The organism is Xanthomonas sp. WHRI 7945 (assembly GCF_035026585.1).
In genome coordinates, this window is the sequence record NZ_JAYIQP010000003.1 from 172,523 (window position 1) to 287,865 (window position 115,343).

A 115,343-nucleotide genomic window follows, 5' to 3' on the forward strand; every position below is an offset into this window, starting at 1 on the left:
GCAATCCGGACAGGTCCAGCGCATAGACGCTGCCCGGCGGCGACTGCGCATGCATCTGCTGCAGGTGGTATTCGAGCAACGCCTGCACCGCCGCACCGGACAGATCGTCCCGCCGAATCGAGAACGTCGCCGCCGGCGCTTTTCCGGGTCCCGAGTCCCCAGTCCCGAGTCCCGGCTTCAGAAAGACACCTCGACCGGCTGCCGCGACCACAGCACCGACTGGTGCCCGGTCGCCTGCTTCCACGCCAGCCGGATCGCCTCGATGTCGGCGCGGCGTTGCGGCGTGTCCTCGTGCAGGATCACCAGCACCTTGGTGTTGAGCCGGTTCGGTTCCTTGGCGCCGCGGAACAGCCACTGCCCGTAGGCGTCGAACACGGTCAGGCCGTCGGGGAAGCGCGGCGTGACCTGCTTGTCCAAGAACGCGCGCCACTGCGCCTGGCTGATCGGCTCGGCCTGCGGGCGGTCGGCCGGGCCGCTCTCCTCGCCGACGCCGAAGTACAGCTCGCTGCGCACCCAGCCGCTGGCCTGCGCCGGCCGCGCGGCATCGCCCTGCATGGCGGCAGCGACCTTGGCCGGCGCGGTGGAAGCAGACGGCGCCACGCTGGCGCAGGCGGTCAGGGCCAGGAACACGGCAAGCAACGGGGCACGCAGCAGCATCGGCAGGTCTCGGAAGCGAACGGAAAGACGGGATGGTAGGCGACGGCGGCCGCGCGCACCCGATAACCGCCGGGCATCAGCTCATGCCAAACGCAGCGGATCGGGCGGCTCGCGGCCGCGTTAACGATAAGCTAATATATCGCTTCATCCGGATGGATGTAACCAAATTCGATCGTCCGCGGCGCATGGACCACCGCCGCGGCCGGTCTTCGCGCCACCGCAGGAGAGAGCCCCCATGTCGTACCCGTTCGCCCGGCCGCTGAGCCTGGCCATCGCCCTGGCCTTGTCGGCCCCCGCCCTGGCGCAGCAGGCCGAGCCCGCCGCCGCGACCAACCTGGACACGGTGATCGTCACCGGTACCCGCGCCAGCGGCCGCACCGTGCTCGAGTCCACCGCGCCGGTCGACGTGCTCAGCGCCGAGGACATCCGCAAGGCCGGCGTGGTCAACGGCGAGCTGGGCAGCGCGCTGCAGGCGCTGCTGCCGTCGTTCAACTTCCCGCGCCAGTCCAACTCCGGCGGTGCCGACCACATCCGCGCCGCGCAGCTGCGCGGGCTCTCGCCCGACCAAGTGCTGGTGCTGGTCAACGGCAAGCGCCGCCACACCTCGGCGCTGGTCAACACCGACAGCAAGATCGGCAAGGGCACCACCCCGGTCGACTTCAACGCGATCCCGGTCAGCGCGATCCAGCGCATCGAGGTGCTGCGCGACGGCGCCGGCGCGCAGTACGGTTCGGACGCGGTGGCCGGGGTGATCAACGTGATCCTCGACGACGATCCGGACAGCGGCGCACTGGAAGCCAGCTTCGGCGCCCACCACACCGACGTGCAGCCGATCGACCGCACCGTCACCGACGGCCAGACCAGCTACGCCAGCGCCAAGGTCGGCACGCGCCTGGGCGAGGACGGCGGCTTCTTCAAGGTCGGCCTGGAACTGAAGAACCGCGAAGGCACCAACCGCGCCGGCTACGACCAGATCCCGCCGTTCGAAGCGCAGACCCCGGCCAACCTGGCCCTGGCCGGCAAGCGCAACTACGTGCTCGGCGATGGCGCCAGCAAGGACCTCAACGCCTGGATCAACGGCAAGCTGCCGTTTGGCCAGAGCAGCGAGTTCTATTTCTTCGGCACCTACAACCAGCGCGACACGCAGGGCGCCAACTACTTCCGCTATCCCGACAGCGACGCCAACTGGACCGAGGTCTACCCGAACGGTTACCGCCCGGTGTCGCTGGGCGAGAACCGCGACCTGCAGGGCGTGGCCGGCGCGCGCGGGCAATGGGGCGAGTGGGCGTACGACGCCAGCCTCGACTACGGCCGCAACGACTTCACCTACCGGCTGAAGAACTCGCTCAACGCCTCGCTCGGCCCGGGCAGCACGACCCGCTTCAAGACCGGCGACTACGCCTTCGAGCAGAGCGTGGCCAACCTGGATCTGAGCCGCAGCTTCGACGCGGCCGGCGCCACCCACAGCTTCGGCAGCGGCGTGGAATTTCGCCGCGAGCACTACCGCACCCGCCCCGGCGATCCGGCCAGCTACGCCGCCGGCGCCTTCACCGACCGTCCCACCGGCGCCCAGGCCGGCGGCGGGCTGACCCCGCAGGACGCGGCCGACCTGTCGCGCAACGTCGCCAGCGCCTACGCCAGCCTGTCCAGCCAGTTCGGCGACAAGTTCTCCACCGACCTGGCCGCGCGCTACGAGCACTACCAGGATTTCGGCGGCGAACTGACCGGCAAGCTGGCCGCGCGCTACGAGTTCGTGCCGGCGTTCGCGCTGCGCGGCGCGATCTCCAACAACTTCCATGCGCCGTCGCTGAGCCAGATCGGCTACGAAGCCACCTCCACCGGCTACGACGCCGCCGGCCAGCTGCAGCAGGGCCGCCTGCTGTCGGTCAACAACCCGATCGCGCAGGCGCTGGGCGCGAAAGAACTGAAGCCGGAGAAGTCGCTGAACTACAGCCTCGGCTTCACCAGCCGCATCGGCGCGCACTTCGACCTGTCGCTGGACCTGTTCCAGATCGACATCGACGACCGCATCGCGCTGTCCGAAGACATCAGCGGCGACGCGCTGACCGCGTTCGTGGCGCAGAACTTCGGCGTCAGCGGCCTGCAGAGCGCCAGCTTCTTCGTCAACGCCGCCGACACCCGCACCCGCGGCGCCGAGCTGGTCAGCAACTGGCGGCAGGCGCTGGGCAACGGCCAGCTGCAGCTGACCGGCACCTGGAGCTACGCCAAGACCGAGCTGAAGAACGTGGTCGCCACCCCGGCGCAGCTGCTGGCGCTGAATCCGGACTACGTGCTGTTCGGCGTGGAGGAGAGCAACACCCTGACCGACGCCGCCCCACGCACCCGCGCGCAGTTCGCGGCGAACTGGAGCAACGACCGCTGGGCGCTGCAGACCCGCGTCAGCCGCTACGGCAGCGCGACCCGCGTGTTCGACTTCGGCGGCGGCTTCGTGCCGCGGCAGACCTACGGCGCCGAGTGGCAGCTCGACGCCGAGGTCGAGTACCGCATCACGCCGCAGTGGAGCGTGGCGCTGGGCGGGCAGAACCTCACCGACAACTACTCCGACCGCTCCAACGAAGACATCTACTACTTCGGCAACCTGCCCTACGACGTGCTGTCGCCGATCGGCAGCAATGGCGCTTATTACTATGGGCGGGTGCGGTTTACCTTTTGACGCGGGACTCGGGACCCGGGACCCGGCAAAGCCGATTCGGCGATATCGCGCACGAATCGGCGGCATCTTCCAATGCAGGGGCGCGTGCGCCCCTGCATTGGTATCGGACGCGGATCCGCCCGATTTCTGCGTTAGCGGCCTGGGTCGTGCGCCGCTCCACCTGGCGCTAACGCTGTCTCGTTCATGATGAATGGATGGCTGACGCGCTCCCCCTCCGACCGCCGCCGCCGCGCCTGGACGATGCCTGTGCATTGTTCCTGGACGTGGATGGCACCCTCATCGCGTTCGCCGACCGTCCCGACGGCGTGCACCTGCTGCCCGAGGTGCGCGAGGCGATCGGCCGCATCAGCGACCGCTTGCACGGCGCGCTGGCGCTGGTCAGCGGCCGGCCGCTGGCGCAGTTGGACGCATTGTTCGCGCCCTTGCGCTTGCCGGCGGCCGGCCTGCACGGCCACGAGTTGCGCAGCGACATCAACGCGCGCGCGGCGATGCCCGCCGACACCTCGCAGTGGCTGCATGGCTTGCATCAGCGCGCCGCGCACCTGCGCCAGGCGCACCCGGGCGTGCTGATCGAAGACAAGGGCGCCAGCCTGGCGCTGCACTGGCGCGCCGCGCCGGACGCAGGCGCGCAGGTGCTGGCCTTCGCCCAGGCGCAGATGGACGCATTGCCCGGTTACCGACTGCAACCCGGCGACCACGTGGTCGAGTTCGTGCCCGAGGGCAGCGACAAGGGCCAGGCGGTGACCACGCTGCTGCAGCATCCGCCGTTCCAGGGCCGGCGCCCGGTGTTCGTCGGCGACGACCTCACCGACGAATTCGGTTTCGACGCGGCCAACCGCGCCGGCGGCTGGAGCGTGCTGGTCGGCGCCCGCGAACACAGCGCGGCGACGTTCGCATTGCCCGATACACACGGCGTGCACGCATGGCTGCGCGACAACGCCGCATGAGCGCGGCGCGTGTGGCGGCGTGCGCCAACCCGCCCGCGCGCGCCGCCCAGTGCGCCTTCGCTTTCTCCCCGTCCCTGCACAAGGATCTGCCCGCTCCATGAGCTCCCCCAACCTCGACCTCGGCGTGATCGGCAACGGCAGTTTCGGCGCACTGGTCGACAAGCAGGCCCGCGTGGTGTGGAGCTGCCTGCCCGCCTTCGACGGCGATCCGGCGTTCTGCGCATTGCTGTCCCCGCGCGACCACCCCGGCGGCGATTTCAGCATCGAGCTGGAGGATTTCGTCGACAGCGAACAGCACTATCTGGCCAACACCGCGATCCTGCGCACCGTGCTGCGCGACGCGCACGGCGGCGCGGTGGAGGTGATCGACTTCGCGCCGCGCTGGCGCAACCACGGCCGCTTCTACCGGCCGGTCAGCATCATCCGCCAGGTGCGGCCGCTGTCCGGCAACCCGCGCATCCGCGTGCTGGCGCGGCCGCTGGCCGACTGGGGCGCGCGCCAGCCGGAAAGCACCTGGGGCAGCAACCACGTGCGCTGGCTGCTGCCGGACTTCACCCTGCGCCTGACCACCGACGTGCCGGTGCGCTTCATCCGCGACGAACTGCCGTTCGTGCTCAACCATCCGGTCAACCTGATGCTCGGCGTGGACGAATCGCTGACCCGCTCGCTGACCGGCTACATCCAGGAAGCGCAGGAACGCACCGAGGAATACTGGCGCGAGTGGGTGCGCTACCTGTCGGTGCCGCTGGACTGGCAGGACGCGGTGATCCGCAGCGCGATCACCCTGAAGCTGTGCCAGTACGAGGACAGCGGCGCGATCATCGCGGCGATGACCACCTCCATCCCCGAAGCGCCGGACACCCCGCGCAACTGGGACTACCGCTACTGCTGGCTGCGCGACGCCGCCTTCGTGGTGCGCGCGCTGAACCGGCTCGGCGCCACCCGCACCATGGAACAGTTCCTCGGCTACATCTTCAACATCGCCACCACCGACGGCAGCCTGCAGCCGCTGTACGGCATCGGCTTCGAGGCGGCATTGGAGGAACACGAGGTCGAATCGCTGGCCGGCTACCGCGGCATGGGTCCGGTGCGGCGCGGCAACCTGGCCTGGATCCAGAAGCAGCACGACGTGTACGGCAGCGTGGTGCTGGCCTCCACCCAGCTGTTCTTCGACCTGCGCCTGAAGGACCCCGGCGACGCCGACACTTTCCTGCGCCTGGAGCCGCTGGGCGAGCGCGCCTTCGCGCTGCACGACGTCCCCGACGCCGGCCTGTGGGAATTCCGCGGCCGCGCCGAGGTGCACACCTACACCAGCGCGATGTGCTGGGCCGCCTGCGACCGCCTGGCCAAGATCGCCGCGCGGCTGGGCATCGATGCGCGCGTGGCCTACTGGCGCGAGCGCGCCGACACCATCCACGCGCGGGTGCTGGCCGAGTCCTGGAGCGCCGAGCGCGGCCACTTCACCGACACGTTCAACGGCCATCGCCTGGACGCCTCGCTGCTGTTGCTGGCCGACATCGGCTTCATCGCCCCGGACGATGCGCGCTTCGTCGCCACGGTCGAGGCGATCGGCCGCGACCTCAAGCACGGCGACGCGTTGTACCGCTACGTGGCGCCGGACGATTTCGGCGAGCCGGAAACCAGCTTCACCATCTGCACGTTCTGGTACATCGACGCGCTCGCCGCGATCGGGCGCAAGGACGAGGCGCGCGAACTGTTCGAGCGCATCCTCGCGCGCCGCAATCACCTGGGCTTGCTGTCGGAGGATCTAGCCTTCGACAACGGCGAGGCCTGGGGCAATTTCCCGCAGACCTATTCGCATGTCGGGTTGATCATCGCCGCGATGCGGTTGTCGCGCAGCTGGCAGGAGGCATCATGAGCAGATTGGTGGTGGTATCCAACCGCGTGGCCTTGCCCGGCGAGAACCGCGCCGGCGGCCTGGCGGTAGGCTTGCTCGCCGCGTTGAAGGAACGCGGCGGAGTGTGGTTCGGCTGGAGCGGCAAAACCGTGCGCGGCGACAGCGGCGCGATGCACGAGCAGACCCAGGGCGACATCCGCTTCGTCACCATGGATCTCAACCGCGCCGACCTGGACGCCTACTACAACGGTTTCGCCAACCGCACGCTGTGGCCGCTGCTGCACTTCCGCCTGGACCTGGTCGACTACGACCGCGCCACCCGCGAGGGCTACCGCCGGGTCAACGCGATGTTCGCCGAGAAGCTGGCGCCGCTGCTGCGCGACGACGACACGGTGTGGATCCACGACTACCACCTGATCCCGCTGGCCTCGCTGCTGCGCGAGCGCGGCATCGGCTGCAAGATCGGTTTCTTCCTGCACGTGCCGTTCCCCTCGGCGGACCTGATCCAGGCCCTGCCCGACCATGCGCGGCTGTTCTCCGGCTTCTACGCCTACGATCTGGTCGGCTTCCAGACCCAGCGCGACGTGGACCGCTTCCAGGCCTACGTGCGTCTGTTCGGCGGCGGCAAGGTGATCAAGGACGGCGTGCTGGAAGCGCCCGGCGGGCGCCGTTTCCGCGCCGAGAAGTTCCCGATCGGCATCGACACCGAACTGATCGCGCAGCAGGCGCGCGCGGCGGTGGCCAAGCCGGCGGTGCGCGATCTGCGCAGCAGCCTGCGCGACCGCCAGCTGGCGATCGGCGTGGACCGGCTCGACTACTCCAAGGGCCTGCCCGAACGCTTCCTCGGCTTCGAGCGCTACCTGGAACGGCATCCGGACCAGCGCGGCAGCCTCACCTACCTGCAGATCGCGCCGGTCTCGCGCGGCGACGTCGCCGAGTACAAGCAACTGCGCAACCAGCTCGAGCAGATCGCCGGGCACATCAACGGCGGCCACGCCGAGCCGGACTGGACGCCGCTGCGCTACGTCAACCGCAACTTCACCCACGCCACCCTGACCGGCTTCTACCGTGCCGCCCAGGTCGGTCTGGTGACGCCGCTGCGCGACGGCATGAACCTGGTGGCCAAGGAATACGTGGCCGCGCAGGACCCGGAGAATCCCGGCGTGCTGGTGCTGTCGCTGCTGGCCGGCGCCGCCGACGAACTGAAGGAAGCGCTGCTGGTCAATCCGCACGACCTGGACGGCGTCGCCGACGCGATCGCCACCGCCGCCTCGCTGTCCAAGGCCAAGCGCATCGAACGCTGGCAGACCATGATGGAGCACCTGCGCAAGAACGACATCGGCGTCTGGCGGCAGCGCTACCTGCAGGCGCTGGAACGCTGAGGCCTGCGCCACGCTGCGCTGTACGCGGCTGCCGGCGGCGCGGCGTGCGGTGTAGGAAAGCAGCCGGCGCATCGGCGGCAAGCTGCCACGTTGGGCAACCGTCCCGCGAAGGGTAGCGCGCCCGCACTTGCGGACATGGGCGCCGCAGCGCTTCGCAGCGCGAAGACTCCACGTACCGGCGCGCTTCGCGAACGCTGCACTGCCGGGTGACCCCAATCCCAGTCCGGCACCGGCGTCGGGATCGCCCGCCTCACAGGACGGAAGGTTCCGCCTGCCGTCACGGTCCGATGACCTGCGGGCCTTAAAATTACGCGTACGCACCGCGCTTTTCTGCACCCTGGGAGGGGTAGCGCGATGTTGCCGTTGTGCGCAGGACCACCGCCGATGCGGCCATGCCCTCGCCTGCTCCCTCCACGACCCGCCTCCGCCGCACCGCGACGCCTCCGGGTCCCCGTCAGACGCTCCCCCATCCCCATGAACGATCACACCCCGAAACACGGACCCGGCCACTGGCTGTTCGCCGCCTATGCCGTGGTCATCGCCCTAGTGGGCATCGCGCTCGCCTTCATGGGCGGGCAACTGGTCGCCGTCGGCGGCTCCTGGTACTACCTGCTGGCCGGGCTGGCGCTGGCCGTGTCCGGCATGCTGCTGGCGCTCGGCCGCCGCGCCGGGCTGTGGCTGTTCGGCGCGACGCTGGCGACGACCATCGCCTGGGCGCTGGCCGAGGTCGGCCTGGACGGCTGGGCGCTGATCCCGCGCCTGGCGATGATCTCGGTACTCGGTCTGCTGCTGTTGCCGTTCTGGAAGGTGGCGCGCTGGCGCCTGGCGCCGCTGTCCGGCCCGGGCTACGTGCTGGTCGCTGGGGTGCTGCCGGTGCTGGGCGCGCTGCTGGTGTTCGTGCCGCTGTTCTTCCCGCGCACGGTGCAGCTGGCCGATCCGGCGCTGGCCGCGCAGCGCCCGCAGGCCGCGTTCAGCCGCGCCGCGGTGAACAGCCCCGATGGCAACGTCGCCGCCAACCACGATGCCGGCAACTGGACCGCCTATGCCGGTTCCAACCTGTCCAACCACTACAGCCCCGGCGCGCAGATCACCCCGGACAACGTCAAGGACCTGAAGATCGCCTGGGAATTCCATACCGGCGACCTCAAGCCGGAAGGCTCCAAGCTCGGCTATGCGTTCCAGAACACGCCGCTGAAGGTCGGCGATCTGGTCTACATCTGCACCCCCACGCAGAAGGTGATCGCGGTCGAGGCCACCACTGGCAAGGAGCGCTGGCGCTTCGATCCCAAGACCAATCCGAAGGCGATGGCAGGCGTCGCCGCCACCACCTGCCGCGGCGTGTCCTATTTCGAGGCCACCACGCCGGTCGCCGAATGCGCCAAGCGCATCTTCTGGCCGATGGTCGACGGCCGCCTGGGCGCGCTCGACGCCGCCACCGGCAAACTGTGCGAGAGCTTCGGCGACCACGGCTACGTCGATCTGAACAAGGACACCGGCAACACCAAGCCCGGCTTCGTCGGCCCGACCTCGCCGCCGGTGGTGATGCGCGGCGTGGTCATCCAGCCCACCGGCCAGGTCCGCGACGGCCAGGAACGCGATGCGCCGTCGGGCGTGGTGCGCGCCTTCGACGCGGTCAGCGGCCAGCTGCGCTGGGCCTGGGACTTGGGCAACCCGGCGATCGACGCCGCGCCGCCGGCCGGCCAGACCTATACCCGCTCCACCCCCAACGTGTGGTCGCTGATGGCCGCCGACGACGAGCTCGGCCTGGTCTACCTGCCCACCGGCAACGCCGCCGGCGACTTCTTCGGCAAGGGCCGCACGCCGCAGGAGGAGGAATACACCGCCTCGCTGGTCGCGGTGGACGCGGCCACCGGCAAGGAACGCTGGCACTTCCGCACCGTCAACCACGACCTGTGGGATTACGACATCGGCCCGCAGCCGAACCTGGTCGATTTCCCGGTTCCCGGCGGCGGCACCCGCCCGGCGGTGATCCAGGCGACCAAGTCCGGCCAGGTGTTCGTGCTCGACCGCGAGACCGGCAAGCCGATCATGCCGGTGCAGCAGATCCCGGTGCCGCAGGGCACCGACCACGGCGACTGGACCGCCAAGACCCAGCCGGTGTCGCCGGGCATGCCCAACACGGTTGGCGCGCCGAGCAAGGACTACGAGACCATCGTCGAGTCCGATGCCTGGGGCATCACCCCGTTCGACCAGTTGGCCTGCCGCATCCAGTTCAAGCAATTGCGCTACGAAGGCATGTTCACCCCGCCCAGCCTGGGCGGCTCGCTGTCGTTCACCGGCAACCACGGCGGCATCAACTGGGGCGGCGTGTCGGTCGACCTGCAGCGCGGCATCATGGTGATGAACAGCAATCGCCTGCCGTACACCGAGAACGTGTACCCGCGGCAGGAGATGAACGAGCTTGGCGTGGTCTCGGTGTTCAACGGCAAGAGCAAGACGCCCGGCTACATGGCCCAGGAAGGCCTGGCCTATGGCGCACGCAAGGAGCCGTGGATGTCGCCGCTGAACACGCCGTGCATCGCGCCGCCGTGGGGCTACGTCTCCGGTGTGGACCTGCGCACCCAGCAGGTGATCTGGCGGCGGCCGCTGGGCACCGGCTACGACCAGGGACCGATGGGCATCCCGTCGAAGATGAAGTTCGAGCTGGGCACGCCCAACAACAGCGGCTCGCTGGCCACCGCCGGCGGCGTCACCTTCATCGGCGCGGCGCTGGACAACTTCCTGCGCGGCTACGACACCCAGACCGGCAAGCTGCTGTGGGAAGTGCGGGTGCCGGCCGGCCCGCAGGCCGCGCCGCTGAGCTACACGGTCGACGGCAAGCAGTACATCGTCGCCGCGATCGGCGGCCACGACCGCATGGAGACCAAGCCCGGCGACAGCGTGATCGCCTGGACCCTGCCCGACGCCGCCGCGACGAAGTAGACCGCGTCACCGCCCGATCGACCCGACCGGCCGTCGCAAGGCGGCCGGTTTCGTTTGGCGCGGGTGCGGCGCCCGCGGCGGCAGCGGTGGTGGGCGGCAACGGTGGCGCCACGGCAAGCGGCAGAGGCCACGATCTATCGCAGTGCAGCAAAAAATGCAGCGTATTCAGCGACCTATTTCGCGCATTCAGGCGCCATGTTTCCGACGAGCGGCGTCCGCTGCGGTCAAGTCGGCGGAGGTGCCGGCCGATACTGGAAGACATTCACCATGAACCGCTGACGCGAATGGACTGCGCCAGCGCTTCCCAGCCGGTAGACGCCATGACCTTGCCAGACGCCTCAGCCCTGCCGCCGACCGGCACCTCCCGCCTGCAGGCGCGTCCGCTCCTGCTCGCCCTGGCCTATGCGCTGGGGTTGCTGGCGATGGCGCTGTACGCGCTGCACGTCGGCCGCCAACTCGGACCGAACGGACCGGCGCTGGCGCGCCTGGCGCCGGCACTGGCGATCGGCGCGCTGCTGGCGGCGGCGCTGTACTGGGCCGGCCTGCGGCTCGCGGCGCCGTCGCTGCAGCGCGCGGTGCAGGCCGTGCAGGCGCTGGGCGAAGGCCGTTTCGAGCAGCGCCTGCCCCCCGCCGGCAATGGCGCGGACGCCGCGCTGCTGCGTGCGCTGCAGGCCGCGCAGGCGCGGCTGGCCGCGCGCCAGGCCGAGACCGAGGCCGAACTGGGCCGCGGCCGCTTCGTGATCCAGGCGCTGGACGACCTGGACACCATGGTCCGCATCGCCGACGACGACGGCCGCGTGCACTTCGCCAACCGCAAGCTGCTGCAGATGCTGCGCGCGATCGAGCCGGACGTGCAGAGCTTCCGCCCCGAGTTCCACGCTGAAGGGTTCGTCGGCGGCAGCATCGGCGACATCTATCCCGACAGCCAGGCCGCGATCGACCGCATGCGCGCGCTGACCGGCTCCAAGCGCGTGCGCGCGCCGTTCTTCGGCCGCCAGATCGACTTCGTCTACAGCCCGATCAGCGGCGCCGACGGCGTGCGCCTGGGCACCATCGCGCAGTGGGAGGAGGTGACCGCGCAGGTCGCTGCCGAGCAGGCGCTGACCACGGTGATCGAGGCCGCCGCGCACGGCGATTTCAGCCGCCGCATCGATACCGCGGCGATGGACGGCGTGCTCAAGGCGCTGGCCGAGGGCGTCAACCGCATCTCCGATTCGGTGGAGAACAATCTGGCCGCGCTGGCCGCCGCGCTGGCCGCACTGGCCGAAGGCGACCTCACCCATCGCGTCGACGGCGACGCGCAGGGCGTGTTCGCGCAACTGCGCGAAGACACCAACCGCACCGTGGCCAAGCTGACCGAGATCATCGTCGGCATCCAGGGCGCGGTCGAAGCGATCCGCCGCGCCTCGATGGAGATCGCCGCCGGCAACACCGACCTGTCCGACCGCACCGAGCAGCAGGCGGCGAGCCTGGAGGAAACCGCCAGTTCGATGGAAGAACTGACCTCGGCGGTGAAACAGAACGCCGACAACGCGCAGCAGGCCAACGGCCTGGTGCAGAGCACCGGCGAGATCGCCCAGTCCGGCGGCAAGGTGATGGACGAGGTGGTCGCCACGATGAGCGCGATCAGCACTTCGTCGCGGCGCATCGGCGAGATCATCAGCGTCATCGACGGCATCGCCTTCCAGACCAACATCCTGGCGCTGAACGCGGCGGTGGAAGCCGCGCGCGCCGGCGAGCAGGGCCGCGGCTTCGCCGTGGTCGCCTCGGAAGTGCGCTCGCTGGCGCAGCGCTCGGCAGATGCGGCCAAGGAGATCAAGGGCCTGATCGAGGACTCCACGAACAAAGTGACGCTGGGTTCGGGGCTGGTGAACCGGGCCGGCGCGACCATGCACGAGATCGTCGGCTCGGTGCAGCGCGTGACCGGGCTCATCGGCGAGATCAGCGCCGCCAGCGTCGAGCAGTCCAGCGGCATCGAGCAGGTCAACCGCACGGTGATGCAGCTGGACGAAGTGACCCAGCGCAACGCCGCGCTGGTCGAGGAAGCGACCGCCGCCGCCCGCAGCATGGAAGAACAGGCCGGCAGCCTGGCCACGGCGGTGGCGGTGTTCCGTATCGAACCCGACCGCGGCCACGCCGGCGGCAACGTCACTCCGCTGCTGCGCAGCGCGGGCTAGAAAAAGCCGATCAGAAAGCCAGCTAGAAACGGCTGCAGCAGCGTATCCGGGAACAGCACCGCGCGCTGGTGACGCGCCCCTGCCGGGCGCAGCGCCATGAGAGCGTCGTTGCGCAGGTGGCTGCGAATGACACGCGCCACCGGCCGCCTTGCGACGGCAACGCGCAGCGCGTCGGACATACCCACGCACCACACGCCAACGATCGGCGGTGCCAGCATGGCGCTGCGCAGTGCTGGCGACTACGGCGAGCCGACGCCGCCCTCCAATCCTTCCCTGGCTGGCGCGACCGCGCGTGGCCGCGCCACGCCGCGCTCACTCCAGAAAGCGCGAACGCTGCTCCGGGTCGGGCAGGAAGCACTGCGCAGTGGTGCCGAACCAGCGATAGCGGTTGCGCGCGAGCAGCCGGTACGCCGCGTCGCGCCAGCGCCGCGGCACTACGCGCAGTGCCGCCACGATGCGCCATGGGCCGCCGAGGCCGGCGATCACGCCGATCGCCGCATCCGAGTCGGTCCAGGCGCGCTCCGGGGTCAGCAGCAGGAACGAGAGCGGATCGTCCGGATCCAGCCCGTTGTCGCGCAGCAGCGTGCGCCCGCTGGCCGATTGCAGCGCGGCGAAGCGATAGCGGCCGCGGCGATCGAAGCGCAGCAGGAAGCGTACCCAGCCGCTGCACAGCACGCACACCCCGTCGAACACGACGATCGCGCTGCCGGCGGCCGCGGCGGGCACTGCGCCGCGCGGGCGCTCAGGCCGGCGCAAGCCAACCCTCGTAGCGGATGAACGGGCCGATCCACGGCAGCGCCACCTCGACCAGGAACGCATAGCGGCCGTCGCGCTCGCTTTCGCGGCAATGCACGCCGGCCAGCCAGCGCCGCGGCAGCGGCAGCACGCCGAACGCCCAGGCGCGCGCGGCGCGCCAGACGATGGCCGTGCCGTCCACGCGCAGCGCGAATTCGAATTCGACCGCGCCCAGGCGTTCGCGCAGCCGCCCGTCCTGCAGCCACAGCCGCGACGGCATCGCATGTGTACCGAAACGGCGTTCCCAGCGCTCGCCCTGCGCATCGGCGCTGAACGTCACCGCGACCGGCACCGCGGCGCCGGCCGGCGGCAATCGCGCCAGCCACGCGCACAGCGGCAACAGCGGATGCCGGCCGCGGCGCACCTCGGCATGACCGGCGTAGCGCTGCCGCTGCGGCACCGAATGCAGCGCGCGCAGCGCTGGCGGCAACTGCGCGAAGTCGTCGCCGAGCAGTTGCGCGAACAGCGGCACGCTCAGTCCGCGATCCATGCCAGCGTGGCCATGCGCCCGCTGCGGCGGTCGCGGCGATAGGAATAGAAGCGTTGCGGCGCGGAGATCGTGCACAGCCCGCCGCCGTACACCTGCGCAGGATCCAGCCCGGCCGCGGTCAGGCGTTGCCGCGCCAGCGCATACAGATCCACGCGCCAATGGCCGGGGCGGGTCGCGACGAAGGCGCTGGCGGCGGCCGGATCGTGGCCCAGGAAGGCATCGCGCACGTTGGCGCCGATCTCGTACGCCTGCGGCCCCGCCGCCGGCCCCAGCCAAGCCTGCAGCTGCGCCGGCGGCGTGCGCAGCGCGGCGACGGTAGCTTCCAGCATGCCGGCGGCCAGGCCCTGCCAGCCGGCATGCGCGGCGCCGATCTCGCTGCCGTCGCGGGCGGCGAACACCACCGGCAGGCAATCGGCGGTCAGGATCGCCAGCACCACCCCGGGCACGGCGGTGACCGCGGCATCGGCGGTCGGTTCGGCGTCGATGCCGACCGCGGCGGGCGGCCGCTCGAAGCGCAGCACCTGCACCCCGTGCACCTGCCGCAGCCAATGCGGCGGCGACGGCAGCGCCAGGCGCGCGGCGAGTTCGTCGCGGTTGCGCTGCACCGTGGCCGGGTCGTCGCCGTCGGCGGCGCTGCGGTTGCCCAGGTTGAAGCGGTCGAACGGCGGCAACGAGGCGCCGGCGCCATGCCGCAGCGTGGTCAGCGCGCGTACCCGCGGCGGTGCCGGCCAATCGGCGGCCAGGGCGAACTCGGTGAAGTCGGTGAAGTCGGTCATGAGCACATGGCCCGGGACCACGCAATGCAGGCGAACGGCGCCAGCGGGCGCAGCGCCGCGCTACCGACGGCGACCGCCTGCGCTGCGACGGCCGCGTGGGCGTATCGGAAACCACCACGCCGGCCGCGCGTCCCCGCCGCCTGCACCGGCACGCCAAGCCGTGTCGCCCATTCCCGGGCACGTCCGCTCGGGAATGGGCGAACGGCCCCAGGCCCACGCTCGCGCACCGGCGCCATCCTCAGCGCCGCGCCTGCTCGGCGGCCAGCCGCGAGTCCTCGCGCAACGCCGCCAGCAGGCGCTGCAGGTCGGCCGGCACCGTGGCGGTGGCGCGCACCGGCTCGCCATGGACGGGATGCTTGAACTCCAGCGTCTCGGCATGTAGCGCCTGGCGCTTGAAGCCGCGCAATTCGGCGATCAGCGTCTCGGTGGCGCCCTTGGGCAGCTTCAGCGGGCCGCCGTACAGCGGGTCGCCGATGATCGGGTGCTTCAGGTGCGCCATGTGCACGCGGATCTGGTGGGTGCGCCCGGTCTCCAGGCGGCACTCCAGCGCGGTATGCGCGCGGAAGCGCTCGCGCAGCCGGTAGTGGGTGACCGCGTCGCGGCCGTCCTCGCGCACCGCCATGCGCAGGCGGTCGCGCGGGTGGCGGTCGATCGGCGCATCGGCGGTGCCGCCGGAAACCAGCGGCCCGCCCACCACCGCCAGGTACTGGCGGTGCACGTCGCGCGCCGACAGCTGCGCCACCAGCGAGGTGTGCGCCGGCAGCGTGCGCGCCACCACCATCGCGCCGCTGGTGTCCTTGTCCAGGCGGTGCACGATGCCCGCGCGCGGCAGCGCCGCCAGCGACGGGTCGCGGTACAGCAGGGCGTTGACCAGGGTGCCGCTGGGGTTGCCGGCGCCCGGGTGCACGACCAGCCCGGCCGGCTTGTTCAGCACGATGACCTGGTCGTCCTCGTACAGCACCTCCAGCGGGATGTCCTCCGGCAGCGCGTGGGTCTGGGTCTCCAGCACCACGTGCAGGCTGGCGATCTCGCCGCCGCGCAGGGCGTCGCGTGGCCGTGCCGGGGCGCCGTCCAGCAGCGCGTCGCCGGACTTGATCCATTCGGCCAGGCGCGAGCGCGAGAATTCGGGAAACAGCTCGGCCAGCACCGCGTCGAAGCGGCGGCCGGCGGCATGGTCGGGCACGCGCGCCTGGCGCGGGCCGTCGGAGGCGGCGTCCTCGGGGGAGTCCGGGAGGGTATTGGGCATGAAAAGGGCACGGCTACGTCGGAAAGGGAGGGTCGCGGCGGCCGTAGTCAGTCGCCGGACAGGCCACTAGGCTATCATCGCCCCTTCGTATTCCTGACGTGTCCTGCCCGAACCCATGATCCGACGCTCCGTCCCGCTCTCCGCGCACGTCCGTTTCATCGCCCTGATGCTGGTCATGGTCGTCGTGGCGACGGGTTGCCACCGCCAGAAGAACAAGAATCCCGAGGAAGGGATGCCGGTGGAGCAGCTCTACCAGAAGGCGCACTCGCAGATGCAGAGCGGCAACTGGGCCGGCGCCGAGGGCAGCTTCAAGCGCCTGATCGCGCAATATCCCTACGGCCAGTACACCGAGCAGGCGATGATCGAGACCGCCTACGCCCAGTTCAAGGCCGGCAAGCACGACGACGCGGTGTCCAGCATCGACCGCTTCATCCGTACCTATCCGACCCACCGCAACATCGCCTACATGTACTACCTGCGCGCGCTGTCCAACGGCAACCGCGACACCGTGTTCCTGCGCCGGGTCTGGTCGCTGGATCCGAGCCGCCGCGACCTGTCCACGCCGCAGCAGGCCTACGCCGACTTCAACATCGTCGCCGAGCGCTATCCGAACAGCCGCTACGCCGCCGACGCGCGCCAGCGCATGATCGCGCTGCGCAACGTGTTCGCCCAGCAGGAGCTGGACAACGCGCTGTACTACCTGCGCCGCGACGCCTGGGTCTCGGCCGCCGGCCGCGCCACCTACCTGCTGGAAACCTATCCGCAGAGCGCCTACCAGTACGACGCGGTGGCGGTGCTGGCCGAGGCCTATACCCATCTGGGCAACAAGCCGCTGGCCGACGACGCGCGCCGGGTGCTGGAACTCAACGATCCCAAGCATCCGTGGCTGACCGGCCACTGGCCGAAGTACCCGTGGATGATCCGCAAGCTCAACCCGTTCGCCGGCGAGAAGTCCGCTTCCACCGGGCAGTCCAACTCGGAAATGGCCCGCTGAGCCAACCGCCGGACGCAACGACACAGGGGCCGCAAGGCCCCTTTTCGTTTGCCGACGCAGGCAACGGCCGGCAAGCGGGCGTTTAGCAGAAACCGGCCGCTGCTCCGCCCGACCAGACGCGATCTGCGTGTGGCCCGCGACCGCTGCAGCCAATGCGCCCGACCCCATCGAGCAGCTGTCGCCAACCGGGCAAGTCGTCCACGCGTTCGCGCGCCGACCGGCGCCGCCCGGCTATGCTGGCGGCATGTTCGAACTGCATCAGGTCACCCGCCGCTACGGCGAGGCACTCGCGCTGGACCGGGTCGATCTGCGCATCGCCCCCGGTCGCACCACCGCGCTGATCGGCCCCAGCGGCGCCGGCAAGTCCAGCGTGCTGCGCATGCTGCTCGGGCTGGAGTGGCCGGACGCCGGCGAAGTCCGCTTCCAGGGCGAGCCGCTGCGCCGCGCCACGTTGCTGGCGCAGCGCCGCCGCATCGGCTACGTGATCCAGGAGGGCGGTCTGTTCCCGCACCTGAGCGCGCGCGACAACGCCGCGCTGCTGGCGCAGACCCTGGGCTGGGCGCGGCCGCGCATCGACGCCCGCTTGCACGAGCTGGCCGCGCTGTGCCGCCTGCCCGACGCCCTGCTGGCGCGCTATCCGGCCGAACTGTCCGGCGGCCAGCGGCAGCGCGTCGGCCTGATCCGCGCGTTGCTGCTGGACCCGCCGGTGCTGCTGCTGGACGAACCGCTGGGCGCGCTCGACCCGATCGTGCGCCACGAGCTGCAGACGCAGATGCGCGAGCTGTTCGCGCTGCTCGGCAAGACCGTGGTGCTGGTGACCCACGATGTCGCCGAGGCCGCCTACCTGGGCGACACGCTGGTGCTGATGCGCGGCGGGCGCATCGTGCAGCAAGGCAGCCTGCGCGACCTGCTGGACACGCCGGCCGACCCGTTCGTCGGCCAGTTCCTGCACGCGCAACGCACGCTGGAGGATGCGCGGTGACGGCGTCGGTGCGGCGCCACGCGGCGGTGCTGGTCGTGCTCGCCGCGGCGCTCGCCCTGCTCGCCGGCAGCGCAGCGGCGGCGCCGGAGAAAGTCGTGGTCGGCTCGAAGAACTTCACCGAGGCGGTGGTGCTCGGCGAGATCGCCGCCGGCGCCGGACGCCAGGCCGGCGTGGAGGTCGAGCACCGGCGCCAGCTCGGTGGCACCCGCATCCTGTGGCGCGCGCTGGAGCAGGGCTCGATCGACGCCTATGCCGAATACACCGGTACCCTGGCGGCGGAACTGCTGCAACTGCCCGACGCCGACGATGCCGCGTTGCGCCGCGCACTGGCGCAGCGCGGCCTGGCGATGAGCGCGCCGCTGGGCTTCGACAACACCTATGCGTTCGGCATGCGCCGGCAACGCGCGCAGGCGCTGGGCATCGTGCGCCTCTCCGACCTGGCCGCGCATCCGTCGCTGAAATTCGGGCTCAGCAACGAATTCGTGTCGCGCGCCGACGGCTGGCCCGGGGTGCGCGACGCCTACCAGTTGCCGCAGACGCCGACCGGGCTGGACCACGACCTGGCCTATCGCGCCCTGGACAGCGGCGCGATCGACCTCACCGACCTGTACAGCACCGACGCCGAGATCCCCGCGCACGACCTGCTGGTGCTGCAGGACGACCGCCGCTACTTTCCGCGCTACGCCGCGGTGTTCCTGTATCGCAGCGACCTGGCGCAGCGCGCGCCGCGCTTCGTGCAGGCGCTGGAGGGCCTGGGCGGGCGCATCGACGCGGCGACGATGCAACGGCTCAACGCCGAGGCGAAGCTGCAAAAGCGCGCCGAAAGCGCGATCGCCGCGCAGTGGCTGGGCATCGCCGCACCGGCGCAGGACAGCCGGCTGTCGCGCCTGCTGCAGCGCACCCGCGAACACCTGGCGCTGGTCGGCCTGTCGCTGGGCCTGGCCCTGCTGGTGGCGCTGCCGCTGGGCATCCTCGCCGCCTACCGACCGCGGCTCGGCCAGGTGGTGCTGTCGCTGACCGGGGTGCTGCAGACGCTGCCGTCGCTGGCGGTGTTCGTGTTCATGATCCCGCTGTTCGGCATCGGCGCCAAACCCGCCATCGCCGCGCTGTTCCTGTACAGCCTGCTGCCGATCGTGCGCAACACCCATGCCGGCCTGACCGGCATCGCCCGCGACCTGCGCGAGACCGCCGCGGCAATCGGCCTGCCGCCGGGCACGCGGCTGTGGCGGATCGAACTGCCGCTGGCCTTGCGCACCATCCTGGCCGGCATCAAGACCGCCGCGGTGATCAACGTCGGCACCGCCACCCTGGGCGCACTGATCGGCGCCGGCGGCTACGGCCAGCCGATCCTCACGGGCATCCGCCTGGACGACATCGGCCTGATCCTGGAAGGCGCGGTGCCGGCAGCGGTGCTGGCGCTGCTGGCGCAGGCGCTGTTCGAAGGCCTGGAGCGCTGGCTGACCCCGCGCGGCCTGCGCCTGGCGGCGCGGCGCTGAGGCCGGCGCGTCCCGACCACTCATCGACGCGACAGAGCAAGCGATCGTGCGCTCAGCCCATCGATCACACCATGGCGCCGGCCAGCGGTCGGCTTCGGAACCCGTCGGGACTGAAGTCCCTCCCACAACGGTGCACCCATCCGAGTCGCCGCAAGCCCCCCTGTGGGAGCGACTTCAGTCGCGACGAACGAAGCAATAAACCTCCCAACTCCGGCCACAGTCGGGGCTGAAGCCCCTCCCACAGTGCACCGAACAGGTTAGCCGCAAGCCCCCTGTAGGAGCGGCTTCAGCCGCGACGAACGAAGCGACAGGCCTCCAGGCTCCGGTGACGGTCCGGGCTGAAAGTCCAACGCCACCTCAGCCCTCCTGCACAAGAACGCTCCGAACGCGCGCTCACCCGCGCGTCGCAGCGACCATCTCCCGCGCCAGCCCGCGCATCGCCTCCGGCGTCAGCTGCAGGTACGGCGCGATGCGCAACGCGCCGTGGCGGTGGGTGCAGATCACCTGCGCGCGCTGCAGCCATGCCAGCAACGCCTGCAGCGCAGACGCCGGCGGCCGCAGCGCGGACAGGTGCGGCGCATGCCCGGGCACGGTCCAATCGCCAGCGCCGTGCGCCCGCAGCTCATCCTCGAATGCCGCGCCGAGTTCGCCCAGCCGCGCCGCGATCCGCGCCGGCTGCCAGTGCCGCAGCTGCTGCAGCGCCGCGGTCGCCATCGCCAACCGCAACGGTTCGGCGACGCCGCCGGCATCGAAGCGGCGCGCGCCGGCGCGGAACGGCGGCGGCGCGTCGGCCGGGAAGTTCCAGTCGGCGCCGGGATCGCGGGCTTGCCAATGGTGTTCGATCGGCACGCCATGCGCGCGCCAGTGCGGCGCCGCCCAGAGCCAGGCCAGCCCCATCGGCCCGAGCAGCCACTTGTGCCCGACCGCGACCACGAAATCCGGCCGCCACGCCGCCAGCCGCGCCGGCAGCACGCCCAGGCTCTGGCTCAGGTCCAGCACCAGCGCCGCACCGGCCGCATGCACGCGCGCGGCGATGCGGTCCAGGTCCAGCAACGCGCCGTCGCGCCAGTAGGCATGCGGCAGCGTCGCGATCCGCACCCGCGGCTCGGCGTCCAGGGCCGCCAGCACCGCCTCGGTCCAGTCCTGCAGCGGTCCACGCCGCACCACCGCCAGGTGCGCCCCGGTCTCGGCGCAGCGCTGCTGCCACAGCAACAGGTTCGACGGAAACTGGCCGTCCAGCAGCAACACCGCCTCGCCCGCCGCCAGCGGCAATTGCCGCGCCGCGGTGGCCAGCCCATAGGCGGCCGACGGCACCATCGCCAGGCCGTCGATGTCGCCGTCGAACAGCGTCGCCGCGGCCAGGGCGCGCAGGTCTTCGATCTGTTCCCGCCAGGCCGCGAAGGACAGCATCCACGGCGCGACCGAATCGGCCAGCGCCGCCTGCCCGGCGGCCAGCACGCTGGCCAGCCGCGGCCCCTTGCTGGCGGTGTCCAGATAACGCACGCCGTCGGGCAGGACGAAGGCGTGCGGCGCCTGCGCGAGGTCGACCGGCGCCGGCACCGCAGCACCGGTCGCAGGGGCCCACAGGGAGGCGTTGGACGGGATTGCTGTAGACATAGGAAATGAGGCCGTTTGACGCGACGGGGATCAGGCCCGCCAAGATCGCATTGACCGGGCTAGCGTAACGCGACGTTCCACCGCGCATGACGGCATGTTCACGGTCTTCCCCTAAGCTTGGCGGATGCACTCGACCTCTCAGGCGGCCTCCCCCACGCCCATGGCGTCCGGCGTACCGCTGTCGGCGCGTTTCCGCAACGTGCGCCAACGCACCCGCCAGCTCGCCGCGCCGCTGAGCGAGGAAGATGCGATGGTGCAGAGCATGGACGATGCCAGTCCGGCGAAGTGGCACCTCGCACATACCACGTGGTTCTTCGAACGCTTCGTGCTCGGCGCCGACGACGGCTACCGCGCGGTCGATCCGCAGTGGGACTACCTGTTCAACAGCTACTACCAGAGCGTCGGCCCGATGCATGCGCGGCCGCGCCGCGGCGTGCTGTCGCGCCCGTCCCTGGCGCAGGTGCTGGACTACCGCGCCGAGGTCGAGGCGCGGGTGCTGGCGCGGCTGCAGGCCGGCGACCTGTCGGCGCAGACGCTGCAGGTGCTGGAACTCGGCCTGCACCACGAGCAACAGCACCAGGAGCTGCTGCTGACCGACATCAAGCACGCGTTCTGGAGCAATCCGCTGGCTCCGGCGTATCGCCACGATCTGGCCGTGACGCAGGCACCGGCCACCGCGCTGCGCTGGATCCAGCGCGATGAGCAATTGTGCGAGATCGGTGCGACTGGCTGGCCGGCGCATGCGGCCTTCGCCTACGACAACGAGTCGCCGCGGCACCGCGTGCTGGTGCCGGCGCATGCGCTGGCCAGCCGTCCGGTGAGCAATGCCGAATACGCGGACTTCGTCGCCGACGGCGGCTACCGCAACGTGGCCCTGTGGCTCAGCGACGGCTGGGCGCGGCGCACCGCCGAGGACTGGCAGCGGCCGCTGTGCTGGCATGCCGACGGCGCGCGCGAGTTCACCCTGGGTGGTTGGCGCGAACGCGATCCGCACGCGCCGGTCTGCCACATCAGCCTGTTCGAGGCCGACGCCTACGCGCGCTGGGCCGGCGCCCGGCTGCCGACCGAAGCCGAATGGGAACAGGCTGCCACCGGCGTGGCCATCGCCGGCAATTTCGTCGACGCCGATGCGCTGCATCCGCAATCGGCCGCGCACGGCGACGCCGGCCTGCAGCAGTTGTTCGGCGATGTCTGGGAATGGACCGGTAGCGCCTACCTGGCCTACCCCGGCTTCCGTCCATGGTCGGGCGCGCTGGGCGAGTACAACGGCAAGTTCATGAACGCGCAGTGGGTGTTGCGCGGCGGCAGCTGCGCCACGCCGCACGACCACATCCGCGCCAGCTACCGCAACTTCTTTCCCTCCGATGCGCGATGGCAATTCGCCGGCGTGCGCCTGGCCAAGGATCCCGTATGAACGCCGCGACCGCCCGTGCCCTGACCGAAGCCGCGCTCACCGACCTGCATCCGCAACCGGACGACATCGCCGCCGATGCGATCGCCGGCCTGTCGCGCAGCCCCAAGCAATTGCCGTCCAAGTATTTCTACGACGCCGAAGGCTCGCGCCTGTTCGAGGCGATCACCCGCCAGCCCGAGTACTACCTGACCCGCACCGAGCTGGATCTGCTGGAAGCGCGGATGCCGTCGATCGCGCAGGCAGTGGGCAGCGGCGCGCACGTGGTGGAACTGGGCAGCGGCAGCGGGCGCAAGACCGAACTGCTGCTGGAAGGCCTGCGCGCGCCGGTGGCCTACACCCCGATCGAGATCTCGCGCGACATGCTGATGTCCAGCACCGCGCGCCTGGCCGAGCGCTTCCCGGGCATCCAGATGCTGCCGGTCTGCGCCGACTTCACCACCCCGGTGGCGCTGCCGGCGCCGCAGCGCAGCGCGCGCCGCACCCTGGTGTTCTTCCCCGGCTCCACGCTGGGCAACTTCACTCGCGAGGACGGCATCAAGCTGCTGGCGTCGATGCGCGCGACGATGCGCCAGGACGGCTGCGCGCTGATCGGCATCGACCTGGTCAAGGACGTGGCGGTGCTGGAGGCGGCCTACAACGATGCGGCCGGCGTCACCGCCGAGTTCACCGTGAACCTGTTGCGCCGGCTCAACCGCGAGATCGGCAGCGATTTCGACCTGGAGCAGTTCCGCCATCGCGCGGTGTATGCGCGCGAACGCGAGCGCATCGAGACCTTCCTGGTCAGCCAGCGCGCGCAGCAGGTCCGCGTGGGCGGACGCCGCTTCGACTTCGCCGCCGGCGAAGCCATGCAAGTCGAATACAGCCACAAGTACACCGACCAGAGCTTCGGCGAGATGGCCGCCGCGGCCGGCCTGCGGGTCAGCCACGGCTGGAACGCGCAGGACGATGCGTTCGGGTTGCGGTTGCTGCAGGCGGTGTGATTAAAGCCGGGACTCGGGACGGGGACTCGGGACTCGGACAGCGGCGAATCCCGGATGCGGATGCTGTCGCGGTCCGCTCCTGTAGGAGCGGCTTCAGCCGCGACCGGCACTCACCCATCCTGGGAACTGCCACGAAGGTCCGCGAGACCGCGGCGTTCTCTCCCGCCTACGCCTGGTACCCGTTGGTGATCGGATAGCGCCGTTCGCGGCCGAACGCGCGCCGCGACACCTTCGGTCCCGGCGCGGCCTGGTGCCGTTTCCATTCGGTGATGCGCACCAGCCGCACCACGTGATCCACCACCTCGGCGGCGTAGCCGGCGGCGACGATCTCGTCGCGCGACTCCTCCTGGTCGACGTAGCGGTACAGGATGCCGTCGAGCACGTCGTAGGGCGGCAGCGAATCCTGGTCGGTCTGGTTGGCGCGCAGTTCCGCCGACGGCGGCCGCGCGATCACCGCCGGCGGGATCACCGGCGCACCGCCGACCGTGTTGCGCCATTTCGCCAGGCCGAACACCTCGGTCTTGTACAGGTCCTTGAGCGGCGCATAGCCGCCGCACATGTCGCCGTAGATGGTGGCGTAGCCGACCGCGTACTCGCTCTTGTTGCCGGTGGTCAGCAGCAGTCCGCCGAACTTGTTGGCCAGCGCCATCAGGATCACGCCGCGGCTGCGCGACTGCAGGTTCTCTTCGGTGACGTCGGCCTGGGTGCCTTCGAACATCGGGCCGAGCGCTTTCAACAAGCCTTCGAACGCCGGCTCGATCTCCACCGTCTCCAGCTTCACGCCCAGCGCGCGGCATTGCTCGTCGGCCAGGTCGTTGGACAGGCCGGCGGTGTAGCGCGACGGCAGCCGCACCGCGGTGACGTTGTCGGCGCCGAGCGCATCCACCGCCATCGCCAGCACCAGCGCCGAATCGATGCCGCCGGACAGGCCCAGCCACACCTTGGAAAACCGGTTCTTGCCGCAGTAGTCCTGCAACCCGCGCACCACCGCGCGCCAGGCCAGCGCGTCCATGCTCTCGTCGCCGTCGTCGATCCAGCGCAACGGAGTGAATGCGCGCGTCTGCGTCGCGTAGTCCACCACCAGCCACTGGTCGGTGAACGCGGCCGCGGCCGGATGCACGCTACCGTTGCCGTCGGCGACCACCGAGGCGCCGTCGAACACCAGCGCATCCTGGCCGCCGACGACGTTGAGATAGGCCAGCGCCACGCCGGTCTCGCGCACGCGCTCGGCCAGCAGCGCATCGCGCTGCGCGTGCTTGCCGCGCTCGAACGGCGAGGCATTGGGCACCAGCACCAATTCGGCGCCGTGGCGCGCGGTATCGGCCAGCGGCTCGGGAAACCACAGGTCCTCGCAGATCACCAGGCCGACCTGGGTGCCCTTGACCTCGAACACGCAGCTGCCGCCGTCCGGATCGACGTCGAAATAGCGGCGCTCGTCGAACACTGCGTAGTTGGGCAGTTCGCGCTTGCGGTAGGTGGTTTCGATGCGCCCGCCGCGCAGCACGCTGGCCGCGTTGTAGACCACGCTGCCGGCGCTCTGCGGCCAGCCGAGCACCGCGACGATGCCGTGCACGCGCACCGCGATGCGCTGCACCGCCAGTTCGCAATCGGCGAGGAAGCCGGGACGCAGCAGCAGGTCCTCCGGCGGATAGCCGCTGACCGCCAGTTCCGGGAACAACACGATGTCGGCGCCGTACTCGTCGCGCGCCTCGTCGATCATCGCGATGATCCGGTCGGTGTTCTGGGCCACGGCGCCGACCGGGAAATCGAACTGGGCCATGGCGATGCGAAGGGAAGAAGACATGGACAACCTTGCAGAGGCGGAAGGGGGAAGGCGCGCCGCGGTCGCGGATGCGGCGACCGCGCGGCGGACACGGACGGCATCCGCACGGCGGCAAAACGCAGTGTAGCGCCGCACCGCACCGCACCGCGGCCGACGACCCGGGTTCACCTTTCGGCGCTGTGCCTCATCAGGGAGGGCGTGTTGCGGTTCGACTGGCGTACCGTGGGAGGAACTTCAGTTCGACGGGTTCGGAAGCCGGTCGCTGATGGACTGCGCGTCGCGACTAGAAGTCGCTCCCACAAGGAGCGACATGCCGTGTGCCGGCCGGGTGCACTATAGGAGGGACTTCAGTCCAGACTGTCTCCAAAGCCCGTCGCCGGCCGAGGCCGGGTCGCGGCTGAAGCCGCTCCTACAAGGGCGAACATGCCGGACGCCGGCCGGCTGCACTGTGGGAGGGACTTCAGTCCCGACAGGCTCCGAAGCCGGTCGCTGATGGACTCCGCGTCGCGACTGAAGTCGCTCCCACAAGGAGCGACATGCCGAGTACCGGCCGGGTGCGCTTGGGGGATTTCAGTACCGAGTGTCTCCGAAGCGGGTCGCGGCTGAAGCCGCTCCTACAAGAGCGAACATGCCGGGTGCCGGCTGAGTGCACTGTGGGAGGGACTTCAGTCCCGACGGGCTCCGAAGCCGGTCACTGATGGACTCTGCGTCGCGACTGAAGTCGCTCCCACAAGGAGCGACATGCCGGGTGCCGGCTGGCTGCACTGTGGGAGGGACTTCAGTCCCGACGGGCTCTGAAGCCGTTCGCTGATGGACTCCGCGTTGCGAATGAAGTCGCTTCTACTAAGAGCGGCAAGCCCGCGCATCGCCTCAACCGTTGCCGCGACTGCCGGCCCGCGCGCGGCGGCGCCGGCGCCAGCGCTGCCACAGCGCCACCAAGGCCGCGAGCAGCGCCAGCGCGACGACGCCCAGCGTCGCCATGCGCGCGGCCACGCCGTGCTGGAACACCACCTCCTTGCCCTCGCCGTCAAGCGCATAGGCGATCACGTAGTCGCCCATCGGCCCCATGCCCTCGCGGCCGCCGGCGGCGATCACCACGTATTGCTTGCCGCCCACCGCATAGACCGATGGCGTGGCCTGGCCGCCGGCCGGCAGCTTGGCGTCCCACAGGGTCTTGCCGCTGGCGCTGTCGAGCGCGCGCAAACGCGCGTCGGCGGCCGCGGCGATGAAGGTCAACCCGCTCGCGGTGGTCACCGCGCCGCCAAGCAGCGGCGTGCCCACCTCCAGCGGCAGCCACGGCAGCTTCTCTTCCAGCGTGCCGAGCGGGCGTTCCCAGGCGATCTTGCGCGTGCGTAGATCGACCGCCACCAGGCGTCCCCACGGTGGCTTGACGCAGGGAATGCCGCCGGACGAGGCCAGCATGCCGCGGCGCATGTAGTACGGCGTGCCTTGCATGTCGTTGAACTGCTGGTCGGGATGGCGCGCGTGGTCGGCCTCGCTGAAGCGTTCGCGCGGGATCAGCGCCACCTGCATCGGCAGGTCCGACACCGGCATGATCGCCAGCTGGCGCTGCGGGTCCACCGCGATCCCACCCCAGTTCACCCCGCCGGCCCAGCCCGGCAGCGCGATCGTGCCGCGCACGCTGGGCGGGGTGAACGGGCCCTCCGAGCGCAGCCCGTCGATCAACGCCTCGCACTCGCGGCGCGCGCCCGGCGTCGCCCCCCAGGCATCCGCGGCGGTCAACGGCGTGTGCCGTGCCAGGCGCAGCGCCGGCTCGGGCATCGGCTGGGTCGGCGAAACGCGCTCGCCAGGCACATCCGTCGCCGGCACCGGCACCTCGCTGATCGGGAACACCGGGTCGCCGTCGCGGCGGTCGAAGGCGAACAGGAAACCGGTCTTGGTCGCCTGCAGCACCGCCTCGCGCGGTCCCTGCGCGGTCTGCACCGTCGCCAGCACCGGCTGCGAGGCCAGGTCGTAGTCCCACAGGTCGTGATGCACCAGTTGCTGCGCCCATACCCGGCGGCCGCTGTGCAGGTCGAGCGCCACCAGCGAATTGGCGTCGCGGTTGTCGCCGAGCCGCTCGCCGCCGTAGTAGTCGGGGCTGGCCGAGCCGGTCGGCACGTAGACCAGACCCAACGCCAGGTCCACCGCCAGCGGCGCCCAGGCATTGCCGCCGCCGACCGTCGCGGCCTGCTCCGGCTGCCAGCCGGCCGCCGCCGCCGCGTCGGGCGCACGCGGCACCGGATCCCAGCGCCACAGCTCGCGGCCGCTGCGCACGTCGTAGCCGCGCACCACGCCCTGCTCCAGCGCATGCCCGCGGTTGTCGCCGATCGAACTGCCGACCACCATCACCTCGCCGGCCACCACCGGCGGCGAGGTCACCGCATAGTTGGCCCAGGCATCGCTGGGCGCATCGTGCACATCGACACCGGCATGCAGATCGATGCTGCCAGCATTGCCGAACCCGGCGCAGGGCCGGCCGTCGGCGGCGTCCAGCGCGATCAGCCTTGCATCCAGGGTGCCGAACACGATGCGCTCGCGGCATGCGCCCGCCGCGGCCTGCGCGTCGCGCCAGAAACTCACCCCGCGCGAGGCCGGATCGCTGTAGTGCTTGCCGCGCGCGACCTTGGCGTCGAACGACCACAGCTCGCGGCCGCTGGCCGCATCCAGCGCGAAGGCGATGCCGGTGCCGGTGACCAGGTACATGCGCCCGTCCACCACCAGCGGATTGGCCTCGAAGCGGCGCCGTTCCGGATCGGGCAGGCCCGCGCCGAGCTCGCCGGTGCGGAACGACCAGGCGATGCGCAGCCGCCCGACGTTGTCCGGGGTGATCTGGGTCAGCGGCGAATGCTGCCCGCCGCCGGGCGCCCCGGCATAGCTGGGCCAGTCGCCCGGCGCCGCCTCACAGATCCCGCCGACGCCGAGCGCCAGTCCCGCACCGCACACCGCTGCCCGCCATCCACTGCTCACCCGTGCCGCTCCTGTCGTCGCTTGAAGTAGCGGCAACCATGCGTAGCGCCCGCCCCGCCCCGCCACGATCAAGGGACGGCGGCGGCCACGACAGTGACCAATGGCGGCGACGCAGGGATGAGTGGGGCCGGTGCCAAGCGAGCCCATGATGGCCGGCAGCCGCACGTCGGGACATTTCGAATCGCGGCCACATTTCAAATTCTGTGGGGCAGCTCTGGAAGCGGTGGCCATTGAGAGCGACGGCCTTCCGGTAACGCACATTGCGAAGGCTGCTACGAATGCTCCGTTCAACGCAATCTCTGTGTCGAACATGCCGAGCTGACGTGGGTTGCGGCAGCGCGTGGCCCGCAACGGCAGAGCGACAAGCCCCTCTCCCCGGCAACCGAAGGAAGCTCTCGTAGGAGAGATGGGTTGGGGTGCGGATATGGGCGAACGCGTCACTTGCGACAGCGGCGCTTCACCTTCGAAAAAAGGCCGGCACAAAAAAGGCCCCGCTTTCGCGAGGCCCAGTTCGACGCTGACGGACATGCCGCCAGCGAACGGTCGCCGGTATGCGGCACCTGCGCCGCATACCGAAACCGCGTGTCGCTTACTTCACCAGCGAAGCGATCGCCGCACCCAGGTCGCCCGGCGAGCGGACGGTCTTGACGCCGGCCGCTTCCATCGCCGCGAACTTGCCGGCGGCGGTGCCCGAACCGCCCGAGGCGATCGCACCGGCGTGGCCCATGCGCTTGCCCGGAGGGGCCGAGGCGCCGGCGATGAAGCCGACCACCGGCTTCTTGACGTGGGCCTTGATGTACTCGGCGCCGGCTTCCTCGGCGTCGCCGCCGATCTCGCCGACCATGATGATGCCCAGGGTCTGCGGGTCTTCGTTGAACAGCTTGAGGCAGTCGACGAAGTTCAGGCCGTTGATCGGGTCGCCGCCGATGCCGATGACGGTGGACTGGCCCAGGCCGGCCGCGGTGGTCTGCTTGACCGCTTCATAGGTCAGCGTGCCCGAACGCGACACGATGCCGATCTTGCCCGGCATGTGGATGTGGCCCGGCATGATGCCGATCTTGCACTCGCCCGGGGTGATGACGCCGGGGCAGTTCGGACCGACCAGGGTCACGTCCGGGTGCGACTTCAGCACGTTCTTGACGCGCAGCATGTCCAGCACCGGGATGCCCTCGGTGATGCAGATGATGACCTTGATGCCGGCCGCGGCCGCTTCCAGGATCGCATCGGCCGCGAACGGCGGCGGCACGTAGATCACCGACGCATCGGCGCCGGTGGCCTCGACCGCTTCGCGCACGGTGTTGAACACCGGCAGATCGATGTGGGTGGTGCCGCCCTTGCCCGGGGTCACGCCGCCGACGACCTGGGTGCCGTACTCGACCATCTGGGTCGCGTGGAAAGTACCCTGCTGGCCGGTGAAGCCCTGCACGATGACTTTCGTGTTCTTGTTGATCAAAACAGACATGAATTCTTCCTAGTCTCGTGGGTTCAGGCAGCGACGGCTGCGACGGCCTTCTTGGCGCCATCGTTGATGTCGTCGGCCGGGGTGATGGCCAGGCCGGATTCGGCCAGCAGCTTCTTGCCCGCCTCGACGTTGGTGCCTTCCAGACGCACCACCACCGGCACCTTGACGTCCACTTCCTTGACCGCGGCGATGATGCCCTCGGCGATCATGTCGCAGCGGACGATGCCGCCGAAGATGTTGACGAAGATCGCCTTGACCTTGTCCGAGGACAGGATCAGCTTGAACGCCTCGGTCACGCGCTCCTTGGTGGCGCCGCCGCCGACGTCCAGGAAGTTGGCCGGCGAACCGCCGTTGAGCGCGATCACGTCCATGGTGGCCATGGCCAGGCCGGCGCCGTTGACCATGCAGCCGATGTTGCCGTCCATGGTCACGTAGTTCAGGTCGTACTCGCTGGCGCGCACTTCGGCCTCGTCTTCCTGGGTCTTGTCGCGCATGGCGGCCAGATCCTTGTGGCGGAAGGTGGCGTTGTCGTCGGAGTTGACCTTGCCGTCGAGCGCGTACAGGTCGCCGCTGTCCAGGATCGCCAGCGGGTTCAGTTCGACCAGCGCCAGGTCCTTCTCGTTGAACAGGGTGTACAGGCCGCCCATGATCTTGGCCAGCTGGTTGGCCTGCTTGGCGGTCAGACCGAGCTTGAAGCCGATCTCGCGCGCCTGGTACGGCTGCAGGCCTTCGACGAAGTTCACGTTGAGGGTCTGGATCTTCTCGGGGGTCTCGGCCGCGACCTGCTCGATGTCCACGCCGCCTTCCGACGAGGCGATGTAGGTGATCGACTGGGTGCCGCGGTCGACCAGCACCGACAGATACAGTTCCTTGGCGATCTCGCCGGCCTCGGTGACCAGCACCAGGCTGATCGGCAGGGCCACGCCGGCGGACTGGTAGGTTTCCATCGAGGTGCCGAGCATCTTGGCCGCAGCGGCCTTGACGTCGTCGGTGGTCTTGCAGAACTTCACGCCGCCGGCCTTGCCGCGGCCGCCCGCGTGGATCTGGGCCTTGACCATCCAGGGGCCATTGCCCAGGGCATTGGCCGCTTCGACGGCTTCTTCGGGCGTGGACGCGACGCGTCCGGCCGGGACCGGGATGCCGTAATCGGCAAACAGTTGTTTCGCCTGGTATTCGTGGAAATTCATGCGTCACCGTGGGAAGAGGAACGACCGTCCCGCAGCGCTCCGGGCCTTGATGGCGGCCGGAAGGGTACGGACGGGCCGCATATTGTCGCCGACCCTGGGCGACGGCGCAAAAGCGCCGGTCCGGCCCCTGTGTGAAGCCGCCCTCGGCCCGGCCCGTGCCGCGTCCGGCCTGCCCTCGGCCGGGCGGGCCCACAGCCGCCGGCCCCGATTGCGCGCCTGCCATCGCATTCCCCGGCGCGACGCCTATACTCGCGCCGTCCGCCGCCTGGCTGGAGTCCGGCTTGCCCACAAGCGCTTCGCTCATCGACCGCATCGAGTCCATCCCCCGCCGCGAGCTGTATTTCTTCGCGCTGTACCGGGTGCTGGTGGCCGGGCTGATCGCGGCCTTGGTGTTCAGCCCATTGAGCGTGCTGGTCGGCGCACCGCGGTTCCCGCAACTGGCGGTCGGGCTGGCAGGCGCCTACCTGGCCGTGGCGCTGCTGCTGCTGCTGTGGGGCCGCAACGAGCGCCATCTGACCGCGATCGTGTTCTGCAGCGCGACCGCGGACATCGCCGCGGCCACCCTGGCCGCGCACGCGCTGCCGGCGGCCAGCGCCGGCATCGCGATGATGCTGCTGTTCAACGTCGCCGCCGCGGCGATGCTGCTGCGGCTGCGCTACGGCTTCGGCGTCGCCCTGACCGCGGCGGCGGCCACGCTGCTGGAATACCTGTGGACCGCGCTGGACGGCGGCGAGAACACCCGCAGCCTGGCCGAACTGGCGATGTTCGCCACCAGCTACCTGGCCGTGGCCTACATCTGCTACCAGATCGGGCAGCGCGCGCGCAGCAGCCAGACGCTGGCCGACCAGCGTGGCGCGGAAGTGGCGAATCTCTACGAAATCAACGAGTTGATCATCCGCCGCATGCGCACCGGGGTGCTGGTGGTGGACGCACAGAACCGCGTCACCCTGGCCAACGAGGCGGCCTCGGCCCTGCTCGGCGACGCCGACGGCAACAGCGGCAGCGGCCGCCTGGACCTGCTCAGCGCCGCACCGGAACTGGCGCGGCGCCTGCAGCGCTGGCGCAACGGCTGGAACCAGGAAGAGACGCCGCTGCAGCTGTCGCCGGACCAGCCCGAAGTGCAACCGCGCTTCGCCCGGCTGCTGATGGAAGGCGACCTGACCCTGGTGTTCCTGGACGATGCGACGGTGGTGTCGCGGCGCGCCGAATCGCTGACCCTATCGGCGCTGGGCCGGTTCTCGGCCAGCCTGGCGCACGAGATCCGCAATCCGCTGGCCGCGATCAGCTACGCCTCGCAGCTGCTGGAGGAGTCGCCGGCGATCGGCGATGCCGACCGCCGCCTGCTGCAGATCATCCACATGCAGTGCCAGCGCACCAACGGCATCGTCGAGAGCGTACTGGGACTGGCCCGGCGCGAGCGCTCCAATCCGGAGAACCTGGACCTGGGCGTGTTCGTGCGCCGCTTCGTGCTGGAATACCAGCAGACCATGTCGATCGAGACCGACAGCCTGGAAGCCATCGCCGCGCCGAAGGCGGTGCACGCGCTGGTCGATCCCAAGCACCTGCACCAGATCCTCAGCGCGCTGGTGCACAACGCGCTCAAGTACGGACGGGTGATGGAGGAGCCGGCGCGGGTGCGGCTGCGCGTGGCGGTGCAGGAGCGCAACGCGATCGTCGATGTGATGGACCGTGGCCCCGGCATCCCCGAGGCGGTGGCCGCGCAGCTGTTCCGCCCGTTCTTCACCACCTCCGAGCACGGCACCGGGCTGGGCCTGTACATCGCCCGCGAGCTGTGCCGGGCCAACCAGGCGCGGCTGGAGTACGTGCCGGTGCCGGCCGGCGGCGCCTGCTTCCGCGTGGTCCTGCCCGGCCCGCACACCATGCTCGCGAACTGAGCGCCACACCGGCACCCCCCGTGGCGTCGAAAAATTGGCGCTGGACCCTGGACCTGGGCTATCTTTTCCCCACATGAACGAAACCCGAAGCGCCCTTGTCGTCGACGACGAACGCGACATCCGCGAACTGCTGGTACTGACCCTGGGCAGGATGGGGCTGCGCATCAGCACCGCCGCCAACCTCGCCGAAGCCCGCGAACTGCTGGCCAGCAACCCCTACGACCTGTGCATCACCGACATGCGCCTGCCCGATGGCAACGGCATCGAGCTGGTCAGCGAGATCGCCCGCCACTATCCGCGCACGCCGGTGGCGATGATCACCGCGTTCGGCAGCATGGACCTTGCGGTGGAAGCGCTGAAGGCCGGCGCCTTCGACTTCGTCAGCAAGCCGGTGGACATCCACGTGCTGCGCGGCCTGGTCAAGCACGCGCTGGAACTCAACAACACCGAGCGCGCCGCGCCGCCGGCGCCGCCGCCGGAGCAGGCCAGCCGCCTGCTCGGCGCCTCGACCGCGATGGACGCGCTGCGCGCCACCATCGCCAAGGTCGCGCGCAGCCAGGCGCCGGTGTACATCCTCGGCGAGTCCGGCGTCGGCAAGGAACTGGTCGCGCGCACCATCCATGAGCAGGGCGCGCGCGCGGCCGGGCCGTTCGTGCCGGTCAACTGCGGCGCGATCCCGGCCGAACTGATGGAAAGCGAGTTCTTCGGCCACAAGAAGGGCAGCTTCACCGGTGCCCACGCCGACCAGGCCGGCCTGTTCCAGGCCGCGCAGGGCGGCACCCTGTTCCTGGACGAAGTGGCCGAGCTGCCGCTGCCGATGCAGGTCAAGCTGCTGCGGGCGATCCAGGAGAAGTCGGTGCGCCCGGTCGGTGCCGCCACCGAGGTGCCGACCGACGTGCGCATCCTGTCGGCCACCCACAAGGACCTGGCCGACCTGGTCGCCGACGGCCGCTTCCGCCACGACCTGTACTACCGCATCAACGTGATCGAACTGCGCGTGCCGCCGCTGCGCGAGCGCGGCGGCGACCTGCCGCAACTGGCCGCGGCGATCCTGGCGCGGCTGGCCAAGAGCCATGGCCGGATCACCCCGCTGCTGTCGCCGTCGGCGCTGGACGCCCTGAACCGTTACGCCTTCCCCGGCAACGTGCGCGAACTGGAGAACATCCTCGAGCGCGCCCTGGCGATGGCCGAGGACGACCAGATCAGCGCCGCCGACCTGCACCTGCCGCAGCCCGGCAACAGCGCCCGCGCCGCGGCCGAAGCCGCCCCCGCCCTGCCGCCCGGCGTGGTCGACATCGACCCGACCTCCTCCGCCCTGCCCTCCTACATCGAGCAGCTCGAACGCGCCGCGATCCAGAAGGCGCTGGAGGAAAACCGTTGGAACAAGACCCGCACCGCGGCCCAGCTCGGCATCACCTTCCGCGCGCTGCGCTACAAGCTCAAGAAGTTGGGGATGGAGTAGAAGAGCTGGGATTGGGGAATTGGGATTGGGGATTCGTAAAAGCACGCTTCCCCTGCCCTGCACCTAATTCGGCCCAGGTAGAAAAAAGCCGGATCAAGGCCCCCCAGATGAAGCGCCGCTGCGCTGCATTTGCGAATCCCCTCATCCCAAATCCCGAATCCCGGCCCCATCAGTCCTTGGTAACGCGATTGATCTCGGCCAAGCTGGTGATGCCGTTGCGGGCTTTGAGCAACGCCGACTGGCGCAGGTCCTTGACCCCGATCTTCTGCGCCGCCTCGGCGATGTCCATCGCGTTGCCGCCCTGCAGCACGATGGCCGCGATCTCGTCGTTCATCGGCATCACCTGGTAGATGCCGGTACGCCCCTTGTAGCCTTCGGTGCACTCGTCGCAGCCGACGGCCTCGAACAGCTGGATGCCGGCGGCGATTTCCGCCGCGCTGAATCCCTCGGCCAGCAGCGCATTCTCCGGAAGCTGGCTGGGGCGCTTGCAGTTGTTGCACAGGCGCCGCGCCAGGCGCTGCGCGATCACCAGCGTCACCGAACTGGTGATGTTGTACGGCGCGATGCCCATGTTCATCAGGCGCGCGATGGTCTGCGGCGCATCGTTGGTGTGCAGCGTGGACAGCACCATGTGGCCGGTCTGCGCCGCCTTGATCGCGATCTCGGCGGTCTCCAGGTCGCGGATTTCGCCGACCATGATGATGTCCGGATCCTGGCGCAGGAACGAACGCAGCGCCACGGCGAAGGTCATGCCGCGCTTGTTGTTCTGCTGCACCTGGTTCACGCCGGGCAGGCGGATTTCCACCGGATCCTCGGCGGTGGAGATGTTGCGGGTATCGTCGTTGAGGATGCCCAGCGCGGTATACAGCGACACCGTCTTGCCCGAGCCGGTCGGGCCGGTCACCAGCACCATGCCATAGGGCTTGTGGATCGCGTCCAGGAACAGCTTCTGCTGTTCCGGCTCGTAGCCGAGCTTGTCGATGCCCAGCTTGGCCGCGCTGCCGTCGAGGATACGCAGCACGATCTTCTCGCCGAACAGCGTCGGCAACGTGCTGACGCGGAAGTCGATCTGCTTGCTCTTGGACAGGTTGAGCTTGATGCGCCCGTCCTGCGGCACCCGCTTCTCGGCGATGTCCAGCTGCGACATCACCTTCAGTCGCGCCGCAATACGCTGGTTGAGCTTGACCGGCGCCTTGGCCACGCTCTTGAGCAGGCCATCGATGCGCAGCCGCACCCGGTAGTCGTCCTCGTACGGCTCGAAATGGATGTCCGAGGCGCCGCGGCGGATCGCGTCGACCAGCATCTTGTTCACGAACTTGACCACGGGCGTGTCGTCGCCCTTGGCATCGACGCCGGTATCGCCGCCGCTGCCCATGTCCTCGTCGCCGGCGCCGACCTCGAGGTTGTCCATGCCCTCCTCGTCGTCGCCCAGCGCGTTGCCGATCGCATCGCTGCGCGCCTGCCACTGCTCCAGCGTGCGCCGGATCTGGTCCTCATCGACCAGGATCGGCTCGACCGTCAGATTGGTATGGAACTTGATGTCGTCCAGCGCCCGGGTCTGGGTCGGATTGCTGATCCCGACGAACAGCCGGGTACCGCGCTTGAACAGCGGCAGCACTTGGTGCTTCTGCAGCAACTCCTCGCTGACCAGCTTGATCGCGCTCTGGTTGGCATCGAACACCGACACATCCAGCAGCGGCATCCCGAACTCCACCGCATTGGCGGCAGCCAGCTGCGCCGCGGTGGCCAGCTTCTTCTCCGAGAACCACTGCGGCAGCGGGATCTTGGCCTCGGCGGCATGCGCCATCGCGGTCCGCGCGACCGCCTCCTCCACCGCGCCATCCTGAACCAGGCGGCGCGCGATGCCGGTGATGCCAACCAGGTTGGCCGAGACAGCTGCATTCATGGAAAAGCCCCCGTTCTTGCGGACCAAAGATACTGCAAATTCCGCGCAACCGCTTCCGGCACAGCAGCAAACGCAGGCGGCATCGCTACGCGCCACGAATCCGGCCGCGACTGGGATTACCATAGCCGACGGGGAACTAGGGGTCGACCTTTGGACAAGATCAGCATCATCCTGCCAGCCAAGAACGAGGTGGCCGGTCTGTCGCGCACGCTGCCGCGGCTGCGCGAGGAAATGCCGGATGCCGAGATCATCGTGGTCGACGACGGCTCGACCGATACGACCGCGCAGGTCGCGCGCGACCATGGCGCTCGGGTCATCGGCAGTCCCTACTCGATGGGCAACGGTGCGGCGATCAAGCGCGGCGCACGGGCCGCGGGCGGCGACATCCTGGTGTTCATGGATGCGGATGGACAGCACGATCCAAGCGACATCCACAAACTGCTGGCCAAGCTCGGCCAGGGCTACGACATGGTCGTCGGCGCCCGCGACAGCAGCGGACAGGCGAGCGTGCACCGCGGTCTGGCCAACCGCTTCTACAACTGGCTGGCCAGCCGCATGACAGGCTTCGAGGTGAAAGACCTCACCTCCGGCTTCCGCGCCGTCCGCGCGGACAGGTTCCGCGAATTCCTGCACCTGCTCCCGAACGGGTTCAGCTACCCCACCACCAGCACCATGGCCTTCTTCCGCAGCGCCTATCCGGTCGCCTACGTGCCGATCCCCGTCGCCAAGCGGGTCGGCAACGGCAGCCACATCCGCCCCATGAAGGACGGCATCCGCTTCCTGCTGATCATCTTCAAGATCGCCACGTTGTATTCGCCGCTTAAGCTATTCGTCCCGGTCTCGATGGCATTCTTCGCCCTCGGGCTCGCCTACTACGGCTACACCTTCGCGACGATGCACCGTTTCACCAACATGAGCACGTTGTTGTTCAGTGCGGCGGTGATCATTTTTCTGATCGGGCTGATTTCCGAGCAGATCACCAATCTGACGTATCGGCGCGACGCCTGAATGCACGCGGTGCGAGCCGAAACATGACCAAGCCGACGCTCTTGGTGCTGGCCTCCACCTATCCTCGCTGGCGCGACGACCCAGAGCCTGGCTTCGTCCATGAGCTTGCCAGGCGCTTGACCGGCCGCTTTCGGGTCGTGGTGCTGTGCCCCCACGCGAATGGGGCGCTTGAGTACGAAACGATGGATTCAGTTGAAATCCATCGTTATCGATATGCCCCACAGCGCTGGGAAACGCTGGTGAACGACGGCGGCATGGTTTCCAACGTGCAACACAGTCCTTGGAAGGCGCTCCTGCTGCCTGGATTCTTCATCGGCCAGCTGTTCGCTGCCTACCGTGCCGTCCGCAGGTGTCGCCCGACCGTCGTTCATGCGCACTGGCTGATACCGCAGGGCATCGTTGCCACAGCACTAAGTCTTGCCGGTTCTTCCTCGCCCTTTCTGGTCACATCCCATGGCGGAGATCTGTACGCGCTGAAATCGTGGCCTTTTCGCTGGATCAAGCGCGCTGTGATACGGCGATCGGCGCGGCTGGCCGTCGTCAGCGAAGGCATGCTGCAGCAGGTCGCCGCTCTGGGTGCAGACATGTCCAAGGTGGTGGTGGAGCCGATGGGGGCGGATCTTTCCGGCAGGTTCGTTCCCGACCCAACCGTGCCACGGTCGCGCACGGAGATACTGTTCGTCGGCCGGCTCGTGGAAAAAAAAGGCCTTCGTTTCCTGATCGCTGCGATGCACGCGATCCGGGCTGCCGTACCCGGTGCCACGTTGACAGTTGCCGGGTTCGGACCCGAACTGGAGATGCGCAAGGAACAGGTCCGCGACCTGGAACTGCAGGACGCCGTCCGCTTCCTGGGTGCGGTTCCCCAGTCGGAGCTTCCCTCCCTCTACCGCCGCGCCGCCTTGTTCGTCGCTCCTTTTGTCGAGGCAACAAGTGGCGACCAAGACGGCCTCGGACTCGTATTGATAGAAGCACTGGGCTGCGGTTGCCCGGTCGTGGTCTCGGCCATCCCTGCAGTCCGGCGCTTGGCCGAGACATGCAACGGGGTGCATACGGTGCCGCCGGGTAGCACAGCAGCATTAGCCGACGCCATTTCGCGCCTGGTCCGCTCGCCGCAGCCGGTCGATCCAAACGAGGTGCAAGGCTTTGATTGGCATGTGCGTGCCGGAGCATACGCCGCATTGTTGGATACCGTGATGCGACGATGCGAAGTCGCTTCTCCACGATGAACGCCAAGTTCCGCATGCCAAAACTGGGCTGGCTCGCACGCAACACTCTGGGCACGACGCTCTGGCACGCTTTGCGAGTAGGCAGCCAACTCGTCTGGGTACTGCTGTTGGCGCGTGTACTCGGGGCATCCGGATACGGAAACTACTCCGGCATTGCCGGCCTAGCCGTTGCGCTGGGAGGCTTCGCCGGCTTCGGGCTTGGTTTGCGCATGTACCAAGATACTGCACGCGACCAGACCTTGTTCCCCATGAGATGGCAGCAGGCAGGGCGCGCGTTGGCATGGAGTACACCGCTGCTTCTGCTCGCGTACGTAGTGCTTGGGAGCGCCATCTTCCACCAGCCGGGCGGCTGGATACTGCTCGGCATCGGGCTATCGGAAATTCTGTTCGCACCGATCATCGCGCAGGTCGCCTCCGCATACGCGGCCCATACACTGGTGCTGCAAGCAGCGGCGGTACCCGTTGCAGGGTCCTTGGCAAGGGTTGCCGCGGTCGCCGCCTTCATGCAGTTCGAATCTGGCCAAGGGCTTTCCTTGTACGTCTGGCTGCATCTGACAGCGCTGGCCGCTTGCGCCATCTTGTTGCGGCACGGCTGCACAAGGCGGCTACTGGCAAACTCGCCAAACCACGCGCTTGCCTGGAGCGACTTGCGAGCCGGCATCGGACTTTCCGGCATCTGGGCAAGCACGATGGCCTGGACCTCCGTAGACAAGACGTTCGCACTGCGCTGGGGAGGCGAAGCGGTCGCAGGGAACTTCACCGCAGCTCAGCGGTTCACAGGGCTGGCGACACTTCCGATCGAAGGACTCATCGGTGCGGCGCTGCCTCGCATGTTTCGGCAGGGAGCGGGCATGAACGAGCACCCATTCATGATGCGGGCGCTGCTCACATGCACTTTTGCCTATGGGTTGGCCGCGGCCCTGTTTCTTTACTTCGCATCGGGCGCCATCGTCGCGATATTGGGCAGCGACTTCACATCCGCCGCGCCCGTCGTAAAGCTGCTCGCCTGGTGCGCGCCCATCAGTTGCATGCGGATCCTGTTGGCGCACTGGCTCCTGGCGAGAAGCGACATCCGGGCCAGGGTATTGCTGGAGACGATCGGACTTTGCGTCCTGGCGTGCGCAATGTTCGCCCTCACCCCTACGCGAGGAGCATTGGGCTCCGCCTGGGCCATGATCGCAGGCGAATGCACCTTGGTGTTTCTGTTCTCCATCCGCCTGATCACGCATCGGGCGAGCGCGACCTGACGCGAACTCGCGGCCGAAGTCCCGCGACAAGCTCTTCATAAGCATCGATTGATTTTTGCACGCCAAACTCTGCCGCCCGTCGCCTCAACACGTCAGGCTCGACCCGGCACCTACCGTCGATGACACGGATCAACGCTTCGGCCAGCGCATCGTGATCGCCACAGCGGACAAGCTGCCCCAGCCGCCCATCCTCCAGGATTTCGCGCGGTCCGTCGGGACAATCCGTCGAAACCACCTGGGTCCCGCACGCCATCGCCTCCACGAGAACATTGCCGAAGCCCTCGTAGTCTGAGCAAAGGACCAGGACGTCGGCCTGGCGAATATAGGGCAAGGGATTGGCGACATAGCCAAGCCGCTTGCAAATTACACCCAATCCAGCCTCATCCATCCATTGCGACACCCGGGACTCCAGGGGCCCAGTTCCAATCAGCAGCAGCCGCGCAGGCTGTTGAGTGAGGACGCGAGAAAATGCGCGAAGCAGGAGATCAAGACGCTTCTCCGGCGAAAATCGGCCGACGAAGACGACGATGGGAACGCTCCGGTCCGGCCACGGCCAGTCCACCTGTTGCAAAGAGCGCAATTCGCAGTCAGACGCCACCACCGGATTGTGGATCACGCTGACCCTGTCCGGCGACAGCGCCAACTCAGAGCGCATATCGCTAGCCACTGCTTCGGACACGGCGACACACGAATCGGCACGGGGGAAAAGCAGCCGCATCGCGCGCATGAGCAATTCGAGCTTCACCCGCCTGGCACCACGACTTGCAATCCTTGGACCCGATACCGACAGGTGCTGGGTAACCACCACCCGTACTGGTTTCCGGTAAAGCAACTTCAAGAGCAGGACAAGACAAGCCACGTCGTTGGACGTCGTGAAAATTACATCTGGCGCCTGCCGCCGCCACCCGCGCAGGAAACCCGATAAAAAATGAAAAGGCCCACGTGGCGCGATTTCAAGAACCGGAACGTTCGCCGTAAGCCCATCAGGATGCGCAAGCACCTGCCCCGCTACAAGCTTGACGTGGTGGCCTCGAAGGCAAAGCCCATTGGCCAGCGCAACCTGCACACGCTCCAGACCTCCATGACCGAATCGGCTCAGGAGAAGCCAAATATTGGCTGGCTCAGAATCCGTCATTCTATCCGGCGACGGTACAAAGCACGTTCTGGTAGGGCCCGAGAGAGGAACGGTCTACGCTCCATAGCGCCCCATCGGACCGAATGACCTGGAACCGATATCCGAACTCGTGCAGATAATCCAGTATATCGCGCTGATCGTACCCCGCCTTCAACGAGGACTCCTTCTGGACCTCCACGATCAACGAGGGCTTGTACTTCCCCAGTGTGAGCCTGGCGCCCTGCAGACAGGCCAGCTCGGCACCTTCGATATCGACCTTGATGATGTCGACCCTGCGGAGTGGATTCGCATCGAGATAAGCGTCCAGCGTCGTTATTTCGATATCCTGAAGTGCGCGATCGTGCGAAGGTGTCCCAAACAGGCTGCCCAGCCCATGATGCTCGTCTCCAAGCTCTCCTTGCCCGCAGGAAGCGAAGATCGGTACATGGTCATGTCGATTCGACAACCCTTGGCGTACCACCGTGACGTTGCGAAGATCGTTTCGCAGCACATGGCTGCACAACGTGTCGGCGAGGCTGTCGACAGGTTCAAACGAAACGACCCTTCCTGCCTGACCCACGCGCTTCGCCGCCACCAGTGTGATTTCACCGATATTGGCGCCAACATCGATGACGCTCATGCCGGGCGCCAGGATGCGGTCCAACAAGGCCACGATGCCCTGGCTGTAGTACCCCATCCAGAAGATGCGCCGCTGCATGTGTTCCGTCAAAGACAGGTCCATCGCCATGTCGCCGTCAAAATCTCCGATGCTGACCACGGCCCTGTGATGCCGGAAGAGCCGCCTCATGATGGATTGAGGAGCATTGAACCGGCCGCCAAATGAGAACGCTCTGGCAGAGGCACGGAGACCGAGCAAGGTATTGGCCTTCACCTGTACACCCCCTTGTCCGGCGCGTGATTCAGCTTGCGCAGGACATAGATGTGGCACGACGAGCCCAGCAAAAACGAGAGACTCTGCCTCCGCGATATCGACAACTTATGCGCAAATGAATTGCACATCGTGTAGAAGATACCGGTCGACTGTGTCGTGACGGCCTCAAAGCCCCCCTTTCGGAACGTTCCCGACCACCACGAGCGGGAAAAATAGAATGTCTCCGTCAACACGTTGCCTCTTTCTCCGTGCCTCGAAGGAAACAGCGTCTTCCGCCATTCATCGAAGCCCGATGGGGTCTTTGGGATTGCAAGGGAATTCTCGCCCTCAACTGGCGCTTTCGTGGAGGTGGAAACCCGTTGCAGCACCCGGCGCGCCAGCCAGAGATAGTGGCCAGGGATGCTCCAGAGACGGCAAGAGCTACTGGGCAGCACGTGCACAGCGTGACCATTGCGCTTGAGCACGCGCCTCGTCTCATCCAGGATGCGGTCGATGTCCGCGACATGCTCAAGAACGTTCGAGGAAAAAACGATATCGAACGCGCCCTCGGCAAATGGAAGCGTGCGTCCATCGTAGTCCTCGACTTCGAAGACCCGTGCATCATGGTAGTGGCTGCTTGGCAAATCGACCGCGCTCACCTCATAGCCAGCATCCCTCAGCATCAAGGCCTGCTGACCAGTCCCCGCCCCGAGCTCCAGGACGGTTACCGTCCGGCCAGGCGCAGGAACTGGAAAGAACGCAAGGGCCTGCCGCAACTCGTATGCCCGAATCGCCTGCAAGCTCTTGAGATGATGTTCGCTGGCGGACATTGACGACTCTGGAGTGCGAGATCTGGCTGCGGTTAATCTAACGCCTGCACGGTAAGCTTGCCAGACCGCCGCGCGCGCGGCGCTTCAGCGCCGATCGACAGGAAATGCCCGAGTGAAGATATTGGTGGTATGCAAGCGGCAGTACTCGGACAAGGATCTCCTTGAAGACCGCTTCGGGCGACTGTACGAGCTTCCTCGCGAACTGGCCCGGCAGGGCCACTCGGTGCGCGTCTGCGCGCTCAGCTATCGCCGGCGCCCGGAAGACGCCACTCCCAAGCCAGACGATCTCGGCGTCCAGTGGCATTCGATCAACGCACTGCCACAGGGCCTTCTTCGCCATTTCCAGTGGCTCGACACAGCGACCTCCCGCTGGCGTCCAGATGTCGTGTGGGCCAGTTCAGACATGCTCCAGGCGGTGCTTGCCGCCAAATGGGCGATCAAACGAGACGTTCCCTACGTCATCGATCTCTATGACAACTATGAGAGCTTCGGGCTCTCGCGGCTACCCGGCCTGTCTGGCGCATTTCGATCGGCTTGCCGCCGCGCGTATGCATTGACAGCGGTCAGCCACGCCCTTGCGGAGTATGTCCGTGGGAACTACCGCGTAGCCGGTCCTGTCCACGTCGTGGTGAATGGCGTGAACACGGAGATCTTTCACCCCCTCGACAAGCACTCCTCCAGAACCGCGTTGGGACTGCCAGTCGATGCGCGCCTGATCGGTACAGCAGGGGCGCTGACTTCGAGTCGGGGCATCAGCGATCTTTTTGACGCTTTCATCCAACTGGCCCAAGGCATGCAAGACCTTTGGCTGGTTCATGCCGGGCCAACCGATCGGACAGTTCGCCGCTATCGGCACCCTCGCATCATCGACTTGGGGAGACTTCCGCAGACCGAGGTACCCCGCGTCCTGGCGTCGTTGGACGTCGGGGTCGTATGTAATCGAAGTTCAGCGTTCGGACGCTACTGCTTCCCGCTGAAACTGCATGAAATGTTGGCGATGCGCGTTCCGTTGGTGGCCACAGCACTGGGGGACGTTGCACAGGTACTGGACAACCATGCGCCCTGTCTTTACGAGCCAGGCAATGTGGAGATGCTGGCGGACCGCATTTCTATGCAATTGGCACATCCCTCAATTCGCGCAATCCGCATACCGACTTGGCGCAATTGCGCAATCATGCTCGATTCGGCACTTCGGGCTACAACCGCCGGCGCGTCGACGCAGATGTGACGCGACGCGTGGAGTCCCACACCTATTTCAATATGCCGAGTTCTTTGGCCCTTTCATACGCGACAGACGCCTGCTCTTGATGCCCTTCCTGAAGCAGCGTGGAAATCATCTTGGCGACAAACGCAGTGTCCGATCTGCCCGCCTCCACTGCTCTAGCGAACATCAGGTTGGAAAATGTAGGGTCATGCAGGTAGGTAAGTCCGTAGTCGCCGAATTGGGCGTACATGAAGGCAGGGACACCGTCCCGATTGGCAAGTGCGAGACACGCCTCTTTCAGCCTACCATCATCGATCGCCACGCCACGCTTACGCCGCTGAATCAGGTCAGAGACGGATGATGCGACATCCGCCGAAAGCGGCTTTGTTTTCAACTTCGAGATCAAGCCTGACCACCACTCATTCTTGACCGGCTTGCCATAGGCCAGCGCCATCAGAATGAGCCCCTGCTCGGGCAGCGTCGATGCGCTTGGCAGAGCGGCAGCAGCCTCGAACTGTTGCTCGGCCAAGCTGTACAAGGGCGAATCGCCGTCTCCATTGGCGCGCTCCACGAGCGCAATGGCAAGACCGGTTCTCGCCCGCGCGGACTGTGGATTCACGTCCACCAGCTCATTGAAGAAAAGGAACCCATTGCCCCACGTTGCCGAACGAATGGCGCAAAGGCCAACCATGAAGGCGACTACAGCGGCAACACCAACATATTTTATTGCAGGACCATTTCTCAAGGGGATGATGCGCACCAATTCGGCAAGCACAAGGAGTACTCCGAGCAACGAGAAATAGTTCCTGTGCTCAAAAACAAGCTCAAGATCTATCGCGTTGCTCGTCAACAGGTGCCCCGCAAAAAACCAGAAAATCCCGAGCGACAGCAACGGCATCGCTCGCCGCGCAAGCCACCCCACACAAAGTAGAGCGACGATAAAGAGCCACGAAAAAACTGTCGTTACCGGCGAGAGCAGCCCGACAGACTTCGGATAGGAATCGTAATAAAAAATCAAACTCTTCGGCAATGGCAGGGCGATCTGCTGAAGGTAAAGAACCAATACCCTTCCCTGGGTAAGCAAGCGCTCATAGAGCGTGAAATCCCTTCCTTGGAAGGCACCAGGCTGAAGCGCCCGCGGCAAGAGCCACCCGAAGAATATCGCGCTCGCGATCAACCCGAACGCCAGGTATAAGGCGATCAGCAGACGCCTATCTCGCCGGTTGGTCGCAGCAAAGCGGAACAGACAAACTTCCAGCGAGAAGGCATACGCGCCGAAAAGCGTAGCGGACTCCTTGGACAACAGCCCAACCAAGGCGAGCGCTCCGGAAAAGCAGAGCCATCCCCACCCGGCACCTCCTTCCATCTGCCGTTGTCTTCCATGCAGGTAGACAATGAGCGCCAGCAACACGAACGTCAGTGACAGCGACTCCATACGTTGAACCACATACAGCACCGTAGACACCTGAAGGGGATGCACGGCCCACAGCAAGGCGACGACCAGGCAATAACCGATTCCACGCCGAATAGGCATCGCAGTGGCGCTGCGTGTCATCTTCAACAACAGGGCAAACACCAGCCACGCGTTGAAGACCTGGACCGCCACCCCGGTCAACTTATAGCTCCAAGCGTCTTCGCCCGAGAAGTACCAGTTCAGAGCAAAACTCAAGGTAGCCAACGGCCTGCCAACGGAGCCCGGCTCGTAGCCCATGGCCGAGTTTTTCAAGCTCTGGAAGTCTAATGCAGCAAGATGAATCTTCGCGTTGTCGACGATATTCGGGTAATCGTCGAACAAGAATGGCCCCGTCAGCCCAGGCCAATATACGGCCAGAACAACGAACGCCAATACGACAACTCCAAGCCACGGGGAAGCAGCCAGCGCCCGCAAGGTTGGCAGATTCGCCATTACAAGATCCCCGGACCGTAGTATCTACTCAGAAAACCAGTCATCCACACCCTTCGGGCCGATACTTTTCAGGCAAATCGCTGCCATCGCAACTCCACACGCCGGATGTGCTCCGGCGCAGCGACAGCGTCGTTCCAGCGACCAAGTCGTTACCGGCCAAAACGCAGCTGATGCCACCCACCCCTGTTGCAGCATCAACAGACGCAGTTATTTCCGGGCATCGCCCAGATGAGGACAAGCCTATGTAGGAGGCACTGACATCACCTCCCCTGCCGTCGTTGAATGCCATCTCGAGGCCAGTCTGCCCGCCCCGAATTTCACTCAACGCCGCCATGACCTGCGAACGCGAAACATAATTAGTGTAGCCCTGAAGGGCGATCGCAGAAAGAATTGCCACTATGCCGATCACCACCATCAGCTCGATCAAGCTGAAACCGGTTTGGTTGCGCATGCCCGCCCCCCAAAAAGAAAACCCCACTCGCGTGGGGTTCTCTTCAAGCATGACGATGACTTACTGGAGCGCCGTGGAGCAGGTGCTCGGACGATACTTCTCAGTGGCATTGGTCGAGCAGGTCCAGTTGCCAGACGCATTACGCGTCCAACGGATGGACTGATTGTCAACGCCAGCGCCACCAATCATGGTGCAGTTGATGTTGCCGGTATCACCAGCGGTCACCGCAATCGTTTTGCAGCGGCTGGTGGGGCTGGTCAGACCAATATCGCTAGCGTTAGCGATGCTCTTGCCTTCATTGGTCAGCACTTCGAACTGCGTCTTGCCCGGGGTGATGTCGGACAGCGCCGCGGTGACCTGCGACTTGCGCACGTAGTTCTGGTAGGCCGGCAGCGCGATGGCGGCCAGGATGGCGATGATCGCGACGACGATCATCAGTTCGATCAGGGTAAAGCCCTGCTGCTTCTTCATGGTGAATCCCCTAGAGATGGTGTGTAAGTTGGCAGACACTCCGCCCGCGGAGCTTGCTACCCCTCGAGCGCCGCGCGGCAGAGCGCCACGTGCGGGTGATACAAGCAGGCCGCGTGCCAACTTCCCCACGCGCGCCCTATGCTCCCCAGGGCGCATGATGCCCCATCGAATGCCGCTCGACACGGGCAAAGAAAGGATTTGCGACGTGCTTTCCCCTCTGCCAGGATAGGTCACATAGTGACGCAAAACGTCACCTCGTCGGGATTTTGGCTTCTCGCGCCCCGGGGCTTGCCGCGACCATTGCCGCTGATGCCAGACGCCACGGAAACCGATACCATGCCGGTCATGTCCGCCTGGGGATGGCTGGACGGGGAGCACACCTGATGTCCGCAACTCGTAGCGCAGTATCCAAAGAGCCCGTCGCGCGCAATACCAGCCAGCAGCTGCCGTTCGTCTGGGAGGGGACGGACAAGCGCGGCGTCAAGATGAAGGGCGAGCAGACCGCCAAGAACGCCAACCTGCTGCGCGCCGAACTGCGCCGCCAGGGCATCACGCCATCGGTGGTCAAGCCCAAGCCCAAGCCGCTGTTCGGCTCTGCCGGCAGCAAGATCAGCGCGAAGGACATCGCCTTTTTCAGCCGCCAGATGGCGACGATGATGAAGTCGGGCGTCCCCATCGTGGGGTCGCTGGAGATCATCGGCAGCGGGCACAAGAACCCGCGCATGAAGAAGATGGTGGATCAGGTCCGAACTGACATCGAGGGCGGCTCGTCGCTCTACGAGGCGATCAGCAAGCATCCGATCCAGTTCGACGAGCTCTATCGCAACCTGGTCAAGGCCGGCGAAGGCGCAGGCGTGCTGGAGACCGTGCTGGAGACGGTCGCGACCTACAAGGAAAACATCGAAGCGCTGAAGGGCAAGATCAAGAAGGCCTTGTTCTACCCGGCCATGGTCATGGCGGTCGCCCTGCTGGTCAGTTCGATCCTGCTGGTGTGGGTGGTGCCGCAGTTCGAGGACGTGTTCAAGGGCTTTGGTGCGGAGCTGCCGGCGTTTACCCAGATGATCGTAGCTGCATCGCGCTTCATGGTTGCCTATTGGTGGATGCTGCTGATCGTCTTGGTCGGCACCATCGTCGGCTTCATCTTCGCCTACAAACGCTCGCCGTCGATGCAGCACGGCATGGACCGGCTGATTCTGAAGGTGCCGATCATCGGCCAGATCATGCACAACAGCTCTGTGGCACGCTTCTCGCGGACGCTGGGCGTGACCTTCCGCGCCGGCGTGCCCCTGGTGGAGGCGCTGGACATCGTCGCCGGCGCCACCGGCAACAGCGTCTACGAGAAGGCCGTGCTGCGCATGCGCGACGACGTGTCGGTCGGCTATCCGGTCAACGTGGCGATGAAGCAGACCAACCTGTTTCCGCACATGGTCATCCAGATGACCGCCATCGGCGAAGAGGCCGGTGCGCTGGATGCGATGCTGTTCAAGGTGGCTGAGTACTTCGAGCAGGAAGTGAACAATGCGGTGGATGCGCTGAGCAGCCTGATCGAGCCGTTGATCATGGTGTTCATCGGCACCATCGTCGGCGGCATGGTCATCGGCATGTACCTGCCCATCTTCAAGCTGGCCTCCGTCGTTGGATAAGCATTAATGGCATTTCTCGATCAACACCCCGGCCTCGGCTTTCCCGCCGCGGCGGGGTTGGGCTTGCTGGTAGGCAGTTTCCTCAACGTGGTGATCCTGCGCCTGCCGCGGCGCATGGAGTGGCAGTGGAAGCGCGATTCGCGCGAGATCCTGGAGCTGCCGGACATCTACGATCCGCCGCCGCCCGGGATCGTGGTCGAGCCCTCGCACTGCCCGCACTGCAAGCACAAGCTGTCCTGGTACGAGAACATCCCGCTGTTCAGTTGGCTAGCGCTGCGCGGCAAGTGCCGGCATTGCCATGCGCCGATCTCGATCCAGTACCCGCTGGTGGAGATGCTGACCAGCCTGCTGGTGGTCGCCAGCGTCTGGCGCTTCGGCTTCGGTTGGCAGGGGTTCGGGGCGATCGTATTCAGTTGTTTCCTGGTCGCGATGTCGGGGATCGACCTGCGCACTCGCCTGTTGCCGGACCAGCTGACCTTGCCGCTGATGTGGCTGGGCCTGGTCGGCAGCATGGACAATCTGTACATGCCGGCCAAGCCCGCGCTGCTCGGCGCCGCGGTCGGCTATGTATCGCTGTGGTCGGTATGGTGGCTGTTCAAGCAGATCACCGGCAAGGAAGGCATGGGCCATGGCGACTTTAAGCTGCTGGCGGCGATCGGCGCCTGGTGCGGACTGAAGGGCATCCTGCCGACCATTCTGATCTCCTCGCTGGTCGGCGCGATCCTCGGTTCGATCTGGCTGGCGGCCAAGGGCCGCGACCGGGCCACGCCCATTCCGTTCGGTCCCTACCTGGCCATCGCCGGCTGGATCACGTTCTTCTGGGGCACGGAAATCATCGACACCTACATGCGCTGGTCCGGGCTGCGCTGAGCGGGGCGGTGCCTTGAGCGATTTCATCGTCGGCCTGACTGGCGGCGTCGCCTCCGGCAAGAGCGAACTGAGCCGGCGCTTCGAGGCCAAGGGCATCGTCGTCGCCGATGCCGACGTGGCCGCGCGCGCGGTGGTCGCGCCCGGGCATCCGGCGCTCGGGCAGATCGTGGCCCGTTTCGGAGCGCAGATCCTGCGCGAGGACGGCAGCCTCAACCGCGCCGCGCTGCGCCAGCGCATCTTCGAAGACCCGGTGGCGCGCCGCGACCTGGAGGCGATCACCCACCCCGCCATTCGTACGCTGATGCAGCAGGCGTGCCGCGAGGCCGCCAGTCCCTATGCGGTTGCGGCGATCCCGCTGCTGACCGAAGTCGGCGCGCGCACGGCCTATCCGTGGCTGGATCGGATCGTGGTGGTCGATGCTCCGGAAGCGACGCAGCATGCACGCCTGATGCAGCGCGACGGCATTACCGCCGAACTGGCGCAGCGGATGATCGCGGCGCAGGCCACGCGGACGGCGCGGTTGGCGATTGCCGACGATGTCGTGGTCAACGATGGCGATGCGTCGCGACTGCAGGACGCGGCCGATGCGCTGGATCGGCAGTACCGCGCATTGGCGGCGGCGAAGATCGCGTAACAGTCCAATTCGGCGACGCGCGCTTTTGTAGGAGCGGCTTCAGCCGCGACGGGCTTTACCGGTAACGCCTGTCGCGGCTGAAGCCGCTCCTGCAGGAAGCCGGTGCCCGTCCAGTCTCTGTCACGCCGCCCTGAACCACAGCGTCGCCACCACGCCCTTGGTCGCGCCTGGGCGCACGTTGACCTGCCAGCCGTACAGCTCGCACAGGCGGCTGACGATCGACAGGCCGATGCCACCGCCCTGCGAGTGCCCGGCGTGGGTGCCGCGATAGCCGCGCTGGAACAGCTTGGCGGCGTCTTCCTCGCTGAGGCCGGGGCCGGAGTCGATCACCTGCACCGCATCGCTCAGCACCCGCACCACCACCTGGCCTTCGTGGGTGTACTTGACCGCGTTGCCGATCAGGTTGCCCAACGCCACCGACAACGCCGCCTCCGGCGCGTCGATGCTCAGGTTGCGTTCGCCCTCCAGCAACAGTTGCAGCGGCTTGCCGCCCAGTTGCGCGCGGTGCGATTCGATCAGTTGCTCGGCGACCTTGGCCACGTTGCTGTTGCCCTGCCCGCGCTCGTTGCGCGACAACAGCAGCAGCGAACCGATCAGGTCGCTGCACTGCTGTTCGGCGCGCTGGATGCGTTGCAGGCGCTGCAGCACCTTGTCGTCGAGATTGGGGCGGGTCAGCAGCAGTTCGGTGGCGCCGCGGATCACCGCCAACGGCGTGCGCAGTTCGTGGCTGACGTCGGCGTTGAACTCGCGGTCGCGCTGCACCACCTCGGTGAGCCTGGCCGAATAGTCGTCCAGCGCCTCGGCCAGCTGCCCGACTTCGTCGTCGGGGAAATGCGGCGCCAGCGGCTTGGGATCGCTGCTGCCGCGATAGGCGCGCAGGCGCGCCGCCAGATCGGAGACCGGGCGCATCACCCGCGACGCCGACCACCAGCCGATCACCAGCGACAACGCACTGAACACCAGCACCGACAGGATCAGGGTGCGGTTGAGCTGCACCTCGCCCTGGATGGTCTGGGTCATGTCATAGGCGAGGAAGAACCACACGTCCGGCGTCTTGCGCACCGCGACCTTGTAGGAGAACGGCTTGCCCGATTCGTCGCGCCCGGAGACGGTGTGGATGCCGTCGGAAAAGTTGTACCACTCCGGCTGCTCGCGCTTGAGCGCTTCGAAGCGATCGCTCTTGACCACCCGGCCGACCATCTGCTGCACCGGCAGGTCGGGGTTCTTCGACGGCGCGGAAAAGAACCGGCGCGCGTACTCGTCGATATTGCGATTCATCACCGCTTCGACCAGTTGGTTCTCCACCCGCGCGCGCGCCCAGTTGGTGGCGAACGCGAACAGTGCCGTCAGGCCGAAGCCCAACAGCACGAAGGAGAGGATGATGCGGCTGCGCAGGCGGCGGCGGTAGCGCCCGCGCCGCCGCACCGCGCGCGGCAACTCCCCAGCTTCAGGCATCGGGCGCGGCGATGCGGTAGCCGATGCCGTGGCGGGTCTGGATCATCGGCACGTCGAAGGGCTTGTCGACCACCGCGCGCAGGCCGTGGATGTGCACGCGCAGCGAATCGGAGTCCGGCAGCTCCTCGCCCCAGACGCGAGTTTCCAGCTCCTGCCGGGTCACCACCGCGGGCGAGGCTTCCATCAGCGCCTGCAGGATCTTCAGCGCGGTCGGGTTGAGCTGCAGCAGCTTGCCCTGGCGCCGCACTTCCAGCGTGTCCAGGTTGTATTCCAGGTCGCCGGTCTCCAGCACGCGGGTGTGCACGCCCTTGCCGCGGCGCGACAGCGCGTTGAGCCGCACTTCCACTTCCTGCAGCGCGAACGGCTTGATCAGGTAGTCGTCGGCGCCGGAATCGAAGCCCGCCAGCTTGTTGTCCAGCGAGTCGCGCGCAGTGAGCATCAGCACCGGGGTCTGCTTGCGCGCTTCGTTGCGCAGCTTGCGGCACACTTCGATGCCGTCCATGCCCGGCAGGTTGAGGTCGAGCACGATCGCGTCGAATTCGTGCACCACCGCCAGGTGCAGGCCGGTGACGCCATCGGCGGCGAAATCCACCGTATGCCCGCGGTCCTCGAGGTAGTCGCCCAGGTTGGCAGCGATATCGCTGTTGTCTTCGATCACTAGAATTCGCACCAACATTTACCCCGTCAGTCGTACTTGCCAGTTGGATTGCGCCGCATCAGTTCCTGCGCATCCTCGTTGTCGCGGCGGCGTTCCGCCACGGTCTTGCATTGCGTCGTGGTACGCAGCGATCCGGTGACCGCTTCGCGCCTGCAGATCAGCCGGCTGTCCGCCGATGCCTTGGTCAGCAGCGCGTTGACCGTTTCCTGATCGTTGAACAACACGACCTTTTCTTCCTCGCGCAGCGTGTCGACGTCGGGATGGGCGTTGAGCACCGTCGCCATGCGCGACAGTGCCGCTTCCACCTTGCCGCGATCTTCTGTGCCGAGTTCGGAATAGGTCTTGCCGTCGTCCAACTGCTGGCGAATTGTACTGAGTTGCTGCGCGAACGATTTCTTCACGTTCATGGGCGCCTCACCTTTCGGCGCAGCGACCGCGCTGCACGCGAGCGCCATTCCCAGCATCAAACCGATCACGCTTTTCATCCCTGTCCCCTAGGCGATTGGTGGTGTGAATCACAAATGTAGCCCCCCGGCGAACGGGGCCGCAAGCTGCAAGCAACCTTGGTCCGCCGGGTCGCCGAAAAACCGGCCCGCGGGAACAAAAAGGCCCAAGCGGCAAGGCCGCTTGGGCCGAAAGGTATATCCCGATTACCGTTCCTGCTGAGGAGGGCAGAGCTGCGGTCCGACGAAGCATACGCAGGCGCGAATTAAACCCGTGTTAAGCCAGAATGGCCGGACAGATATCGCCTTAAGTAGCTGATTTCTTTCGGATCAAGCTCGCCTCGAGGTGCTCGATGACCTTGCCCGCGATGTCCAGCCCGCAGACCGCCTCGATCCCCTCCAGGCCCGGGGTGGAGTTGACCTCCAGCACCAGCGGACCGCGCCGCGAGCGGATCAGGTCGACTCCGGCCACGCCCAGGCCCAGGGCCTTGGCCGAGCGCACCGCCACCTCCTGTTCGCCGCGGCTGGCGATCGCCAGCTGCGCGCTGCCGCCGACATGCAGGTTGGAGCGGAAGTCGCCTTCCGGCGCCTGCCGGCGCATCGCCGCGACCACCTGGTTGCCGACCACGAAGCAGCGCAGGTCGGCGCCCTCGGCCTCGCCGATGAACTCCTGCACCAGGAAATTGGCGTACAGCCCACGCAGCGCCTCGACCACGCCGCGCGAGGCGCTGGTCTTCTCGGTGAGGATCACGCCGGTGCCCTGGGTGCCTTCGTTCAACTTCACCACGTGCGGCGGCGGCCCCAGCATCGACAGCAGGTCGCCGGTGTCATCGGGGTTGTCGCCGAACACGGTCATCGGCATGTCGATGCCCTTGGCCGCCAGCAACTGGTGGGCGCGCAACTTGTCGCGCGCGCGCAGGATCGCGTCGGACGGATTGGGCGTGCGCACGCCCATCATCTCCAGCTGGCGCAGCACCGCGGTGCCGTAGCGGGTGACGGAATTGCCGATGCGCGGCAGCACCGCGTCATAGCCGGTGATCGGCTTGCCCTTGTAATGCATGGTGAAGGAGCCGGCGGCGATGCGCATGTAGCAGCGCAACGGGTCGAGCACGCGCACCGTATGCCCGCGTTCGCGACCGGCCTCGACTAGGCGGCGCGTCGAATACAGCTTGGTGTTGCGGGACAGGATGGCGAGCTTCATCGAGGCGCGACGGCGGTGGCTGGCCCGGCATCATACGTTGCGCCGTCGGCACCGCGGCATCGGCGCGATGCCGGCGCTGACCGGCGGCTGGCGCATGTACGCGGCAGCGCGTAGTACGCGGCCTGCGGGTGCGAGCTCGACCGGCGCCGCCGGGCTGTCCCACAGCCGACACGGGACCGCCCCGAAACCTTCACAAAACGGTTGCATGGTGGCGGGCGGGCCACACCGGCCGTGTGCTGGCTGTCACGCATCACGCGGTGGGTCCCCACGCCTCCCCACCTTTTATTGGAATTTCGATGATCCCCACCTCCAGACCCTTGCGCCTGCATGCGCTGGTGCTCGCCGTCGCGTCCGCGCTGCCGGCCTTCGCCGCGCTGGCCGAGACCGCGCCGGTTGCCGATGGCGCCAGCGCAGATGCGACGACCGCCACCGGCGGCAGCGATGCGACGATGCTCGACGCGATCACCGTGGTGTCCACCGGCACCACCCGCCAGGTGCAGCGCATCACCCGCGAGGACATCGGCACCGCCGCCCCCGGCACCAGCGCGCTGAAGGTGCTGGACAAGCTGCCCGGCGTGCAGTTCCAGTCGGCCGATGCGTGGGGCGCCTACGAGTGGTCGACCGCGATCACCCTGCACGGCTTCGACCAGAGCCGCCTCGGCTTCACCCTGGACGGCATCCCGCTGGGCACCATGAACTACGGCGTCAGCGACGGCCTGCAGGTGACCCGCGCGATCATCTCCGAGAACGTGGGCTCGGTGGAGCTGGCGCAGGGCGCCGGCGCGCTGGGCACCGCCTCAAGCAGCAACCTCGGCGGCACCGTGCGCTACTACTCCGACGACCCGGATGCCGAGCCGGGCATCCGCTTCAGCCAGACCTTCGGCTCCGATTCCGCGCGCCGCACCTACCTGCGCGGCGACATCGGCGACCTCAACGGGTTCTCGATGTACACCGCGCTGGTGCACGGCGAAACCGACAAGTGGAAGGGCTACGGCAACAACGAGTACAGCCAGGCCAACGTCAAGGCGCTGTACCAGTGGGGCGACGGCAACCGGGTCAGCCTGTTCCTGGACAGCTCCAAGCGCAAGGAATACGACATCATGGACCTGTCGCTGACCTCGCAGAAGGCGCTGGGCTGGGACTGGGACTACCTGATGCCGGACTGGAACAGCGCGGTGCAGATCGCCAACGCGCTCAACGGCAACGGCAGCTATCCGGCATCGTTGAACGCCCTGCCCGCCGACTACGGCAAGGCCGACGCGTCGTACTACTCCGGCGCCGGCCTGCGCGACGACAACCTGGCCGCGCTCAGCGGCGCCTTCAACCTCGGCGGCACGGCCACGCTGAACCTGGCCGGCTACTACCACGACAACACCGGCGAAGGGCAGTGGACCACGCCGTACGTGCCCTCCTCGGCCACGGTGCCGCTGTCGATGCGCACCACCGATTACCGGCTCAACCGGCATGGCGTCACCGCGTCGCTGAACTTCACCGTCGCCGGCAACGAGATCGAGATCGGCGGCTGGTACCAGAACGCCAAGACCGTGCAGGAGCGCAACTACTTCCTGCTCGATGGCGCGTTCACCGATCTGTTCTACTTCAACAAGGCCGGCACCCGGTTCGAGCGCGGCTTCTCCCAGCACTACGAAACCGACACGCGCATGTTCTATGCGCAGGACACGCTGCGCCTGCTCGACGACCGCCTGACCGTGAACTTCGGCGCCAAGAAACTGCAGGTGGACACCACCTCGCAGTCGCTGGTGCCGACCACGTCCTACGCGGTCGGCGAAATCAAGGCCGATTCGGACCTGCTGCCGCAGGTGGGCGTGAACTACAAGCTCGACGAGCATCAGGAAATCTACGCGTCCTACAACAAGAACATGGCCGGCTTCGGCTTCACGCCGTTCCAGGAATCGCAGGCGGCGTTCGACGCGATCAAGAGCTCGCTGGAGCCGGAGACCGCGCAGACCTACGAACTGGGCTACCGCGTGCGTGGCGACGGCATCGAGGCGTCGCTGGCGCTGTACCACACCACTTTCGACGACCGCCTGCTGGTGACCTCGCCGTGCACCGCGATCCAGACCTGCGCGGCCACGCTCAACAACGTCGGTTCGGTACGTAGCCAGGGCGCCGACCTGGCGGTGATGTGGCGCCCGATCGCGCAGCTGCGCTGGTTGAACTCGCTGTCCTACAACGACGCCACCTACCAGGACGACTACCTCAGCGGCGGCGTGGTCGCCACCGCCGGCAAGCGCGTGGTCGGCATCCCGGAGTGGATGTTCTCCAGCAGCCTGGCCTACGAGAACGCCGGCTGGCACGCGGCGCTGGACGGCAAGTACACCGGCCGCCGCTACATCAGCTACCTCAACGACTCGTCGGTGCCGAGCTACTGGCGTTTCGACCTGAGCGCCGGCTACGACTTCGGCCAGGTCGGCATGTTCCAGAACCTGGGCCTGAGCGCCAACGTCACCAACCTGCTGGACAAGCGCTACTTCGCCACGGTCGGCACCAACGGTTACGTGGTCTCCGATCCGAATGGCTACAACCAGACGCTGATGGCCGGCGCGCCGCGGCAGTTCTTCGTCACCTTCAGCGGCAAGTTCTAGGCGAGATCGCCAGGGAAGGCGATGCGCCGCCGTTGCATTGGGTAACGGCGGCGGTTGCATCGGAATGCCGCATAAGTAAAGAAGCCGCCATGGGCGGCTTCTTTTTGTGCGCCTATTGCATACCGGGGAATCTGTCGCGGCTGAAGCCGCTCCTACAGAGGCGCGGCGTGCGTGGTGCCAGCCTTTTGTAGGAGCGGCTTCAGCCGCGACACACAGCCAAGGCCACCTGAACCCCGCCGCCGCAGCTAACCTGCAACGACGCGACCGATCGCCGGGTCGCTCATGCTCGGGCGGCCGGTCTCGATATGCCCGGCCAGGCGCCGCCGCCACTGCGGCATGGCCTCGCTCGCGATCTCCAGGTCGTACCAGTGGTGCTGGGCCTGCAGCGGGAAGCGCAGCACCTGGCGCGCGCCGGCCGCCAGTTCCTGCATCTGTTCCGCTCCGCCACGGTAGCCGTCGCGGATGCGCAGCCGGCACGCCTGTGTGCCGGCGTTGCGCAGCTCCAGCAGCAGGCATTGCGTGGCCGCCTCGTAGTCGGCCTCGGCCTGCAATCCGGCGTCGGCCACGCCATCGCCGTGGAATTCACGCAGGAAGCCGTTGGGGCCATGCACGCGCAAGGCATAACCGGCATCGGCCGCGGCGCCGCGCCATGCGCGCGCATCCTGCAATTCGCTGCCCGCCGCCACCGTGTAGAACCACGGGCCGGCACCACCGCCATCGGCGTAGGCATTCAGGGCGACGCCGACGGCGCCGCGATTGACCATCCGCAACGCCGTGCCCTGCGCTCCAGGCTGCAGGCGCACGTCGAAATCGTAAGGCAGCGCGCGTGCCGGGCGCTGCCCGGGCTCCTGCACCGGCAGCGCCTGCTGCGCGGGCCGCTGCGGCAGCGGCAAGGCCGCGGTCGCGTCGACGCGGGCGATGAAATCGCGCGTGTCGGGCAGGGCGACGCGGGCGTCGTCGTGGCCGGCGAAATCCAGCGCCGAGGTCAGGTCGCCGGCGATCGCGCGGCGCCACGGGCCGATGTTGGGCTCGGCGACGCCGAAGCGGCGCTCCAGGAAGCGGATCACCGAGGTGTGGTCGAACACCTGCGAATCGACCCAGCCGCCGCGGCTCCACGGCGACACCACCAGCATCGGCACGCGCGGACCGAGGCCGACCGGAACGCCGTGGTAGTTCTCGCCGCGCAGATCCACGTTGCTGGCGCCGATGGCCGGATCGGTCGCCGGCAGCGCCGGCGGCACGTGGTCGAAGAAGCCGTCGTTCTCGTCGTAGTTGATAAGGAACACGGTCTTGGACCAGACCTCCGGCGAGGCCGCCAGCACCTCCAGCAGGCGCGCGCTCAGCGATTCGCCATACGCCGGCGTGCCCTGCGGATGCTCGCTGAGCAGGTACGGCGCCACGATCCACGACACCTGCGGCAGCTTGCCGCTGCGCACGTCGCGTTCGAACGCAGCGACCAGGTGTTCGCCGCGCGAGGCCTTGGCGTTGTCGGCGGTGGAACCGGGCACGATCGCGCGACCACGCTGGTACAAGGGCGAGCTGCGGTCCAGATTGCGGAAATTGGCGAAGTACGGGTGGCTGTTGTCGCCGTAGTTGTCGAATTCCTGGTAGACCTGCCAGCTGACCCCGGCCTGCTGCAGGCGCTCGGAATAGGTGGTCCACGTGTAGCCGGGGAACGCCGGGTTGTCGCGCGCCATGTCGCCGGTCCAGTTGCCGTCGTCGCGGTTGTTCACCGCCTGCTCGCCGTCGTTGCCCACGTCCAGGCCGCTGGTGCCGGTGAACATGTACATGCGGTTGGGATTGGTCGGGCCGAACAGCGAGGCGTGGTAGCCGTCGCAGATGGTGAAGGCGTCGGCCAACGCGTAGTAGAACGGCAGGTCCTCGCGCTGGAAGTGGCCCATGGTCATCGCCGTCTTCTGCGCGATCCACGCGTCGTGGTGCTTCCAGGTCTCGTGCGAGCCCTTCCAGTGGTGGTCCAGGCCCTCCATCGACTGCGCGCTGCTGGTCTGGGCGTTCAGGCGGAACGGCAGAACGTAGCGATCGCCGGCGCCGGCCTCGGGCTGGTACCAGACCGGGCGGCCGCTGGGCAGGCGCAGCGGCCGTGGATCGCCGAAGCCGCGCACTCCGCGCAGGCACCCGAAGTAGTGGTCGAACGAGCGGTTCTCCTGCATCAGGATCACCACGTGCTGCACGTCCTGCACGGTGCCGGTGACCCGCGCCGGCGGCACCGCCAGCGCGCTGCGGATCGCGCCGGGCAACAGCGGCATGACCGCCCCCGCGCCGAGGGCCAGGGATGCACTGGCGAGGAAACGGCGACGACTGTGTTCGACCATGGGGGAGAGACCGGCAACGAGCATGCGCTCACGAGCCTGCCAGCGTAGACGCCGCGGATGAAGCGGGTTTGACAGCACGCCGAATCGGACGAGCAGGTTCGACCAACTACGCGAGCGAGCGTGGCGAATACATGCTTCCATTCGTCGTGGCGCCCTGACCACCGTCTTCGCTACGGCAGGACGGCGGTCTCGGCAAGGCGGTGCGGGCACGCCAGTGCATTCGCCCTTCTGATCGCTACCGCGTGGCGGCCGATCGAAAATCGAATCGGCGGCCACGCGTGGTACCGCTGCATGCGACAGGAGCGGAGCGGGTGCCCCGCTCCTGCGCAAGCCCGCCTCAGCCCTGGATGAAGGCCAGCAGGTCGGGGTTGATCACATCGGCGTGGGTCGTGCACATGCCGTGCGGATAGCCCGGGTAGACCTTCAGCGAGCCGTTCTTCAGCAGCTTGGCCGAGAGCAGGCCGGAGTCGGCGATCGGCACCACCTGATCGTCGTCGCCGTGCATCACCAGGGTGGGCACGTCCATCGCTTTCAGGTCTTCGGTGAAGTCGGTTTCCGAGAACGCCTTGATCCCTTCGTAGTGCGGCTTGGCGCCGCCGATCATGCCCTGCCGCCACCAGTTCTGGATCGCGCCCTGCGAGACCTGGGCGCCCGGACGGTTGAAGCCATAGAACGGGCCGCTGGCGAAGTCGAGATAGAACTGCGCGCGGTTGGCGGCGAGCCCGGCACGGATGCCGTCGAACACCTCCATCGGCAGTCCGCCCGGGTTGGCCGCGGTCTTGAGCATGATCGGCGGCACGGAACTGATCAGCACCGCCTTGGCCACGCGGCCCTTGCCATGCGCGACGACATAGCGCGCCACTTCGCCGCCGCCGGTCGAATGGCCGATGTGCACCGCATTGCGCAGGTCCAGATGTTCGACGACGGCGGCCACGTCGGCGGCGTAATGCTCCATGTCGTGGCCGTCGCTGACCTGGCTGGAACGGCCGTGGCCGCGCCGGTCGTGCGCGACGACGCGGAAGCCCTTGCCGAGGAAGTACAGCATTTGCGCGTCCCAGTCGTCGCTCGACAGCGGCCAGCCATGGTGGAAATAGATCGGCTGGGCCGTCTTGGGGCCCCAATCCTTGAAGAAGATCTCGACGCCGTCGTTGGTGGTGATCGTGCTCATCGGTTTGCCTTTGTTGGGTGAGGGGTGAAGTGCAGACACAGACTAGGGATTCGGGCGGCACGCGGAAATCCTACGCTCGGCTTGCCGCCTCATACGAAGGTGTGGGTCGCGGCTATGACGCGCCGTTGCCGGCGAGCGCACTAGCCAGGCAATGGGCGATGCGGTCGCCATCGACCGGCTTGTCGAGGAACGCGCAGGCGCCGCGCGCCATGACCCGGGTGCGGACCGTCTCGGCGGGGAACGCGGTCATGAAGATCATCGGGAAGGTGCGGCCGCGCGCGAGCAATTCGGCCTGCAGTTGCTCGCCGCTCATCCGCGGCATCTGCATGTCGGCGATCAGGCAATCCGGATCGGCGCGCTCCCGCTCGTCCAGGAACTCGGTGGCCGAGCCGTAGCTTCGGATCGCGTAGCCGAACGAGCGCAACAGACTGGACAAGGAGGCCCTCACCCCTTCGTCGTCGTCGATGATCGCGATTACGGCAGCCTGGCTATCCACGGGGGTCCTTCGTACCGCGTGTCGCACGTCAAGTGCGTCCGGTGCGCGGCCGATGCCCCTTTGTCCCATTTCGCCGGTGCGGCGAAAATCATACACAGGTTTGCCCGTGACCCTCAGGGTCGGGAAACCCCCAGCGTTTCGGCGCTGCGCACCAGGTCGGCAAGCGAGCGTACGCCCATCTTGCGCATGACGTTGCCGCGATGGATCTTCACCGTGATCTCGCTCAGGCCCAGCTCGCCGGCGACCTGCTTGTTCATCAGCCCGGACACCACCAACGCCAGCACCTCGCGCTCGCGCGGCGTCAGCGTGGCGTACCTGGCGTGCAGCGCCTGTACCGCGCCGCTGGCCACGCGCCGCTGCCGGTCGCGCTCGATCGCCGCGCTGACCGCATCCAGCATGTCCTGGTCGCGGAACGGCTTGGACAGGAAATCGACCGCGCCGGCCTTCATCGCTCGCACCGTCATCGGGATATCGCCATGGCCGGTCATGAACACGATCGGCAGGTGGATGCCGTTGCGCGCGAGCTGGTCCTGGAAGTCCAGGCCGCTGATGCCCGGCAGCCGCACGTCGAGCACGATGCATCCGCACACGTCCGCCAGCGCCGCCTGCAGCAGCTCCGCCGGGGAGGCGAAGATCCGCGTGCGCAGGCCGATCGAGCGCAACAGGCTGTCGAGCGAATCGCGCACTGCCGCATCGTCGTCCACGACCACCACCACGGGCGGGCCGGGCGCGGCGGCGTGCGTCGGCGACTGCCCGCTCATGCCTGCGGAGCGCCGGGCGTTGCCGCCAACAGCAGGCGGAAGCTCGCGCCCTGGCCGGGCGCGCTTTCCACCGACAAGTGCCCGCCATGCGCTTCGGCGGTGGTCCTGCAGATCGCCAGCCCCATGCCCATGCCCTGCTGTTTGGTGGTGAAGAACGGATCGAACAGGCGCTGCAGATGCTCCGCGGCGATGCCCGGGCCGGTGTCGGCGACCGTGATTGCGAGCGTGTCGTGCTTGTCGCGCATCGCGCGAATGCGCAACACGCGCGGCGCGGACTGGCCGGCCATCGCCTGGCTGGCGTTGACCATCAGATTGACCAGCACCTGCTGCAGCTGGATGCGGTCGCCGACCACGGCCGGCAGGTCCGGCTGCAGGTCCACCTGCAACGCCACCTGGCCGCGCGCGAACTCGTGCTCCACCAGGCGCACCGCGTCCTCGACCAGCGCGGCGGCGCTCAACGCGTCGCGCTTCATCGGCGCCTTGCTCAGGAAATCGCGCACGCCCCTGACGATCTCGCTGGCGCGGCGCCCTTCGGCAATGATGCGGCCGAGGGCGGCATCCACTTCGTACAGGTCGGGCACGTCGCGATGCAGCCAGCGCATCGCCGCCTCGCCGTTGGTCACCACCGCCATCAGCGGTTGGTTGACCTCGTGCGCGATCGATGCGGTCAGTTCGCCCAGCGTCGCCACCCGCGCGGCATGCGCCAATTCCACCTGCGCGGTCAGCAGCGCGCGTTGCGCCTGCTTGCGCTCCGAATGGTCCACCACGAACACCAGCACGCAGCCGTCGTCGTCCGGGCCGGGAAAGGTGATGGTGAAGAGCACCGGAATGCGGCGTCCATCGGCGCGGACGATCTCGGTCTCGCCCTCGTGGAAGGCATCGCCCGCGACGAACGCGGCCAGGGCCGCGGCGAAGCTGCGTTCGCCTTCGCCCAGCAGGTCGTCGACCGAGCTTCGCGCATGCAGCGCGGCGTCGCCGCCGACCATGGACAGGAACGCCGGGTTCAGCCCGTCGTTCCTGGTCAGCCGGCGCGCGCGTTCGACGAAGTCCGGGTGATCGGCCAGATAGGCGTTCAGCGCCGCGGTGTCGTGCAGCCCAAGCGCGGCCAGCTCGGCCCGCAGCGCGGTCCAGTCCTGCTGCGCGACACCGATGCGGCTGGCATCGAACATCCGCCGGTAGCGGCGCTCGCTCTGCACCAGCGCCGCATAGGCGGCCTTGCGCTCGGTGACGTCGGTATGCGTCTCCAGCACGCCCATCGGCGCTTCGTGGGGATCGCGCTGCAGCACCCAGCGGCTCTCCACGACCAGCGTGGCGCCGGCCCTGGTGCGCTGCTCGAGCACGCCGTTCCAGGCGCCTGCGTCCAGCAGCATGGCCTCGATCGCCTGCCGCTGGATCGGATAGCGGGTATCGAGCAGGTCGTCCGCGACCCGGCCGAGCGCCTGCTGCGCCGACCAGCCATACACCTCCTCGGCGGTGCGGTTCCAGAAGGTGATCACGCCGAAGCGATCGCGCACGAAGATCATGTCGTGCGACAGGTCCAGCAAGGTGGCCTGGGCGCACAGCGCCTTCATCGCCTTCTGGTTCTGCAGCAGCAGCACCGCGGTGGTCGCGATCGCCGCCAGGCTGACGATGGCGCGCAAGGTCTGCGAGCCGACCTGCGCGACGCCGTGCGTGTCCACATAGGTGGCGATGGTGAGGGCGGCACCGCTCAGCGCGGTCACCACCATGTCGCTGCGCCGCGCGGTGCGCGCCACCAGCAGCAGGGCGACGACGTACAGCACCGCGATGGCGCCTTCGAGCGCGGTGAAGGTATCGACCACGAAGATGGCGCACATCAGCAGCCCCGCCACCAGCCGCAACGCCAGCCGGCGCCGGCCGTCGCCCGCGTAGGCCCACGTCGCGGCGTCCCATCGCAATGGCGAAAGCGCGAAGCGCTGCTTGCGAGAGGGGGTGAACAAAGGAGTGCCTCCGGGGATGGGAACGCGCGCGCGACCGCGCAGGCGACCACGGCCAAGCGAATGGCCAACGCGGTACCTGCGGCAACAGGCACGGTAGGACCTGCTTCGCGCGGCGTCTTGGATGCGGTTGCCTTATCTGCGGACCAGCGGCGAGCCTGGCTGCGAGGCGCCAGCCGCGCACGACGCCGGGGCGGCACCCGGCGTCGCCGTCGCGGCCGGCCCCACACCAAGGTATGAGGCGGCGAAACGATCCGCCGATGTCCGCGCCCTCGCCCGCCGCCTAACCTCTGCCTCGTCGAGTGGAGCGGCATCGCGGCACCACTCGCCCACGGACCGCCGCGGCACCGCCCCGGCAGCAGGCAGGCCCTTCAACAGGAGACACCCATGGATACCGTTTCGATCAAGTCGCGCCAGAGCAGCGCGCTGCACACGCCGACCGATCTCGGCGCCCAGGCCACCACCGATATCGGCGCGGCGCTGAACGTCCTGCTGGCGGACACGTTCGCGCTCTACCTGAAGACCAAGAACTTCCACTGGCACCTGTCGGGGCCGCATTTCCGCGACTACCACCTGCTGCTCGACGAACAGGGCGACCAGATCTTCGCCACCACCGACGCGATCGCCGAGCGCGCGCGCAAGGTCGGCGCGACCACGCTGCGCTCGATCGGCCACATCCACCGCCTGCAGCGGCTGCTCGACAACGACGCCGACTACGTGACGCCGCAGGACATGCTGGCCGAACTGGCCGAGGACAATCGCCGGCTCACCGGCTTCCTGCGCGCGACCCATGCGGTATGCGACGAGCACCACGACGTCGCCACCACCAGCCTGATCGAAGTGTGGATCGACGAGGCCGAACGCCGCGCCTGGTTCCTCTACGAAAGCTCCCGCGCCGCGCGCTGAACCCGTGCGCGGATGCGCGCAGCGACAAGGAACCGAACCATGCACATCAAGATGCCGCTGCCCGCACTGCTCGCCGCGCTGCTCGCCGCCAGCCCGGCGCCCGGCCATGCGGCCGCCCCGCCGGCCACGGCCGGCGCCATCGGCCATGCCGACATCCAGCGCTGGGCCGAGGCCTGGAACAGCCACGACATCGACACGGTCATGACCCTGTTCACGCCCGACGTGGTGATCCACCAGCCCAGCAATCCCAAGCCGCTCGACGCGGCCGGGACGCACGCGTTCTTCGCGATGATCTTCAAGGCCTATCCCGACTTCCACGTGACCCTGACCGACGCGCTGGTCGACGGCATGCAGGGCGTGTCGGTCGAACGGGTCACCGGCACCTGGAGCGGCCCCTACGTGGACCCGGCGACCGGCAAGACCACGCCCGGCAACGGCCGCCGCTTCGATCACCCCGGGGTCATGCTGCTCCACTACCGCGCCGACCACCGGATCGACGAGGTCACGATCTACTGGGACCGGCTGACCGTCGACCAGCAACTCGGCATCGCGCCGTAACCCCACCCCTGGAGCGCATCATGAGCGATCTTCCCCTGTTGACCCCGGACGCGTGCGCGCTGGTGCTGGTCGACGAACAGGCAGGCCTGGCGTTCGCCGCCGGCTCCGCCGACCGCCAATCCCTGCGCAGCAATGCCGTGGCGCTCGCGCGCAGCGCCGTCGCCTTCGCCGTGCCGGTGGTGGTCAGCACCTCCGCGTCGAAGGTCTACAGCGGCCCGCTGATGCCGCCGCTGCGCGCGGCGCTGCCGGATATCGTGCCGATCGAGCGGCGCAACATGAACCTGTGGGAAGACGCGGCGGCCAAGGCGGCCGTCGTCGCCACCGGCCGCAAGACCCTGGTCTTCGCCGGGCTGCTGACCGAAGCCTGCGTCAGCTTCCCGGTGCTGTCGGCGCTGGCCGACGGCTACAAGGTGCATGTGGTGGCCGATGCCTGCGGCGGGCTGACCGCCGCCAGCCACGATGCCGCATTGCGACGCATGGAACAGGCAGGCGCAGTCATGACCTCGTGGCTGCAGTTCCTGCTCGAACTGCAGCGCGACTGGACCCGGCACGCCACCTACGAGGCTGCACGCAGCATCGTCGTCGACCATGGCGGCGGCTATGGCATCGGCCTCGACTACGCCCGCGACATGATCAAGCCCGCCTGAGGCAGCGCGCGCCGCGGCGCCACGCGCGAAGCGTGCACCCCATGGATGCGCCGCAATGCCCGCAACAGCCCAAGGAACATCGCCAATGACCGACCTGCCACCGCCTCCGCCGCCCGTCACCACGCAGGAGTTGCGCATCGTCGATGCGCAGGGCCGCCCGCGGATGCTGCTGTCGGCGCTGAACGGCGTCCCTGAGATCGTGCTGCTGCGCGAGGACGGCAGCACCGGCGCGCGCGTCGCGCTCGACGCCGCCGGACGCCCGGCGCTGACGCTGTTCAACCCGCTCGCCGCCGGCCCGCACGCCACCGTCGAAATCGACGACAAGGGCGCGCACCTGCTGCTGGAACGCCCAGGCGGCGCCTCGTCCTACCTGTTCCTCAACGACGCCGGCGGCTCGGGCGTGGTGCTGATCGCCGCGGACGGCCAGCGCCGCCTCAGCGCCACCCTCGCCGCCGATGGCAGCAGCAGGATCGAGCGCGCGGAAGACTCCCACGCGCCAGCAAGCAAGTAGGCCACGACGAACGGCCAAGCAATCGACGAAGCCCCGGCGAATACGGATCGTCAGCCCGCGACAGCGCGTGCTGCGATGTCCTAGCGGATCGCCTTGCTCGCCGGCTCGGCCGGATCGGCCCGCGCGCACCGCTCAACCAGGCCACACCGCTGGCATCGACCACACACCGTTCGGCGCCAGCGCGGAAACTCCTCTCGCCATGGCGCCAGACGCGTATCGCTGCGCGTCGCTCGCCATGGATGCACCGATAGACGGACTTGGCAAACAGCGCTGCGGCCACCGGCTCCCGCTCGACCGAACGCCCTGCGCCGCGGCGACACGCCGAAACCCGCAACCGTGCGATCGCCCGCAACTGATACAGTCGCTGCGCCCGAATCGGCGCGAACGCGGCCTTTGCTCCTCGCCGCCACGGCGCGATCGTGGCCACGGCCGTCAGTGTCGGCCAAGCCAGACGCATCGCATTCCGGCGCCGCACCCATTCTGGAGACATTGCCATGCCCGATTCGCCCGTTGCGCCCTCGATGTCGCGGCGATCGCTGCTGGCCGCCTCCGGCGCGGCGCTGTTGCTGGCCGCACTGCCTCGCCCCGCATCGGCGGCCGCGAAGGAGGCGCCAAGCATCATCGACGCGTGGGCGAAGGCGAACGGCTTCCAGGGCGTGGTCCTGCTCGCCCGCGACGGCAAGGTCGCCTATGCGCAGCCCTTCGGCATCGTGGACGTGGAAGCGCAGCGGCCGGCGCAGCTCGACGACGTCTACGGCATCGCTTCGATTTCCAAATGGCTCACGACGCTGGCGGTGCTGCGCCTGGTCGAACGGCGCAAGCTCGACCTCGACCGGCCGATCACCGCCTGGCTGCCGGACTATCGCGCCGACACCGGCGCCCGCATCAACCTGCGGCGCCTGCTGTCCAACAGCAGCGGCCTGACCGAGCAGTTCAGCCCGGCCGCCAAGGCCGATCCATCGCTGATGACGCTGGAGCTGCCGACCGCCGAGGCGGTGCGCCGGTTCGCCAGCGCCGACCTCGCGTTCGAGCCTGGCGCGAAATTCGACTACATCTTCGCCAACTGGATCGTCGTCTACGCGATCGTCGAAGCGGTCGCCGGCATGCCGTTCGTGGACGCCGTGCGCAGCCTGGTCCTGGACCCGCTGGAGCTGCGCCACACCGGCACCGGCCCGGCGATCGCGACCGCGCCGACCACGGTGCCCTCCTACCGGACGCTGTCGCCGCCCGAGCGCCGTGCCTACGACAGGCCGGGCTTCATCGCCGCGGCCGGCGGCTATTTCAGCAACGCCCAGGACCTGATGCAGGCCGCGCACCGCGTCTACGACAAGGGCTTTCTGTCGGCAGCCTCGCTGCGCCAGCTCAACACGGTGGAAATGCCGGAGGAATATGCGCTCGGCGGCCGCGTGAAGACACTGACGCTGCAGGGCAAGCGCCGCACCTACGCCTGGGAAACCGGCAACACTGCCGGCTACCGCTCGCTGCTCGCGCACCGCCTGGACACGCGCGAGACGATCGTGATCCTCAACAACAGCAGCATGTCGCAGCGCCAACTCGACGAGTTCGCGATCGCCACGCAGTCCTGAGCGCGCGCATATCGGTTGCGATGCGCCTCTCCGGACACGCCGGTGGCGGCCATTGCGCCCATGCAGGCTGGCTTGCGGGCTATCGAGAGCAAAGAGAAGGAAGGTTCCAAGGCCGCGCCGGGCAGCGAATTGCGGAGCGGGCTGGAGAATGCGGAGCGCGCCGATTTGCAAGCGCCTTGCAACGACTGGAGCGGGCGATGGGAATCGAACCCACGTCAGTAGCTTGGGAAGCTACAGCTCTACCATTGAGCTACGCCCGCGTCGCCAGTGCAGTCTATGCGGTGGGCCGGCGGTTGCGCAAGAATCGGTGCGACAAAGCTGCAGCGATGGCGCGCCGGCATCGACTTGATCGCGATGCCGGTATTTGCGAGGTGGGATTCTTGTGGGAGGGGCTTCAGCCCCGACGCCTTCTCGACCAAGGCATCGGGGCTGAAGCCCCTCCCACAGGGAGCCGTGCGGCGGTCCCCGTCCTGACAGTCCATCGTGCCCGGCGTTGCGCCGAGCACGATGGACAGCCGCGATGCAGCGTTTAGAAGCTGCCGCCGAAGTTCACGAACAGCGAGGTGTCGCGCGCGCGGCTCTGGCCGGTGGTGGCGGCGATGCCGACATTGCTCTCCAGGCCCCACACCTTGGTCCGCGCGCCCAGCACCACCGAGGCGTAGTTGCGGTCCATGGCCAGGCCCGGCACCGCGTAGGCGCCCAGCTCGGGCATGGTCTGCAGCCACGCGGTGGCCTGCTCGCCCTTCTTGAACTCGTGGTCGTAGGTCGCCTGCACGTACGGCTTCACCATGCCGGCATCGACGCTGGCCTTCCAGCCGAGGCGGCCGACCAGCGACTCGACGTCCTGGTCGTAGTAGCCCAGCGCGCTGGAGTTCGGGTTACTCTCGGTGTAGCCGTCGAGCTTGACCTTCTGCCAGATCGCCGCGGCCACCGGGCCGTGCTTGAACGCGCCCTCGCCGAACTCGTAGCCGCCCTGCAGCGCCGCGGTCAGGTTGCTGCCGTCCGGCGAGCCGTTGTGCTCGATGGTGGCCGCCGCCAGGTTGACCTTGCGCTTGACGTCGTAGCTCAGCCAGCTGTAGCTGACCTGCGCGTTGACCCACGCGCGCTCGCCGTACCAGCCGGCGAAGCCGCCCAGGGTGCTGTCGTCCTGGGTGTAGTCGCCGCCGCGGTTGCCGAAGTCGGCGTCGACGCGGCCGAAACCGCCGAAGCCGCCGAACACCCACTCGCCGCGCGACCAGTCCACGCCGAACAGGCCGGCCGGGGCCAGGCCGTCGTACAGGTCGCCGTGCGAATAGCGCTGCATGTCGCCGCGCAGGTTGCCCCACCAGCGCATGCCGTCCGCTTCCGGGCGGGCATCGACGTGCCAGGCGACCTGGTCGGCGCGCGCGCGGCCGGTGACCTCGGCCGAGTGGCTCAGCACCTGCTGCAGGCGCGGGCCTTCCAGGATCGACAGCGCGTACTGCGCCAGCAGTTCGTGGGTGCGGCCGGTCGGATGGATGCCGTCGGCGAACACGTAGCTGTCGGCCGCGTCGGCGCTGACGTAGCTGGTCGGGTTGCAGGTCAGCGACTGCGCGGTGATCTGCGGCTGGCAGGCGGTGCCGGTGGCGTTGCTGAAACCGTAGGTGGACGGGCTGGCGATCACTTCCTGCAGCAGATGGAAGGTATCCACCGGGATCACCTGCAGCCCGGCGCTCTTGAGCCCGGCGAACAGCGCGCTGTTGTAGCTGCCGGCCAGCGCGGTGCCCTGCGCCATCGTCGTGGCGCCGCCGGCGCGGAAGCGCGGGGTGAGGCCGACGTCGGGGATGGTGGTGACCATGACGTAGCGCGCGCCGGCGTTCTGCAGGCCGGCGACGATGCCCACCTGCGCGGTCACCGAGTTGCCGATCGTGACCTGCGCCGGCGCGCCGGCCGCGACCGCGAGCAGGTCGTTGGCGCCGCCCCACACGCTGTACAGCGCGTTCGGGTCGGCCTTGCCGCCGTTGGCGGACAGATAGTTGCTGGTCTGCGTCGCCAGCGACGGCGCCACGCCCAGCGCGCTCGGGTTGGCCAGGCCGACGCGGGCGTTGCCGGCGGCGTAGTTGTCGCCGATCTGGCCGTTGCCGTTGGCGTGGCCGTCGGTGTGGTAGTAGTCGGCGATGTACTGCGCCCACACCCAGTCCGGATTGGTCGTGAACTGGCCGGTCACCGCCTGCGCCGAGGCCGGCAGCAGCGGCCGGTAGTAGCCGGCGTCGGTCAGGCTGTCGCCGAAGAACACGGTGCGGCTATAGGTCTGTTGCGCGAACGCGGGCGCGGCGGCGAGCACGATCGCGGCGGCCAGCAGCGAGCGGAGTGGACGGATGGACGAAGTCATGGATGCCCTCCCGGGCGATAATGAAGGTGACTCGGGGCACGGCCAGAACATACGCAGCCGCATGGCAGGCATGATTTCACCTCTGCCCTGCGCGCTCACGTTGCACTGCCGCAATACATCGCGCGCCTGACGGCACGCACTGCACAATGATGACATGAACATCGAATTGAACGGCCAGCTCCGCCCTTTGCAGCCCCACACCACCGTCGCCGTCCTGCTGATCGAGGAAGGCCTGGCGCAACGCCGCGTCGCGGTCGAGGTCAACGGCGCGATCGTGCCGCGCGGCGCACACGCCGAGCACGCGCTGCGCGACGGCGACCGGGTCGAGATCGTGCACGCGCTGGGCGGCGGCTGAATCCCGCGCGGCGCCCGCTCGGCAGCGTCGGGTGCGATGGGCGATAATCCGGCGATGAACGCTCACGCCCCCCACGATGCGCTGGTGATCGCCGGCAAGCCCTACCGTTCGCGCCTGCTCACCGGCACCGGCAAGTTCGCCGATCTCGAACAGACCCGGCAGGCCACCGAGGCCGCCGCCGCGGAAATCGTCACCGTCGCGATCCGCCGCTCCAACATCGGCCAGAACCCCGGCGAGCCCAACCTGCTCGACGTGCTGCCGCCGCAGCGCTACACCATCCTGCCCAACACCGCCGGCTGCTACACCGCCGAGGACGCGGTGCGCACCTGCCGCCTGGCGCGCGAACTGCTCGACGGCCACAACCTGACCAAGCTGGAAGTGCTGGGCGACCAGCGCACCCTGTTCCCGGACGTGGTGCAGACCCTGAAGGCCGCCGAGATCCTGGTCGCCGACGGTTTCGAAGTGATGGTCTACACCAGCGACGACCCGATCCTGGCCAAGCGCCTGGAGGAGATCGGCTGCGTGGCGGTGATGCCGCTGGCCGCGCCGATCGGCTCCGGGCTGGGCATCCAGAACCGCTACAACCTGCTGGAGATCATCGACAACGCCAAGGTGCCGATCATCGTCGACGCCGGCGTCGGCACCGCCTCGGACGCGGCGATCGCGATGGAGCTGGGCTGCGACGGCGTGCTGATGAACACCGCCATCGCCGGCGCGCGCAACCCGGTGCTGATGGCCAGCGCGATGCGCAAGGCGGTCGAGGCCGGGCGCGAGGCGTTCCTGGCCGGGCGCATCCCGCGCAAGCGCTACGCCAGTGCGTCGTCGCCGGTCGACGGGCTGATCGGCTGAGGCCGCGCGCATGACCGATCCGTTCTCCAGCGCCGGCGCCAAGACCCCGCCCAAGCCCTTCACCATCGAGGAAGGCCGGCGCCAGGTGCGCAGCTTCGTGCTGCGCCAGGGCCGCTTCACTCCCGCCCAGCAGCGTGCGTTCGACGAACTGTGGCCGCGCTTCGGCCTGGACTACGCCGGCCAGCCGCGCGATCTGGACGCCACCTTCGGCCGCACCGCGCGCAAGGTGCTGGAGATCGGCTTCGGCAACGGCGAGGCGTTGCGCTTCGCCGCCCGCCACGACCCGGCCCGCGACTACGTCGGCATCGAAGTGCACGCGCCCGGCGTAGGCCGCGTGCTGAACGCGCTGGCCGCCGACGACAGCCAACACGTGCGCCTGTACCACCATGACGCGGTGGAAGTGCTGGAGCACGAGATCGCCGACGGCGCGCTCGACGAAGTGCGCATCTACTTTCCCGATCCGTGGCACAAGAAGCGCCACAACAAGCGCCGCCTGCTGCAGCCGGCGTTCGCCGCCTTGCTGGTGCGCAAGCTGCGCGACGGCGGCCGCCTGCACGCGGCCACCGACTGGGCCGACTACGCCGAACAGATGTGGGACGTGCTCGATGCCACCGACGGCCTGGTCAACCGTGCCGGCCCGCGCGGCCACGTGCCGCGCCCGGACTGGCGCCCGCAGACCCATTTCGAGACCCGCGGCCAGAAGCTCGGCCATGGCGTGTGGGATCTGCTGTACGACAAGCCGGGATCGGGGATTCGGGACTAGATGAGGAGCGCATCCGCCATCCCGACGACGTATTTCCACGGCAAGCCATTGCCACGGCCGGCTCCGCCTGCCGCCTTGTCCACTCCCTAATCCCCAATCCCGAATCCCGGCCCTAAATGGACACCGCGCTGACGCTGACCAACGACATGAAGCTCGTGCTCGGGCTGGTCGGCTTCACGATGGCGATGTTCGTGTTCGAGCGGATCCGTGCCGACGTGGTCGCGCTGGTGGTGCTGGTGGTGCTCGGCGTCACCGGGCTGATCCCGCCGGAAGAACTGTTCAGCGGCTTCTCCGGCAACGCGGTGATGAGCATCATCGCCACCACCATCCTCGGCGCCGGGCTGGAACGCACCGGCGCGCTGAACCGGTTGGCCTCGTGGCTGCTGCGCCGCGCGCGCGGGGTCGAGGAGCGGCTGATGCTGCTGACCACCGCCATCGCCGGGCTCAACTCCTCGTTCATGCAGAACCCGTCGGTGATGGCGCTGTACCTGCCGGTGGCCTCGCGCCTGGCCGCGCGCACCGGGTTGACCCTGCAGCGCCTGCTGCTGCCGATCGCCGCGGCGATCGTGATGGGCGGCGCGTTGACCATGGTCGGCAACTCGCCGCTGATCCTGCTCAACGACCTGCTGCAGTCGGCCAACAACAACCTGCCCTCGGGCATGGCCACGATCGAGCCGCTGCGCATGTTCGCGCCGCTGCCGATCGGCCTGGCGCTGCTGCTGGCGTCGCTGATCTACTTCCGCGTGCGCGGCGACAAGACGCTGATGGAGGAAGAGCAGCTGATCAACAACGGGGTCACCCCGGCGCGCACCGAGAGCTACTTCGCACGCACCTACGGCATCGAGGGCGACGTGTTCGAACTGATCGTCAGCGCCGACAGCCCGCTGGTCGGCATGACCCTGGGCGAAGCCGAGACGGTGCACGACGCGCCGCTGCTGCTGGCCCTGAAGACCGGCAACGACACCCGCCTGGCGCCGCCGGCAGACATGCGCATCTGGGTCGGCAGCGTGCTCGGGGTGATGGGCGCGCGCCAGCAGGTGGCCGACTTCGCGCAGAACCAGTTCCTGCGCCTGTCCTCGCGGCTGCGCAACCTCGGCGACCTGTTCAATCCCAGCCGCGCCGGCATCTCCGAGGCGGTGATCCCGCCGACTTCGCGCTTCATCGGCAAGAACGCGGCCGAGCTGCGCCTGCGCAAGCAGTCCGGGATCAGCCTGCTGGCGATCAACCGCGACAAGCAGGTGATCCGCGAGGACGTGCGCAAGGTGCCGCTGCGCGCCGGCGACATGCTGGTGTTCCACAGCATCTGGCAGGACCTGGCGCAGGCCTCGGAGAGCCGCGATTTCGTCGTCGTCACCGACTATCCGAAGGGCGAGCACCGCCCGCACAAGTTCAAGATCGCGATGACGATCTTCGCCCTGACCATCCTGATCGCGCTGACCTCCAAGCTGCCGGTGGCGCTGACCCTGATGACCGGCGTGGCCGGCATGCTGCTGACCGGCGTGCTGCGCATGGACGAGGCCTACGCCTCGATCAACTGGAAGACCATCTTCATGATGGCCGGGCTGATCCCGCTGGGCTGGGCGATGGACAGCAGCGGCGCGGCGGCGTGGGTCGCTGGCCACACCATCGCGCGGCTGCCCGAAGGCGTGCCGGTGTGGGCGCTGGAGATCGCGCTGGCGCTGCTGACCACCGCGTTCTCGCTGGTGATCAGCCACGTCGGCGCGACCATCGTGATGGTGCCGATCGCGGTCAACCTGGCGCTGGCCGCCGGCGGCAATCCCACCGCGTTCGCGTTGATCGTGGCGCTGTCGGCCTCCAACAACCTGATGACCGCGTCCAACCCGGTGATCTCGATGATCACCGGCCCCGCCAACTACCAGCCGCGTGAACTGTGGCGCGTCGGCGCGCCGCTGTCGCTGATCTATACCGCGGTGGTGGTGCTGATGGTCAACCTGATGTCGATGGCCTGGTGGGGCGCGTTCTAGCCAGGCATTGGCGGCGCAGACGCTGCGGCCGGAAGACATGTGGGAGCGACTTCAGTCGCGACGGGCTTCGCCCGCCAGGCCTGGCATGACTGCCGCTCGCAAGACGACATCTTCTCCGTGACCGCAGTCGGATCGATATCCGCGCACCGGCCTCAGACCAACACCACCTGACCCTCGCGCACCGCCACCGACACCGCAAGCATGCTCTGGCCGCGACACGGCCCGGACACGCAGCTGCCGTGCTGCAACTCGAACGCGGCGCCGTGCGCGGCGCACACCACGTGGCCCTCGCGGCTCTTCAGGAACTGTCCCGGCGCCCAATCCAACCGGCGCCCGGCGTGCGGACACACGTTCAACCACGCGCGCACGCCATCGCCGTCGCGGTACAGCAGCAGCGATTCGACCTCGCCGCCAATGGCAGCCTCGACTTCGACCAGAGCACCGGGCGCGAGTTGCTCCAGCTGCGCCAACACGGCGGACGACTCGGTCATGGAAGACGGCGACAGCTGCGGAAAGGGCCGCCATTCTTGCATGTTCGTTTGCACGGGACTCGGGCCTCGGAAAAGCGCAGAGCCCGATTTGAAGCATTACCGACTTCCGTTCTTCGGGTCCCTGGTCCCCGGTCCCCGGTCCCGCGCACCACCGCAAGACATTGACCAAGTGTTAATTTTACGCTTAACGAACTTTTCACTCCGTCACAGAAGACACCGCGGATACTGCGCCATCGGTTCCAACTGACACAGACTTCTGCCATGCGTGCACGCGCCTTCAATTTCGATCAGTTCCGGCATGTCTTCGCGCCGCGCAAGCCGCGCCATCCGCTGGTGAAGCTGGCGGTCGGGCTGCTCGGCCTGGCGATCCTCGCCGGGCTGGTGTTCGTCAGCGTGTTCGTCGGTGCGGCGATGATTCTCGGCGGCATCGCGGTGAAGCTGCTGAGCCAGCGCAGCGGCAAGCGGCCGTCCACGGCGCGCCAGCATGTGGTCGATGGCGAGTACCGCGTGGTGCGCAAGCCGGCGTTGCCGTTGTAAGGCCGGGATTGGGGAATCGGGATTGGGGATTCGCGAAAGCGACATCACCTCGCCTGCCGGAGTCGGGTCGAACCTGACGCGCTAAACTTCCGCATCCCGTTCTTCTCTGGATGCGTGCCCATGAAAGACCTGTTCGCCGCTGCCGAAGCTCCGCGCGTGCCCGTGCGTGGGCTGGGATTGTTTCCGGTGCATCGCATCTACTGCGTGGGCCGCAACTTCGCCGACCATGCGCGCGAAATGGGCGCCAGCGCGCCGGCGTCGAAGGCCGATCGCGGCCAGCCGACGTTCTTCATGAAGCCCGCCGATGCGCTGGTGGTCGGCAGCGAGTCCATCCCCTACCCGTCCGCGACCCAGGACCTGCACCACGAAGTGGAGCTGGTGGTGGCGCTCGGCCAGGACGCGCCGGCCGGCGTGCTGAGCGTGGAGGATGCCGGCGCCTTGGTGCTGGCCTACGGCGTCGGCCTGGACCTGACCCGGCGCGACCTGCAGGCCGCGGCCAAGGCCAAGGGCCTGCCGTGGGACATCGCCAAGGGTTTCGACCATTCCGCGCCGATCAGCGAACTGATCCCGGCCGGCGAAGTGGGCGCGCTGGAGGCGCTGAACCTGTCGCTGGAGGTCAATGGGCAGGTGCGCCAGCAATCGCTGCTCGACCAGATGATCTGGAACGTGCCGGAGATCCTGCACGAGCTGTCCAAGCTGTTCGCGCTGCGCGCCGGCGACCTGGTGTTCATGGGCACGCCGGCCGGCGTGGCCGCGCTGCAGCCGGGCGATCGCTTCAGCGCGCGCCTGGAGAACGTCGCCGAGCGCCACGGCACCATCGTCGCTTGAGCGGCGATGCCTGTGCATCGTGATTCGCGAACGACAACGACTGCGCTAGGCTTGCGCAGCGGCGACAGGCCCGCGCAACGTTCGAGGAAGCTCCAATGGGCATGATCCGCGAGTTCAAGGAATTCGCCATGCGCGGCAACGTGCTGGACCTGGCGGTCGGCGTGGTGCTCGGCGCCGCGTTCGGCAAGATCGTCACCGCACTGGTGGAGAAGGTCATCATGCCGCCGATCGGCGTGCTCGCCGGCGGCGTGGATTTCTCGCGCTGGGCGTGGACGCTGAAGGCGGCGACGGTGGACGCGGCCGGCAAGGAAGTGCCGGCGGTGGTGATCGGCATCGGCGATTTCCTCAACACCATCCTCCAGTTCGTGATCGTGGCCTTCGCCATCTTCATGCTGGTCAAGGCGATCAACCGCATCGCGCGCAAGGAACCGCCGGCGCCCAAGGCGCCGAGCGAGGAGGTGCTGCTGCTGCGCGAGATCCGCGATGCGTTGAACAACGACGCCGCGCCCAAGTAGGCGCGGCGCCCGCAGGCGCGCCACGCGCTGCTAAGCTCGTGGCTTCCCCTGTCGCGGAGTCCTCCATGCGTCGTCTTGCCGTCGTCATCGCCGCCATGCTCGCCACCTCGTCCGCCGCCGCGGCCGAGACCACCCGCATCCCGGACGCGGCGCTGTCCACCGCCGCCACGCTGCGCGAGCAGGCCCTGGCAGACGACACCGGTTGGAAGGTGGTCGAATCGCTGACCACCGAAGTCGGCCCGCGCATGGCTGGCAGCGACGCCGATGCGCGCGCGGTCGCGTGGGCCAAGGCCAAGTTCAAGGCGCTGGGCTTCGACAGGGTGTGGACCGAGCCGGTGACGTTCCCGAAATGGGAGCGGCGCAGCGAGCATGCGCAGGTGCTCGGCGCCAATGCGCAGCCGCTGACCGTGACCGCGCTGGGCGGCAGCCCGGCCGGTACCGTCGAGGCCGAGGTGGTGCGCTTCGCCGACCTCGCCGCGCTGCAGGCCGCGCCGGCCGGTTCGCTGCGCGGCAAGATCGCCTTCGTCGACTACCAGATGGTCAAGGCGCGCGATGGCAAGGACTACGGCAATAGCGGCGCGGTGCGTAGCAAGGGCCCATCGGAGGCGATCCGCAAGGGCGCGATCGGCTTCGTGATGCGTTCGGCCGGCACCGACTCGCACCGCGTGCCGCATACCGGCATCACCCGCTTCGAGGAAGGCCTGACCCCGGTGCCGGCGGCGGCGCTGTCGGTGCCCGATGCCAACCAGCTGGCGCGGCTGGTCGCGCGCGGCCCGGTGCGGCTGCGCCTGGCGCTGGACTGCGGCTGGGACGGCCAGGCCACCTCGTACAACGTGATCGGCGAGATCACCGGGCGCAGCAAGCCCAAGGAAGTGGTGGTGATCGGCGGCCACCTGGATTCGTGGGACCTGGGCACCGGCGCGATCGACGACGGTGCCGGCGTCGGCATCAGCATGGCCGCCGGGCACCTGATCGGCCAGCTCAAGCGCGCGCCCAAGCGCAGCATCCGCGTGGTCGCCTTCGCCAACGAGGAGCAGGGCCTGTACGGCGGCAAGGCCTACGCGCAGGCGCACGCCAAGGACGTGGCGCTGCACCAGATCGCCGCCGAGAGCGACTTCGGCGCCGGCCGCATCTATGCGTTCAACACCGGCTCCGGCGATGCCGCCGCCTCGCGCGAGGCGACCCGGCAGATCGCCGAGGCGCTGGCGCCGTTGGGCATCGACTACGCGCCGGACAAGGGCGGCCCCGGCCCGGACGTGGGCCCGCTCGCGGCCAAGGGCGGCGCCTGGGCGTGGCTGGCGCAGGACGGCAGCGACTACTTCGACCTGCACCACACCGCCGACGACACCCTGGACAAGATCGACCCCAAGGCGCTGGCGCAGAACGTCGCCGCCTACGCGGTGTTCGCCTATCTGGCCGCCGAGGCGGACGGCGGCTTCGGCAGCCAGGCCAAGACAGTGGAACCGCCCACGGAGTAAGCTGCCACGCCTGCCGCGGGGGATGCGTGCAGGCCTTCCCTCTCTCGCAACGCCAGGACCCACGATGGGCAAACGGCAAGGTCGTGCAGGCTCGGCGGTGACGCTGCTGGATGTGGCGCGGCACGCGGGCGTCTCGCCGATGACCGCCTCGCGCGTGATCAACCACCACCCGCGGGTGGGCGCGGCGATGCGCGAGCGCGTCGAGGCCTCGATCAAGACGCTGGGCTACCGGCCCAACCTCGCCGGGCGCTCGTTGCGCACCGCCAGCCTGGCGCGGATCGGCGTGCTGTACAGCAATCCCAGCGCGGCCTATCTCAACCAGTTCATGCTCGGCATCCTCGAGCAGAGCAGCCTGGACGGCAGCCAGGTGCTGGTGGAAAAGAGCGACGACATCGGCAGCCAGCGCGCCGCCACCGAGCGCCTGCTCGAAGCCGGCGTGGACGGGGTGATCCTGCCGCCGCCGCTGTGCGACTCGCAGCAGACCATCGAGGAATTGGACGCGCGCGGCATCCCGGTCGTCGCCGTGGCCACCGGCGCGCCGATGCACGGCGTCAGTTCGGTGCGCATCGACGACTACCAGGCCGCCTGCGCGATCACCCGCCACCTGATCGAGCTCGGCCACCGCGACATCGGCTTCATCAGCGGCGACCCCAAGCACACCCCGAGCGCGCTGCGCAGCCGCGCGTTCTTCGACACCATGGCCGCGGCCGGCCTGCCGGTCGCCGCCACGCGCGTGGCCGATGGCCTGTTCACCTACCGCTCCGGGCTGCTCGCCGCGACCGCGCTGCTGCAAGCCGCGCCGCGCCCGACCGCGATCCTGTGCAGCAACGACGACATGGCCGCCGCCGCGGTGGCCATCGCCTACAGCCTGCGCCTGCGCGTGCCCGAGGACCTGTCGGTCGCCGGCTTCGACGATACCCCGGTGGCGACCACGATCTGGCCCGAGCTGACCACCATCCACCAGCCGGTCACCGCGATGGGCCGCGCCGCGGTCGCGCTGCTGCTCAGCGAGATCCGCCAGCGCCGCGACGGCCTGCCCAACCGCGGTGTGCACCAGGTGATGAAGTACACGCTGGTGACGCGCGGCTCGACCGCGCCGCCGGCAGAGCCGCCGTTGCTGCAGGCAGTCGGCTAGCGCGTTTTCTTCGTTGTGTTTAATCCACGGAAGTCGTAGGCGCGACTGCAGGTGGCTTCGGGCCATCGGTCGCGATGCGCTTTGCTGGTAAAGCCCGTCGCGACTGAAGTCGCTCCCACAAGATGTGGTCGACTGCGATATCCGAGTCAAAAGTGCTCACGGCGCAGTCGACTCCAGTTGCAGCGATCCACTTGCACCTGATCGGCACGCATCGCGATCGGGTCATGGCACAGCAGCCCGCATGGAAGGGCTGCGGCGGACCGCCCTGACGTCAAGCCGCTACGGGCGGCAGCAGCGGCAGTCTTGGCTACGGCAGATCGAGCAGCGCACACGCCTCGCGGCGCAAGCCGGTCACCGCGTGCGCGCCATCCTGGTCGAAACGCAGCGAGGCCTGGGTCGGCGCGAATGCCGGCCAGCGCGGTAGGCCGGCGACGTTCGGATCGCCGCTGCGCGCGAACGCGGCCCAGTAGCGCTGCAGGTTCAGCGGCGGCTGGCCGATCGGCAGGCCCTTGAACACGAACGGCAGTTCGGCGCTGTGGGTCACGCTGCCGCCGGGCGCGGCCAGATCGAATTCGTAGTGCCATACCGGCACGCCCTGCCGCGCCTGCGCGCGCGCCACCGCCAGCGCCGGGCAGCGGAACGTCAGGTCGGTGGCCAGTTGCATCGCCGCGTCGCCGTAGCGCGCGTCGGGCGCGGCGGCAGCCGCGCGAGATGGCGCCAGCACCCGTGCGGCCTGCGCCGGATAGTCGCGATGCAAGCGTGCCTCGGCGCCGCCGGCGCCGCCATAGGTCAGTTCCTGCGCCACGCTGCCCAGCAGCAGCGGCACGCGGTGCTGTTCGCCGGCGGCCAGCATCGCCGCCGGTGCGCGCGGCAGTACATAGCCGTCGACGATGGCCTGCAGCCAGACATAGCCGTCGTCGTCCAGCGCGGGCACATCGACGCCCTGCGCGGCCTGCAGCAAGCGCGCGACCGGAAGCCGCCGCAACGCCGGCAGGCGCTGCGCCGCACCGATCCCGGCGCGCTGCGCGATTGCCGCGCCGAGCGCCTCGTTCTCGCCCAGGCTGCGCGGCGGCAGGCCGAAGCCGGCGGTGCCGCTCTGTTCGATCGCCGCGCGGAACAGTCCTTTGGACAGCGGCGACAACTGCAGCAGGCCCACGTCCTGCGCGCCGGCGGACTGGCCGAAGATCGTCACCTGCGCCGGGTCGCCGCCGAAGCGGGCGATGTTGTCGCGCACCCAGCGCAGCGCCGCGATCTGGTCGAGCAGGGCATAGTTGCCGGAGGCGCGCTGCCCTGACTCGGCGCTCAGCTCGGGCAGCGACAGGAAGCCGAACACGCCCAGCCGGTACTGCACGGTGACCAGCACCACGTCCTGCTGCACCAGCGAGGACGGCAGGATGTCGGCGCCGCCGGCGACGTTGGCGCCACCGTGGATCCACACCATCACCGGCCGTTTCGCCGCCGGGTCCAGCCGCGGGGTCTGCACTTCCACGTACAGGCAGTCTTCGCTGGAGCGCTGCGCCAGCGCAGTGTTCCATCCGATCGCCGGCTGCGCGCAGGTCGGCGCCGGCTGGCTGGCGTCGCGCACGCCGCGCCAGCGTGCCGGCGCCTGCGGCGCACGCCAGCGGCGCGCGCCGGTCGGCGGCGCGGCGAACGGGATGGCGCGGAACAGCACGCTGCCGTCGGCCTGGGTCTGGCCGCGCAGCGTGCCCGCGGGCAAGGTCACCTGCGGCGCCGGTCCGGCAGCGGCCGTTGCCGCGGCGACCGGCGCAGCGGCGAGCAGCAGGCACGCGTACGCCAGGCAACGCCGCAGCAGCGGCGTCACCGCGCCGTGCCCTGCTGCGCGCGCCAGGCGCCGAGCAGCACCGCGGTGGCGGCGGCGACGTTGAGGCTCTCCACCGCGCCGCTGCCGGGGATCGACAGGCGCAGTTCGCAGGCCTGCGCGAAGGCGCGGTCCATGCCCTCGCTCTCGGCGCCCATCACGTACACCAGGCGCGGCGGCAGCGCCGCGGCGAACACGTCGGCGCCGCCGTCCACCAGCGTCGCCGCCAGCGCGAAGCCGGCCGCGCGCAACTGCGCCAGGGCCTGTTCGGTCGGCGGCAGCCGCACCAGCGGCACCGCCTCGGCGCCGCCTTCGGCCACGCGCGCGGCGGCGCCGGACAGCGCCAGCGTCGCCGTCTCCGGCAGCAGGATCGCGGCGGCGCCGAAATGCGCGGCCGAGCGCAGGATCGCGCCGAAGTTGTGCGGGTTGCCGACTCCGTCCAGCCACAGCGCCAGCGCCGGGCCCGGGGCCAGCGACTGCAGCCAGGCCGCCAGCGGCAACGCGTCCTCGCGCAGCACGTCGGCGACCACGCCTTCGTGGTGCGCGCTGGCCGCGAGCTTGTTCAGATCGGCCTCGTCCACGATCCGGTAGCCGACGCGATTGGCCGCGCACCACTTGAGCAAGGGCTGCAGCGCCGGGATCCGCGCCTCGGCCAGGTACAGCTTGCGGATCGCCTCGGGCCGGCGCGCGTGCACCGCGCGCACCGCGTTGAGCCCGTACAGGCGCAGTTCGCCGCGATTGGCGTCGGCCGCGCGCGGTGCGGCGGCGGCGCGTTCGGGCGGCGCCGGCGGGCGCGGGCCGCGCGGGCTCTTGCCCCAGGGATTGTTCATCGCGGCACGCTCGACCGCGTGGTGCCCGGCGCGCGGACGGCGCACGGGAAAGTAAGGACATGGCACATGGGCAAGGTCTCCTGGAGCAACGGCAACGCGCCGCATCGGCGCGACCGGGTGATTTTCGCTCATCCCCGGCATCGCCGGTGAAAACCGCTGCACGCATGGCCAAGCGCCCGCGGTCCGGCCGGTCGGCGTCGGCGCGGCAAGACGCATTGCGGTTACCGGCTTCGGATGCGGCGGCGAGGATTTGCCGCCACACCGATGGCGTTGCCGTCACATCGCGCGCCGTCGCTCCGCCCGCTGGCGATGCGCGTCAGCGGGCGGAGCAGCTGGCGCGACGCTGCCAGCGCAGTGCCGCGTGCCGGCCCGGTCATACCCGGGCACGGCCTACGCCGATCACTCCTTGCGCGACGCCTGCTGCAGGCGCTCGTGCCACAGGTCGGCGTTCTTGATGCCCAGCGGCACCGGATCGAATACCGGATCCAGTCCGGCCTTCTTCTGCCGCTCGTAGTCGCGCAACGCCAGCAGCGCCGGCTTCTGCAGGATCAGGATGGCGATGATGTTGAGCCAGGCCATCAGGCCCACGCCGATGTCGCCCAGCGACCACGCCAGCTTGGCGTCGTGGAACGCGCCGAAGATCACCATGCCCAGAATGCCCAGCCGCAGCACCAGCACGGTCAGCGGGCGCCGGCGGTTGCCGTTGATGTAGCTGAGGTTGGTCTCGGCCATGTAGTAATAGGCCATGATCGTGGTGAAGGCGAAGAAGAACAGCGCCAGCGCCACGAAGCCCGCGCCCCAGCCGGGCAGGATCGCGTCCACCGCGGCCTGCGCGTAGCCCGGGCCTTCCTGCACGCCGCGCACGCCGGAGAACAGGGGCTCGCCGCCGCTGGGCGCGTACACGTTGTACTTGCCGGTGGCCAGGATCAGGAACGCGGTCGCGGTGCACACCATCATCGTGTCGAAGTAGATCGCGAACGCCTGCACGTAGCCCTGCTTGGCCGGATGCGAGACCTCGGCCGCCGCGGCGGCGTGCGGACCGGTGCCCTGCCCGGCCTCGTTGGCGTAGATGCCGCGCTTGACCCCCCACTCCACCGCCAGGCCCAGCAGCGCGCCGAACGCGGCGTGCGCGCCGAACGCGCTGCGGAAGATGAGCGAGAACATCTCCGGCACGCGCTCGGCGTTGAGCGCCATCACCACCACCGCCATCAGGATGTAGCCCAGCGCCATGAACGGCACCACGATCTCGGCGAAGTTGGCGATGCGCTTGACCCCGCCGAAGATGATCACCGCCAGCAGCAGCGCGACGGTGATGCCGATGCCCAGCTTCAGCGCCTGCGCCGCCGGCAGCCCCATCCACAGTCCGTCGAGCGGGCCGCACAGCGGGCCGCCGCGGCAGGCGTTGACCACGCTGTCGGCGATCGCGTTGGCCTGCACGCCGGGCATCAGGAAGCCGGTGGCGGCGATGGTGGCGATCGCGAACAGAAGCGCGTACCACTTCAGGCCCATCGCCTTTTCGATGTAGTAGGCCGGACCGCCGCGGTAGCGGCCGTCGGCGTCCTTGACCTTGTAGATCTGCGCCAGGGTCGATTCGATGTACGAGGTGGAGGCGCCGAAGAAGCCCATCACCCACATCCAGAAGATCGCGCCCGGCCCGCCGAAGGCGATGGCGGTGGCCACGCCGGCGATATTGCCGATGCCGATGCGGCCGGCCATGGACATCGCCAGCGCCTGGAACGAGGACACGCCGGCGTCGGATTTCTGCCCGCCGATGGTCAGCCGCAGCATCTCGACGAAGCCGCGCACCTGCATGAAGCGGGTGCGGATGGTGAAGTACAGGCCGGCGGCCAGGCACATGAAGATCAGCGCCTTGCTCCAGATCAAGCCGTTCAATGCTGTGATGATCGATTCCACGCAGTTCCCCGAGGCGCAAGAAGGATGCCCCGGCGACGGGGGCTGGTTCGATTGTGCATGAATCGGCGATGACCGCGAAGCGCGGCGTTCACCGCGGCACGTGCAGGCGGCCGAACAGGAGCAGGTCGTGCAGCCGTTGCTGCTTGCGCAGCGCGCCGCGGCGCACGCCTTCGCGCACGAACCCGTTCTTCTCCAGCACCCGCGCCGAGGCCGCGTTGCCGTCCAGCACGGTGGCCTCCACGCGCAACAGCCCGAGCGCGGGAACCGCCCAGTCCAGGTACGCGGCGACGATCCGCGTCATCCGGCCCTGGCCCCAGTGCTGGCGCCCCAGCCAGTAGCCCAGTTCCGCCGCATGCGCGCGCTCGCCGTGGCCGGGGCGCAGGGCGATGCCGCCGCAGGCCTCGCCGCCGATCTCGATCGCCAGCACCGGCTGGCTCAGGTCGACCACGTGCCCGCCCAGGAACGCTTCGCCGTCGGCGCGGGTGTAGGGATGCGGGAAACGCTCGCTGAGTCCGCGCACCACCTGCGCATCGTCGGCATGGCGCAGCAGCGCATCGAGATCGTCGCGGCGCCAACGGCGCAGCTGCATGTCGTCCACGCTCAGGCGCAGCTCGCGCCAGGCCGCGGCGCAGGTGTCATCGGGCATCAGCGGTCTCTCGTGCGGATGAGCGGCCGAGCATAACCGGAGCGTTGCGTGCCTGTCGGCAGGGCCTGCGCGCGCCGTGGCGGCTAGCTAGGCGCAGCCGGACCCACGCTGAGCCGCGCCGGCGCCGCGCTCAGGCGTGGCCGCCCACCGACGGCGTCTGCGCCTCCAGGTGCTGCAGGCGTTGCTTCAGCGCGTCCGGCGAACGCGTGTACGGCGCCAGCAGCGCGTAGAACGCCGGCACCACGAACAGCGACAACAGCGTGGACACCGACACCCCGAAGATCACCACGATGCCGATGGTGGCGCGGCTGGCCGAGCCGGGTCCGCCGGCGACCACCAGCGGGATCGCGCCGACCACGGTGGCCAGCGAAGTCATCAGGATCGGCCGCAGCCGCACCGCCGACGATTCGACGATGGCTTCGCGCACGCTGCGGCCCTCGTCGCGCAGCTGGTTGGCGAACTCCACGATCAGGATGCCGTTCTTGGCCGCCAACCCGACCAGCATGACGATGCCGATCTGGCTGAACAGGTTGAGCGTGCCGCCGCTGAGCGCCAGGCCGATCAGCGCGCCGAGCACCCCCAGCGGCACGGTGAGCATGATCACCAGCGGATGGATGAAGCTCTCGAACTGCGCCGCCAGCACCAGGTACACGATCAGCAGCGCCAGCGCGAAGGTCAGCAGCACCGCGCCGCCGGCCTTCTGGTATTCGCGCGATTCGCCCTTCCAGTCGATCTGCGCATAGTCCGGCAGTTCTTCGCGCGCCACCTGCTGCGCCCAGACGATCGCTTCGCCGAGCGGATAGCCCGGGGCCAGGCCGGCGTTGATGGTGATCGCGCGCAAGCGGTTGAAGCGGTGCAGGTTGCCCGGCTCGGCGACCTCGCGCAGCGTCACCAGGTTGGACAGCGGGATCAGCTGGCCGCCGTCGGCGCGCACGCGGATCGCGGCCAGGTCGTCCGGGGTGGCGCGGCCGTCGCGGCTGGCCTGCAGCATCACGTCGTATTCCTCGCCGTTGTCGACGAAGGTGGTGACCTGGCGCGCGCCCATCAGCGTTTCCAGGGCGCGGCCGATCTCGGTGACCGGCACGCCGAGGTCGGCGGCGCGCTGGCGGTCGATCTCCACGCGCATCTGCGGCCGGGTTTCCTTGTAGTCCGAATCGGCGCCGACCAGGCCCGGGTTGTCGCCGATGCGCGCCAGGATGCGGTCGCGCCACTGCGCGATCTCGGCGTAGTCGGGGCCGCCGAGCACGATCTGGAACGGCTGCCCGCGGCTGTTGACCAGGCCGCCGCCGACCTGGGTGCGCGCGCGCACGCCGGGCAGCGCGGCCAGTTCCTGCTGCAGCTGCGCGGCGACGGCGGCGGTGGCCACTTCGCGCTGTCCCCAGTCCTGCAGGAACACGCTGACCCGCCCGGTATGCATCTCCTCGCTGACGCCGAAACTGCCGGGCACGCGCGGGTTGGCGCGCCGGATCGGCTTGTCCTCGCCGCGGTGGCGATCGAGGATGCTCTCCACCTGGTGCATCTGCCCCACGGTGTAGTCGAAACCGGCGCCCTCGGGCGCATCGATCATGACCTGGAACGACCCGCGGTCCTCCGCCGGCGCCAGTTCCGACGGAATGATTCGCGCCAGCAATGCGCTGGCCGCGACCGCCGCCAGCATCAGCGCACCGAACAGCCAGTAGCGGCCGACGTGGCGCTCGAGCACGCGCCGGTAGCGGTTGCTGATGCCCTGCAACCGCGCCTCGATCCAGCCGTGCACGCGGTTGGGCTTCTCCTTGGCGTGCGCCTTGAGCAGCTTGGACGACATCATCGGCGTCAGCGTCAGCGCGACGAACGCGGAGATCGCCACCGCCGCGGCCAGCGCCACCGCCAGCTCGCGGAACAGGCGGCCGGTGTTGCCCTCCAGGAAGCCCACCGGCAGGAACACCGCCACCAGCACCGCGGTAGTGGCGATCACCGCGAACGCGACCTGCGCGGTACCGCGGCGCGCGGCGACCAGCGCCGGTTCGCCCAGGTCCACGCGGCGTTGGATGTTCTCCACCACCACGATCGCATCGTCCACCACCAGGCCGATGCACAGCACCAGCGCGAGCAGGGTCAGCAGGTTGATCGAGAAACCGAACGCGTACAGCGCGATGAACGCGGCGATCAGGCACACCGGCACCGTCACCGCCGGGATCAGCGCGGCGCGCACGCTGCCCAGGAACAGCCAGATCACCACCAGCACCAGCACTACCGCCTCGATCAGCGTGTGGTACACGCGCTCCACCGAGGCGTCGATGAACACGGTGGTATCGAAGGCGACGAAGATGTTGGTGCCCTTGGGCAGGCTCTGCTGGATCTGCTGCGCGGCTGCGCGCGCGGCGCGGGCCACGTCCAGGCTGTTGGCGGTGGAGGTCTTGACGATGCCCAGGCCGACGTTGGGCACGCCGTTGCTGCGGAAGTACGCGCGGCGTTCGGCCGAGGCCAGCTCCACCTTGGCCACGTCGCCCAGCCGCACCACGTAGCCGTCGCTGCCCTTGCGCAGCGGGATCGCGGCGAAGTCCGCCGGCGTGCGGTAGCCGCGCTCCACGCGCAGGGTGAAGTCGCGGTCGGCCGATTCCAGCCGCCCGGCCGGCAGTTCCACGTTCTCGCGCGCCAGCGCCGCTTCCACGTCGGCGACGGTGAGCCCGCGCGCGGCCAGCTGGTCGCGCTCCAGCCAGATCCGCATCGCATAGCGCTGGCGCCCGCCCAGCCGCACCTGGGCCACGCCATCGATGCTGGACAGGCGGTCGACCACGTAGCGCTCGGCATAGTCGGACAGCTGCAGCGCGTCCATCGTGCTGGAGCTCATGTTGAGCCAGATGATGGCGTCGGCATCGGCCTCGACCTTGGCGATCTCCGGCGGATCGGCCTCGTCCGGCATGCGGTCCAGCACCCGGCTGACCGCATCGCGCACGTCGTTGGCGGCGGCCTCGATGTCGCGGCTGACGCGGAACTCGATGCTGATGTCGGCCACGCCGTTGGAACTGCGCGCCTCGATCGTCTCGATGCCTTCGATGCCGGCCAGCGCATCCTCCAGCACCTGGGTGATGCGGCTTTCCACCACCGCCGCCGATGCGCCGGGATAGCGCACCTCCACCGAGACGATCGGCGGATCGATCGCCGGCAGCTCGCGCAGGGTCAGCCGGCTGTACGCCATCACCCCCAGCACCACCAGCAGCAGGCTCATCACCGCGGCGAACACCGGCCGCGTGATCGAGACGTCCGATAGTTTCATCGGCCGCGGTCCGCGGCGCCGTTCGTGCCACCGGCGCCGGGCGCCGCAGCGGCGGTATCGACCACCGCCACGCCCGGGCGCAGCTTGCCGGTGCCGTCGACGACGATGCGCTGGCCGGCGGCCAGCCCGTCCAGGATCTCGACCAGGCCGCTGCGGCGCACGCCGGTGCGCACGTCGGCGCGCTCGACCTTGGCGTCGGCACCGACCCGGTACACGAACGACTCGCGGCCGACCTGCACCACCGCGATCTCCGGGATCACCAGCGCCTGCCGCTCCGGCCGGTACAGGCGCACGTCCATCAGCATGCCCGGGCGCAGTGCGCGGTCGGCGTTGTCGAAATCGGCGCGCACGGTGATCGCGCGGGTGGCGCTGTCCACCCGTGCATCGACGGTGCTGACGACGCCCTCGAAGCTGCGCCCCGGATAGGCCACGCTGGCGCCGCCGACCTTGTCGCCGACCGCTACCGAGGCCATCGCCGCCTCCGGCACCTGGAAGTCCACGTAGACCCGCGCCACGTCGTCGAGCGTGGCGATCGTCGCATCCGGGGTCAGCAGCGAGCCGGGGCTGATCTGGCGCAGGCCGAGCACGCCGGCGAACGGCGCGCGCACGCTGCGGTCGCCGATGTCCGCGCGCATCTGCAGCACCCGCGCCTCGGCGGCATCGCGCAGCGCGCGTTGCGTGTCCAGCTGCGCGCGCGACACCAGTTGCCGGCCGACCAGCTCGCTCTGCCGCCGGTACAGCTGCTCGGCCTCGGTGAAGGTGGCCTCGGCCTCGCGCAGCGCGGCCTGCTGGCTCTGCCCGCGCAGCGTCACCAGCGGCGCGCCAGCCGCCACTTCCTGGCCGCTGTCGAAATGCACTCGCTCCACGATCTCGCTGACCTTGGCGGTCAGCGTCACCGATTCGCGCGCCTTGACCGTGCCCAGCGACGACAGGCTGTCGCTCCACGGACGCACCTCAACCGTCTGCAGCGTCACCGGCACGGCATCGGCGCTCTTCGCCGGCGCGGGCGGCTTGCCGCAGGCGATCAGGGCGATGGACAGCGAGACGAGGCACGCCAGGCGGACGCCGGCGCGTGGTCGGTGCGGCATGAGCATCCCGGACGCAAGAGGTTCAGCCCAGTTTAACGGGACGACGTGACGGTCGTTGACACAGACCGGCCATGACCAACGACCCTTGCCAGCGCCGCCGGACGCCTTTGCCAGCGCCTGCCGCCACGCCCCTGGCGGCGCGGGCGCCAGGTCCTCGAACCGGATGGCCGCTCAGGCGGAGCCGGACCCGCGACGGCGGGTGAAATACGGGTACGCCGCCATGAACGCGAGCGCGCAAGCGCTGCCGAACAGCGCGCGCAGCGCCTGGCCGGCGCTGTGCGGGATCTTCCACGCCTGCAGCGCGCTGTCGTACCAGGTCAGCTGCAACAGCAGCACGCCGAACACCGCCATCGGCAGGCCGAAGGCGAACCAGCCGAACACCCGCAACGCCGGCTTGGTCCGCCGGTCCTGCAGCTTGCCGACGATCTCGGTGGTCGCCAGGTGGTACTGGAACGGGTCGCTGGTGGAGTGCAGCGGACGCTGCGTCGGTGGCGGTTCCGGGCGCACCGGCTGATCGGTCACCTGTTCCACGGCCGCCGGCGCGACCAGCTCTGTGACATTGGTCCTGGCCAGCAAGGCCTGCATCTTCGGATCCACGCGTTCCCCCTGAACGTCGTGCGGCCGCTGCGCCACTCGCGCCGCCGCCGCGTGGACGCGGCCTCCGGAGCGGTCGCCCCGGATCCCTACCGCATCCCTGCCGCCATAGCATGCGCAACGTCGCCGCGGCCGGCAATGCCGGCGCGGCGGCATCCGTGCCTCAGCGCACGAGCGGCGCGGCGCGCTGCTGCTGCCGCAGCGCGCTGCACAGCCGGATCGTCTCGGCGGTCTGCGCCAGGCCGCGATCGGCGCCACTGAGCTGCTGCAGGCGCGGCGTGAAGAACGCCTCCAGGCGCTCGGCCTCGGCCACCTCGCAACCGCCGGACGCGGCCAGCGCCGGCAGGCGGCCGCCGTCGAAGGACCCGGACCGCGCGACGAGGCGGTCGAAGTGGGCGGTGTACCAGCTCCACATGGATTCATGGGTGGCGGCATCGGCATGCGCGCCCATCAGCAGGCTCGTCATCTCGCCGACCTTGACCGCGTCGGTCAGCGCGAAATCGCGCACCTTCTGCAGTTGCCGCGGATCGCGCACCATCGACAGCGCGGCGATCATCGCGTTGCGCTGCGCCGGTTCGCCATGACTGCGCAGCGCCGCCAGCAGCGTGTCCACGGCCGCGTCGCCGCGCTCCTGCACCGCCACCGCCAACGCACTGCCGAGCAGGTCCGGATCGGCGGCGGCGAAGTCCGGGCCATGGCCGTTGTTGCCGGCCAGCACCGCATCGCCCTGCGCCAGCAGCGCCTGGCGCACCGCCGGCACGCCCAGCTCCACGCCGAGCAGGCTGGCCAGATCCGTGCGCAGCGCCACGTCGTCGGCGCTGTCGCTGGCGCGGCGCCGGTAGCCCAGCGCCTGCAGGCGCGCGCCGAACGCCTGCTCGGCCTGGCTGCGCAGCGCGGCGCGCTGGGCGTCGTCGGTCGCCAGCACGCGCCAGATCCAGCCGAAGCGGTCGACCAGCGCGGTCGCCACCGGCGCGGCCGGCGCCGGCGCTAGCCTCTGCATCGCCGCGACCACGTCGGCGCTGTCGGCATCGCCCCTGCGGAACGCCGCGTCGATGGCATCGGCGTAGGCGAGCTTTTCGGCGTCGCCGAGCGCATCCAGGTGGCGGCCCAGCGTGTCCAGCTGCGCCTTCGGCAGGCCGAAGCGGTAGTAGCCGGCGCCCTCGGCGTTCGGCAGCACCCAGCTGTTCTTGTCGGCGCCCTGCAGCACGATGCTGCCGTCGGCGCCGGACAGCATCGTGCAAGCGCGTCGCGCGCCTTGCGCGGTGCCGTACTTCACGCACACCGGCAGGCCCCAACTGCGCGCGGCCTCGCCGCTGGAGCCCAGCGGCAGGTAGCGCTGCTGCTGCAGCCGCAGCACCGCGCCCTGCCTGCCGGGGTCCAGCCGGGCCTGCACGTAGGGCACGCCGGGCTGGTCGAGGAAACTGCGGAAGGCAGCCTTGAAGTCGTCGCCCTTGCCGGCCGCCACGGCGATCGCATCAATCAGGTCGTCGGCGGTGGCGTTGCCGAAGCGGTGCGCGGCGATGTAGCTGCGCATCCCGGTGCGGAAGGTGTCGGCGCCGACGAAGGCCTCGAACATCCCCAACACCGCCGCGCCCTTCTTGTAGGTGATGCTGTCGAACGCGGTCTCGATGTCGCCGTTGCCGGTGATCGGCTGGCGGATCTTGCGCGCGCTGACCAGGCTGTCGTTGTCCATCGCGGTCTGCGCGGATGCGACGCGGTCCAGGTCGGCGCGGTACTCCGGGCGCAGCTGCATGGTGATCTTCTGCTGCATCCAGGTGGCGAACGCCTCGTTGAGCCACAGGTCGTCCCACCAGGTCATGGTCACCGTGTCGCCGGTCCACTGGTGCGCCAGTTCGTGCGCGGTGACGTTGAACGAGCCCTGCACGTTGCGCCGCGGCGAATCCTCGTCCAGCAGCAGCAACCAGTCGCGGAAGGTGACGAAGCCCGGGTTCTCCATCGCGCCGGCGGAGAAATCCGGCGCGGCCACCAGGTCGAGCTTGTCGAACGGATAGCCGAAGCCGTAGTAGTCCTCGAGCGCGGTGATGATGGCCGGGGTCTGTTCCAGCGCGCGCCGGATGCGCGGCCCCTGGCCCTGCGCGGTGACGCCGCGCAGCGGCGTGGCGTGCGCGCGCTGCGGCGTGGCCGGCAGCGCCGGCGCGTCGACCACGTCCCACGGGCCGACGCCGTAGGCGACCAGGTAGGTCGGCAGCGGCTCGGTCTCGGCGAAACGCACCGTCTTCCAGCCCTTGCCGGCGGGACTGGTGGCGACGGCCTGGGTGTTGGCCAGGGCCTGGTCGGCCTCGGGCACGGTCAGGCGCAGCGCGAACGGGGTCTTCAGCGATGGCTCGTCGAAACCCGGGAACGCGTAGCGCGCGCTGATCGGCTCCATCTGCGTGAGCGCATAAGCATGGCCCTGGTATCTGACCTGGTACAGGCCCTGCAGCTGCTGGTTGAGCGGGGCGCTGTAGGCGATGGTCAGGGTCAGTTCCTGTGGCTGCAGCACGCGTCCGAACGCGATGCGCGCCACGCCTGCCTGCGCGTCGGCCTGCTCGTAGCGCACCGCGAACGGCGTGCCGGTGGCGGTGCGCAGCGTGGCCTTGGCGACGCGCAATTCCTTGCCGTGCAGCCAGAGGTGGTCGGACGCCTGCGCGAGCCGCACTCGGATCGTGGCGGTGCCGCTGAACGCGGGCTGCGCCGGGTCGATCTTCAGGTCCAGCGCGTAGTGCTGCGGCACCGCCCAGGACGGCAGGCGCCCGCTCGGCACGGCGTCGGGCGCCTGCGCAAAGGCCGCGCCGCAGCACAGCACCAACATAGAAGGCAACAAGGAAAGCGACAGGCGGGCCATGGGACGGCTTCTTCGACGGCGGGGAGCCGTGGACTTAAGCACGCGCGGCGCCGGGTGTCATGTGGCCGAGGACCCATGCGCGCGCGCGGACCGGTGTAGCGCCGGTCCCTGCATGCGCGCTGCAGCGCGTCGCGCTCACGGCGAACGCGACGCAGCTGCCGGTGTGCGCCGGACAGCGCGCCGCCGCAGCTCAGTCCTGCGCGTCCAGCCAGGCCAGCACCCGCGCCGCCAGCGCCTCGGCGTTGTCGCCATCGGCCTGCAGGTGCAGTTCCGGCTGCGCCGGCGCCTCGTACGGCGAATCGATGCCGGTGAAGTTGGGGATCTGCCCGGCGCGCGCCTTGGCGTACAGCCCCTTGACGTCGCGCGCCTCGGCCACGTGCAGCGGCACGTCGACGAACACCTCGACGAACTCGCCGTCCTCGAAACGCGACCGCGCCATCGCGCGCTCGGCGCGGAACGGCGAGATGAAGCTGACCAGCACGATCAGCCCGGCGTCGGCCATCAGCCTGGCGACCTCGGCGACGCGGCGGATGTTCTCCACCCGGTCCTCGTCGGTGAAGCCGAGGTCGCGGTTGAGGCCGTGGCGCACGTTGTCGCCATCGAGCAGGAAGGTGTGCCGGCCCTGCGCATGCAGCCGCTTCTCGACCAGGTTGGCGATGGTCGACTTGCCGGCGCCGGACAGGCCGGTGAACCACAGCACCTTCGCCGCCTGGCCCTTGATCCGCGCGCGCGCCGTCTTGTCCACGTCCAGGTGCTGCCAGTGCACGTTGCCGGCGCGGCGCAGCGCGAAGTCGAGCGTGCCGGCGGCGACGGTGGCGTTGCTCTGCCGGTCGATCAGGATGAAACCGCCGAGCGCACGGTTGCGCGCGTACGGCTCGAACGCGATCGGTTCGTCCAGCGCCAGGTTGCAGTAGCCGACCTCGTTGAGCTCCAGGCGCTTGGCCGCCAGCCGCTCCTGCGTGTTCACGTCGATGCGGTGCTTGATCTCGCTGACGCTGGCCGACACGGTGCGGGTGCCGAGCTTCAGCCAGTACGGGCGCCCCGGCAGCAACGCGGCATCGTCCATCCACAGCACGTGCGCGGCGAACTGGTCGGCCACTTCCGGCGGGTCGCCGGCGGCGGCGATGACGTCGCCGCGGCTGATGTCGATCTCGTCGGCCAGGGTCAGCGTCACCGCCTGCCCGGCCACCGCGTGCGCGACATCGCCGTTGCCGTCGAGCACCCGCGCCACGGTGGAGCGGCGCGCCGACGGCAGCACCACCACCGCATCGCCCGGGCGCACCTGGCCGGCCGCGAGCGTGCCGGCGAAACCGCGGAACTGTTGGTTAGGGCGGTTGACCCATTGCACCGGCAGGCGCAGGCCGCTGTCGGCGTCGCGCGCTTCCAGGTCCAGGCCTTCCAGGTGTTCGAGCAAGGCCGGGCCGGCGTACCAGGGCGTGCGCGCGGACCGCTGCGACAGGTTGTCGCCGTCCAGCGCCGACAGCGGGATGCACTGCACCTGGGCGATGCCCAGCTGCGCGGCCAGCGCCCGGTAGCTGGCGGCGATCGCGTCGAAGGTGGCCTGGTCGAAGCCGACCAGGTCCATCTTGTTGACCGCCAGCACCACGTGGCGGATGCCGAGCAGCGAGACGATGTAGCTGTGGCGGCGGGTCTGGGTCAGCAGGCCCTTGCGCGCATCGACCAGCACCACCGCCACGTCGGCGCTGGACGCGCCGGTGGCCATGTTGCGGGTGTACTGCTCGTGGCCGGGGCAGTCGGCGACGATGAACTTGCGCCGGTCGGTATCGAAGTAGCGGTAGGCCACGTCGATGGTGATGCCCTGCTCGCGCTCGGCGGCCAAGCCATCGAGCAGCAGCGCGTAGTCGATCTCGCCGCCACGGGTGCCGTGGCGCTTGCTGTCGGCGCTGAGCGCGGCGAGCTGGTCGTCGAACAGGCGCTTGCTGTCGTACAACAGGCGCCCGATCAAGGTGCTCTTGCCGTCGTCGACGCTGCCGCAGGTGATGAAGCGCAGCAGCGGCTTTTGTTCGTGCTGTTGCAGGTATGCGGCGATGGCGTTGCCGCCGTCGCCGCGGGACTCGGGACTCGGGACTCGGGACTCGGACGATTCCGCGAACTGAGAGTCCGCGCCGGACGCAGACAGTCGCCCAACGGCCGAATCTGGGGTCTCAAGTTCCGGTGCTTTTTCGAGTCCCGAGTCCCGAGTCCCGAGTCCCGCATGAATAGCCATCAGAAATACCCCTCCAACTTCTTCTTCTCCATCGACGCGCCCGGATCCTGATCGATCACCCGCCCCTGCCGCTCCGACGAGGTCGCCAGCAGCATCTCGGCGATGATCTTCTCCAGCGTGTCGGCCTGCGATTCGATCGCGCCGGTCAGCGGGTAGCAGCCCAGGGTGCGGAAACGCACATGCCGCAACTGCGGCACTTCGCCCTCGCGCAGCGGCAGCCGCGCGTCGTCGACCAGGATCAGCGCGCCGTCGCGCTCCACCACCGGGCGCTCGGCCGCGAAATACAGCGGCACCACCGGAATCGACTCGCGGTAGATGTACAGCCAGATGTCCAGTTCGGTCCAGTTGGACAGCGGGAACACGCGCACGCTCTCGCCGGCATGGACCCGGGCGTTGTACAGGTTCCACAGCTCCGGGCGCTGGTTCTTCGGATCCCAGCGATGCTTGTCGTTGCGGAACGAGAATACCCGCTCCTTGGCCCGCGCCTTCTCCTCGTCGCGGCGCGCGCCGCCGATCGCCGCGTCGAACCTGCCCTGGTCCAGCGCCTGCTTCAGGCCCTGGGTCTTCATCACGTCGGTATGCACGGTGGCACCGTGGGTAAACGGACCGATGTCCTGGGCGATGCCGTCGGGATTGATGTGCACCCGCAGGTCCACCCCGGTCTCGGCGGCGCGGCGGTCGCGGAACGCGATCATCTCGCGGAACTTCCAGCGCGTGTCCACGTGCAGCAGCGGAATCGGCGGCGGCGCCGGCGCGAACGCCTTCAGCAGCAGGTGCAGCAGCACCGAGCTGTCCTTGCCGACCGAATACAGCAGCACCGGATTGCGGAACTCGGCCGCCACCTCGCGCAGGATGTGGATGCTTTCGGCCTCGAGCCGGTCGAGGTGGGACAGGGCGGAAGACTGCATCGGGGACAACGCGAGGCTCTTTGGAAAGGGATGTGCCGAGGGTAGCAGCGCCCGCGGCGCCTGGGGCGACCGGGGCCGGCAGTGTGTGATGCGCCAGGCGGGCACTGAAATAAGCGGGGGGCATAAGCCGATAACCCCTGCTCCTTTCTGCGCTGCGCAACGGATCCCTAACATCGGTCATCCCTTGTTCCCACCCGGACCGGTCATGACCGCCGCCTCGCCCGCGTTGCCGCCCAGCCCCTTGCCCGACGAGCGCAAGGCGCTGCTGGCGCGGACGGTGGAGGGGCTGGATGCGGCCAGCCTGTGGTGGCTGTCCGGCTATGCCGCCGGCCTGGCCCAGGGCCAGGGCCATGCGCCGCCGTCGCTGGCGGTGCTGCCGGGCGGTGCGGCGGCCAGCCAGGGCGCGCAGCGGCTGAGCGTGGTCTACGGCAGCCAGACCGGCAACGCGCGCCGCGCCGCCGAACAGCTGGCCGCCGAAGCCGAAGCGGCCGGGCTGACGGTGCGGGTGCTGCGCGCCGATGCCTACCCGACCCGCGAACTGGCCAACGAGCGTTTGCTGTACGTGGTCATCAGCACCCAGGGCGAAGGCGATCCGCCGGACGATGCGATCGGCCTGGTCGAGTTCCTGCAGGGCCGGCGCGCGCCCAAGCTGCCCGAGCTGAAGTACGCGGTGCTCGGCCTGGGCGATTCCAGCTACGCCGACTTCTGCGGCATCGGCAAGCGCATCGATGCGCGCCTGGCCGAACTCGGCGCGCAGCGGGTGGTCCCGCTGGGCGAGGCCGACCTGGACATCGACACCGTGGCGACGCCGTGGCGTACCCAGGCGCTGGCGCAGGCGCGCGAACTGCTGAAGAGCGCGGCCGCGCCGTCGGCGACGGTGACCCCGCTGCGCGGCGCCGCCAGCGCCAGCTGGAGCCACGCGCGCCCGTTCGCCGCCGAGGTGCTGGCCAACCAGCGCATCAGCGGCCGCGACTTCAAGGGTCCGCGCTATGCCGCGCATGGCGACGCCGACAAGGACGTGCGCCACCTGGAGCTGTCGCTGGCCGGCAGCGGCCTGCACTACGAGCCCGGCGACGCGCTGGGCATCCGCCACCGCAATCCGCCGGCGCTGGTCGAGGCGGTCTTGACGGCGACGCGACTGGACGGTCATGCGCACGTCACCGTCGATGCGGAAACTCTGCCCCTGCACGAGTGGCTCGCCGCGCATCGCGAACTGACCCGGGCATCGCGGCCGTTCCTGGCCGCGGTCGCCCGTCGCTCAGCCGCCCCGGCGCTGGAACAGCTGCTCGACCCTACCCAGACCGCCGGTCTGGCGGCGTTGCTGGACGATCACCAGGTGATCGACGTGCTGCGGCGCTGGCCGGCGGATTGGGACCACAGCGCGCTGCTGGACGCGCTGCGGCCCCTGGCCCCGCGTCTGTATTCGATCGCCTCCAGCCGCAAGCGGGTCGGCGACGAAGTCCACCTCACCGTCGACGTGCTGGCCTACCAGGCGCACGGCCACGCCCATGGCGGCGCGGCCAGCGGCCATCTCGCCGCCCTGGCCGAAGGCGACAGCGCCGCGGTCTACATCGAACCCAACGAACGCTTCCGGGTACCCGCCGACGGCAGCCGCGACATCCTGATGATCGGTCCCGGCACCGGCGTGGCCCCGTTCCGCGGTTTCGTCCAGGAGCGCGCCGAGAGCGGCGCCGGCGGCCGCAACTGGCTGTTCTTCGGCGCCCGCCACTTCAACCAGGACTTCCTGTACCAGGCCGAGTGGCAGCAGGCGCTGCGCAGCGGCGAACTGCAGCGGCTGGACCTGGCGTTCTCGCGCGACGTGCAGCCGCTGCGCGACGGCAACCTGCCGCACAAGGTCTACGTGCAGCAACGCCTGCGCGAACACGGCCGTGACGTCTACGACTGGCTGCAGAACGGCGCGCACCTGTACGTGTGCGGCGCGATCGGCATGGGCAAGGACGTGCACGCCACGCTGCAGCAGATCGTGGTCGAACACGGCGCGCACAGCGCCGAAGACGCCGCGGCCTATCTCACCTCGCTGCAGCGGGAGGGGCGGTATGCACGCGATGTCTATTGAGAAGTCGGGACTCGGGACTCGGGACCCGGGACTCGAAGAACGGAAGCCGGTGAAGCCTCAGTACGCGATCGTGCGCTTTTCCGAGTCCCCAGTCCCGAGTCCCGAGTCCCGCAAATGAGCCACTCCGTAGAAGACATCAAAGCCGAAAGCCGCCGCCTGCGCGGGTCGCTGCTGCAGAGCCTGGCCGATCCGGTGACCGGTGCGCTGCGCGAGGACGATCAGACGCTGATCAAGTACCACGGCAGCTATCAGCAGGACGATCGCGACCTGCGCGACGAGCGGCGCCGGCAGAAGCTCGAACCGGCCTACCAGTTCATGATCCGCACGCGCACGCCGGGCGGCGTGATCACCCCGGAACAGTGGCTCAAGCTCGACGCCATCGCCACCACCTACGGCAACCATTCGCTGCGCGTCACCACGCGCCAGGCGTTCCAGTTCCACGGCGTGATCAAGCGCGAGCTCAAGGCGACGATGCAGGCGATCAACGCCGCGCTGATCGACACGCTGGCCGCGTGCGGCGACGTCAACCGCAACGTGCAGGTCGCCGCCAACCCGCTGGCCTCGCGTGCGCACGCCACGCTGTACGCCGACGCGGCGCGGGTGTCCGAGCACCTGCTGCCCAACACCCGCGCCTACTACGAGATTTGGCTGGACGAAGAGCAAGTGGCCGGCAGCGGCCGCGAAGACGAGCCGGTGTACGGCGACACCTACCTGCCGCGCAAGTTCAAGATCGGCTTCGCGCTGCCGCCGATCAACGACGTGGACGTGTTCGCCAACGATCTTGGCTTCATCGGCGTGGCCGGCGCCGACGGCGAACTGGCCGGCTACAACGTCAGCATCGGCGGCGGCATGGGCGCGACCCATGGCGACGCCGAGACCTACCCGCGGGTGGCCAATGTGATCGGCTTCATTGCACGCGACCAGTTGCTCGACGTCGCCACCGCTGTGGTCACCACCCAGCGCGACCTCGGCAACCGCACCGTGCGCAAGCGCGCGCGCTTCAAGTACACCATCGACGACCATGGCCTGGATGTCGTGGTCGCCGAGATCCAGCGCCGCGCCGGCATCGTGCTGCAGCCGACCCGCGCGTTTTCCTTCGCGCACAACGGCGACCGCTACGGCTGGAGCGAAGGCGAGGACGGCCGCGCGCACCTGACCCTGTCGCTGCCGGCCGGGCGCATCGCCGACCATGACGCCGGCGCGCGCCACCTCAGCGGCCTGCGCGAGATCGCCGAACTGCTGCAGCGCGACGGCGATGGCGCGCATTTCCGCATGACCTCCAACCAGAACCTGGTCATCGCCGGCATTCCCGCCGCGCAGCGCGAGGCGGTCGACACCCTGGTGCGCGCGCATGCGCTGGACGCCGGCAACCAGGCGCGCACCGCGCTGGCGCGCGCGGCGATGGCCTGCGTGGCGCTGCCGACCTGCGGCCTGGCGATGGCCGAGGCCGAGCGCTACCTGCCCGACCTCGCCGGCAAGCTGGAGCCGTTGCTGGACCGGCATGGATTGCGCGAGGCGCCGATCCTGCTGCGCATCTCCGGTTGCCCGAACGGCTGCTCGCGGCCGTACCTGGCCGAGATCGCGCTGGTCGGCAAGGCGCCCGGCCGCTACAACCTGATGCTCGGCGCCGACCACCGCGGCCAGCGCCTGAACACGCTGTACCGCGAGAACATCACCGAGCCGGAAATCCTCGACGCGCTGGACCCGCTGTTCGCGCGCTATGCCGGCGAACGCGACGCCGACGAAGGCTTCGGCGATTTCCTGCACCGCAGCGGCCTGGTCGACCTGCCCGCCTATCCCACCCACCGCCATCTCATTCCTTCGGAACTGCACGCATGAGCGCCCTGCCCGCCTCCGCCCCACACGACTCCGCCAACGCCCCGGCGACGGCATGGGACCTCGACGCGGTCAACGCGCTGCTGGCGCCGATGACCGCGGTGCAGCGCGTGGCCTGGGCGCTCGAACACGGCCCGGCCGAGGCCGCGCTGTCCTCGAGCTTCGGCGCGCAATCGGCGGCGACCCTGCATCTGCTGACCCAGCAGTTGCCGGAGATCCCGGTGATCCTGATCGACACCGGCTACCTGTTCGCCGAGACCTACCGCTTCGCCGACGCGCTCAGCGACCGGCTCAAGCTCAACCTCAAGGTGTACCGGCCGCTGGTCAGCCGCGCCTGGATGGAGGCGCGCCACGGCCGCCTGTGGGAACAGGGCATGGTCGGCATCGAGCAGTACAACAACCTGCGCAAGGTCGAGCCGATGCGCCGCGCGCTGGACGAACTGAAGGTCGGCACCTGGTTCACCGGCCTGCGCCGCAGCCAGTCCGACAGCCGCGCGCAAACCCCGTTCGTGCAGAAGCGCGGCGAGCGCTACAAGATCAACCCGATCGCCGACTGGAGCGACCGCGACCTGTGGCAGTACATGCAGCAGCACGGCCTGCCCTACCACCCGCTGTGGGAGGAAGGCTACGTGTCGATCGGCGACTTCCACACCACCCGCCGCTGGGAACCGGGCATGCGCGAGGAAGACACCCGCTTCTTCGGCCTCAAGCGCGAGTGCGGCATCCACGAGGATGTCTGAGTCTGTGTGGCGACGCATGCCGCGGGGCCTCACAGGCCACCGCACGCCCCTGTAGGAGCGACTTCAGTCGCGACGAACGAAGCGATAGACCGTCCGGCTTCGAATGCCGTCGGAACTGAAGTCCCCTCACGTGCACCAGCCGGTCTACTCGCAGCGCTTTGTAGCAGCGGTTTCAACCGCGACGAACGGAGCGGTGAACCTTCCAGCTTCGGATAGATACGGTCGGGACTGAAGTCCCTCCTACAGTGAACCCAGCAGGCGCCTCGCACAGCGTCCTGTAGGAGCGGTTTCAACCGCGACGAACGGAGCGGTGAACCTTCCGGCTTCGGATAGATACGGTCGGGACTGAAGTCCCTCCTACACTGCACCCAGCAGGCGCCTCGCGTAGCCCTCCTGTAGGAGCGGCTTCAGCCGCAACGAACGGAGCGGCGAACCTTCCGGCTTCGGGATGCCGTCGGGACTGAAGTATCTCCCGCAGTGCACCCGATGAGCTGACCGCGAGCCCCTGTGGGAGCGACTTCAGTCGCGACGAGCGGAACGAGAAACCTCCCGGACTCGGATGTCATCGAGACCGAAGTCCTCCCAAAGCGCCACCAATGAGCTGACCGCGTCCTTGCGTCCAAACAGCACCACCTCACTCCCGCCGCAGCACCAGCAACCAATCCAGCGCCAGCATCAACAACAACGACACCCCCACCAGCGGGAACAGCACGCCGCCGATCGCCAGCAGCGCGAGCACGCCGCGCAAGCTGCGCCGGTCCGCCGGCAGCGGCGGCACGCCCAACCCGCCGGCCGGCCGCCGCTTCCACCACATCAGCGCGGCGCTGACGCACAACAGCAGGATGCCAATGCACGAGACGATCAGCACTAGCTGATTGAACGTGCCGTACTGCTGCCCCAGGTGCACGTTGATGCCCCATTCCAACGCCTTGGCCAGCGGCCCGTAGTCGGCATAGCGCATGTCCAGCAGCACCTTGCCGCTGTACTGATCGAGATGGATCACCCGCTGCTGCGCCAGCTCCGACGGATACACCGATGCGGTGTACACGCCGCGCGCACCGCGCGGCAGCGCCACGCCGTAGCCGGCGGCGATGCCGCGCGCCTGGAACCGCGCCACTGCCGCGTCCAGGCCGATCGCACCGGGCTGTAGCGCCATCGCATCCATCGCATCCATCGCCATAGCGCCATGCGCGGCATGCTCCGCGTTCCCCGCATGCTCTGCATGCGCACCGTTGCCGTTGTCCGCTACGTCTGATGCAGAACGCGCATCCTCCGCCGCCGGCATCGGCATCGGCATCGGCATCGGCATCGCGGCCTGCGGCAGCTGCGACTGCGGCAACCGCGCCTGGCGCAGCGACCAGGCCGGCACCTCGTCATCGCTCAGGCGCTGCGCGGACATCGGCAGGTCCACGCGCAGGCCGGCCGGATAGCCATAGTGATGGCCATTGGCAAGGCGGTTGACCTGCGCGCCCCAGAACCACGACCAGGGCATGCCGGTCAGCGCAAGGAACAGCAGCATCGCCCCGACCACGCTGCCGGTCAGCGCATGCGTATCGCGCCAGAACACGCGCTGCGGCGGCCGTCCGCGCACCGTCGTGACGCCGCCGCGGCGGCCGCGCGGCCACCACAGGTAGACGCCAGTCAGCACCAGCAGGATCGCCCAGCCGGCCGCCACTTCGATCAACGCGCTGGCCCACGGCCCGACCAGGGCGAGGCTGTGCAGGCGCCGGATCGTCCATGCCACCGTGCCGTGCTCGGGCAGGCTGCCCAGCACGCGCGCGCGGTACGGATCCACGTACACCACCAGCCGGCGGCCATCGGCGGTGCCCACCGTCACCTCCGCCGATGCGTCGCGGCGCAGCGGCGTGGTGTAGCGCAATGCCTGTCCCGGCTGCGCCGCCAGCGCCGCGTCGAGCAGCCGCTGCGGCGCGACGGCCCGGGCCCGCGCCGGCACCTGCACCGTCTTCAACGCACGGTGGAAGTAGCCGTCGATCGGCTGCTGGTAGACGAAGGCGGCGCCGGTCAGCGCCAGCCAGGCCAGCAGCGGCAGCACCAGCAGGCCGGCGTAGAAATGCCAGCGCCATACCGCGCGGTAGAAGCGCGCCGGCGGCGCGGGCGTCGAGGTCGGCATGGCCATCACCAGCCCCAGCCGAGGCTGGCGTACAGCGCGCGGCCGTCGCCCGGCGAGTAGCCGGACGAACCGCTGTCGTACCAGGCATAGACATAGCGGCGGTCGGTCAGGTTCTTCAACTGCAGCGAAAGTTCGCGTTGCGCGCGCCACGCCCAGGTCGCGCCGACATTGGCCAGCGCATAACCGCCGTAGCGGCCCAGCGTGTTGCTGCGTTCCACGTAGTAGTCGCCCTGCGCATTGCCCCAGGCCGACAGTTTCAGCCGCGGCGTGGCCTGCCAGTCGACGCCGGCACTGGCCAGAGAGCGCGGCACGTTCTCGATCTCCTTGCCGCGCGTCGCCGGCGCGCTCGGATCGGGCGTGACGATGATCGCGCGCTGCCGCGAATACGCCAGCCACAGCGTCCAGCGTGCGTCCGCGCGCAGGTTGAGCTGCGCATCCCAGCCGCGGCGCAAGGTCTTGCCGACGTTGCCGACCTCGCCGCTGCCAACCGTGCCATCGACGCCGAGAATCGTCGCCACCTCGTCGGACGCGCGCTGCTCCCAGTACGCGATGCGCGCATCCAGCCGCCTGGCGTCGGCGAACTTCAGTCCGGCCTCCCAGCCGTCGTTGTACGACGGCGCCAGGTTGCCCGGCTGGCTGCGGTAGGCACCGTTGCCGCTGCCGATCTGGAACGTGCGGCCGATGTTGGCATAGACGCTGGTCTGCGCAGTCAGCGTCAACACCGCACTGAGCTTGGGCTGCTTGATCGTGCCGTAGGCGTAGGCCGGGTAGCGCACGCCGCCGAGCCGATCGCGGAAACTGCCGTCGATCCGATCCACGCGATAGGCCGGCACCAGCTGCAAGCGCTCGAATGGGCGGATCACCGCCTGCACATAGGCGCCGCGCGTGTCCAGATCGAAATCCCAGTCGCGCAGCGGCGCGGTGCGTGCCCGCGCCACGGTGCGATAGCGTTGCGAGGTGTTGTCCTGCCATTGCCCGTCGATGCCGCCTTCCAGCGCGAACGCCGTCGCCCAGTCCACCTCGGGGCGCCAGGTCGCCTTGGCCAGGAAACCGCGCTGGGTTTCGTCGGTATCGCGCTCCTGCTGCGCGCCGGCGGCGGTGAAGCGCACCCAGCGCTGGTTCTGGTAGCGATTCCAGTACAGCTTGGCGCTGCCCTGCACGGCGTCCGCCAGCTGCGCGTCCAGATGCAGGCTCACCTGCCCGGTCTGGCGTTCGCTGCGGTCGTCGCGCGCATAGTCCGGCGAACTGCGCGGCGCGCGTTGCGCGCTGGCGTAGTCCAGATAGCCCGCTTCCAGCGCTTGGTTGCGGTAGTAGCGCGCACTGAGCCCGGCGCGCCAGGCGGCGTCCGGCGCGGTGTAGAACCACTTGCCGGCGAACGCGCGCTTGCGCGCGTCGGCATGCGCGCGGTAGCCGTCGCTGTCGCGCCAGGCGGCGAAATAGTTCTGGCTCCAGCCGCCGCGCTCGATGCCCTGGCTGGCCTGCACCTCGCGCGTACCGAAGCTGCCGACGGTAACGCTGGCGCGGCCGTCGTTGCCGCCGCTGCGGGTCAGCACATCGACGCTGCCGGCGATGGCGTTCAATCCGTAGCGCGGATCGTTGGTGCCGCGCACGATCTCGATCGCGGCGATATCCAGCGGAAACACCGCGTCCAGGTACGGCATGCCGCCGGCGTTGTCGTTGCTGGGCACGCCGTCGATCAGCAGCTTGACCGCGTTGACCCGGCCTTCGCCGTTGAAGCCGCGGAACGAGAAGCGGCCGGCATCGGTGCCCATCTTGAACTGGGTGACCTGCACGCCGGGCGCGCGCATCAGCAGCTCCCAGCTGTAGTCCACGTGCTGGTCCTGCAGCAGGTCGCCGCCGAGGATGTCCACCGAACTCAGGACGCTGCGCGCGGCCGGCGCGGAAAGGGGATTGGCGGTGACCTGGACCTTGCCCAGGGTCAGCGCCGAATCGCCGGGGGGAGGTTGCACGCCGCTATCGGCCGCGCGTGTCGGCGCGGTCGCGCTGGCCGCGAGACACACGCAGCTGTACGCCGCCATCCGCGGCAGGGAAAAGAAACGGATCATCGATGGCTCCATCAGCACGAAGACGTGCCGCGGCGATGCCGCGGTACGAAAGAACAGCCAACTCGTGGTTCAGGAGAACAGAGGCGGTCCGCGCGCGGCGTGAGCGCGCCAAGGCGCGGCCTTCACGATCCGTATGCAGCGCGACGCGGCCGGCAGGCGCGGCCGCAGCCAGGGCAGCAGCACCAGCAACAACGCCACCCACGGCAGCAGCCGCGCCGCGAGCAGGCAGTAATCGCAGGCCTGCTCGTGCGACATGCCGCCGTCGTCGTGCACGCCCGCGTGCGATGCCATCATTGCGATCGGCAGCGAGGGCGACGCCTGTAATCCGCGGCTGCTGCACAGCGCACCGGCGCCCGCGTCGGTCCAGGCGCTGGACTGTGCCTGCTGCCAGCGGCTCAACAGCGGCGCGGTCAGCATCAGCACGATCGCCAGCGTGGCGAGCAGTGCCCAGAACGATAGCGGCTGGCGGCGACGGATCACCGCGGCAGTCTAGTCGGCCGCTTGCGCGATGCCAACGCGACATAAGCGCGCAGCGCATGTTCGCTGGGCAGCCTGGGCAACGTTCGCAACGCGGTGGCGGCTGCATTGCGACGTCCAGCATGGGACGCGTGGCGGCGGAGGCGAACAGGCAGACGACCTGCGGTGACTCGCCGTGTCGACTGCTCGACCAGATCATGGTCAGCGCAGAGCGAGAGAACGTGCCACTGGCTGCCGCTCGCCGACATCACGCCGTCCCGGCATGCATGGCGCCCTCTCCTGGCAATCCACCTTGCCTCATTTCGTAATTTCTGGAATTATCGAAACGATGGACACCGACAGCACCGTTTCCGCCTTGCGCGCCCTGGCCCACGGGCACCGCCTGGCCGCCTACCGCGCGTTGGTCCAGGCCGGCCCGGACGGGATGGCGGTGGGCGAACTGCGCGCCGTGTTGGGGCTGGCGCCGGCCACGCTGACCGCGCATCTGCATGTGCTGCGCGGCGCCGGCCTGATCGGCGACGAACGCCAGGGCCGGGTGATCCGGCTGCGCGCCGACTATGCGCGCATGTACGCGCTGATCGGTTTCCTGACCGAGAACTGCTGCGGCAACGGCGAATGCAGCCTCCCCGATGCTGCCGTACCCGCCGCGGCGCACAGGCCGTAACGCCCCATTTCCCCTTACCGTCCCGAGTCCCGATGAACCCGATCACGATCTACCACAACCCCGCCTGCGGCACCTCGCGCAACGTCCTGGGACTGATCCGCAACAGCGGCGCGGAACCGACCGTGGTCGAATACCTGAAGACCCCGCCCGACCGCGCCACCTTGCAGGCGCTGATCGCGGCGATGGGCATTCCGTTGCGCGAGGCGATCCGGCAGAAGGGCACGCCCTACGCCGAGCTGGGCCTGGACGACCCGGCGCTGAGCGACGACGCGCTGCTGGACGCGATGCTGCAGCACCCGATCCTGATCAACCGGCCGATCGTGGTCACGCCGCTGGGCACGCGCCTGTGCCGGCCGTCGGAGACGGTGCTGGAGATCCTGCCGTCGCCGCAGCGCGGCGCCTTCGCCAAGGAAGACGGCGCAGCGCTGATCGATGCGGACGGCCATCGTGTCGGTTGACCTGTCCGACCTGCCGAACCTGGACCCGGCCGCCTTCGTGCGCCCGGATCCGTCGTCGCTGACAGCCGCGCGCGCCGCGCACCCGCCGCGCATCCTGCTGTTGTACGGCTCGCTGCGCGAGCGTTCCTACAGCAAGTTGCTGGCGCTGGAAGCGGCGCGGCTGCTGCGGGCGATGGGCGCGGAAACCCGGCTGTTCGACCCGGCCGGGCTGCCGCTACCCGACGCCGCGCCCGACAGCGACGCCAGGGTGCAGGAACTGCGCGAACTGACGCTGTGGAGCGAAGGCATGGTCTGGTCCTCGCCGGAACGGCACGGCGCGATGAGCGGCGTGCTCAAGGCGCAGATCGACTGGATTCCGCTCAGCCAGGGCGCGCGCCGCCCCACCCAGGGCAAGACCCTGGCGCTGATGCAGGTGTCCGGCGGCTCGCAGTCGTTCAACGCGCTCAACCAGATGCGCGTGCTCGGCCGCTGGATGCGCATGCTGACCATCCCCAACCAATCGTCGGTGGCCAAGGCCTGGCAGGAATTCGACACGCCTGGACGGATGCGGCCGTCGGCGTACTACGACCGCGTGGTCGACGTGATGGAGGAGCTGGTCAAGTTCACCCTGCTCACCCGCGACCTGGCCCCGCACCTGGTCGACCGCTACAGCGAGCGTTTGCCCACGCCCGAAACGCTGGCGGCAGCGTCCGGCGCTGCGCCGGCCTGAGGCACGGTGGCGCGCGGTAGCGATTCAAGCGCGTCTCGGCGTGTGCCGCACCGCCGAGACAGTGTCCGCAACGTTGAGGACGCGGCCGCCCGGCCTGATGCCGCTGGCGGCACGGCGAGCGGCCTGGGCGAAGTCGCCGCGCGCACCGACAGCGGCACGCGCGGCGACCGGCGCTTACTCCTTCAGCACCATGTCGATGCACAGCACCGCGGCCATGATCAGGACGCGCACGTCGTCCTCGGCCGGCACCGCGTTCTCGATCGCCAGCATGTAGTTGTCGGCCGAGGTGAACAGCTCCTTGCCCAGCCCGGCCCACTTCTTGGACACGCGCGCCAGTTCCCGCTCGCCCTGCACGAAGCGGAAGTCCCAACTGGTCCACTTGCCGCGCAGCGTGCACACCAGCTTCTCGCGCGCGTCGAGCACGTCGAACTTGCCGCCGATGGAGAAGAACTTCTGGCTGAAGGAACCGACCAGGCGATCGTGCTCGTCCAGCACCTCGACCTTGGACAGGAACAGCGAGAAACCGCGCTTGACCGTCAGCACCTTGTGCCCGTCAGGGGTGCGCACTTCCACGTGGAACGGGGTCATCCGCTTGTAGTCGGTGAAACGGAAGATCTTGGTGAAGATACCCAGGTTCGGCTCGCGGCATTCGAGTACCTTCTGGTTGCTCTGCGGGTCGAACACGTCGTAGTTGTTGGCGGCCTTGAACATGCCGACCTGTTCCTTGACGAAGAACAGGTTCTGCTGGAGGACGGGATGCATGGACTTCCTTGGGTTGAGAAAAAAGAACGCAGCGCGTCGGAGCCGACGGCATGCGGCGATAGGCGACAAGGGGGTGTGAGATCAGGCGTTCGCGGCAGGCAACGGCGGCGGTTGGCGCGTCGCACCGGACTGCGGGCAACGCCCGCGGAAGATCTGCAGCGCTTGCGCGTGCGCGGCCTGCAGCGGCACCTGCGGCACTACCGATTGCAATGGAACGCGCGACGCGCAGCTCGCACTGCAATCACGGCGATCGCCGACGCGCGTACCGCCGAACAGCACGGTCGCGTCACAACATGCACAAGCTGCCATCCTTCCCCCTGGTGATCGGCATCGGACGCGCGCCTGGCCATGCCGGCGCCGCGCCGCTCGTCCTTGATCGCGGCCTGTCGCGGCTGCCGCCGGCCGTCGCGAATACGCCGGCACGCATCATAGGCGGCGGCCCGGACCGCGGCAACGCGCGAACCGCCGTGCTGGCGCTTCGGCGCCGATGGCCAGGCGACTGGGCCGGCCGGGCCCGGGGGCCGTACCACCGCGAGGTGCATGGCGCGTCAGCGATGCGCCCGCCCTGCCCGCGGCGACTCTTCGCGGAACGGCCGTGGCGCGGCGTCATTGCGCCGCCGGTGACGGCGCGGCGTTCAGCGCCGGCGTATTCCTGCGCCAGCGCCCGCAAGGCCTGCTGGCGGAACGCGGCCAACCGCACCTGCAGTTCCAGCCCGGAGTAGCTCGCCTCCAGTTCAGGCAACTGCGACAGGCGCGTTGCCAGCGTCCCGGCATCGGCATCCAGTCGCTGCGCCGAGGCTGCGCAACGGCCGCTGAGCATGCGCAACAGGCACGCGCAGCAGCGCGCCGCCGCCGCCGGCCAGCACGGATCCGCGCCGGACTCAGCTGGTGATGGTCTGGGTCAACTCTTCCCAGGTCGGCGGCGTCGGCCAATCCGGTTCCTGGTTACCTTCCATGACCCGGCGCAGGTCGCGGGTGTCGATCTGCGGCGCCAGCACGTGCACCAGCTCCAGCGCGTAGTCGCGCAGCACGCGGTCGCGCGGCAGCACCGCCCAGGCGATGCACTCGGGGATCTCCGGCGGCGCCGGCCACGCGCGCAGGTCGGTATCGCCGGCATGCACCGCCATCTCCGCGAGCAGGCCGACGCCGAGACCGGCGCGCACGTAGGTCTTGATCAGGTCGGCGTCGAGCGCGGTGAGGGCGATGCTAGGCTCCAGGCCGAGCCGGGCGAAGGCGCGCTGCAGCGAGGAGCCGGAACGGGTCGAGGATTCGTAGCTGATCAGCGGCTGCACCGCCAGCGCGGCCATGTCCGGCACCCGCTTGGGCACGTCCAGCGCATGCCCGCGCGGCACCAGCACCAGCCGCCGCCAGCGGTACAGCGGCACTGCGATGCCGGCGCCCGGCTCGCTGCCGGCGGTGCTGACGATGGCGATGTCGGCGTCGCCCTGGCTGAGCAGGTCCAGCGCCGCGCTCTCGGCCGCCTGCTGCAGGTGCACGCTGACCTGCGGATAGGCCTGCTTGATCTGCGCCACCGCCGGCGGCAGCACGAAGCGCGCCTGGGTGTGGGTGGTGGTCAGGGTCAGCTGGCCCTGGCTCTCGCGGCGCTGGTTGGCGGCGTAGGTGCGGATGTTGTTGGCCTCGGCCAGCACCGCACGGGCGCGCTCGATCACCTCGCGGCCGGCCGGGGTCACCGTCTCCAGGCTGCGGCCCTTGCGCACGAACAGCAGGAAGCCCAGCTCGTCCTCCAGCTGCTTGAGCTGCTTGGACAGCCCCGGCTGGGTCGCATGCACGCGCGCCGCCGCCAGGGTGATGTTGAGATCGGCGTCGGCGATGGCGACGAGGTAGCGGAGTTGGGTCAGCGTCATCGAAAGCGTGGGCGAGGCGCCGCCTGGCGGGAGCAGCCACGACTGTAGTGGAAATGGTCCTGCCACCTTATAACCGAAAGCTATCTGGTAGAGGTATGAAGTCATTTCCTGGGGCTATAAGCCGGCGCTACGGTCACGGCTCCTCCCTCTTTCCTGCGCTGCGACCGCCGTGAGCCTTGCCCCGATTGCGTTGTATCCGGACCTGCGCGAGCGCCCCGTGCTGGTGGTCGGCGGCGGTGCTGCCGCCGAGCGCCAGGTGCAGGCGCTGCTCGCCGCCGGCGCGGTGCCGCGGCTGGGTGCGCCAACGCTGACCCCGGCCCTGCAGGCCTTGGCCGAGGCCGGACGCATCCAGTGGCTGCGTGGCCGCTTCGATGGCGCCTGGCTGGACGCGGTGTGGTACCTGATCGCCGCCAGCGACGACCCCGCGGTGAACCGGCAGGCGCTGCAGATCGCCGCCGCGCAGCGGGTGCTGGCACAGGCCGCGCCTGGTGCAGCCGATGCGGCCGTGGCAACGCCGTCGGCCGATGCTGCCGACGGCAGCCTCGGCGCGGCCGCCGCAACGCCGCAGGCGCAAGCGATCCGTCCCGGCATGGTGACCCTGGTCGGCGCCGGCCCCGGCGATCCCGGCCTGCTGACCCTCAACGCGCTGCACGCACTGCGCAGCGCCGACGTGGTCCTGCACGATCGCCTGGTCAGCGCCGCGATCCTGGATCTGCTGCCAGGTACGGCCGAGCGGATCGAAGTCGGCAAGTCGGCCAGCGGTCACAGCGTGCGCCAGGAGCAGATCCACGCATTGATGCTGGAGCATGCGCGACGCGGCCGCCGCGTGGTGCGGCTGAAGGGCGGCGACCCGTTCGTGTTCGGTCGCGGCGGCGAGGAACTGGAATGCCTGCGCGCGCACGGCGTGCCCTACGCGGTGGTGCCGGGCATCACCGCGGCGCTGGCCTGCGCGGCCTATGCCGGCATCCCGCTGACCCACCGCGAGCACGCGCAGTCGCTGCGCCTGGCCACCGCGCACTGCAAGGACTCGTTCGACACGCTGGACTGGGCCGCATTGGCGCAGGAGCGGCAGACCCTGGCGGTGTACATGGGCGTAGCCGGGCTGGACACGGTGCGCGAGCGCCTGCTGCGCGCCGGCCGCGCCGCCGATACCCCGTTCGCATTGGTGGAAAACGGCTCACGCCCGGAGCAGCGGGTGGTGGTCGGCACCCTCGCCGACCTGCCCGACACCGCCCGCGCGCACCAGGTGCGGTCGCCGGCGCTGCTGATCCTGGGCGAGGTGGCCGCGCTGGCGACCACGCTGCACTGGTTCGGCGCCACGCCGCTGGCGCCACCACCCTCACCTTTCCCGAAGCCGGCCGTGCCTACCCTGGCCCACGCCGCCTGACCCGCATCCCTTTCCGGAGACCCTGCGCATGGCCATCTACGACAACATCCTCGACACCATCGGCCACACCCCGATCGTCAAGCTGCACCGTCTGCCGCCCGAGCACGTGAGCCTGTACGTCAAGGTCGAGGCGTTCAATCCGGGCGGCTCGGTCAAGGACCGCCTGGCGCTGGCGATCGTGCTCGATGCCGAGGCCAAGGGCCTGCTCAAGCCCGGCGACACCATCGTCGAAGCCACCTCCGGCAACACCGGCGTGGCCCTGGCGATGGTCGCCGCCGCGCGCGGCTACAAGTTCGTGGCGACGATGGTGGAGACGTTCTCGATCGAGCGCCGCAAGCTGATGCGCGCCTACGGCGCCAAGGTGATCCTGACCCCGGCCGCCGAGCGCGGCAGCGGCATGGTGCGCAAGGCCGAGGAACTGGCCCAGCAGCACGGCTGGTTCCTGGCCCGCCAGTTCGCCAATCCGGCCAATCCGGCGTACCACCGCAGCACCACCGCCGCGGAGATCCTGCGCGATTTCGCCGGCCGCCGGCTGGATCATTTCGTCAGCGGCTGGGGCACCGGCGGCACCCTCACCGGCGTCGGCGAAGTGCTGCGCGTGGCCCGCCCGGACGTACGCATCACCGCCACCGAGCCGGCCGGCGCCGCGCTGCTGCAGGGCCAGGAGTGGAAGCCGCACAAGATCCAGGGCTGGACTCCGGACTTCGTGCCGGAAGTGCTCAACCGCGAGGTCTACGACGAGGTGCTGAGCGTGGAGGACAGCGACGCCATCGCCGTCTCGCGCCGCCTCGCCGCCGAGGAAGGCATCTTCACCGGCATCTCCGGCGGCGCCACCGTGGCCACCGCGCTGCGCGTGGCCGAGACCGCCGCGCCCGGCTCGGTGATCCTGGCGATGCTGCCCGACACCGGCGAGCGCTACTTCTCCACGCCGCTGTTCGCCGACATCAACGAAGGCTCCGACGACGACTGGCTGGCCGGTCTGCCGTGACGGGGAGCGGGAGCGCATCGACGCGCGGCGGCGCGTCGCCCGCGCCCGCGCATGGCCCCGATGCGGTGCGAAGTGACGCAGCGCATCGCCGGAAGCGCTTCGACTCTGTTGAGTCCCGACGCCGGAAAGCGTGCCTCTCCGCTCGTCGCGACTGAAGCCGCTCCTCCAGGGAAGCGGTGCCGCTGCGGCGAATGTGAGGCAACCTCGAAGAACTCCGCGGCCGCGTGCATCAGTCCCAAACCATCCGAGGCCGGACAAATCTCAGCGCTGCGTTCGTCGCGCGTGCCGTCCTGATCCCCGTACCAAGCTGAGTGCACTGTGGGAGGGACGTCAGTCCCGACGCTTCGCGACATCCGAAACAAGACACTAGCCCGGCAACGGCACGCCCAGCGCCGGCGGCTGCGGGGCGGTCAGCCGCTCCACCAGCAATCGCTCGATCGCCTCCACGTCGACCTCGCGCACCACCGTCTGCGCCTGTTCGCCCAGCCCGGGCTGGTAGCCCGGCGCCCACGACAGGATGTCGCCGTAGCCGGCACCGAACTCGGTGTTGGTGTCGACGTACAGCGTCTCGGTCGCGGTAGCCAACTCCGGGCGCAACCACAGCGCCGTGGCCAGTTCGTCCCACAGCGGAAAGCCCGGTTCGCGCCTGCGCAGCGCGTGGCCGATTGGCGTGTCGGCGGCGCTCATCCGCGCCAGCAGTTGCGGGCTCAGTTCGGTCGCGGTGGACGGGTCCACCGGCACCATCAGCATCCGCCGCCACGGCGACCGCATCACGATGCTCGCCGCTTCCGGATCCCAGCGGATGTTGAACTCGCGCCGCGGCGAGTTGACGAACTCGCGCGCGAACTGCCGCGCCGACACGCTGTCGCGCCGCTGCCGCGGATTGAGGCTGCCGCCCATGTACACCAGCTCCTTGGCCAGCGACGCGAACTGCGGATCCAGCCGCTGCGCCAGCGCCAGATTGGTCAGCGGGCCGGTGGCGACGATGCTGACCTCGCCGGGAAATTCGCGCACCTTGCGGATCATGAACAACGCCGCCGGCTCGTCCGCGGCCTGCACCACCGACGGATTGCCCAGCGCCAGGTCGGGCACCACGTCGTGCGCGTGGTAGCGCGGCGAACTCTGCACCGTGTCGTGCTCGATCCATTGCTTGGTCCACGCGCCCTTCCACAGCAGCTTGCCGTACAGCGCCTCCCAGCGCTCGGTAGCCAGTTCGCTGTTGAGTAACGGATGCACAGGACCCGGCAGCACCGGCACCTCGCCGCGGCCGGCGATTTCAAGCAGCCGGCGCGTATGCGCCAGCGCCTCGTCGCGCCAGATGTTGCCGCTGACCACCGAGATGCCGAGCACCTCGACGTCGGGCGATTGCAGCAACAGCAACTGCGCGGGCGTGAAGCCGTCGATGTCGTCTTCGAGGATGACGCGACGGCGCGGAACGGAGGCGGTGTCGGCGGACGCTTGCGGTAGGGGCATGGATTGGAACTGGCGAGTGAGGGAGTGTCGCGCGGCAGTTTAGCTTTTGCCGTCTCTGGCATGACGGAACTTGTCCGTCGATGCATTCCCGAGGCATTGCCTGGTGACACTGGATGCGATGCACTGGGGGCATGCGCAGCCTTTCGATGCAGCACGGCATCGCGAACTTGTTGCGCATTCCGCTGTGCGCCCCGCAGCATGCGTGGCGTGACGCATCCGTCTTCCCGATGCGGCCGCAGTTGGACAACCGTTCGCCTGTTTCGCATGCACCCGCCTCGACACGCGCAGGCGATGCCGCGTCCCCGCCATGCAACGCCACTTGCCAGCGAATGTTGGCGTGCACGGCACTGGTCGACGTGGCCGCACACGCTGGCATGGCAGCTGCGGTTTCGCGTGGCATGCCCAGCCGGCGTGGGACATGGCACCGACCGGCACGGTAGAGTAGCCGCGCAGGGAGCCTGGCAACCGGGGAGGGAGCGTTGAGCAATCGAGTTTCAGGACGGGACGACAGCCGGTCCGCGCGTGTGCCGTTGCTGGTGCGTTCGACCTCGCCAGCGCATTTCCTGCTCGCGCTGCTGCTGGGCGCCCTGCTGCAGCGGATGCTCGCCCTGCCACTGCCGCAGGGCCGCACGCTGGCATGGATACAGATCGCCGGCGGGATCGTCGCCGGTTCCGGATTGCTGTTGGCGCTGGCCTGCTTCGTGCTGTTCGCGCAGCGCCGTACCACGATCCTGCCCGAAGGCGCGCCGTCGCGCCTGGTACTGCGCGGTCCGTACCGCTACACCCGCAACCCGATGTACGTGAGCCTGGTGCTGAGCTATGTCGGCCTGTGCGTGCAGATTGGCTGGCCGTGGGCGCTGTTGCTGCTGCCATTGCCGCTGCTGGCGCTGCAGCGGGTGGTGATCCCGTTCGAGGAGGCGCGCTTGCGCCAGCGCTTCGGTGATGCCTACGACCGTTATTGCGCGCAGGTCAAGCGCTGGCTGTAGGCCACTCCGCGCAGAATGGGATGCGTCGCGATGGATCGGCACCGCACACGCATCCAACCGAGTCATCGTCACCGGCTCGACAGTCTTGCAGGAGCGACTTCAGTCGCAACAAGCCTCGCCAGTAAAGCGCGTCGCGACTGAAGTCGCTCCCACACTAGCTGCTCAACCACCAGAACGCCGCAGCGACGGCCAGCAGCAGGATGAGCGTGCCCCACAGCCATGCGCCGGGGCGATCGCCGGTGGCCACGGTCGGCGGCGTTCCTGCGCGCGGCGCGTTGCGGTCGCGGTAGCCTTCCACCAATTCCTTGGCCTCGCGCAGGCCCATGCCCGGATGCTGCTCGCGGGTCAGCTTGATCGCCTGCAGAAACTGGCCCTGGCCCAGCGCCTGCAGCGCGGCGGGCGGCAGCCCCCCGGTCTGCGCTTCCGCCGACGCGGCGGCCTGCGGCGGTTCGCTGCCGGCCTGCCGGTGCAGCATCTCCGCGACCGTCTGCGCCGCCCCCGCCTGCAGCCACGCGTCCACCTGCTGCTTGGCGCTGCGCAGATCCATGCCGCTCTGGTCACGCAACAGCTTGATTGCCTTGATGATCTCGCCGCGCGCCAGGGCCTCGGCGATGGCGGGTGATGGCTGGGTCCGGTTCATGTCGCAGGCGCTGAGATGGAGACGCTGCAGTCTTGCCGTTCTCCGGTTAAGCCGCCGTTGCACCGGGCTGGCCCGGCCGCCAGGTTCATCACGTTTCCATCATTGGAATCCCATAAAGATCGCATCATGAAGATCGAAATCTGGCAAGGCGACATCACCGAACTGGACGTGGACGCCATCGTCAACGCCGCCAACGAATCCCTGCTCGGCGGCGGCGGCGTGGACGGCGCGATCCACCGCGCAGCGGGCCCGCAGCTGTTGGAGGAATGCCTGCGCCTGCCCGAACTCAAGCCCGGTGTGCGTTGCCCGGTCGGCGAAGTCCGCGCCACTGGCGGCCACCGGCTCAAGGCACGCCACGTGCTGCATACCGTCGGCCCGGTGTGGCGCGACGGCGCCCACGACGAACCGGCGCTGCTCGCCAACTGTTACTGGCGCTCGCTGCGCCTAGCCGAACAGATGGGCCTGCACTCGGTGGCGTTCCCGGCGATCAGCTGCGGCGTGTACGGCTATCCACTGCACCAGGCCGCGCGCATCGCGGTCGCCGAAACCATGGCGTGGCAGCGCGCGCATGCGGTGCCGAAGCGGGTGATCCTGGTCGCCTACAACGAGGCTGCCTACAAGGCCTACCAGCAGGCGCTGATGCAGAGCCAGCTGCAGGTCGCCTGAGCTGCACTGCGCGCGGCCGGCGCAGGCCGCCGCGATCGCCCTACTCCCGTACGCTTTCTTGGACAGCCTGCCGCCTGACAGGCCTGTCGGTCGTACGTGACACCTCCGATGGCCTACTCGCAGGCGACTGCGCGGCGTTGGCAACCCTCGCCCGTCAATGGCGCCGGTCGAGCCACGCACGGACGGCCAATACCGCGTCGGCGAACACGTCGGGCCGCTGCTGGGGCAGATTGTGCCCGGCGTCGACGACGCGGTGCTCGTGCAACCCGACGAACATGCGGGCATGGCTCCCGGTCCCGCCCGGCTTGAGCGGGTCGTTCGCGCCGTCGAGCGTCACCGCCGGAACCGTTATCGCGGGCCGGTCCGCCAAGCGGTCTTCGAGTGGCTGCAACGCCGGGTCGCCAGCCTCCCGGCCGAAGGCATGGCGGTAGGCGTGGATCACCACGTCCACGAAGTCCGGATTGTCGAACGCGCTTGCGGTCTGCGCGAAGGTCGCATCGTCGAACTGCCAGCCGGGCGACCACTCCTCCCATAGCAAGCGGCACAGATCGCGACGATGCTCGGCCAGGCATTGGCGCCCGCGTTCGGTCTGGAAAAGATGCTGATACCAGCAGACGCGTTCGAGCGACGGCGCGGCCGCAAGCCGTTGCGCCTGCACGTCGATGATGTCGTAGCCGGCGTAGCAGACCAGGCCGCCGATGCGCTCGGGCCACAGCGCCGCCACCACACAGGATGCATTGCCGCCCCAATCGAAACCGGCCAGGATCGGGCGCTCCAGGCCCAGCGCGTCGGCGAGCTGGACGATGTCGCGGCCGCGCGCGGCTTGCTGGCCACTGCGCATGACGGTATCGGACACGAAGCGGGTCGGACCGAACCCGCGCGTGTAGGGAACCACGACCCGCGCGCCCGCGCTGGCGAGCACCGCGGCGACCGCGTCGAAGGCGTGGATGTCGTAGGGAAACCCGTGCGACAGGATCACCGGCCACCCGTCGGCGGGACCGTGCTCGACATAGGCGATCCGCAGGGTATCGGCCTGGACGGTGTTTGCCCTCTGCTCGTTCATGACGATTCACCTCGGTTGCGGGGACGTTCGTTTCCGATCTCCGAAGCAGCGCTTCGGCATGGCTGGCGGACGTCCAGTCTGTGTTGTCGT

At 68.9% G+C, this 115,343-nt stretch carries 94 protein-coding genes and 1 tRNA gene (1 of these 95 cut by a window edge); 46 read left to right on the forward strand and 49 right to left on the reverse strand.

The window, feature by feature from the left end; translation table 11 throughout:
• Together VDQ83_RS03875 and VDQ83_RS03880 are read right to left on the reverse strand one after the other, a co-directional pair.
• A protein-coding gene (locus VDQ83_RS03875) for a GNAT family N-acetyltransferase (protein ID WP_455433930.1) crosses the window boundary here: on the reverse strand, positions 1 to 88 show its 5' end (the start). It extends 332 nt beyond the left edge of the window; the window shows 88 of its 420 coding nt (coding positions 1–88); the start codon lies at positions 86 to 88; its stop codon lies off the left edge, out of view.
• Between the two features lie 89 nt (positions 89 to 177).
• Entirely contained in the window at positions 178 to 657 is a 480-nt protein-coding gene (locus VDQ83_RS03880) for a DUF3574 domain-containing protein (protein WP_263395430.1), read from the reverse strand.
• A 235-nt stretch (positions 658 to 892) separates the two neighbouring features.
• On the opposite strand from VDQ83_RS03880, the gene VDQ83_RS03885 reads away from it, so the two are divergent.
• The 6 genes from VDQ83_RS03885 to VDQ83_RS03910 all read left to right on the forward strand — a co-directional run bounded on the left by VDQ83_RS03885 (position 893) and on the right by VDQ83_RS03910 (position 12,638).
• Positions 893 to 3,331 carry a TonB-dependent receptor plug domain-containing protein gene (locus tag VDQ83_RS03885; RefSeq protein WP_455433931.1) on the forward strand — a complete coding sequence of 813 codons (2,439 nt, stop codon included), beginning with the start codon at positions 893 to 895 and terminating at the stop codon, positions 3,329 to 3,331.
• A 194-nt stretch (positions 3,332 to 3,525) separates the two neighbouring features.
• Positions 3,526 to 4,278 carry a trehalose-phosphatase gene (otsB, locus tag VDQ83_RS03890; protein ID WP_309921301.1) on the forward strand — a complete coding sequence of 251 codons (753 nt, stop codon included), beginning with the start codon at positions 3,526 to 3,528 and terminating at the stop codon, positions 4,276 to 4,278.
• A gap of 97 nt (positions 4,279 to 4,375) precedes the next feature.
• Positions 4,376 to 6,157, forward strand: coding sequence for a glycoside hydrolase family 15 protein (locus VDQ83_RS03895; RefSeq protein ID WP_455433932.1), 1,782 nt, complete (start codon positions 4,376 to 4,378; stop codon positions 6,155 to 6,157).
• Positions 6,154 to 7,518 carry an alpha,alpha-trehalose-phosphate synthase (UDP-forming) gene (otsA, locus tag VDQ83_RS03900; RefSeq protein ID WP_263395434.1) on the forward strand — a complete coding sequence of 455 codons (1,365 nt, stop codon included), beginning with the start codon at positions 6,154 to 6,156 and terminating at the stop codon, positions 7,516 to 7,518. Before VDQ83_RS03895 ends, otsA begins: the two co-directional genes overlap by 4 nt.
• A 513-nt stretch (positions 7,519 to 8,031) precedes the next feature.
• Complete coding sequence (locus tag VDQ83_RS03905; protein WP_455434006.1) at positions 8,032 to 10,461, forward strand: membrane-bound PQQ-dependent dehydrogenase, glucose/quinate/shikimate family; 2,430 nt, start codon at positions 8,032 to 8,034, stop codon at positions 10,459 to 10,461.
• Between the two features lie 320 nt (positions 10,462 to 10,781).
• Positions 10,782 to 12,638, forward strand: coding sequence for a methyl-accepting chemotaxis protein (locus VDQ83_RS03910; protein WP_455433933.1), 1,857 nt, complete (start codon positions 10,782 to 10,784; stop codon positions 12,636 to 12,638).
• Here the strand turns inward: VDQ83_RS03910 and VDQ83_RS03915 are convergent.
• From VDQ83_RS03915 to rluD, 5 genes are all read right to left on the reverse strand, one after another.
• Complete coding sequence (locus VDQ83_RS03915; protein WP_455433934.1) at positions 12,635 to 12,817, reverse strand: hypothetical protein; 183 nt, start codon at positions 12,815 to 12,817, stop codon at positions 12,635 to 12,637. The two genes, VDQ83_RS03910 and VDQ83_RS03915, sit on opposite strands and share 4 nt — an antisense overlap.
• A 133-nt stretch (positions 12,818 to 12,950) precedes the next feature.
• A complete protein-coding gene (locus VDQ83_RS03920; protein WP_455433935.1) occupies positions 12,951 to 13,394 on the reverse strand; it encodes a thiol-disulfide oxidoreductase DCC family protein in 444 nt (147 codons plus the stop codon).
• Complete coding sequence (locus VDQ83_RS03925; RefSeq protein ID WP_455434007.1) at positions 13,381 to 13,905, reverse strand: DUF4166 domain-containing protein; 525 nt, start codon at positions 13,903 to 13,905, stop codon at positions 13,381 to 13,383. Before VDQ83_RS03925 ends, VDQ83_RS03920 begins: the two co-directional genes overlap by 14 nt.
• A gap of 2 nt (positions 13,906 to 13,907) precedes the next feature.
• Positions 13,908 to 14,699 (reverse strand): peptidoglycan editing factor PgeF, encoded by a 792-nt coding sequence (gene pgeF / locus VDQ83_RS03930; protein ID WP_455433936.1) that lies wholly within the window; start codon positions 14,697 to 14,699, stop codon positions 13,908 to 13,910.
• Positions 14,700 to 14,937: 238 nt separating this feature from the next.
• Positions 14,938 to 15,945, reverse strand: coding sequence for a 23S rRNA pseudouridine(1911/1915/1917) synthase RluD (rluD, locus tag VDQ83_RS03935; protein ID WP_455433937.1), 1,008 nt, complete (start codon positions 15,943 to 15,945; stop codon positions 14,938 to 14,940).
• Between the two features lie 115 nt (positions 15,946 to 16,060).
• On the opposite strand from rluD, the gene VDQ83_RS03940 reads away from it, so the two are divergent.
• From VDQ83_RS03940 to VDQ83_RS03950, 3 genes are all read left to right on the forward strand, one after another.
• Positions 16,061 to 16,939, forward strand: a complete 879-nt coding sequence (locus VDQ83_RS03940) for an outer membrane protein assembly factor BamD (protein WP_455433938.1) — start codon at positions 16,061 to 16,063, stop codon at positions 16,937 to 16,939.
• 244 nt (positions 16,940 to 17,183) lie between these two features.
• Positions 17,184 to 17,921 carry an ATP-binding cassette domain-containing protein gene (locus tag VDQ83_RS03945; RefSeq protein ID WP_455433939.1) on the forward strand — a complete coding sequence of 246 codons (738 nt, stop codon included), beginning with the start codon at positions 17,184 to 17,186 and terminating at the stop codon, positions 17,919 to 17,921.
• 26 nt (positions 17,922 to 17,947) lie between these two features.
• Positions 17,948 to 19,417, forward strand: a complete 1,470-nt coding sequence (locus VDQ83_RS03950; RefSeq protein ID WP_455434008.1) for an ABC transporter permease/substrate-binding protein — start codon at positions 17,948 to 17,950, stop codon at positions 19,415 to 19,417.
• A gap of 393 nt (positions 19,418 to 19,810) precedes the next feature.
• Here VDQ83_RS03950 and VDQ83_RS03955 read toward each other — a convergent pair whose 3' ends face one another.
• The gene (locus tag VDQ83_RS03955; RefSeq protein WP_455433940.1) at positions 19,811 to 21,034 is read right to left on the reverse strand and encodes an aminotransferase class V-fold PLP-dependent enzyme; all 1,224 of its coding nucleotides are present in this window, start codon (positions 21,032 to 21,034) and stop codon (positions 19,811 to 19,813) included.
• A 124-nt stretch (positions 21,035 to 21,158) separates the two neighbouring features.
• Between VDQ83_RS03955 and egtB the strand changes: the two genes are divergently transcribed.
• A complete protein-coding gene (gene egtB, locus VDQ83_RS03960; protein WP_455433941.1) occupies positions 21,159 to 22,448 on the forward strand; it encodes an ergothioneine biosynthesis protein EgtB in 1,290 nt (429 codons plus the stop codon).
• Positions 22,445 to 23,428 (forward strand): L-histidine N(alpha)-methyltransferase, encoded by a 984-nt coding sequence (egtD, locus tag VDQ83_RS03965; protein ID WP_309921265.1) that lies wholly within the window; start codon positions 22,445 to 22,447, stop codon positions 23,426 to 23,428. The genes egtB and egtD overlap by 4 nt, the downstream gene beginning before the upstream one ends.
• Before the next feature lie 166 nt (positions 23,429 to 23,594).
• Here egtD and VDQ83_RS03970 read toward each other — a convergent pair whose 3' ends face one another.
• The 4 genes from VDQ83_RS03970 to sucC all read right to left on the reverse strand — a co-directional run bounded on the left by VDQ83_RS03970 (position 23,595) and on the right by sucC (position 30,830).
• Complete coding sequence (locus tag VDQ83_RS03970) at positions 23,595 to 25,232, reverse strand: NAD+ synthase (RefSeq protein ID WP_455433942.1); 1,638 nt, start codon at positions 25,230 to 25,232, stop codon at positions 23,595 to 23,597.
• 849 nt (positions 25,233 to 26,081) lie between these two features.
• Positions 26,082 to 28,181, reverse strand: coding sequence for a pyrroloquinoline quinone-dependent dehydrogenase (locus VDQ83_RS03975; protein ID WP_455433943.1), 2,100 nt, complete (start codon positions 28,179 to 28,181; stop codon positions 26,082 to 26,084).
• Positions 28,182 to 28,770: 589 nt separating this feature from the next.
• Complete coding sequence (sucD, locus tag VDQ83_RS03980; protein WP_263395447.1) at positions 28,771 to 29,643, reverse strand: succinate--CoA ligase subunit alpha; 873 nt, start codon at positions 29,641 to 29,643, stop codon at positions 28,771 to 28,773.
• Positions 29,644 to 29,666: 23 nt separating this feature from the next.
• The gene (gene sucC / locus VDQ83_RS03985) at positions 29,667 to 30,830 is read right to left on the reverse strand and encodes an ADP-forming succinate--CoA ligase subunit beta (RefSeq protein ID WP_145702360.1); all 1,164 of its coding nucleotides are present in this window, start codon (positions 30,828 to 30,830) and stop codon (positions 29,667 to 29,669) included.
• A gap of 281 nt (positions 30,831 to 31,111) precedes the next feature.
• Between sucC and VDQ83_RS03990 the strand changes: the two genes are divergently transcribed.
• Positions 31,112 to 32,725 carry a sensor histidine kinase gene (locus VDQ83_RS03990; protein WP_263395448.1) on the forward strand — a complete coding sequence of 538 codons (1,614 nt, stop codon included), beginning with the start codon at positions 31,112 to 31,114 and terminating at the stop codon, positions 32,723 to 32,725.
• Between the two features lie 73 nt (positions 32,726 to 32,798).
• Entirely contained in the window at positions 32,799 to 34,187 is a 1,389-nt protein-coding gene (locus tag VDQ83_RS03995) for a sigma-54-dependent transcriptional regulator (protein ID WP_309921249.1), read from the forward strand.
• A 169-nt stretch (positions 34,188 to 34,356) separates the two neighbouring features.
• Here the strand turns inward: VDQ83_RS03995 and pilB are convergent, their stop codons facing one another.
• Positions 34,357 to 36,093 carry a type IV-A pilus assembly ATPase PilB gene (pilB, locus tag VDQ83_RS04000; RefSeq protein ID WP_263395450.1) on the reverse strand — a complete coding sequence of 579 codons (1,737 nt, stop codon included), beginning with the start codon at positions 36,091 to 36,093 and terminating at the stop codon, positions 34,357 to 34,359.
• A 150-nt stretch (positions 36,094 to 36,243) separates the two neighbouring features.
• Here pilB and VDQ83_RS04005 point away from each other — a divergent pair, with 150 nt between their 5' ends.
• Genes VDQ83_RS04005 through VDQ83_RS04015 form a run of 3 tightly spaced genes read left to right on the forward strand, consistent with a single transcriptional unit; the run spans position 36,244 to position 39,574 of the window.
• Positions 36,244 to 37,101, forward strand: coding sequence for a glycosyltransferase family 2 protein (locus VDQ83_RS04005; RefSeq protein ID WP_455434009.1), 858 nt, complete (start codon positions 36,244 to 36,246; stop codon positions 37,099 to 37,101).
• A gap of 23 nt (positions 37,102 to 37,124) precedes the next feature.
• Positions 37,125 to 38,327 carry a glycosyltransferase gene (locus VDQ83_RS04010; protein ID WP_455433944.1) on the forward strand — a complete coding sequence of 401 codons (1,203 nt, stop codon included), beginning with the start codon at positions 37,125 to 37,127 and terminating at the stop codon, positions 38,325 to 38,327.
• Positions 38,324 to 39,574 carry a lipopolysaccharide biosynthesis protein gene (locus VDQ83_RS04015; protein WP_455433945.1) on the forward strand — a complete coding sequence of 417 codons (1,251 nt, stop codon included), beginning with the start codon at positions 38,324 to 38,326 and terminating at the stop codon, positions 39,572 to 39,574. The genes VDQ83_RS04010 and VDQ83_RS04015 overlap by 4 nt, the downstream gene beginning before the upstream one ends.
• Here the strand turns inward: VDQ83_RS04015 and VDQ83_RS04020 are convergent.
• The 3 genes from VDQ83_RS04020 to VDQ83_RS04030 are packed head-to-tail and all read right to left on the reverse strand — an operon-like array spanning position 39,549 to position 42,389.
• Entirely contained in the window at positions 39,549 to 40,709 is a 1,161-nt protein-coding gene (locus VDQ83_RS04020; RefSeq protein WP_455433946.1) for a glycosyltransferase, read from the reverse strand. The genes VDQ83_RS04015 and VDQ83_RS04020 overlap by 26 nt on opposite strands.
• A 1-nt stretch (position 40,710) precedes the next feature.
• Positions 40,711 to 41,580 carry an FkbM family methyltransferase gene (locus tag VDQ83_RS04025; RefSeq protein WP_455433947.1) on the reverse strand — a complete coding sequence of 290 codons (870 nt, stop codon included), beginning with the start codon at positions 41,578 to 41,580 and terminating at the stop codon, positions 40,711 to 40,713.
• Complete coding sequence (locus tag VDQ83_RS04030; protein WP_455433948.1) at positions 41,577 to 42,389, reverse strand: class I SAM-dependent methyltransferase; 813 nt, start codon at positions 42,387 to 42,389, stop codon at positions 41,577 to 41,579. Before VDQ83_RS04030 ends, VDQ83_RS04025 begins: the two co-directional genes overlap by 4 nt.
• Before the next feature lie 112 nt (positions 42,390 to 42,501).
• Here VDQ83_RS04030 and VDQ83_RS04035 point away from each other — a divergent pair, with 112 nt between their 5' ends.
• Positions 42,502 to 43,617, forward strand: a complete 1,116-nt coding sequence (locus tag VDQ83_RS04035; protein WP_455433949.1) for a glycosyltransferase family 4 protein — start codon at positions 42,502 to 42,504, stop codon at positions 43,615 to 43,617.
• Between the two features lie 22 nt (positions 43,618 to 43,639).
• On the opposite strand, the gene VDQ83_RS04040 is transcribed toward VDQ83_RS04035, so the two are convergent.
• Genes VDQ83_RS04040 through VDQ83_RS04050 form a run of 3 tightly spaced genes read right to left on the reverse strand, consistent with a single transcriptional unit; the run spans position 43,640 to position 46,421 of the window.
• Positions 43,640 to 45,499, reverse strand: coding sequence for a hypothetical protein (locus tag VDQ83_RS04040; protein WP_455433950.1), 1,860 nt, complete (start codon positions 45,497 to 45,499; stop codon positions 43,640 to 43,642).
• A gap of 40 nt (positions 45,500 to 45,539) precedes the next feature.
• Entirely contained in the window at positions 45,540 to 46,001 is a 462-nt protein-coding gene (locus tag VDQ83_RS04045) for a pilin (RefSeq protein WP_455433951.1), read from the reverse strand.
• A gap of 9 nt (positions 46,002 to 46,010) precedes the next feature.
• Positions 46,011 to 46,421 carry a pilin gene (locus VDQ83_RS04050; RefSeq protein WP_455433952.1) on the reverse strand — a complete coding sequence of 137 codons (411 nt, stop codon included), beginning with the start codon at positions 46,419 to 46,421 and terminating at the stop codon, positions 46,011 to 46,013.
• A 383-nt stretch (positions 46,422 to 46,804) separates the two neighbouring features.
• Here VDQ83_RS04050 and VDQ83_RS04055 point away from each other — a divergent pair, with 383 nt between their 5' ends.
• The 3 genes from VDQ83_RS04055 to coaE are packed head-to-tail and all read left to right on the forward strand — an operon-like array spanning position 46,805 to position 49,568.
• Positions 46,805 to 48,064 (forward strand): type II secretion system F family protein, encoded by a 1,260-nt coding sequence (locus VDQ83_RS04055; RefSeq protein ID WP_455434010.1) that lies wholly within the window; start codon positions 46,805 to 46,807, stop codon positions 48,062 to 48,064.
• A 6-nt stretch (positions 48,065 to 48,070) separates the two neighbouring features.
• Complete coding sequence (locus VDQ83_RS04060) at positions 48,071 to 48,934, forward strand: prepilin peptidase (protein WP_455433953.1); 864 nt, start codon at positions 48,071 to 48,073, stop codon at positions 48,932 to 48,934.
• 13 nt (positions 48,935 to 48,947) lie between these two features.
• Positions 48,948 to 49,568 (forward strand): dephospho-CoA kinase, encoded by a 621-nt coding sequence (gene coaE, locus VDQ83_RS04065; protein WP_455433954.1) that lies wholly within the window; start codon positions 48,948 to 48,950, stop codon positions 49,566 to 49,568.
• 120 nt (positions 49,569 to 49,688) lie between these two features.
• On the opposite strand, the gene VDQ83_RS04070 is transcribed toward coaE, so the two are convergent.
• The 4 genes from VDQ83_RS04070 to rimK form a co-directional block, all read right to left on the reverse strand.
• Complete coding sequence (locus VDQ83_RS04070; RefSeq protein WP_263395462.1) at positions 49,689 to 51,023, reverse strand: sensor histidine kinase; 1,335 nt, start codon at positions 51,021 to 51,023, stop codon at positions 49,689 to 49,691.
• Complete coding sequence (locus VDQ83_RS04075; RefSeq protein ID WP_145703507.1) at positions 51,016 to 51,693, reverse strand: response regulator transcription factor; 678 nt, start codon at positions 51,691 to 51,693, stop codon at positions 51,016 to 51,018. The genes VDQ83_RS04070 and VDQ83_RS04075 overlap by 8 nt, the downstream gene beginning before the upstream one ends.
• A 14-nt stretch (positions 51,694 to 51,707) precedes the next feature.
• The gene (locus VDQ83_RS04080) at positions 51,708 to 52,166 is read right to left on the reverse strand and encodes a hypothetical protein (protein WP_309921201.1); all 459 of its coding nucleotides are present in this window, start codon (positions 52,164 to 52,166) and stop codon (positions 51,708 to 51,710) included.
• Positions 52,167 to 52,431: 265 nt separating this feature from the next.
• The gene (gene rimK / locus VDQ83_RS04085) at positions 52,432 to 53,325 is read right to left on the reverse strand and encodes a 30S ribosomal protein S6--L-glutamate ligase (protein ID WP_263395464.1); all 894 of its coding nucleotides are present in this window, start codon (positions 53,323 to 53,325) and stop codon (positions 52,432 to 52,434) included.
• A 296-nt stretch (positions 53,326 to 53,621) separates the two neighbouring features.
• Here rimK and VDQ83_RS04090 point away from each other — a divergent pair, with 296 nt between their 5' ends.
• On the forward strand, positions 53,622 to 55,931 hold the full coding sequence (locus tag VDQ83_RS04090) for a TonB-dependent receptor (RefSeq protein WP_455433955.1): 2,310 nt from the start codon (positions 53,622 to 53,624) through the stop codon (positions 55,929 to 55,931).
• Positions 55,932 to 56,176: 245 nt separating this feature from the next.
• On the opposite strand, the gene VDQ83_RS04095 is transcribed toward VDQ83_RS04090, so the two are convergent.
• The 5 genes from VDQ83_RS04095 to VDQ83_RS04115 form a co-directional block, all read right to left on the reverse strand.
• Positions 56,177 to 58,264: a phosphocholine-specific phospholipase C gene (locus VDQ83_RS04095; protein ID WP_455433956.1), complete on the reverse strand. Its 2,088-nt coding sequence runs from the start codon at positions 58,262 to 58,264 to the stop codon at positions 56,177 to 56,179.
• Between the two features lie 337 nt (positions 58,265 to 58,601).
• Positions 58,602 to 59,432 carry an alpha/beta fold hydrolase gene (locus VDQ83_RS04100; protein ID WP_455433957.1) on the reverse strand — a complete coding sequence of 277 codons (831 nt, stop codon included), beginning with the start codon at positions 59,430 to 59,432 and terminating at the stop codon, positions 58,602 to 58,604.
• A gap of 112 nt (positions 59,433 to 59,544) precedes the next feature.
• Positions 59,545 to 59,997 carry a response regulator transcription factor gene (locus tag VDQ83_RS04105; protein ID WP_455434011.1) on the reverse strand — a complete coding sequence of 151 codons (453 nt, stop codon included), beginning with the start codon at positions 59,995 to 59,997 and terminating at the stop codon, positions 59,545 to 59,547.
• A gap of 44 nt (positions 59,998 to 60,041) precedes the next feature.
• Complete coding sequence (locus VDQ83_RS04110; RefSeq protein ID WP_455433958.1) at positions 60,042 to 60,689, reverse strand: response regulator transcription factor; 648 nt, start codon at positions 60,687 to 60,689, stop codon at positions 60,042 to 60,044.
• The gene (locus VDQ83_RS04115) at positions 60,686 to 62,647 is read right to left on the reverse strand and encodes a PAS domain-containing sensor histidine kinase (RefSeq protein ID WP_455433959.1); all 1,962 of its coding nucleotides are present in this window, start codon (positions 62,645 to 62,647) and stop codon (positions 60,686 to 60,688) included. The genes VDQ83_RS04110 and VDQ83_RS04115 overlap by 4 nt, the downstream gene beginning before the upstream one ends.
• A gap of 384 nt (positions 62,648 to 63,031) precedes the next feature.
• On the opposite strand from VDQ83_RS04115, the gene VDQ83_RS04120 reads away from it, so the two are divergent.
• The 5 genes from VDQ83_RS04120 to VDQ83_RS04140 all read left to right on the forward strand — a co-directional run bounded on the left by VDQ83_RS04120 (position 63,032) and on the right by VDQ83_RS04140 (position 66,852).
• A complete protein-coding gene (locus VDQ83_RS04120; RefSeq protein WP_263395471.1) occupies positions 63,032 to 63,550 on the forward strand; it encodes a Dps family protein in 519 nt (172 codons plus the stop codon).
• Between the two features lie 39 nt (positions 63,551 to 63,589).
• Positions 63,590 to 64,108, forward strand: coding sequence for an ester cyclase (locus VDQ83_RS04125; RefSeq protein ID WP_455433960.1), 519 nt, complete (start codon positions 63,590 to 63,592; stop codon positions 64,106 to 64,108).
• 20 nt (positions 64,109 to 64,128) lie between these two features.
• The gene (locus VDQ83_RS04130; protein WP_455433961.1) at positions 64,129 to 64,755 is read left to right on the forward strand and encodes an isochorismatase family protein; all 627 of its coding nucleotides are present in this window, start codon (positions 64,129 to 64,131) and stop codon (positions 64,753 to 64,755) included.
• An 85-nt stretch (positions 64,756 to 64,840) separates the two neighbouring features.
• Positions 64,841 to 65,266 (forward strand): hypothetical protein, encoded by a 426-nt coding sequence (locus VDQ83_RS04135; RefSeq protein WP_455433962.1) that lies wholly within the window; start codon positions 64,841 to 64,843, stop codon positions 65,264 to 65,266.
• 494 nt (positions 65,267 to 65,760) lie between these two features.
• The gene (locus tag VDQ83_RS04140; protein ID WP_455433963.1) at positions 65,761 to 66,852 is read left to right on the forward strand and encodes a serine hydrolase domain-containing protein; all 1,092 of its coding nucleotides are present in this window, start codon (positions 65,761 to 65,763) and stop codon (positions 66,850 to 66,852) included.
• A 186-nt stretch (positions 66,853 to 67,038) separates the two neighbouring features.
• On the opposite strand, the gene VDQ83_RS04145 is transcribed toward VDQ83_RS04140, so the two are convergent.
• Positions 67,039 to 67,112, reverse strand: a tRNA-Gly gene (locus tag VDQ83_RS04145).
• A gap of 269 nt (positions 67,113 to 67,381) precedes the next feature.
• On the reverse strand, positions 67,382 to 69,202 hold the full coding sequence (locus VDQ83_RS04150; protein ID WP_455433964.1) for an autotransporter outer membrane beta-barrel domain-containing protein: 1,821 nt from the start codon (positions 69,200 to 69,202) through the stop codon (positions 67,382 to 67,384).
• Positions 69,203 to 69,356: 154 nt separating this feature from the next.
• Here VDQ83_RS04150 and thiS point away from each other — a divergent pair, with 154 nt between their 5' ends.
• The 4 genes from thiS (at position 69,357) to VDQ83_RS04170 (ending at position 73,154) form a co-directional block, all read left to right on the forward strand.
• Positions 69,357 to 69,557 (forward strand): sulfur carrier protein ThiS, encoded by a 201-nt coding sequence (gene thiS / locus VDQ83_RS04155; protein ID WP_263395477.1) that lies wholly within the window; start codon positions 69,357 to 69,359, stop codon positions 69,555 to 69,557.
• 54 nt (positions 69,558 to 69,611) lie between these two features.
• Positions 69,612 to 70,406: a thiazole synthase gene (locus VDQ83_RS04160; RefSeq protein ID WP_263395478.1), complete on the forward strand. Its 795-nt coding sequence runs from the start codon at positions 69,612 to 69,614 to the stop codon at positions 70,404 to 70,406.
• 10 nt (positions 70,407 to 70,416) lie between these two features.
• Positions 70,417 to 71,169: a tRNA (guanosine(46)-N7)-methyltransferase TrmB gene (gene trmB / locus VDQ83_RS04165; protein WP_455433965.1), complete on the forward strand. Its 753-nt coding sequence runs from the start codon at positions 70,417 to 70,419 to the stop codon at positions 71,167 to 71,169.
• Between the two features lie 116 nt (positions 71,170 to 71,285).
• Complete coding sequence (locus tag VDQ83_RS04170; protein WP_263395480.1) at positions 71,286 to 73,154, forward strand: SLC13 family permease; 1,869 nt, start codon at positions 71,286 to 71,288, stop codon at positions 73,152 to 73,154.
• A 152-nt stretch (positions 73,155 to 73,306) separates the two neighbouring features.
• On the opposite strand, the gene VDQ83_RS04175 is transcribed toward VDQ83_RS04170, so the two are convergent.
• A complete protein-coding gene (locus VDQ83_RS04175; protein WP_455433966.1) occupies positions 73,307 to 73,645 on the reverse strand; it encodes a Rieske (2Fe-2S) protein in 339 nt (112 codons plus the stop codon).
• A 261-nt stretch (positions 73,646 to 73,906) separates the two neighbouring features.
• Here VDQ83_RS04175 and VDQ83_RS04180 point away from each other — a divergent pair, with 261 nt between their 5' ends.
• The 5 genes from VDQ83_RS04180 to VDQ83_RS04200 all read left to right on the forward strand — a co-directional run bounded on the left by VDQ83_RS04180 (position 73,907) and on the right by VDQ83_RS04200 (position 78,138).
• The gene (locus VDQ83_RS04180) at positions 73,907 to 74,182 is read left to right on the forward strand and encodes a hypothetical protein (RefSeq protein ID WP_309921150.1); all 276 of its coding nucleotides are present in this window, start codon (positions 73,907 to 73,909) and stop codon (positions 74,180 to 74,182) included.
• 120 nt (positions 74,183 to 74,302) lie between these two features.
• Positions 74,303 to 75,010, forward strand: coding sequence for a fumarylacetoacetate hydrolase family protein (locus VDQ83_RS04185; RefSeq protein ID WP_309921148.1), 708 nt, complete (start codon positions 74,303 to 74,305; stop codon positions 75,008 to 75,010).
• 95 nt (positions 75,011 to 75,105) lie between these two features.
• Positions 75,106 to 75,525: a large-conductance mechanosensitive channel protein MscL gene (gene mscL / locus VDQ83_RS04190; RefSeq protein WP_309921145.1), complete on the forward strand. Its 420-nt coding sequence runs from the start codon at positions 75,106 to 75,108 to the stop codon at positions 75,523 to 75,525.
• Between the two features lie 65 nt (positions 75,526 to 75,590).
• Positions 75,591 to 77,003, forward strand: coding sequence for a M28 family peptidase (locus tag VDQ83_RS04195; protein WP_263395484.1), 1,413 nt, complete (start codon positions 75,591 to 75,593; stop codon positions 77,001 to 77,003).
• A 64-nt stretch (positions 77,004 to 77,067) separates the two neighbouring features.
• Positions 77,068 to 78,138 (forward strand): LacI family DNA-binding transcriptional regulator, encoded by a 1,071-nt coding sequence (locus VDQ83_RS04200; protein ID WP_455433967.1) that lies wholly within the window; start codon positions 77,068 to 77,070, stop codon positions 78,136 to 78,138.
• Positions 78,139 to 78,445: 307 nt separating this feature from the next.
• Here VDQ83_RS04200 and VDQ83_RS04205 read toward each other — a convergent pair whose 3' ends face one another.
• The 10 genes from VDQ83_RS04205 to cysD form a co-directional block, all read right to left on the reverse strand.
• The gene (locus VDQ83_RS04205; protein ID WP_455434012.1) at positions 78,446 to 79,951 is read right to left on the reverse strand and encodes a carboxylesterase/lipase family protein; all 1,506 of its coding nucleotides are present in this window, start codon (positions 79,949 to 79,951) and stop codon (positions 78,446 to 78,448) included.
• A 5-nt stretch (positions 79,952 to 79,956) separates the two neighbouring features.
• Positions 79,957 to 80,787, reverse strand: coding sequence for a TrmH family RNA methyltransferase (locus tag VDQ83_RS04210; protein ID WP_309921133.1), 831 nt, complete (start codon positions 80,785 to 80,787; stop codon positions 79,957 to 79,959).
• 399 nt (positions 80,788 to 81,186) lie between these two features.
• Positions 81,187 to 82,644: an alanine/glycine:cation symporter family protein gene (locus VDQ83_RS04215; RefSeq protein ID WP_455434013.1), complete on the reverse strand. Its 1,458-nt coding sequence runs from the start codon at positions 82,642 to 82,644 to the stop codon at positions 81,187 to 81,189.
• 145 nt (positions 82,645 to 82,789) lie between these two features.
• Entirely contained in the window at positions 82,790 to 83,347 is a 558-nt protein-coding gene (locus VDQ83_RS04220) for a GNAT family N-acetyltransferase (RefSeq protein WP_309921128.1), read from the reverse strand.
• 130 nt (positions 83,348 to 83,477) lie between these two features.
• Positions 83,478 to 86,603: an efflux RND transporter permease subunit gene (locus VDQ83_RS04225; RefSeq protein WP_455433968.1), complete on the reverse strand. Its 3,126-nt coding sequence runs from the start codon at positions 86,601 to 86,603 to the stop codon at positions 83,478 to 83,480.
• A complete protein-coding gene (locus tag VDQ83_RS04230) occupies positions 86,600 to 87,691 on the reverse strand; it encodes an efflux RND transporter periplasmic adaptor subunit (protein ID WP_455433969.1) in 1,092 nt (363 codons plus the stop codon). Before VDQ83_RS04230 ends, VDQ83_RS04225 begins: the two co-directional genes overlap by 4 nt.
• Positions 87,692 to 87,862: 171 nt before the next feature.
• Positions 87,863 to 88,288, reverse strand: a complete 426-nt coding sequence (locus VDQ83_RS04235; protein WP_309921122.1) for a hypothetical protein — start codon at positions 88,286 to 88,288, stop codon at positions 87,863 to 87,865.
• A gap of 160 nt (positions 88,289 to 88,448) precedes the next feature.
• Positions 88,449 to 91,130 (reverse strand): M1 family metallopeptidase, encoded by a 2,682-nt coding sequence (locus tag VDQ83_RS04240; protein ID WP_455433970.1) that lies wholly within the window; start codon positions 91,128 to 91,130, stop codon positions 88,449 to 88,451.
• 190 nt (positions 91,131 to 91,320) lie between these two features.
• Positions 91,321 to 93,357 (reverse strand): sulfate adenylyltransferase subunit CysN, encoded by a 2,037-nt coding sequence (cysN, locus tag VDQ83_RS04245; protein ID WP_455433971.1) that lies wholly within the window; start codon positions 93,355 to 93,357, stop codon positions 91,321 to 91,323.
• Positions 93,357 to 94,265 carry a sulfate adenylyltransferase subunit CysD gene (gene cysD, locus VDQ83_RS04250; protein ID WP_309914654.1) on the reverse strand — a complete coding sequence of 303 codons (909 nt, stop codon included), beginning with the start codon at positions 94,263 to 94,265 and terminating at the stop codon, positions 93,357 to 93,359. Before cysD ends, cysN begins: the two co-directional genes overlap by 1 nt.
• A gap of 205 nt (positions 94,266 to 94,470) precedes the next feature.
• Between cysD and VDQ83_RS04255 the strand changes: the two genes are divergently transcribed.
• The 3 genes from VDQ83_RS04255 (at position 94,471) to VDQ83_RS04265 (ending at position 98,918) form a co-directional block, all read left to right on the forward strand.
• Entirely contained in the window at positions 94,471 to 96,342 is a 1,872-nt protein-coding gene (locus VDQ83_RS04255; RefSeq protein WP_455433972.1) for an assimilatory sulfite reductase (NADPH) flavoprotein subunit, read from the forward strand.
• Between the two features lie 114 nt (positions 96,343 to 96,456).
• Positions 96,457 to 98,181, forward strand: coding sequence for an assimilatory sulfite reductase (NADPH) hemoprotein subunit (gene cysI / locus VDQ83_RS04260; protein WP_455433973.1), 1,725 nt, complete (start codon positions 96,457 to 96,459; stop codon positions 98,179 to 98,181).
• Positions 98,178 to 98,918: a phosphoadenylyl-sulfate reductase gene (locus tag VDQ83_RS04265; RefSeq protein ID WP_263395500.1), complete on the forward strand. Its 741-nt coding sequence runs from the start codon at positions 98,178 to 98,180 to the stop codon at positions 98,916 to 98,918. The genes cysI and VDQ83_RS04265 overlap by 4 nt, the downstream gene beginning before the upstream one ends.
• A 634-nt stretch (positions 98,919 to 99,552) precedes the next feature.
• Here the strand turns inward: VDQ83_RS04265 and VDQ83_RS04270 are convergent.
• The 3 genes from VDQ83_RS04270 to VDQ83_RS04280 form a co-directional block, all read right to left on the reverse strand.
• On the reverse strand, positions 99,553 to 101,049 hold the full coding sequence (locus VDQ83_RS04270) for a PepSY-associated TM helix domain-containing protein (protein WP_455433974.1): 1,497 nt from the start codon (positions 101,047 to 101,049) through the stop codon (positions 99,553 to 99,555).
• A gap of 5 nt (positions 101,050 to 101,054) precedes the next feature.
• Positions 101,055 to 103,115 (reverse strand): TonB-dependent receptor, encoded by a 2,061-nt coding sequence (locus VDQ83_RS04275; RefSeq protein ID WP_455433975.1) that lies wholly within the window; start codon positions 103,113 to 103,115, stop codon positions 101,055 to 101,057.
• Between the two features lie 69 nt (positions 103,116 to 103,184).
• A complete protein-coding gene (locus VDQ83_RS04280; protein ID WP_455434014.1) occupies positions 103,185 to 103,592 on the reverse strand; it encodes a DUF2946 family protein in 408 nt (135 codons plus the stop codon).
• 328 nt (positions 103,593 to 103,920) lie between these two features.
• On the opposite strand from VDQ83_RS04280, the gene VDQ83_RS04285 reads away from it, so the two are divergent.
• The 3 genes from VDQ83_RS04285 to arsH are packed head-to-tail and all read left to right on the forward strand — an operon-like array spanning position 103,921 to position 105,423.
• Entirely contained in the window at positions 103,921 to 104,256 is a 336-nt protein-coding gene (locus VDQ83_RS04285; protein WP_455433976.1) for an ArsR/SmtB family transcription factor, read from the forward strand.
• Between the two features lie 32 nt (positions 104,257 to 104,288).
• A complete protein-coding gene (gene arsC, locus VDQ83_RS04290) occupies positions 104,289 to 104,714 on the forward strand; it encodes an arsenate reductase (glutaredoxin) (RefSeq protein WP_455433977.1) in 426 nt (141 codons plus the stop codon).
• 1 nt (position 104,715) lies between these two features.
• Positions 104,716 to 105,423, forward strand: coding sequence for an arsenical resistance protein ArsH (gene arsH, locus VDQ83_RS04295; RefSeq protein WP_455434015.1), 708 nt, complete (start codon positions 104,716 to 104,718; stop codon positions 105,421 to 105,423).
• 174 nt (positions 105,424 to 105,597) lie between these two features.
• Here the strand turns inward: arsH and VDQ83_RS04300 are convergent, their stop codons facing one another.
• Positions 105,598 to 106,185 (reverse strand): phospholipid scramblase family protein, encoded by a 588-nt coding sequence (locus tag VDQ83_RS04300; RefSeq protein ID WP_263395506.1) that lies wholly within the window; start codon positions 106,183 to 106,185, stop codon positions 105,598 to 105,600.
• Between the two features lie 293 nt (positions 106,186 to 106,478).
• On the opposite strand from VDQ83_RS04300, the gene VDQ83_RS04305 reads away from it, so the two are divergent.
• Positions 106,479 to 106,907: a hypothetical protein gene (locus VDQ83_RS04305; protein WP_455433978.1), complete on the forward strand. Its 429-nt coding sequence runs from the start codon at positions 106,479 to 106,481 to the stop codon at positions 106,905 to 106,907.
• A 159-nt stretch (positions 106,908 to 107,066) separates the two neighbouring features.
• Here VDQ83_RS04305 and VDQ83_RS04310 read toward each other — a convergent pair whose 3' ends face one another.
• Complete coding sequence (locus VDQ83_RS04310) at positions 107,067 to 108,050, reverse strand: LysR family transcriptional regulator (protein ID WP_179566748.1); 984 nt, start codon at positions 108,048 to 108,050, stop codon at positions 107,067 to 107,069.
• Positions 108,051 to 108,219: 169 nt separating this feature from the next.
• Here VDQ83_RS04310 and cobA point away from each other — a divergent pair, with 169 nt between their 5' ends.
• Together cobA and cysK are read left to right on the forward strand one after the other, a co-directional pair.
• Positions 108,220 to 109,437, forward strand: coding sequence for a uroporphyrinogen-III C-methyltransferase (gene cobA / locus VDQ83_RS04315; protein ID WP_455433979.1), 1,218 nt, complete (start codon positions 108,220 to 108,222; stop codon positions 109,435 to 109,437).
• Between the two features lie 28 nt (positions 109,438 to 109,465).
• A complete protein-coding gene (gene cysK, locus VDQ83_RS04320) occupies positions 109,466 to 110,425 on the forward strand; it encodes a cysteine synthase A (protein WP_455433980.1) in 960 nt (319 codons plus the stop codon).
• 366 nt (positions 110,426 to 110,791) lie between these two features.
• On the opposite strand, the gene VDQ83_RS04325 is transcribed toward cysK, so the two are convergent.
• On the reverse strand, positions 110,792 to 111,898 hold the full coding sequence (locus tag VDQ83_RS04325; protein ID WP_455433981.1) for a nucleoside hydrolase: 1,107 nt from the start codon (positions 111,896 to 111,898) through the stop codon (positions 110,792 to 110,794).
• A 479-nt stretch (positions 111,899 to 112,377) separates the two neighbouring features.
• Here VDQ83_RS04325 and VDQ83_RS04330 point away from each other — a divergent pair, with 479 nt between their 5' ends.
• Positions 112,378 to 112,884 carry a methyltransferase family protein gene (locus VDQ83_RS04330; protein ID WP_455433982.1) on the forward strand — a complete coding sequence of 169 codons (507 nt, stop codon included), beginning with the start codon at positions 112,378 to 112,380 and terminating at the stop codon, positions 112,882 to 112,884.
• Positions 112,885 to 113,038: 154 nt separating this feature from the next.
• Here the strand turns inward: VDQ83_RS04330 and VDQ83_RS04335 are convergent, their stop codons facing one another.
• A complete protein-coding gene (locus tag VDQ83_RS04335) occupies positions 113,039 to 113,524 on the reverse strand; it encodes a hypothetical protein (protein ID WP_455433983.1) in 486 nt (161 codons plus the stop codon).
• A 126-nt stretch (positions 113,525 to 113,650) separates the two neighbouring features.
• On the opposite strand from VDQ83_RS04335, the gene VDQ83_RS04340 reads away from it, so the two are divergent.
• A complete protein-coding gene (locus tag VDQ83_RS04340; protein ID WP_455433984.1) occupies positions 113,651 to 114,190 on the forward strand; it encodes an O-acetyl-ADP-ribose deacetylase in 540 nt (179 codons plus the stop codon).
• Positions 114,191 to 114,344: 154 nt separating this feature from the next.
• Here the strand turns inward: VDQ83_RS04340 and VDQ83_RS04345 are convergent, their stop codons facing one another.
• A complete protein-coding gene (locus VDQ83_RS04345) occupies positions 114,345 to 115,253 on the reverse strand; it encodes an alpha/beta fold hydrolase (RefSeq protein WP_455433985.1) in 909 nt (302 codons plus the stop codon).
• Positions 115,254 to 115,343 lie beyond the last annotated feature (90 nt).

Coding starts and splice junctions, on each gene's coding strand:
- VDQ83_RS04030 (WP_455433948.1), bottom strand. CDS start 42,389: ATGTCCGCCAGCGAACATCATCTCAAGAGCTTGCAGGCGATTCGGGCA.
- VDQ83_RS04215 (WP_455434013.1), bottom strand. CDS start 82,644: ATGTGCCTGGCCGCCGGCCTGTACTTCACCATCCGCACCCGCTTCATG.
- rluD (WP_455433937.1), bottom strand. CDS start 15,945: ATGCCCAATACCCTCCCGGACTCCCCCGAGGACGCCGCCTCCGACGGC.
- VDQ83_RS04160 (WP_263395478.1), top strand. CDS start 69,612: ATGAACGCTCACGCCCCCCACGATGCGCTGGTGATCGCCGGCAAGCCC.
- trmB (WP_455433965.1), top strand. CDS start 70,417: ATGACCGATCCGTTCTCCAGCGCCGGCGCCAAGACCCCGCCCAAGCCC.
- cysN (WP_455433971.1), bottom strand. CDS start 93,357: ATGGCTATTCATGCGGGACTCGGGACTCGGGACTCGGGACTCGAAAAA.
- VDQ83_RS04345 (WP_455433985.1), bottom strand. CDS start 115,253: ATGAACGAGCAGAGGGCAAACACCGTCCAGGCCGATACCCTGCGGATC.
- VDQ83_RS04335 (WP_455433983.1), bottom strand. CDS start 113,524: ATGAACCGGACCCAGCCATCACCCGCCATCGCCGAGGCCCTGGCGCGC.
- VDQ83_RS04135 (WP_455433962.1), top strand. CDS start 64,841: ATGACCGACCTGCCACCGCCTCCGCCGCCCGTCACCACGCAGGAGTTG.
- VDQ83_RS03970 (WP_455433942.1), bottom strand. CDS start 25,232: ATGTCTTCTTCCCTTCGCATCGCCATGGCCCAGTTCGATTTCCCGGTC.
- VDQ83_RS04310 (WP_179566748.1), bottom strand. CDS start 108,050: ATGACGCTGACCCAACTCCGCTACCTCGTCGCCATCGCCGACGCCGAT.
- egtB (WP_455433941.1), top strand. CDS start 21,159: ATGCACTCGACCTCTCAGGCGGCCTCCCCCACGCCCATGGCGTCCGGC.
- rimK (WP_263395464.1), bottom strand. CDS start 53,325: ATGAAGCTCGCCATCCTGTCCCGCAACACCAAGCTGTATTCGACGCGC.
- VDQ83_RS04055 (WP_455434010.1), top strand. CDS start 46,805: ATGTCCGCAACTCGTAGCGCAGTATCCAAAGAGCCCGTCGCGCGCAAT.
- arsC (WP_455433977.1), top strand. CDS start 104,289: ATGAACCCGATCACGATCTACCACAACCCCGCCTGCGGCACCTCGCGC.
- otsB (WP_309921301.1), top strand. CDS start 3,526: ATGGCTGACGCGCTCCCCCTCCGACCGCCGCCGCCGCGCCTGGACGAT.
- VDQ83_RS04140 (WP_455433963.1), top strand. CDS start 65,761: ATGCCCGATTCGCCCGTTGCGCCCTCGATGTCGCGGCGATCGCTGCTG.
- VDQ83_RS03995 (WP_309921249.1), top strand. CDS start 32,799: ATGAACGAAACCCGAAGCGCCCTTGTCGTCGACGACGAACGCGACATC.
- VDQ83_RS03880 (WP_263395430.1), bottom strand. CDS start 657: ATGCTGCTGCGTGCCCCGTTGCTTGCCGTGTTCCTGGCCCTGACCGCC.
- VDQ83_RS04120 (WP_263395471.1), top strand. CDS start 63,032: ATGGATACCGTTTCGATCAAGTCGCGCCAGAGCAGCGCGCTGCACACG.
- VDQ83_RS04050 (WP_455433952.1), bottom strand. CDS start 46,421: ATGAAGAAGCAGCAGGGCTTTACCCTGATCGAACTGATGATCGTCGTC.
- VDQ83_RS04110 (WP_455433958.1), bottom strand. CDS start 60,689: ATGAGCGGGCAGTCGCCGACGCACGCCGCCGCGCCCGGCCCGCCCGTG.
- VDQ83_RS04040 (WP_455433950.1), bottom strand. CDS start 45,499: ATGGCGAATCTGCCAACCTTGCGGGCGCTGGCTGCTTCCCCGTGGCTT.
- VDQ83_RS03915 (WP_455433934.1), bottom strand. CDS start 12,817: ATGTCCGACGCGCTGCGCGTTGCCGTCGCAAGGCGGCCGGTGGCGCGT.
- VDQ83_RS04015 (WP_455433945.1), top strand. CDS start 38,324: ATGAACGCCAAGTTCCGCATGCCAAAACTGGGCTGGCTCGCACGCAAC.
- VDQ83_RS04285 (WP_455433976.1), top strand. CDS start 103,921: ATGGACACCGACAGCACCGTTTCCGCCTTGCGCGCCCTGGCCCACGGG.
- egtD (WP_309921265.1), top strand. CDS start 22,445: ATGAACGCCGCGACCGCCCGTGCCCTGACCGAAGCCGCGCTCACCGAC.
- VDQ83_RS04010 (WP_455433944.1), top strand. CDS start 37,125: ATGACCAAGCCGACGCTCTTGGTGCTGGCCTCCACCTATCCTCGCTGG.
- otsA (WP_263395434.1), top strand. CDS start 6,154: ATGAGCAGATTGGTGGTGGTATCCAACCGCGTGGCCTTGCCCGGCGAG.
- VDQ83_RS04210 (WP_309921133.1), bottom strand. CDS start 80,787: ATGAACAATCCCTGGGGCAAGAGCCCGCGCGGCCCGCGCCCGCCGGCG.
- VDQ83_RS03885 (WP_455433931.1), top strand. CDS start 893: ATGTCGTACCCGTTCGCCCGGCCGCTGAGCCTGGCCATCGCCCTGGCC.
- VDQ83_RS04175 (WP_455433966.1), bottom strand. CDS start 73,645: ATGACCGAGTCGTCCGCCGTGTTGGCGCAGCTGGAGCAACTCGCGCCC.
- VDQ83_RS04130 (WP_455433961.1), top strand. CDS start 64,129: ATGAGCGATCTTCCCCTGTTGACCCCGGACGCGTGCGCGCTGGTGCTG.
- VDQ83_RS04020 (WP_455433946.1), bottom strand. CDS start 40,709: ATGACGGATTCTGAGCCAGCCAATATTTGGCTTCTCCTGAGCCGATTC.
- VDQ83_RS04220 (WP_309921128.1), bottom strand. CDS start 83,347: ATGCCCGATGACACCTGCGCCGCGGCCTGGCGCGAGCTGCGCCTGAGC.
- VDQ83_RS04090 (WP_455433955.1), top strand. CDS start 53,622: ATGATCCCCACCTCCAGACCCTTGCGCCTGCATGCGCTGGTGCTCGCC.
- VDQ83_RS04070 (WP_263395462.1), bottom strand. CDS start 51,023: ATGCCTGAAGCTGGGGAGTTGCCGCGCGCGGTGCGGCGGCGCGGGCGC.
- VDQ83_RS04170 (WP_263395480.1), top strand. CDS start 71,286: ATGGACACCGCGCTGACGCTGACCAACGACATGAAGCTCGTGCTCGGG.
- VDQ83_RS03955 (WP_455433940.1), bottom strand. CDS start 21,034: ATGTCTACAGCAATCCCGTCCAACGCCTCCCTGTGGGCCCCTGCGACC.
- VDQ83_RS04265 (WP_263395500.1), top strand. CDS start 98,178: ATGAGCGCCCTGCCCGCCTCCGCCCCACACGACTCCGCCAACGCCCCG.
- pgeF (WP_455433936.1), bottom strand. CDS start 14,699: ATGACCGACTTCACCGACTTCACCGAGTTCGCCCTGGCCGCCGATTGG.
- VDQ83_RS04060 (WP_455433953.1), top strand. CDS start 48,071: ATGGCATTTCTCGATCAACACCCCGGCCTCGGCTTTCCCGCCGCGGCG.
- VDQ83_RS04255 (WP_455433972.1), top strand. CDS start 94,471: ATGACCGCCGCCTCGCCCGCGTTGCCGCCCAGCCCCTTGCCCGACGAG.
- VDQ83_RS04225 (WP_455433968.1), bottom strand. CDS start 86,603: ATGAAACTATCGGACGTCTCGATCACGCGGCCGGTGTTCGCCGCGGTG.
- VDQ83_RS03910 (WP_455433933.1), top strand. CDS start 10,782: ATGACCTTGCCAGACGCCTCAGCCCTGCCGCCGACCGGCACCTCCCGC.
- VDQ83_RS04275 (WP_455433975.1), bottom strand. CDS start 103,115: ATGATCCGTTTCTTTTCCCTGCCGCGGATGGCGGCGTACAGCTGCGTG.
- VDQ83_RS03895 (WP_455433932.1), top strand. CDS start 4,376: ATGAGCTCCCCCAACCTCGACCTCGGCGTGATCGGCAACGGCAGTTTC.
- sucD (WP_263395447.1), bottom strand. CDS start 29,643: ATGTCTGTTTTGATCAACAAGAACACGAAAGTCATCGTGCAGGGCTTC.
- VDQ83_RS03940 (WP_455433938.1), top strand. CDS start 16,061: ATGATCCGACGCTCCGTCCCGCTCTCCGCGCACGTCCGTTTCATCGCC.
- VDQ83_RS04180 (WP_309921150.1), top strand. CDS start 73,907: ATGCGTGCACGCGCCTTCAATTTCGATCAGTTCCGGCATGTCTTCGCG.
- VDQ83_RS04270 (WP_455433974.1), bottom strand. CDS start 101,049: ATGCCGACCTCGACGCCCGCGCCGCCGGCGCGCTTCTACCGCGCGGTA.
- VDQ83_RS04340 (WP_455433984.1), top strand. CDS start 113,651: ATGAAGATCGAAATCTGGCAAGGCGACATCACCGAACTGGACGTGGAC.
- cysI (WP_455433973.1), top strand. CDS start 96,457: ATGAGCCACTCCGTAGAAGACATCAAAGCCGAAAGCCGCCGCCTGCGC.
- VDQ83_RS04230 (WP_455433969.1), bottom strand. CDS start 87,691: ATGCCGCACCGACCACGCGCCGGCGTCCGCCTGGCGTGCCTCGTCTCG.
- VDQ83_RS04200 (WP_455433967.1), top strand. CDS start 77,068: ATGGGCAAACGGCAAGGTCGTGCAGGCTCGGCGGTGACGCTGCTGGAT.
- VDQ83_RS04240 (WP_455433970.1), bottom strand. CDS start 91,130: ATGGCCCGCCTGTCGCTTTCCTTGTTGCCTTCTATGTTGGTGCTGTGC.
- cysK (WP_455433980.1), top strand. CDS start 109,466: ATGGCCATCTACGACAACATCCTCGACACCATCGGCCACACCCCGATC.
- mscL (WP_309921145.1), top strand. CDS start 75,106: ATGGGCATGATCCGCGAGTTCAAGGAATTCGCCATGCGCGGCAACGTG.
- VDQ83_RS04300 (WP_263395506.1), bottom strand. CDS start 106,185: ATGCATCCCGTCCTCCAGCAGAACCTGTTCTTCGTCAAGGAACAGGTC.
- VDQ83_RS04125 (WP_455433960.1), top strand. CDS start 63,590: ATGCACATCAAGATGCCGCTGCCCGCACTGCTCGCCGCGCTGCTCGCC.
- VDQ83_RS04095 (WP_455433956.1), bottom strand. CDS start 58,264: ATGGTCGAACACAGTCGTCGCCGTTTCCTCGCCAGTGCATCCCTGGCC.
- sucC (WP_145702360.1), bottom strand. CDS start 30,830: ATGAATTTCCACGAATACCAGGCGAAACAACTGTTTGCCGATTACGGC.
- VDQ83_RS03945 (WP_455433939.1), top strand. CDS start 17,184: ATGTTCGAACTGCATCAGGTCACCCGCCGCTACGGCGAGGCACTCGCG.
- VDQ83_RS04195 (WP_263395484.1), top strand. CDS start 75,591: ATGCGTCGTCTTGCCGTCGTCATCGCCGCCATGCTCGCCACCTCGTCC.
- VDQ83_RS04045 (WP_455433951.1), bottom strand. CDS start 46,001: ATGCTTGAAGAGAACCCCACGCGAGTGGGGTTTTCTTTTTGGGGGGCG.
- VDQ83_RS04305 (WP_455433978.1), top strand. CDS start 106,479: ATGCACAAGCTGCCATCCTTCCCCCTGGTGATCGGCATCGGACGCGCG.
- cysD (WP_309914654.1), bottom strand. CDS start 94,265: ATGCAGTCTTCCGCCCTGTCCCACCTCGACCGGCTCGAGGCCGAAAGC.
- thiS (WP_263395477.1), top strand. CDS start 69,357: ATGAACATCGAATTGAACGGCCAGCTCCGCCCTTTGCAGCCCCACACC.
- VDQ83_RS04325 (WP_455433981.1), bottom strand. CDS start 111,898: ATGCCCCTACCGCAAGCGTCCGCCGACACCGCCTCCGTTCCGCGCCGT.
- VDQ83_RS04150 (WP_455433964.1), bottom strand. CDS start 69,202: ATGACTTCGTCCATCCGTCCACTCCGCTCGCTGCTGGCCGCCGCGATC.
- VDQ83_RS04105 (WP_455434011.1), bottom strand. CDS start 59,997: ATGGGACAAAGGGGCATCGGCCGCGCACCGGACGCACTTGACGTGCGA.
- VDQ83_RS04100 (WP_455433957.1), bottom strand. CDS start 59,432: ATGAGCACGATCACCACCAACGACGGCGTCGAGATCTTCTTCAAGGAT.
- VDQ83_RS04080 (WP_309921201.1), bottom strand. CDS start 52,166: ATGAAAAGCGTGATCGGTTTGATGCTGGGAATGGCGCTCGCGTGCAGC.
- pilB (WP_263395450.1), bottom strand. CDS start 36,093: ATGAATGCAGCTGTCTCGGCCAACCTGGTTGGCATCACCGGCATCGCG.
- VDQ83_RS04185 (WP_309921148.1), top strand. CDS start 74,303: ATGAAAGACCTGTTCGCCGCTGCCGAAGCTCCGCGCGTGCCCGTGCGT.